This window comes from Flagellimonas algarum (genome assembly GCF_040513375.1).
Lineage (GTDB): Bacteria > Bacteroidota > Bacteroidia > Flavobacteriales > Flavobacteriaceae > Flagellimonas_B > Flagellimonas_B algarum.
This window is the reverse complement of sequence record NZ_JBEVTG010000002.1, coordinates 863755-978845: the sequence shown is the minus strand read 5'-3', so window position 1 is coordinate 978845 and position 115091 is coordinate 863755. Positions and strand designations below refer to the sequence as shown.

At 47.9% G+C, this 115091-nt stretch carries 111 protein-coding genes and 1 other RNA gene (2 of these 112 only partly in view); 40 read left to right on the top strand and 72 right to left on the bottom strand.

Annotated elements, in window-relative coordinates:
• Positions 1-402, bottom strand: partial view of a CCA tRNA nucleotidyltransferase gene (locus ABV409_RS11740; protein ID WP_353877780.1) — the beginning only. Its footprint begins 1029 nt before the window's first position; 402 of the gene's 1431 nt are visible here — the first part of the coding sequence; its start codon is at positions 400-402; its stop codon lies beyond the left edge, outside the window.
• Between the two features lies 1 nt (position 403).
• On the bottom strand, positions 404-1003 hold the full coding sequence (locus ABV409_RS11735; RefSeq protein WP_353877779.1) for an L-threonylcarbamoyladenylate synthase: 600 nt from the start codon (positions 1001-1003) through the stop codon (positions 404-406).
• 109 nt (positions 1004-1112) lie between these two features.
• On the opposite strand from ABV409_RS11735, the gene ABV409_RS11730 reads away from it, so the two are divergent.
• The gene (locus ABV409_RS11730) at positions 1113-1964 is read left to right on the top strand and encodes a glycosyltransferase family A protein (protein ID WP_353877778.1); all 852 of its coding nucleotides are present in this window, start codon (positions 1113-1115) and stop codon (positions 1962-1964) included.
• Positions 1965-2022: 58 nt separating this feature from the next.
• Positions 2023-2856, top strand: coding sequence for a glycosyltransferase family 2 protein (locus ABV409_RS11725; protein ID WP_353877777.1), 834 nt, complete (start codon positions 2023-2025; stop codon positions 2854-2856).
• Here ABV409_RS11725 and ABV409_RS11720 read toward each other — a convergent pair.
• Positions 2838-3641: a glycosyltransferase family 2 protein gene (locus tag ABV409_RS11720; RefSeq protein ID WP_353878173.1), complete on the bottom strand. Its 804-nt coding sequence runs from the start codon at positions 3639-3641 to the stop codon at positions 2838-2840. The genes ABV409_RS11725 and ABV409_RS11720 overlap by 19 nt on opposite strands.
• 85 nt (positions 3642-3726) lie before the next feature.
• Entirely contained in the window at positions 3727-4542 is an 816-nt protein-coding gene (locus ABV409_RS11715) for a 2,3,4,5-tetrahydropyridine-2,6-dicarboxylate N-succinyltransferase (RefSeq protein WP_353877776.1), read from the bottom strand.
• Positions 4543-4639: 97 nt separating this feature from the next.
• On the opposite strand from ABV409_RS11715, the gene ruvX reads away from it, so the two are divergent.
• From ruvX to ABV409_RS11700, 3 genes are read left to right on the top strand one after another with little or no spacing between them, the layout of a single operon-like run.
• On the top strand, positions 4640-5050 hold the full coding sequence (gene ruvX, locus ABV409_RS11710) for a Holliday junction resolvase RuvX (protein ID WP_353877775.1): 411 nt from the start codon (positions 4640-4642) through the stop codon (positions 5048-5050).
• A 3-nt stretch (positions 5051-5053) separates the two neighbouring features.
• Positions 5054-5644, top strand: a complete 591-nt coding sequence (gene def / locus ABV409_RS11705; RefSeq protein WP_353877774.1) for a peptide deformylase — start codon at positions 5054-5056, stop codon at positions 5642-5644.
• Between the two features lie 54 nt (positions 5645-5698).
• Positions 5699-6115, top strand: coding sequence for a DUF5606 family protein (locus ABV409_RS11700; protein WP_353877773.1), 417 nt, complete (start codon positions 5699-5701; stop codon positions 6113-6115).
• A 29-nt stretch (positions 6116-6144) separates the two neighbouring features.
• Here the strand turns inward: ABV409_RS11700 and ABV409_RS11695 are convergent, their stop codons facing one another.
• The 4 genes from ABV409_RS11695 to ABV409_RS11680 all read right to left on the bottom strand — a co-directional run bounded on the left by ABV409_RS11695 (position 6145) and on the right by ABV409_RS11680 (position 9927).
• Positions 6145-7761 carry a beta-N-acetylhexosaminidase gene (locus ABV409_RS11695; RefSeq protein WP_353877772.1) on the bottom strand — a complete coding sequence of 539 codons (1617 nt, stop codon included), beginning with the start codon at positions 7759-7761 and terminating at the stop codon, positions 6145-6147.
• A gap of 108 nt (positions 7762-7869) precedes the next feature.
• The gene (locus ABV409_RS11690; RefSeq protein ID WP_353877771.1) at positions 7870-8517 is read right to left on the bottom strand and encodes a GDSL-type esterase/lipase family protein; all 648 of its coding nucleotides are present in this window, start codon (positions 8515-8517) and stop codon (positions 7870-7872) included.
• A gap of 41 nt (positions 8518-8558) precedes the next feature.
• Complete coding sequence (locus tag ABV409_RS11685; protein WP_353877770.1) at positions 8559-9035, bottom strand: DUF1643 domain-containing protein; 477 nt, start codon at positions 9033-9035, stop codon at positions 8559-8561.
• 1 nt (position 9036) lies between these two features.
• Complete coding sequence (locus tag ABV409_RS11680) at positions 9037-9927, bottom strand: alpha/beta hydrolase (protein WP_353877769.1); 891 nt, start codon at positions 9925-9927, stop codon at positions 9037-9039.
• A gap of 143 nt (positions 9928-10070) precedes the next feature.
• On the opposite strand from ABV409_RS11680, the gene mazG reads away from it, so the two are divergent.
• From mazG to ABV409_RS11655, 5 genes are read left to right on the top strand one after another with little or no spacing between them, the layout of a single operon-like run.
• Entirely contained in the window at positions 10071-10853 is a 783-nt protein-coding gene (gene mazG, locus ABV409_RS11675) for a nucleoside triphosphate pyrophosphohydrolase (protein WP_353877768.1), read from the top strand.
• A gap of 33 nt (positions 10854-10886) precedes the next feature.
• Positions 10887-12263: an MATE family efflux transporter gene (locus tag ABV409_RS11670; RefSeq protein WP_353877767.1), complete on the top strand. Its 1377-nt coding sequence runs from the start codon at positions 10887-10889 to the stop codon at positions 12261-12263.
• Positions 12263-12490, top strand: coding sequence for a DUF8828 family protein (locus tag ABV409_RS11665; RefSeq protein ID WP_353877766.1), 228 nt, complete (start codon positions 12263-12265; stop codon positions 12488-12490). Before ABV409_RS11670 ends, ABV409_RS11665 begins: the two co-directional genes overlap by 1 nt.
• A gap of 2 nt (positions 12491-12492) precedes the next feature.
• On the top strand, positions 12493-13062 hold the full coding sequence (locus ABV409_RS11660; RefSeq protein WP_353877765.1) for a phosphatase PAP2 family protein: 570 nt from the start codon (positions 12493-12495) through the stop codon (positions 13060-13062).
• Positions 13059-14717 carry an ArnT family glycosyltransferase gene (locus ABV409_RS11655; RefSeq protein WP_353877764.1) on the top strand — a complete coding sequence of 553 codons (1659 nt, stop codon included), beginning with the start codon at positions 13059-13061 and terminating at the stop codon, positions 14715-14717. Before ABV409_RS11660 ends, ABV409_RS11655 begins: the two co-directional genes overlap by 4 nt.
• On the opposite strand, the gene ABV409_RS11650 is transcribed toward ABV409_RS11655, so the two are convergent.
• The 3 genes from ABV409_RS11650 to meaB are packed head-to-tail and all read right to left on the bottom strand — an operon-like array spanning position 14714 to position 17610.
• Entirely contained in the window at positions 14714-15589 is an 876-nt protein-coding gene (locus ABV409_RS11650; protein ID WP_353877763.1) for a lysylphosphatidylglycerol synthase transmembrane domain-containing protein, read from the bottom strand. The genes ABV409_RS11655 and ABV409_RS11650 overlap by 4 nt on opposite strands.
• Positions 15570-16532 carry a glycosyltransferase family 2 protein gene (locus tag ABV409_RS11645; RefSeq protein WP_353877762.1) on the bottom strand — a complete coding sequence of 321 codons (963 nt, stop codon included), beginning with the start codon at positions 16530-16532 and terminating at the stop codon, positions 15570-15572. Before ABV409_RS11645 ends, ABV409_RS11650 begins: the two co-directional genes overlap by 20 nt.
• A gap of 37 nt (positions 16533-16569) precedes the next feature.
• A complete protein-coding gene (gene meaB / locus ABV409_RS11640) occupies positions 16570-17610 on the bottom strand; it encodes a methylmalonyl Co-A mutase-associated GTPase MeaB (protein ID WP_353877761.1) in 1041 nt (346 codons plus the stop codon).
• Between the two features lie 216 nt (positions 17611-17826).
• Between meaB and ABV409_RS11635 the strand changes: the two genes are divergently transcribed.
• The 3 genes from ABV409_RS11635 to ABV409_RS11625 are packed head-to-tail and all read left to right on the top strand — an operon-like array spanning position 17827 to position 20360.
• The gene (locus tag ABV409_RS11635) at positions 17827-18369 is read left to right on the top strand and encodes an RNA polymerase sigma factor (RefSeq protein WP_353877760.1); all 543 of its coding nucleotides are present in this window, start codon (positions 17827-17829) and stop codon (positions 18367-18369) included.
• The gene (locus tag ABV409_RS11630; protein ID WP_353877759.1) at positions 18353-18937 is read left to right on the top strand and encodes a hypothetical protein; all 585 of its coding nucleotides are present in this window, start codon (positions 18353-18355) and stop codon (positions 18935-18937) included. Before ABV409_RS11635 ends, ABV409_RS11630 begins: the two co-directional genes overlap by 17 nt.
• Positions 18909-20360, top strand: coding sequence for a DUF4097 family beta strand repeat-containing protein (locus ABV409_RS11625; RefSeq protein WP_353877758.1), 1452 nt, complete (start codon positions 18909-18911; stop codon positions 20358-20360). Before ABV409_RS11630 ends, ABV409_RS11625 begins: the two co-directional genes overlap by 29 nt.
• Positions 20361-20399: 39 nt before the next feature.
• On the opposite strand, the gene msrA is transcribed toward ABV409_RS11625, so the two are convergent.
• Positions 20400-21077 (bottom strand): peptide-methionine (S)-S-oxide reductase MsrA, encoded by a 678-nt coding sequence (gene msrA, locus ABV409_RS11620; protein ID WP_425590004.1) that lies wholly within the window; start codon positions 21075-21077, stop codon positions 20400-20402.
• Positions 21078-21201: 124 nt separating this feature from the next.
• Between msrA and ABV409_RS11615 the strand changes: the two genes are divergently transcribed.
• Both ABV409_RS11615 and ABV409_RS11610 read left to right on the top strand, forming a co-directional pair.
• Positions 21202-21885 (top strand): peptidoglycan DD-metalloendopeptidase family protein, encoded by a 684-nt coding sequence (locus ABV409_RS11615; RefSeq protein ID WP_353877757.1) that lies wholly within the window; start codon positions 21202-21204, stop codon positions 21883-21885.
• Between the two features lie 185 nt (positions 21886-22070).
• The gene (locus tag ABV409_RS11610; RefSeq protein WP_353877756.1) at positions 22071-22304 is read left to right on the top strand and encodes a hypothetical protein; all 234 of its coding nucleotides are present in this window, start codon (positions 22071-22073) and stop codon (positions 22302-22304) included.
• Positions 22305-22318: 14 nt separating this feature from the next.
• Here ABV409_RS11610 and ABV409_RS11605 read toward each other — a convergent pair whose 3' ends face one another.
• The 10 genes from ABV409_RS11605 to ABV409_RS11560 all read right to left on the bottom strand — a co-directional run bounded on the left by ABV409_RS11605 (position 22319) and on the right by ABV409_RS11560 (position 35662).
• Positions 22319-23905 carry an amidohydrolase family protein gene (locus tag ABV409_RS11605; RefSeq protein WP_353877755.1) on the bottom strand — a complete coding sequence of 529 codons (1587 nt, stop codon included), beginning with the start codon at positions 23903-23905 and terminating at the stop codon, positions 22319-22321.
• Between the two features lie 7 nt (positions 23906-23912).
• Positions 23913-26426, bottom strand: a complete 2514-nt coding sequence (locus ABV409_RS11600; protein ID WP_353877754.1) for a M14 family zinc carboxypeptidase — start codon at positions 26424-26426, stop codon at positions 23913-23915.
• A gap of 43 nt (positions 26427-26469) precedes the next feature.
• Positions 26470-27342 (bottom strand): sensor histidine kinase, encoded by an 873-nt coding sequence (locus tag ABV409_RS11595; protein WP_353877753.1) that lies wholly within the window; start codon positions 27340-27342, stop codon positions 26470-26472.
• A gap of 157 nt (positions 27343-27499) precedes the next feature.
• Positions 27500-30862, bottom strand: coding sequence for a preprotein translocase subunit SecA (gene secA / locus ABV409_RS11590; protein WP_353877752.1), 3363 nt, complete (start codon positions 30860-30862; stop codon positions 27500-27502).
• Positions 30863-30995: 133 nt separating this feature from the next.
• A complete protein-coding gene (locus ABV409_RS11585) occupies positions 30996-31220 on the bottom strand; it encodes a DUF2795 domain-containing protein (RefSeq protein ID WP_013551418.1) in 225 nt (74 codons plus the stop codon).
• Between the two features lie 122 nt (positions 31221-31342).
• Positions 31343-31903 carry a cob(I)yrinic acid a,c-diamide adenosyltransferase gene (locus tag ABV409_RS11580; protein ID WP_353877751.1) on the bottom strand — a complete coding sequence of 187 codons (561 nt, stop codon included), beginning with the start codon at positions 31901-31903 and terminating at the stop codon, positions 31343-31345.
• Positions 31904-31954: 51 nt separating this feature from the next.
• Complete coding sequence (locus ABV409_RS11575; protein ID WP_353877750.1) at positions 31955-32089, bottom strand: hypothetical protein; 135 nt, start codon at positions 32087-32089, stop codon at positions 31955-31957.
• A gap of 30 nt (positions 32090-32119) precedes the next feature.
• Positions 32120-32614: a hypothetical protein gene (locus ABV409_RS11570; protein WP_353877749.1), complete on the bottom strand. Its 495-nt coding sequence runs from the start codon at positions 32612-32614 to the stop codon at positions 32120-32122.
• 3 nt (positions 32615-32617) lie between these two features.
• Positions 32618-34489, bottom strand: a complete 1872-nt coding sequence (locus ABV409_RS11565) for an ABC-F family ATP-binding cassette domain-containing protein (protein WP_353877748.1) — start codon at positions 34487-34489, stop codon at positions 32618-32620.
• A gap of 6 nt (positions 34490-34495) precedes the next feature.
• On the bottom strand, positions 34496-35662 hold the full coding sequence (locus ABV409_RS11560) for a lipoprotein N-acyltransferase Lnb domain-containing protein (protein WP_353877747.1): 1167 nt from the start codon (positions 35660-35662) through the stop codon (positions 34496-34498).
• Between the two features lie 102 nt (positions 35663-35764).
• Between ABV409_RS11560 and ABV409_RS11555 the strand changes: the two genes are divergently transcribed.
• Positions 35765-36523: a CDP-alcohol phosphatidyltransferase family protein gene (locus ABV409_RS11555; protein WP_353877746.1), complete on the top strand. Its 759-nt coding sequence runs from the start codon at positions 35765-35767 to the stop codon at positions 36521-36523.
• On the opposite strand, the gene lptB is transcribed toward ABV409_RS11555, so the two are convergent.
• Genes lptB through ABV409_RS11535 form a run of 4 tightly spaced genes read right to left on the bottom strand, consistent with a single transcriptional unit; the run spans position 36520 to position 39469 of the window.
• The gene (gene lptB / locus ABV409_RS11550) at positions 36520-37260 is read right to left on the bottom strand and encodes an LPS export ABC transporter ATP-binding protein (protein ID WP_353877745.1); all 741 of its coding nucleotides are present in this window, start codon (positions 37258-37260) and stop codon (positions 36520-36522) included. The genes ABV409_RS11555 and lptB overlap by 4 nt on opposite strands.
• Positions 37261-37315: 55 nt before the next feature.
• Positions 37316-37675 (bottom strand): carboxymuconolactone decarboxylase family protein, encoded by a 360-nt coding sequence (locus ABV409_RS11545; RefSeq protein WP_353877744.1) that lies wholly within the window; start codon positions 37673-37675, stop codon positions 37316-37318.
• Positions 37665-38504 (bottom strand): twin-arginine translocase subunit TatC, encoded by an 840-nt coding sequence (gene tatC, locus ABV409_RS11540; protein ID WP_353877743.1) that lies wholly within the window; start codon positions 38502-38504, stop codon positions 37665-37667. Before tatC ends, ABV409_RS11545 begins: the two co-directional genes overlap by 11 nt.
• Positions 38504-39469 carry a KpsF/GutQ family sugar-phosphate isomerase gene (locus ABV409_RS11535; protein WP_353877742.1) on the bottom strand — a complete coding sequence of 322 codons (966 nt, stop codon included), beginning with the start codon at positions 39467-39469 and terminating at the stop codon, positions 38504-38506. Before ABV409_RS11535 ends, tatC begins: the two co-directional genes overlap by 1 nt.
• A 185-nt stretch (positions 39470-39654) precedes the next feature.
• Between ABV409_RS11535 and ABV409_RS11530 the strand changes: the two genes are divergently transcribed.
• Entirely contained in the window at positions 39655-41856 is a 2202-nt protein-coding gene (locus tag ABV409_RS11530; protein WP_353877741.1) for a RecQ family ATP-dependent DNA helicase, read from the top strand.
• A gap of 31 nt (positions 41857-41887) precedes the next feature.
• Here ABV409_RS11530 and ABV409_RS11525 read toward each other — a convergent pair whose 3' ends face one another.
• The 3 genes from ABV409_RS11525 to ABV409_RS11515 are packed head-to-tail and all read right to left on the bottom strand — an operon-like array spanning position 41888 to position 42858.
• On the bottom strand, positions 41888-42199 hold the full coding sequence (locus ABV409_RS11525; RefSeq protein WP_353877740.1) for a CCC motif membrane protein: 312 nt from the start codon (positions 42197-42199) through the stop codon (positions 41888-41890).
• A gap of 4 nt (positions 42200-42203) precedes the next feature.
• On the bottom strand, positions 42204-42530 hold the full coding sequence (locus tag ABV409_RS11520) for a CCC motif membrane protein (protein WP_353877739.1): 327 nt from the start codon (positions 42528-42530) through the stop codon (positions 42204-42206).
• A gap of 10 nt (positions 42531-42540) precedes the next feature.
• Positions 42541-42858: a DUF2752 domain-containing protein gene (locus ABV409_RS11515; protein ID WP_353877738.1), complete on the bottom strand. Its 318-nt coding sequence runs from the start codon at positions 42856-42858 to the stop codon at positions 42541-42543.
• Between the two features lie 65 nt (positions 42859-42923).
• Between ABV409_RS11515 and ABV409_RS11510 the strand changes: the two genes are divergently transcribed.
• Positions 42924-43466, top strand: coding sequence for a DUF8465 domain-containing protein (locus ABV409_RS11510; RefSeq protein ID WP_353877737.1), 543 nt, complete (start codon positions 42924-42926; stop codon positions 43464-43466).
• On the opposite strand, the gene ABV409_RS11505 is transcribed toward ABV409_RS11510, so the two are convergent.
• Positions 43463-43963 carry a hypothetical protein gene (locus tag ABV409_RS11505; RefSeq protein ID WP_353877736.1) on the bottom strand — a complete coding sequence of 167 codons (501 nt, stop codon included), beginning with the start codon at positions 43961-43963 and terminating at the stop codon, positions 43463-43465. The two genes, ABV409_RS11510 and ABV409_RS11505, sit on opposite strands and share 4 nt — an antisense overlap.
• Before the next feature lie 111 nt (positions 43964-44074).
• Between ABV409_RS11505 and ABV409_RS11500 the strand changes: the two genes are divergently transcribed.
• A complete protein-coding gene (locus tag ABV409_RS11500) occupies positions 44075-45223 on the top strand; it encodes a cysteine desulfurase family protein (RefSeq protein WP_353877735.1) in 1149 nt (382 codons plus the stop codon).
• Here ABV409_RS11500 and ABV409_RS11495 read toward each other — a convergent pair.
• The 3 genes from ABV409_RS11495 to ABV409_RS11485 all read right to left on the bottom strand — a co-directional run bounded on the left by ABV409_RS11495 (position 45220) and on the right by ABV409_RS11485 (position 50045).
• The gene (locus ABV409_RS11495) at positions 45220-45894 is read right to left on the bottom strand and encodes a hypothetical protein (RefSeq protein ID WP_425590003.1); all 675 of its coding nucleotides are present in this window, start codon (positions 45892-45894) and stop codon (positions 45220-45222) included. The two genes, ABV409_RS11500 and ABV409_RS11495, sit on opposite strands and share 4 nt — an antisense overlap.
• A complete protein-coding gene (locus ABV409_RS11490; RefSeq protein WP_353877734.1) occupies positions 45881-48292 on the bottom strand; it encodes a TonB-dependent receptor in 2412 nt (803 codons plus the stop codon). Before ABV409_RS11490 ends, ABV409_RS11495 begins: the two co-directional genes overlap by 14 nt.
• Positions 48293-48353: 61 nt before the next feature.
• Entirely contained in the window at positions 48354-50045 is a 1692-nt protein-coding gene (locus tag ABV409_RS11485) for a M23 family metallopeptidase (protein WP_353877733.1), read from the bottom strand.
• A gap of 163 nt (positions 50046-50208) precedes the next feature.
• Between ABV409_RS11485 and ABV409_RS11480 the strand changes: the two genes are divergently transcribed.
• The 4 genes from ABV409_RS11480 (at position 50209) to rny (ending at position 52593) form a co-directional block, all read left to right on the top strand.
• Entirely contained in the window at positions 50209-50499 is a 291-nt protein-coding gene (locus ABV409_RS11480) for a hypothetical protein (RefSeq protein ID WP_353877732.1), read from the top strand.
• Positions 50500-50514: 15 nt separating this feature from the next.
• A complete protein-coding gene (locus ABV409_RS11475) occupies positions 50515-50811 on the top strand; it encodes a cell division protein ZapA (RefSeq protein ID WP_353877731.1) in 297 nt (98 codons plus the stop codon).
• 51 nt (positions 50812-50862) lie between these two features.
• A non-coding RNA gene (ssrS, locus tag ABV409_RS11470) (6S RNA) lies at positions 50863-50972 on the top strand.
• Between the two features lie 49 nt (positions 50973-51021).
• Entirely contained in the window at positions 51022-52593 is a 1572-nt protein-coding gene (gene rny, locus ABV409_RS11465) for a ribonuclease Y (protein ID WP_353877730.1), read from the top strand.
• Between the two features lie 39 nt (positions 52594-52632).
• Here rny and ABV409_RS11460 read toward each other — a convergent pair whose 3' ends face one another.
• The 13 genes from ABV409_RS11460 to ABV409_RS11400 form a co-directional block, all read right to left on the bottom strand.
• Complete coding sequence (locus ABV409_RS11460) at positions 52633-54669, bottom strand: DUF349 domain-containing protein (RefSeq protein ID WP_353877729.1); 2037 nt, start codon at positions 54667-54669, stop codon at positions 52633-52635.
• A gap of 126 nt (positions 54670-54795) precedes the next feature.
• Positions 54796-55545 carry a shikimate dehydrogenase family protein gene (locus tag ABV409_RS11455; protein WP_353877728.1) on the bottom strand — a complete coding sequence of 250 codons (750 nt, stop codon included), beginning with the start codon at positions 55543-55545 and terminating at the stop codon, positions 54796-54798.
• A complete protein-coding gene (locus ABV409_RS11450; protein ID WP_353877727.1) occupies positions 55499-56536 on the bottom strand; it encodes a DUF368 domain-containing protein in 1038 nt (345 codons plus the stop codon). The genes ABV409_RS11455 and ABV409_RS11450 overlap by 47 nt, the downstream gene beginning before the upstream one ends.
• A gap of 15 nt (positions 56537-56551) precedes the next feature.
• Positions 56552-57469 (bottom strand): DUF368 domain-containing protein, encoded by a 918-nt coding sequence (locus ABV409_RS11445; protein ID WP_353877726.1) that lies wholly within the window; start codon positions 57467-57469, stop codon positions 56552-56554.
• Between the two features lie 25 nt (positions 57470-57494).
• The gene (locus ABV409_RS11440; protein WP_353877725.1) at positions 57495-58895 is read right to left on the bottom strand and encodes a tetratricopeptide repeat protein; all 1401 of its coding nucleotides are present in this window, start codon (positions 58893-58895) and stop codon (positions 57495-57497) included.
• A gap of 87 nt (positions 58896-58982) precedes the next feature.
• Entirely contained in the window at positions 58983-60176 is a 1194-nt protein-coding gene (locus tag ABV409_RS11435; RefSeq protein ID WP_353877724.1) for an aspartate aminotransferase family protein, read from the bottom strand.
• Between the two features lie 33 nt (positions 60177-60209).
• Positions 60210-62132 (bottom strand): OstA-like protein, encoded by a 1923-nt coding sequence (locus ABV409_RS11430; protein WP_353878170.1) that lies wholly within the window; start codon positions 62130-62132, stop codon positions 60210-60212.
• A 134-nt stretch (positions 62133-62266) separates the two neighbouring features.
• Positions 62267-63229 (bottom strand): tetratricopeptide repeat protein, encoded by a 963-nt coding sequence (locus ABV409_RS11425; RefSeq protein ID WP_353877723.1) that lies wholly within the window; start codon positions 63227-63229, stop codon positions 62267-62269.
• Between the two features lie 51 nt (positions 63230-63280).
• Positions 63281-64549 (bottom strand): adenylosuccinate synthase, encoded by a 1269-nt coding sequence (locus ABV409_RS11420; protein ID WP_353877722.1) that lies wholly within the window; start codon positions 64547-64549, stop codon positions 63281-63283.
• Between the two features lie 12 nt (positions 64550-64561).
• Positions 64562-65017 (bottom strand): Fur family transcriptional regulator, encoded by a 456-nt coding sequence (locus tag ABV409_RS11415; protein WP_353877721.1) that lies wholly within the window; start codon positions 65015-65017, stop codon positions 64562-64564.
• A 41-nt stretch (positions 65018-65058) separates the two neighbouring features.
• On the bottom strand, positions 65059-67263 hold the full coding sequence (locus tag ABV409_RS11410) for a RelA/SpoT family protein (RefSeq protein ID WP_353877720.1): 2205 nt from the start codon (positions 67261-67263) through the stop codon (positions 65059-65061).
• A 43-nt stretch (positions 67264-67306) separates the two neighbouring features.
• Positions 67307-68539: a M48 family metallopeptidase gene (locus ABV409_RS11405; protein ID WP_353877719.1), complete on the bottom strand. Its 1233-nt coding sequence runs from the start codon at positions 68537-68539 to the stop codon at positions 67307-67309.
• A 3-nt stretch (positions 68540-68542) separates the two neighbouring features.
• Entirely contained in the window at positions 68543-69340 is a 798-nt protein-coding gene (locus ABV409_RS11400) for a TrmH family RNA methyltransferase (protein WP_353877718.1), read from the bottom strand.
• A gap of 66 nt (positions 69341-69406) precedes the next feature.
• Between ABV409_RS11400 and ABV409_RS11395 the strand changes: the two genes are divergently transcribed.
• Positions 69407-70213 (top strand): DUF6503 family protein, encoded by an 807-nt coding sequence (locus ABV409_RS11395; RefSeq protein ID WP_353877717.1) that lies wholly within the window; start codon positions 69407-69409, stop codon positions 70211-70213.
• 39 nt (positions 70214-70252) lie between these two features.
• Here the strand turns inward: ABV409_RS11395 and ABV409_RS11390 are convergent, their stop codons facing one another.
• The 6 genes from ABV409_RS11390 to ABV409_RS11365 all read right to left on the bottom strand — a co-directional run bounded on the left by ABV409_RS11390 (position 70253) and on the right by ABV409_RS11365 (position 78370).
• Positions 70253-71545: an amidohydrolase family protein gene (locus tag ABV409_RS11390; protein WP_353877716.1), complete on the bottom strand. Its 1293-nt coding sequence runs from the start codon at positions 71543-71545 to the stop codon at positions 70253-70255.
• Between the two features lie 9 nt (positions 71546-71554).
• Complete coding sequence (locus tag ABV409_RS11385) at positions 71555-74503, bottom strand: amidohydrolase family protein (protein ID WP_353877715.1); 2949 nt, start codon at positions 74501-74503, stop codon at positions 71555-71557.
• Between the two features lie 65 nt (positions 74504-74568).
• Positions 74569-75633, bottom strand: coding sequence for a DUF3810 domain-containing protein (locus ABV409_RS11380; RefSeq protein ID WP_353877714.1), 1065 nt, complete (start codon positions 75631-75633; stop codon positions 74569-74571).
• A gap of 57 nt (positions 75634-75690) precedes the next feature.
• Positions 75691-76797 carry a peptidylprolyl isomerase gene (locus ABV409_RS11375; RefSeq protein ID WP_353877713.1) on the bottom strand — a complete coding sequence of 369 codons (1107 nt, stop codon included), beginning with the start codon at positions 76795-76797 and terminating at the stop codon, positions 75691-75693.
• Positions 76798-76808: 11 nt separating this feature from the next.
• Entirely contained in the window at positions 76809-77357 is a 549-nt protein-coding gene (gene gldI, locus ABV409_RS11370) for a gliding motility-associated peptidyl-prolyl isomerase GldI (RefSeq protein ID WP_353877712.1), read from the bottom strand.
• Positions 77354-78370 carry a DHH family phosphoesterase gene (locus ABV409_RS11365; RefSeq protein WP_353877711.1) on the bottom strand — a complete coding sequence of 339 codons (1017 nt, stop codon included), beginning with the start codon at positions 78368-78370 and terminating at the stop codon, positions 77354-77356. Before ABV409_RS11365 ends, gldI begins: the two co-directional genes overlap by 4 nt.
• Positions 78371-78448: 78 nt before the next feature.
• Here ABV409_RS11365 and ABV409_RS11360 point away from each other — a divergent pair, with 78 nt between their 5' ends.
• Entirely contained in the window at positions 78449-79474 is a 1026-nt protein-coding gene (locus tag ABV409_RS11360) for an alkaline phosphatase D family protein (protein WP_353877710.1), read from the top strand.
• A 50-nt stretch (positions 79475-79524) separates the two neighbouring features.
• Entirely contained in the window at positions 79525-79944 is a 420-nt protein-coding gene (locus ABV409_RS11355; protein ID WP_353877709.1) for a nucleoside-diphosphate kinase, read from the top strand.
• Between the two features lie 50 nt (positions 79945-79994).
• On the opposite strand, the gene ABV409_RS11350 is transcribed toward ABV409_RS11355, so the two are convergent.
• The 3 genes from ABV409_RS11350 to recF are packed head-to-tail and all read right to left on the bottom strand — an operon-like array spanning position 79995 to position 81791.
• Positions 79995-80291, bottom strand: coding sequence for a DciA family protein (locus ABV409_RS11350; RefSeq protein WP_353877708.1), 297 nt, complete (start codon positions 80289-80291; stop codon positions 79995-79997).
• Positions 80291-80710 (bottom strand): hypothetical protein, encoded by a 420-nt coding sequence (locus ABV409_RS11345; RefSeq protein WP_353877707.1) that lies wholly within the window; start codon positions 80708-80710, stop codon positions 80291-80293. The genes ABV409_RS11350 and ABV409_RS11345 overlap by 1 nt, the downstream gene beginning before the upstream one ends.
• Before the next feature lies 1 nt (position 80711).
• A complete protein-coding gene (gene recF, locus ABV409_RS11340) occupies positions 80712-81791 on the bottom strand; it encodes a DNA replication/repair protein RecF (RefSeq protein WP_353877706.1) in 1080 nt (359 codons plus the stop codon).
• Between the two features lie 125 nt (positions 81792-81916).
• Here recF and ABV409_RS11335 point away from each other — a divergent pair, with 125 nt between their 5' ends.
• The 7 genes from ABV409_RS11335 (at position 81917) to ABV409_RS11305 (ending at position 88044) form a co-directional block, all read left to right on the top strand.
• A complete protein-coding gene (locus ABV409_RS11335; RefSeq protein WP_353877705.1) occupies positions 81917-82678 on the top strand; it encodes a tetratricopeptide repeat protein in 762 nt (253 codons plus the stop codon).
• Positions 82679-82682: 4 nt separating this feature from the next.
• Complete coding sequence (gene ribH, locus ABV409_RS11330) at positions 82683-83168, top strand: 6,7-dimethyl-8-ribityllumazine synthase (RefSeq protein WP_353877704.1); 486 nt, start codon at positions 82683-82685, stop codon at positions 83166-83168.
• A 108-nt stretch (positions 83169-83276) separates the two neighbouring features.
• The gene (locus ABV409_RS11325; RefSeq protein ID WP_353877703.1) at positions 83277-83561 is read left to right on the top strand and encodes a riboflavin synthase subunit beta; all 285 of its coding nucleotides are present in this window, start codon (positions 83277-83279) and stop codon (positions 83559-83561) included.
• On the top strand, positions 83562-85385 hold the full coding sequence (gene mutL / locus ABV409_RS11320; RefSeq protein ID WP_353877702.1) for a DNA mismatch repair endonuclease MutL: 1824 nt from the start codon (positions 83562-83564) through the stop codon (positions 85383-85385).
• Positions 85386-86132 (top strand): rhomboid family intramembrane serine protease, encoded by a 747-nt coding sequence (locus ABV409_RS11315; RefSeq protein ID WP_353877701.1) that lies wholly within the window; start codon positions 85386-85388, stop codon positions 86130-86132.
• Positions 86132-87007 (top strand): rhomboid family intramembrane serine protease, encoded by an 876-nt coding sequence (locus ABV409_RS11310; RefSeq protein WP_353877700.1) that lies wholly within the window; start codon positions 86132-86134, stop codon positions 87005-87007. Before ABV409_RS11315 ends, ABV409_RS11310 begins: the two co-directional genes overlap by 1 nt.
• 11 nt (positions 87008-87018) lie before the next feature.
• Positions 87019-88044 (top strand): endonuclease/exonuclease/phosphatase family protein, encoded by a 1026-nt coding sequence (locus ABV409_RS11305; protein WP_353878169.1) that lies wholly within the window; start codon positions 87019-87021, stop codon positions 88042-88044.
• On the opposite strand, the gene ABV409_RS11300 is transcribed toward ABV409_RS11305, so the two are convergent.
• From ABV409_RS11300 to udk, 11 genes are all read right to left on the bottom strand, one after another.
• Positions 88033-88341 (bottom strand): DUF6122 family protein, encoded by a 309-nt coding sequence (locus tag ABV409_RS11300; protein WP_353877699.1) that lies wholly within the window; start codon positions 88339-88341, stop codon positions 88033-88035. The genes ABV409_RS11305 and ABV409_RS11300 overlap by 12 nt on opposite strands.
• Complete coding sequence (locus ABV409_RS11295) at positions 88341-88964, bottom strand: WbqC family protein (RefSeq protein ID WP_353877698.1); 624 nt, start codon at positions 88962-88964, stop codon at positions 88341-88343. The genes ABV409_RS11300 and ABV409_RS11295 overlap by 1 nt, the downstream gene beginning before the upstream one ends.
• A gap of 5 nt (positions 88965-88969) precedes the next feature.
• The gene (gene lepB / locus ABV409_RS11290) at positions 88970-90685 is read right to left on the bottom strand and encodes a signal peptidase I (protein WP_353877697.1); all 1716 of its coding nucleotides are present in this window, start codon (positions 90683-90685) and stop codon (positions 88970-88972) included.
• A 43-nt stretch (positions 90686-90728) separates the two neighbouring features.
• Positions 90729-91427, bottom strand: a complete 699-nt coding sequence (gene dapB, locus ABV409_RS11285; protein ID WP_353877696.1) for a 4-hydroxy-tetrahydrodipicolinate reductase — start codon at positions 91425-91427, stop codon at positions 90729-90731.
• A 3-nt stretch (positions 91428-91430) separates the two neighbouring features.
• Positions 91431-92075, bottom strand: coding sequence for a DUF5683 domain-containing protein (locus tag ABV409_RS11280; protein WP_353877695.1), 645 nt, complete (start codon positions 92073-92075; stop codon positions 91431-91433).
• Entirely contained in the window at positions 92068-92973 is a 906-nt protein-coding gene (locus tag ABV409_RS11275) for a ParB/RepB/Spo0J family partition protein (RefSeq protein WP_353877694.1), read from the bottom strand. Before ABV409_RS11275 ends, ABV409_RS11280 begins: the two co-directional genes overlap by 8 nt.
• A complete protein-coding gene (locus ABV409_RS11270; protein ID WP_353877693.1) occupies positions 92974-93747 on the bottom strand; it encodes a ParA family protein in 774 nt (257 codons plus the stop codon).
• Between the two features lie 145 nt (positions 93748-93892).
• On the bottom strand, positions 93893-95896 hold the full coding sequence (gene scpA, locus ABV409_RS11265; protein ID WP_425590008.1) for a methylmalonyl-CoA mutase: 2004 nt from the start codon (positions 95894-95896) through the stop codon (positions 93893-93895).
• A gap of 69 nt (positions 95897-95965) precedes the next feature.
• Positions 95966-97354, bottom strand: a complete 1389-nt coding sequence (locus ABV409_RS11260; RefSeq protein WP_353877691.1) for a methylmalonyl-CoA mutase subunit beta — start codon at positions 97352-97354, stop codon at positions 95966-95968.
• A gap of 4 nt (positions 97355-97358) precedes the next feature.
• Complete coding sequence (locus tag ABV409_RS11255; RefSeq protein WP_353877690.1) at positions 97359-97691, bottom strand: FtsB family cell division protein; 333 nt, start codon at positions 97689-97691, stop codon at positions 97359-97361.
• Positions 97692-97696: 5 nt separating this feature from the next.
• Positions 97697-98302, bottom strand: coding sequence for a uridine kinase (gene udk / locus ABV409_RS11250; protein WP_353877689.1), 606 nt, complete (start codon positions 98300-98302; stop codon positions 97697-97699).
• A gap of 215 nt (positions 98303-98517) precedes the next feature.
• On the opposite strand from udk, the gene ABV409_RS11245 reads away from it, so the two are divergent.
• Positions 98518-99729: a multidrug effflux MFS transporter gene (locus tag ABV409_RS11245; protein WP_353877688.1), complete on the top strand. Its 1212-nt coding sequence runs from the start codon at positions 98518-98520 to the stop codon at positions 99727-99729.
• On the opposite strand, the gene ABV409_RS11240 is transcribed toward ABV409_RS11245, so the two are convergent.
• From ABV409_RS11240 to nagB, 5 genes are read right to left on the bottom strand one after another with little or no spacing between them, the layout of a single operon-like run.
• Positions 99720-100808 (bottom strand): anhydro-N-acetylmuramic acid kinase, encoded by a 1089-nt coding sequence (locus ABV409_RS11240; RefSeq protein WP_353877687.1) that lies wholly within the window; start codon positions 100806-100808, stop codon positions 99720-99722. The genes ABV409_RS11245 and ABV409_RS11240 overlap by 10 nt on opposite strands.
• The gene (locus ABV409_RS11235) at positions 100805-101473 is read right to left on the bottom strand and encodes a class I SAM-dependent methyltransferase (protein WP_353877686.1); all 669 of its coding nucleotides are present in this window, start codon (positions 101471-101473) and stop codon (positions 100805-100807) included. Before ABV409_RS11235 ends, ABV409_RS11240 begins: the two co-directional genes overlap by 4 nt.
• Complete coding sequence (locus tag ABV409_RS11230; RefSeq protein ID WP_353877685.1) at positions 101470-103020, bottom strand: glycoside hydrolase family 3 protein; 1551 nt, start codon at positions 103018-103020, stop codon at positions 101470-101472. Before ABV409_RS11230 ends, ABV409_RS11235 begins: the two co-directional genes overlap by 4 nt.
• Positions 103013-104284, bottom strand: a complete 1272-nt coding sequence (locus ABV409_RS11225; protein ID WP_353877684.1) for an MFS transporter — start codon at positions 104282-104284, stop codon at positions 103013-103015. Before ABV409_RS11225 ends, ABV409_RS11230 begins: the two co-directional genes overlap by 8 nt.
• Before the next feature lie 24 nt (positions 104285-104308).
• Positions 104309-106252, bottom strand: coding sequence for a glucosamine-6-phosphate deaminase (nagB, locus tag ABV409_RS11220; protein ID WP_353877683.1), 1944 nt, complete (start codon positions 106250-106252; stop codon positions 104309-104311).
• A 175-nt stretch (positions 106253-106427) separates the two neighbouring features.
• Between nagB and ABV409_RS11215 the strand changes: the two genes are divergently transcribed.
• From ABV409_RS11215 to ABV409_RS11195, 5 genes are all read left to right on the top strand, one after another.
• Positions 106428-107177: a DeoR/GlpR family DNA-binding transcription regulator gene (locus ABV409_RS11215; RefSeq protein WP_353877682.1), complete on the top strand. Its 750-nt coding sequence runs from the start codon at positions 106428-106430 to the stop codon at positions 107175-107177.
• Positions 107178-108002, top strand: coding sequence for an N-acetylmuramic acid 6-phosphate etherase (gene murQ / locus ABV409_RS11210; RefSeq protein WP_353877681.1), 825 nt, complete (start codon positions 107178-107180; stop codon positions 108000-108002).
• On the top strand, positions 108002-108520 hold the full coding sequence (locus tag ABV409_RS11205; RefSeq protein WP_353877680.1) for a hypothetical protein: 519 nt from the start codon (positions 108002-108004) through the stop codon (positions 108518-108520). The genes murQ and ABV409_RS11205 overlap by 1 nt, the downstream gene beginning before the upstream one ends.
• A 35-nt stretch (positions 108521-108555) precedes the next feature.
• A complete protein-coding gene (locus ABV409_RS11200) occupies positions 108556-109674 on the top strand; it encodes a hypothetical protein (RefSeq protein ID WP_353877679.1) in 1119 nt (372 codons plus the stop codon).
• A gap of 116 nt (positions 109675-109790) precedes the next feature.
• A complete protein-coding gene (locus ABV409_RS11195) occupies positions 109791-111326 on the top strand; it encodes an alanine/glycine:cation symporter family protein (RefSeq protein ID WP_353877678.1) in 1536 nt (511 codons plus the stop codon).
• 16 nt (positions 111327-111342) lie between these two features.
• Here ABV409_RS11195 and ABV409_RS11190 read toward each other — a convergent pair whose 3' ends face one another.
• Positions 111343-112461 (bottom strand): PQQ-dependent sugar dehydrogenase, encoded by a 1119-nt coding sequence (locus ABV409_RS11190; protein WP_353877677.1) that lies wholly within the window; start codon positions 112459-112461, stop codon positions 111343-111345.
• 151 nt (positions 112462-112612) lie between these two features.
• Between ABV409_RS11190 and ABV409_RS11185 the strand changes: the two genes are divergently transcribed.
• Positions 112613-115091, top strand: partial view of a T9SS type B sorting domain-containing protein gene (locus ABV409_RS11185; protein ID WP_353877676.1) — the start only. The gene runs 5840 nt beyond the window's last position; only the first 2479 of its 8319 coding nucleotides appear in the window; it begins with the start codon at positions 112613-112615; its stop codon lies off the right edge, out of view.

Genomic DNA, 115091 nt, shown 5'->3' with positions numbered 1-115091 from the left:
CAACGATATGGCTAGGGCGTTGATGGTAAAATCACGGCGTTTTTGGTCATCTTCCAAACTGCCGTCTTCCACAAAGGGCTTGCGGCTGTCACGGTTGTAACTTTCCTTACGAGCCCCAACGAATTCCACTTCATACGAGGCCGTTTTGATCATCGCCGTACCGAAGTTTTTAAAAACGGTAACATCGGGTTTGCCAGGCAGTAGCGCGGCCACTTTTCGGGCCAGTTGGATGCCGCTTCCGACCACGACGATGTCGATATCCTTTTTCACCGCCCTTTGTAGTAAATGATCCCGTACGAAACCACCAATGACATAACAGTCCACTTGAAGTGTGGCCGCCGCCTCGCGAATCATTGAAAAAACCGGGATGTCAACCGCCTTACTGTAGTCTTCCTGCAACATGTTATTCTCGAATCACCCGAACCGTACCGTCATTGCCCAACTTGATGATCGATGAAGGGGCGGTACGCACGGTTTCACGGTGCAAATTTACCACATAGTCGACACCTCCTAAAATTTTAGGGGAGATACTCGCATATTGTGGTGGGGTAGGTTCGCCCGAGATATTGGCGGAGGTCGAAACGATCGGCCTACCGAACCTGCGGATCAAGTATTGGCAAAAGCGATCGCTAGCGACGCGGATGGCCAAAGAATCATCGGCAGCGATCAAATTCGGAGCCACGTTTTTCGGTCGGTCATAAATAATAGTGGTCGGTTTGGTACTAAGATCCATAATGTCATAAGCCGGTTCAGGAACTTCATGCACGTGGCGTTCCAACATGGCTTGATGGGCAACCAAACAGATCAGGGCCTTCGAATCTTCCCGATTTTTCAAAGCGTAGACTTTGCGAACGGCTTCCGCATTGGTAGCATCGCATCCGATACCCCAAACGGTATCGGTCGGATAGACGATAAGCCCACCGGTTTCAAGAATGGGAAGACAGGCATTGATTTCATCTAAGACTTCCTGTGGAATCGATTTGGCCATAAGTATTGGGTGCATCTTGGTTTCGCGATTTCAAAAGTAGGTGTAAAACTTCAGCTTGGCAATGGCCGTTTTGATTTGCATTTCGTAGCTTGCTCCGTCGAACACATTCGCATTACAGCACCGCATGAAATTGTCCGAAATCCCCGTATCGTTTTACCATCAGGCACGTTTGGCCCTAAAAAAGCCTTCCCAGCTACAGGGCAAGGGCAAGCCCAGGCTTCCGGTCATCGTTTCGTTGACCTCGATCCCATCGCGCTTGCATGCCTTGTCAACCACGGTTCGAAGCTTGCTGTGCCAAGATGCCCTGCCTGAAAAAATCGTACTTTGGTTACACCATGATCTTGAAGAAACCCTTCCACGATCTTTGGCTTCGTTGCAAGGCGATATTTTCGAGATCCGGTATTCGCCCTATACCTTTTCACACCGCAAATTGATCCATAGCCTTGACGCGTTTCCGGATCGTATCATTATCACCTGTGATGACGATTTGATTTACCATCCGTCGGCCTTGAAGATGACCTATGAGCAGCACCTGAAGCATCCTGACTGTGTCATCGGAAACCGTTGTCGTGAAATTTCGTACGATGCCGAAGGTGCGGTGCGTTCTTATCTGCAATGGCCGTTCGTCAAGGAAGCCAAAGTGGATCCGTGGTTGTTGATGCCCGTCGGGGCCTTTTTGGTGCTATACCCTCCCGGAATCTTGGACGAGGAGGCCAAAAACGTGGACCTCTTTACCGAGATCGCCCCAAAGAGCGATGACCTATGGTTCAAGACCTGTGCCCTGCTCAAAGGGAAGCGGTCGATGGCATCGACCAATCCCCCACCGGAGCCCATCCCCGTATGGGGTACCCAAAAAGTGGCCTTAAAGCATGTCAACAATAAAATGGACTTCAACCGCAACCAATGGGAAGCCATCAGCAAACACTTCGGCTTCAAACTGCCCAGAACCGAAGCCAAGGGGCCAATTCGGCGTTAGCCTTTCGCAATCTTATTTTTTGACCAACGATTTGACCTGACTTTCCTATTTTTGCCCAATGGACCAATCGCAACACGAACTCCCCAAAATATCGGTCATCGTAAGTACGTACAATGCCGAAGACTGGCTTGAAAAAGTACTATGGGGTTTCCATTGCCAGTTGTTCAAAAATTTTGAGGTCATTGTGGCCGATGATGGTTCGGGGCCGGCGACCAAGGAATTGATCGATACCATGGCTGCTAAGGTCGGCTATCGCTTGATCCATGTTTGGCAAGAAGACGACGGGTTCCAGAAATCGCGTATTTTGAACAAAGCGATCATGGCCTGTAATGCGGAGTACATCGTTATGACCGATGGGGACTGCATACCGCGCGAAGATTTTGTCGAAGTGCATTATATCAATAAAGCCAAAGGGTATTTCATTTCAGGCGGTTACTATATGTTGCCCATGAACGTTTCGAAACAAATTACCCTTGCCGATATCGAAGCGCAGAATTGCTTTGATATCCATTGGTTGAAAGAAAAGGGCATCCCAAAAACCTTTAAGAACAACAAGTTGACCGCTAAAGGCTTCATTTCTTTCGTGCTGAATACCTTTACACCGACCAATGCCAGTTGGAACGGTCACAATTCTTCCGGATGGAAAAAGGATATCCTAAACGTCAACGGTTTCGATGAGCGCATGCAATATGGGGGGCAGGATAGGGAATTGGGCGAGCGGTTGTTCAATTTCGGTCTGAAATCGAAGCAACTGCGTTACAGTGCCGTCTGTGTGCATTTGGATCACAAGCGTGGCTACAAAACCCCGGAATCAATTGCGAAAAATCGAGCCATTCGAAAGGAAACGAGAACGGCCAAACACGTTTGGACGCATTACGGCATTACCAAATAGTAAGCCAGTTCGTTTTTCTTCTCCAAGCGTTTGAGTTCACGATACCGTTCGTACACCCCTAGGGCGTTCAAATAACTGATCGTCAATCCTTTTTTGCCATCGAGAAAGCCTAAACGGAGTATGAAGTGGTTGAAAAACTTCCAGCTTGGTCTGAGGTACATGAACAAATAGTTGAACCGCTTTTCCTTGTAAAAAGCCTCTTTGGCCTTCAATTGCCCGTAGCGAAGCATTTTGCCCTTATAATCTTCGTAATCTTTATAGCAATAGTGCGTCAAGCGTTCTTTTAGTATACAGGAGTTGCCATCGACTTCCAAGGTTTCGTGAACGATCTTACGATCGGTGAACTTAGCTTTGCTCTTTCGGAACAGGCGATGGTTTTTATCGGTCTGCCAACCGCTGTAATTCAACCGTTCATTTTGGAACATGAAGGCCCGATAGAACCAATACGCTTCGCAGGCATTGGGATCGTTCACCGTTTCAGCGATTTCTTCACGCAGGGCATCACCGACCACTTCATCGGCATCTACGAACAAGATCCAATCATGGCTCGCCTGCTTGAGGGCGTATGATTTTTGCGCTGTGAAATTCTTAAACGGGTGCTGGATTACCTTGACATTGGGTTGGGCCAGCAAATATTCGTAGGTGCCATCGGTGCTGTATGAATCGACAACGATCAATTCATCAGCAAAGGAAATCGACTCGATGCACTTTTCGATATAACCAATTTCGTTGTAGGTAATAACAAGCGCGGTAATATTTGGTTTTGGGGCTTTCAGAATCTTTATTTTTTGGTTATTGTGGCTTAAAGCTTACAAAGCTATAACAAAAATATTCTCAAAAAATTATCCAGCAATGTAAAAATCCAACAATTTATACAGCGACATCATGGGTACGTAGTGCGTTATTCAGGGATGTTTTTTTGTCCGTACTTTCTTTCCTTTTCCCAATAATAAGCGCACAAGGTACTTGATAATTCCCTGCTGGAAATTCTTTGGTGTAACTCCCTGGTATAACAACCGAACGGGCCGGAACCCTACCTTTCAAGGTCACGGGTTCGTCACCAGTGACGTCGATGATCTTCGTTGAGGCCGTCAAAACAACGTTGGCGCCCAATACTGCTTCTTGACCAACGTGTACCCCTTCGACCACGATACAGCGCGAACCGATAAAGGCATTGTCTTCGATGATCACCGGAGCTGCCTGTAAGGGTTCTAACACCCCGCCAATACCTACACCGCCACTAAGGTGTACGTTTTTACCGATTTGGGCACAGCTACCTACCGTAGCCCAAGTATCGACCATGGTCCCTTCATCGACATAGGCCCCGATATTGACATAACTGGGCATCAAAATAGTTCCTTTAGAGATATAGGCCCCGTGTCGGGCAACCGCATGCGGTACAACGCGGATCCCTTTTTCTTGATACCCGCTTTTCAAAGGAATCTTGTCATGGTATTCGAAGATTCCCACTTCATGTACTTCCATTTGTTGGATAGGAAAGTAAAGCACCACTCCTTTTTTGACCCACTCATTGATTTGCCATCCGTCTGAAGCGGGTTCGGCACAACGCAGTGTACCCGCATCGACCAAGGCGATGAGTTCGCGAATGGCCGCTTGTGTTTCAGCTTCCTTAAGCAATTCCCTATCCTCCCAAGCAGCTTCTATTTGCCGTCGCAATGCATCCATGTGGTAAATTTTCGGCAAATATAACCCCTAGTCCCTAATATTCGTTCCAATTTTAAAGGCATAACATTTTTAGGTTTATTTTTGCCAAAATTTCGCATTGGGAATAATTCTGGCATTGGATTTCGGTACGGTGAGAACCGGACTTGCGGTCACTGATGAACTTCAATTGATCGCTTCCGGATTACGTACCGTGGCCACCACCGAATTGATGGATTTCCTGAAGGAATACCTGGCCGAGAACGCAGTCGAGACCTTAGTAATCGGAGAACCGAAGCGCATGGATGGTTCACCTTCCGAGGTCGAATCGGAAATCGTAAAGTTCATTGTTAAGTTGAAGGAATATTTTCCAGAGTTGCCCGTTGTCAGGCAAGACGAACGTTTTACATCGAAAATGGCGGCGCGGAGCTTAGTCGATTCCCGTGTGAAAAAGAAACAAAGACAGAACAAGGCTTTGCTCGATGAGGTGAGCGCCACCCTGATCCTACAAGCCTACCTAGAAAGAAGATAAGTTATGGTATTACCCATTATCGCCTACGGTGATCCCGTGTTGCGAAAGGTTGCGAAGGACATTCCGGAAGATCATCCGAAGTTGGACGAATTGATCGCCAATATGTTCGACACCATGTACAATGCCTCAGGGGTCGGATTGGCAGGACCCCAAGTCGGATTGGCGCTGCGTATTTTCGTTGTCGATGCTTCCCCTTTTGCCGAGGATGAAGATCTCGACGCCGCCGAAAGGAAGCAATTGGGCGATTTCAAAAAAGTGTTCATCAACCCTACCATCGATTCGGAAGAAGGCAGTGAATGGCCTTTCAATGAAGGGTGTTTGAGTATTCCGGATATCAGGGAAGACGTAAGTAGAAAACCTGATATTACGATAACCTACCAAGACGAGCATTTGAATACACATACCGAATCGTATTCGGGATTGGCCGCCAGGATCATCCAACACGAATACGATCATATCGAAGGGATCCTCTTTACCGACAAGTTATCGACCCTAAAAAAACGCTTGCTGAAAAATCGTTTGGAAAAGATCTCGAAAGGGAAAATCAATGTGGATTACAAAATGCGTTTCCCGAATCTTAAAAAAGGGCGTTAATGCCACAATTGAACCGATAATAGCATATTTTTGCGCGAGCAAATCAAATCGAACATGGCACTTGATAAAATTTTATCCATAGGGGGAAAGCCCGGACTTTATAAGTTGTTGACACAGACACGCACCGGCTTTGTGGGCGAATCGTTGCTCGACGGCAAACGCATTTCCGTCGGTTTGCGGAACAACGTTAGCGTGTTGTCCGAAATCGCCATCTATACCCTTGAAGAAGAAGTGCCGTTGCGGGAAGTTTTCCAAAAGATCAAAAACAAGGAAAACGGCAACAAAACCTCCATCGGACACAAAGAGGATAAGCTCAAACTCGAAGAGTACTTTTTCGAAGTCCTTCCCAACTATGATGAAGACCGGGTGTATGCCAGTGATATCAAAAAGATCATTCAATGGTACAACATCCTTCACGATCATAAGATCACTGATTTCTCCGAGAGCGCTGCTAGTACGGAGGAGGAATAAACCCCATAGAATCGGTCTGAAATCGGACCTTACATCCCATTCCCATCTTTTAATTCAGGCGACGTTTCCTTTTGCCAATCGATCAGCTTTGACGGATAATAGTTGACGTCCATACGCTCCAGAAAAGGGGCTTGGCGAGCCAATCGATCCTTATAGTCGGTCCAATCGCGATTGGCCTCGATCGACCAACTGAGCTCCGAATAGCCGATGACCCTCGGAAAGGCCAGATATTCCAATTCCGATACGGTACTGATGGTTTCGGACCACAAGGGGGCTTCGACCCCTAGGATGTGTTCTTTGGGTATGCCGCTATAGGTTTCCGGGGTCCAAACATAGGCCGTATCTACGGGAATATAGGCCGCCCAATGTAGACCGTGTTTGGAAAAGGTATCGTATTGCATATCGAGATAGGCCTTCTTCGCAGGGGAGAGGATGACCTGCATGCCTTTTTCAACCGCCGTCTTGGCGTTTTCCTCACTATGCCAAAATTGGGAGACCGATGAGGATCCAATATTCGCATTGGCCACCTCATCCCATCCGATCATCCGCTTGCCATGGGCATTGACGATTTTTTCGACCCGCTCTACGAAATAGCGGTAGTCGTTCTTCTTGGTCACGTGGCTCTCATCGCCCCCGATATGGAAATACGGTCCGGGGGTCAAGGCCGATATTTCCCTGACCACGTCATCGATGAAACTGTACACCGTATCTTTTCGGGTATCGAAAGTACTGAAACCGACATGGGTACCTTCATATAGTTTCGGGGTTTTACCATTGCCATTTAGGAAAGGATAGGAAACCGAAGCCGCATTGGTATGCCCGGGCATATCGACTTCAGGAATCACCATCATGTGGTGTTTTTCGGCAAAGGCCACGATTTCAGCATACTCTTCTTGGGTATAGTACCCACCTGATTCACCACCTACTTCCGTACTACCACCAACCGTGGTCAACTTGGGCCATGATTTGATCTCGATGCGCCATCCTTGATCGTCGGTCAGGTGTAAGTGCAAGACATTGATTTTGTAATAGGCCAGCAGTTCGATGTACTTTTTGACGTCCTCTACTGAAAAGAAATGGCGGGCCACATCCAACATGGCACCTCGGAAACCGAAATTCGGACTGTCGTATACCTTGCCGGTCGGTACGGGCCAAATGGCCTGTTCGTTCAGACTGTCGTTGGCCTGCTCTGGAATCAACTGTCGTAGCGTCTGTATACCCCGAAAGGCGGCTTCACTGTTGGCAGCGCTCAAAATGACCGAATCTTTGGTAATATAGAGTTCATAGGCTTCATCACCCCGTTGGGCGATGCTGTCGGATTGGTTGATGAAAATCACGCGATCGACCACACTGCCTTCCGTATCATTGACCGTGAGCCGCAACCCGGTCTTCGCATTGATCTTTTCGGAGAGAAAAGTGCCCACCGCCTCCATATCGGTCTGTGAAGGAGTGGTGTAAATGGCGGTGTATTGGTCAAGGGCAAAGGCCGAATGGGTAGGTACTACTTTCAAGGGCATCGGAATCATCGCTGCTTTCGACAAATCGGTCTCAGGAAGATTGAGCACTTTTTTTTCCGGGCTACAGGAAAAAATCGAGATTGCGAAAACAGAGACCAATAGTGCGTTGGGTATAGTCGATCGGAACATAAGGTTGTTTTTTAATTGCGGTTTCCTAAGGTTGTTACACAAAGTTAACCGTTCACTTTCCAAAACTTGAATAGCATTTTGTCAATAGTCGATCTTATATTTTCACGACTATTCCACGTAGGTTTTGATGGTCTCATACCAGATATCGTAGCCCGTTCCGTTCATGTGGAGGCCGTCTGAAACGAAGAGGTCCTTGCGAACTTTGCGTCCGTTGAGCATGGGGTGCCAGACATCGACAAAGGCCACCTTGTCCTCCATTTGGGCATATTTGGCGAACCGTTTGTTCAGCCTTCGGTATTTGCCCCGCAATTTCCATCGCGATAAACTGGGCTTGGCCGAAATGAGGACAACGGCCACATCAGGGAGTCGTTGCCTTAAGTTAGCAACGATCTGGGCCGTGGTCTCCAAGATCTTTTTCGGTCGTTTTTTGGCATTGATATCATTATCGCCTTCATAAATGAAGACTTGTTTCGGTTTGTAACGTAGGACCAAGTCGTCCAAATGGACCAATAGGTCACTGGCTTGGGACCCCCCGAATCCTGAATTCAATACTTGGGTATCCGGAAACCGTTCTTGGAGGTCTTTCCAAAAACGGATACTGGAGCTGCCTGCGAATACCACGGTTTCCTGCGAACTGTTCCAAAGGGAATCGTTTCGTTTGACGATGGCTTTTACTTCTTGGTCGAAAGAATTCTTTTCTTGGGCTTGTAGACCGAAACCGATCAGCAAGACGATCAGGCTTAACCGTAGGCGCATATCCATTGATTTTAGCTGAAAAATACGAAGAAAGTACGGCATCACCGATACGATTTCAATTCGGTGTTGTAAGGCACGTACAGCGGGTGTCTCGGATTTCCCTTTTTAGTAAACCCGAGTACCTTGGCATCCGGGATGCGTTCAAAGAACCAGCGGTCTTTTCCCTGTTGTCGTACCATGGGGTGGTTGCCCCAGGCAAAAACCGTGGTTTCGCAAACTGCCAAAATGCTCGGTAACAGATCGGGGTCTTCGATTTTTGACACCGAAGCTTCCAAATTCTTGGGGTCTGTCGCAATATGCGGAAAACAGTTCATCAAAAAGCAGCCCCCGAAACCTAGTTGTTTCGATAGCCCCATGATGCGTTTCGTGGTCGGGTCATCGCTACGGTCATCGGCAACGGAAGGATTCAAGCCGATGAACAATACCTTGGGCAAGTCTTCATCCCATTGGCGCCACAGCAAGAAACGATAACGCTTGCATGCACTGAAAAGGGCTCCTTTTGGGCCATACCTTTCCAAGTTACGGACTAACGGCTATTAATTTTTCACTGATCGCCCAATCGTAAAAACGTTCGATCCAACGGTCGGATGGAAGTCCTTGGGTCCGCATTCCGAATCCGTGCCCTCCTTTGGCATACATCTGTAGGGCGACACTTCGCTGTGCGGTGAACATCGAGGTGTAGAGTTCGACCGATCCCTTGGCAAGCCCAAGGGGGTCGTCGCTGGCACAAACGATGAACATCGGAGGGGTATCCGGCTTTGGTGGCTGCACGGCTTGGGCATCGGTCCATGGATAGACCGGCACCAGAAAACCAGGTCGGTTCGAGGCGTCGTATCCGTAGCCGACTCCCATGGTCACGGCGCCACCGGCCGAAAAGCCCATAAAGCCGATTTTTTCGGGGTCGATTCCATAAGCAGTTGCATGTTCCTTCAGGTAAGCAATGGCATTCAAACCATCGGTAACCGAATAGGGGAGTACTTGGGCCACTTTATCGAACATCCCTTTGGGGTCAACCATCGATTCTTTGGAGATTTCGGCCACACCATCGTCACCTGTCGGTACCAGTCGGTATTTCAAGACCACTCCCGTTACCCCTTTTTTTGCAAGCCATTGGGCCACCTGTCTTCCTTCACTCATGATACTTTGGGCATACAAACCACCACCGGGTGCGATGACTACGGCCGTACCCGTATTGGCACCCTCTGGGCGATAAATTTCCATGGTCGGTCGGGAGACATTGGTCACCACTTCGGTCTGCCATATTTGTGAAAAGTATTGCTTTTCATCCCCTGTCCAAGTGACGTTCGAATCGTCCGTTTTCGGGAGTTTGATCACTTCTTGGGCTGATGTAGTGCCCACTGCGGTCAATGATAAGATTGCGATTAGGAATGATCGGATCGGATGGTTCATGATTTTTGTTTTGAATGATGGATTCGTTTAGCTAAAGGTAAACTATTTCATAGCGGAAGCGGTTGATAAGTGTTGGTTTCTTTTTTGCGAATTCGGAGGCAAACATCGATGGGCTTTGTAGTTTTGGGGCTCAATAATTTGTCATGAACACTAGGGAAAACCAATTGGCCGCTTTCGATCGGTTGCTGACCATAATGGACGAGCTACGGGAACAATGCCCATGGGACCGTAAGCAGACCATGGAAAGCCTCCGCCACTTGACCATTGAAGAGACCTATGAATTGGGTGATGCGATCCTCGACAACGATTTGAACGAGGTAAAAAAAGAATTGGGGGATTTGTTGTTGCATATCGTGTTTTACGCAAAGATCGGGTCGGAAAGCGGTGATTTCGATATTGCCGATGTGGCCCATGGCATTGCCGAAAAATTGATCCATCGACACCCGCATATCTATGGGGATGTCGACGTTGCCGATGAAGCAGAAGTCAAGCGCAATTGGGAAGCCATTAAATTGAAGGAAGGCAAGAAAAGTGTCCTTGAGGGGGTTCCTAACAGTTTGCCTGCCTTGGTGAAGGCCAATCGCATCCAAGAAAAGGTAGCCGGAGTCGGTTTCGATTGGGAACGGCCCGAACAGGTCTTCGAGAAGTTGAAAGAAGAACTGGGCGAATTGCAGGAAGAAGTCAAAAAGGCCGATACCGAAGCCATAACTTCCGAATTCGGCGACGTCCTTTTTTCGATGGTCAATTACGCGCGCTTTCTCGGGGTCAACCCTGAAAACGCCTTAGAGCGAACGAATAAGAAGTTTATCGGAAGGTTCCAATATTTGGAACAAAAAGCCAAAACCTTGGGCAAATCCCTCAGCGACATGACCCTTGCAGAAATGGATGTCTTTTGGGAAGAGGCCAAGCAATCGGGGCACCGCTAAACCTAGAAAACTATAAACAGGACGGTAATTCCTATGTCGTTAAACGCATACACCAAAGAATTCGCATACAACCTGAAATTGGCCTATCCGGTCATTTTGGGGATGCTTGGCCACACCTTTGTCGCCTTTGCCGATAACATTATGGTCGGTCAGTTGGGCACGGCAGAACTGGCGGCGGTTTCTTTGGGAAACAGTTTTGTCTTCATTGCCATGTCGTTGGGAATTGGATTTTCAACCGCGATTACCCCTTTGGTCGCGGAGGCTGATGGGGCGGGAAATCCGAAGGGAGCGAAAAGCGCCCTCAAACACGGGTTGGTCTTGTGTACTTTCTTAGGCTTGGGCCTTTTCGGAATCATTCTCTTGTGTACCCCGCTAATGTATGAAATGGATCAACCTGAGGAGGTGGTCACCTTGGCTATGCCCTATCTGAAATTGGTCGCTTTTTCTTTGGTTCCCCTGATTGTTTTCCAAGCCTTTAAACAGTTTTCTGAAGGTTTATCACAGACCAAGTATCCCATGTACGCCACCATTTTGGCCAACGTGGTCAATATCGCCCTGAACTATCTGTTGATTTTCGGATCGTTCGGTTTCCCGAAAATGGGCATTGTCGGGGCGGCGATCGGCACCCTGGTTTCCCGTTGTATCATGGTGGGCTTTATTTGGTATTTGCTGAAACGCCGAAAACAGTTCAAGAACTACGTTTCAGGATTTGATTTCAAACGCATCGAGCGCAAGGTCATGAACAAGATCGTTAGTTTGGGTTTTCCATCCGCCATGCAGATGTTCTTTGAGGTGGCTTTGTTCACCGCTGCGATATGGTTGAGCGGTGTCTTGGGCAAAAACGCCCAGGCGGCAAATCAAATCGCCTTGAATTTAAGTAGCATGACCTTCATGGTCGGCATGGGATTGAGCGTTGCGGCCATGGTGCGGGTCGGAAATCAAAAAGGCCTAGGTAATCTCACGGAGCTCAATCGAATCGCACGTTCCGTATTTTTCTTGACCCTGCTCATCGAAATCGTGTTCGCCCTGCTGTTTTTATGGGGGAGGGATTGGCTACCGACGATCTATCTCGACGTTGATGATCTCACAGAGCAAAAAGACAATACCGAAGTGATCTTGCTGGCGGCCAAATTGTTGTTGGTTGCGGCCTTTTTCCAAATTTCAGACGGAATACAAGTTGTGGTCCTAGGGGCTTTAAGGGGCTTGCAAGATGTCAAGATCCCTACGGTGATCACATTCATCGCTTATTGGTTGATCGGGTTTCCTGCTTCTTTTTATTTGGGACTATACACCCCGTATAAAAGTACGGGTATTTGGATCGGTCTCCTGCTCGGTCTGACGGCATCGGCGGCAATGTTGTATCTTCGGTTCAATTATTTGACGAAACGACTGATTTTGAAATACCGCTAATGGAATTACCAAAATTTCTGCTCGGTGACAACACCGATTTCCCAAATGGGATTTACGTAGTACACACTGAATTTCCGAGGTTTATCATCAACCTTGAAAATGATGAGGTCGAGTGGTTCGAAGAATTTTCGCAAGAAGATCAGGCCGAACTCGAAACGGAAGCCGGTAGTTTGATCGAAGCTGCCATCGCTTTCTATGATCGCGAAGTTTCACGTTATGATGACTGATCATGTTGGAAGGCCTTATTCAAGCTGACGAGCGGTTGTTTTTGTATTTGAACGGCCTTGGTACCCCGGATTGGGATGCATTTTGGATGTTCTTGACCACCTCTAAGAATTCCATCCCACTTTACTTGGTCTTGGTAATCCTGTGTTACCGTCAATTTGGTATCAAGGGCTTACTCATGATTACGGTCGCCACTGCTTTGATGGTGACCTGTACCGATCAATTGTCTAATTTTTTTAAATACGGCCTGCGCCGATTGCGACCCTGCCATGACCCTGACATTGCCTCCCAAATGCGATTGGTCAAGAGCTATTGTGGTGGTCAGTACGCCTATTTCTCCGCCCATGCCGCCAATGCATTTGTGGTCGCCTCCTTTTTCTCTAGGTTATTCTTAAACCGACTACGTTGGCTATGGCCCATACTGTTGTTATGGGCGATACTCGTAGCGTACAGCCGTATCTATATCGGGGTGCATTTTCCTTTGGACGTGCTTACCGGGGGGTTGGTCGGCACTTTTTTCGGATGGGTGTTTTTCAAGTTATATATCTTTGCACGTAACAAGATTGGGGGATGATTTCTACCGCGAGGTATTGGTTCTTATTGGCATTGATCGTCTTGGTGTATATCGCCGGAATGTTCGCGACGCTTTTTGAAAACGATTCCGCCCAATTTGCGGTCATGGCCATGAGGATGGTTCAAGAGAACGACTTTCTTCAGCTGTTCAAAGGTCCGGAAGAATATCTTGACAAGCCCCATATGCACTATTGGCTAGCCGCCTTATCATTCAAAGTTTTCGGCATACATGACTGGGCCTATCGCATACCGGGCATTTTGGCGACCCTATTGGCCGGGTATAGCTGCTATGGATTGGGCAAGTTGCTGTACAATGCGGATATCGGGAAATTCGCCGCCTTGATTTTCTTGACCGCCCAAACGATTGTCTTGGGGGCGATCGATGTACGCACCGATGCCGTTTTGACGGGCTTTACCATTTTCGCCATCTGGCAATTGGTGGCCTATATCGAAAAAAATCGCTTGTATCATATCGTTTTAGGGGCGTTCGGAGCCGGAATGGCTTTTTCGACCAAAGGGCAGATCGCCTTATTGGTCATCGGGATCTGTCTTTTTTGCCACCTCCTATATACCCGAAAATGGCACGCTTTTCTCAGTTGGAAAGTACTTGTCGCTCTGATGGTTTTCGCACTGACCATCAGTCCGATGCTATATGCGTATTACCACCAATTCGATTTGCATCCTGAAAAGGTCATTCGGGGTAAGAGTGGGCGCAGCGGGATTTTCTTTATTTTCTGGGAACAGAGTTTCGAACGATTGAGCGGTGAAGGCGTAGGTAAGAACAGCAGTGATTATTTTTTCTTTTTCCACACCTTCCTATGGGTCTTTTTACCGTGGACGGTTCTGGCCCTATTGGGGTACTGGTGGCGGGTGAAGACCTTTGTCAAAATGAGGTTTCAATACAACCCGAAATATGAATTCCTCACCTTGGGGGGGATAACCTTGATCTTTTTCATTATCAGTTTTGCGCAGTTCAAGTTGCCGCATTACATGAATATCATGATGCCGTTGTACGCGATTTTGACGGCCTCTTATGTGCACAGTCTATACCGGTTCACCAAGAACAAGGAAATTAAGTTCTTACTGGGCGTACAGTATTTCATATTGGCACTGGTTTTTATTTTCTCCCTATTGGTCACGTTTTACGTTTTTAAATTCGAGCAAACCTACAAGTACGTCATTCTGATCGTTTTGCTAGCGATCATCGTGTATTTCTGCTTGAAACGTGAGGCCTATTATATGCGGATCATTACCCTTTCGGTCTACAGTTCGCTACTGCTCAATTTTGTTTTGAACGCCCATTTCTATCCGCGATTACTTGGCTATCAGGGAGGTTCGACCATGGCCCAAAAAGTCAAGGAAACGGGTATCCCCGTAAATGCGATCTATAAGTTTTCCGAGAAACACACTTGGGCCCTTGATTTTTATAATAGGGCGCCTGTAAAGATCATTGATTTCGAATCGGTCGAAGGACGTAAGGATGTTTGGTTGTATGTAAGTGATGGGGAATTGGAACGTCTCAAGGCTTCGGGTATTGATTGGGATCAACAATTGACCGTGGATCAATTCAGGATTACCCGATTGCAATTCAAGTTTTTAGATCCAACGACCCGACACCGAAAGTTGAACAAGGTCCACTTGGTACACGTCTATTAGGTTTTGGTCGCCTTCAAAACCGGCTTTTTGAAGTGAAAAAAACCGCCCGCCAAAGAGACCAAGGCAGTAAGCAAGAAAAAGACGAAACTAATGCCAATGGCCGCGTTCGCATCAAGTCCCAACCATTCGGCCCCATACAAGAAGGTAAGTTCGCGACTCCCCACACCCCCGATGGTCAATGGAATTACCGAAACTATCGACGACACCAAGAATACCAACAAATAAATCGTGTACCCGGTCTCAATGCCAAGGGCGTACATGATGCATAAGGTGGTGAGCAGTTGTAAGGCCTGTAAGACAGCGGAGTACCCGAGGGTCCCCCAAAAGACGTCAAGGGTATACGGAAAGAAGCGCTTTGAAACCCACCAAAAAACCCCGACTGAAACAGGAATGGCCAAAACGAGGAAGGGGCGGACCGTACTGAAAAAAGGGGCATCGATACCCAACCCTAACAAGCAAGCGAAGCTAAATATCAGCAACATCCCGTTCAAGCGATCCAAGAGTAAGACCGCGATCAGTTTTTTGGTTTCAGAACCAAATCGTTTGTGTATGGCATATCCTTTATAGGCGTCACCTCCGATGCCCCCCGGTAAGAACAAGTTGTAGAACATGCCCAAGCCGTACAGCTTCAGGTTGCTGCTTTCCGTAATATGGACGCCTATCGATTTGAAATAGCGGTTCAGACGAAGTGAATTCAAGATTTTGGAGCCTATGAACAAGAGTAGGGCAACCACCATCCAGGAAGGTTCCGCTGTCTTGACGACTTGGGCAACATCACCGAATTCGATTTTGGTAAAGATGAAGTAGAGCAAGGCGATGCTCACCACAAACTTAAGGGTGGTCGACAGGAGTTTACGCTGTTTTTCCGTCACCGATGCTCACTTTTTTTATTCGGTAGGGGCGTTTTGATTGTGATTCGTAATAGGTGCGGATCAAGAGTTCCATCACGATGCCGATCGTAAACAGCTGTATGCCACCAAGTATGAACATCATGCCGAAAATCAACAGCGGTCGGGTACCGATATCTTGGCCGAAACCGAATTTCACCACCAATAAATAGAGTTCGATACAAACACCTAAAATAATCAACAGCACCCCAAAAATCCCAAAGAGGTGTATGGGTCTTTGAAAGTACTTTCGAATGAACAACAGCAACATCATATCGGCGACGACTTTAAAGACCCTTTCAAGCCCATATTTCGACTGCCCGGCATGGCGTGCGTGGTGTTTGACCGGTACCTGCTTGATTTGGGCACCTTCCAAATGTGCCAAGAGGGTTATGAACCGGTGCATTTCGCCGTAAAGGTTCAATCCTTTGGCAATGTCTTTGGTAAATACCTTTAGGGCGCAACCGTTGTCTTTGATGTTCAGTTTGGTGACCCGACGTACCAGGAAATTCGCAATTTTGGATGGAATTTTCTTAACCAACGAATCCTGGCGTTTTTGACGGATTCCGGTAATCAGGTCGTACTCCCCATCAATCGCATATTCGAGCATTTGTGGGATGTCAGACGGGTCATTTTGCAAGTCGCCGTCCATGGTAATGATGTACTCCCCGGTCGCGTAGTCGATACCGGCGGCCAAGGCAAGGCTCTGACCGTAGTTCTTTTTCAATTCTATGAGATGCACCAACTGGTCATCCATGGCCTTGACGACCTTGCGGGTTCCGTCTTTTGAAAAATCATCGACATAGATGATCTGGTAGTTGTACCCTTGAAGGCTCTCATGTATTTTTTCGGTCAAAAGGACCACATTGTCCTCTTCATTATAAAGGGGAACAACGATGGAAAGGAAAGCGTCGGTAATACGGGCCATGTATTGGTTTTGATCGCGGCAAATTTAACGTATTTAATTAGAACATATCGAGGAGGGCCAACAGTTTCTGGGCTGCGGCAAAAGGCGTAGTCTCATTTTCATTGATTTCACCCTCAAGTTGTTCGATGCGTTCCGCAATGACGGGATCGGCATAAAATCTGCGATGCAGTTGGTTCTCGATCGCTCTTCTGAACCATTGTTGTTTTTGTGTATTGCGATGCGTTTCAAAATGACCGTTGCCTTTGGTTAAGGCCAAAAAATCACCGATCAGTGCCCAAATCGAGTCCATACCCGTATGTTCGATCGCCGAACAGCGGCTGACTTTAGGAATCCAACCACTTTCTTTCGGTGGATAAAGATGGAGGGCGTTCGTGAACTCGCGAATCGCCGATTCAACGAGTTTGCGATTGTCGCCATCATCCTTGTTGATGATCACGGCGTCGGCCATTTCAATGATCCCGCGTTTGATACCTTGGAGTCCATCTCCCGCACCTGCTAATTTCAACAACAAGAAAAAATCGACCATGCCATGAACCTCGGTCTCACTCTGACCAACACCGACCGTCTCGACCAAAATCACATCAAAGCCAGCGGCCTCGCACAATACGATGGTTTCCCTAGTCTTACGCGATACCCCACCAAGGGCATCGTTGGCCGGTGAGGGCCTTATAAAGGCATTGGGGTGTTTGGCGAGTTGCTCCATGCGGGTTTTGTCACCCAGAATACTTCCTTTGCTGATGCTGCTGCTGGGGTCGACGGCCAAAACGGCGATTTTTTTTCCCAATCCGGCCAAATAAAGGCCAAAGGATTCGATAAAGGTGCTTTTGCCCACACCGGGGACTCCGGTAATTCCGATACGAATGCTATTCGATCCTTGTTTCGCACAGGAGGTTACAAGGGCTTCGGCCTTATCGGCATCGCTCGTCTGGGTACTTTCGATCAAGGTAATCGCCCGAGCCAAGGCAGTACGGTCACCATTGTGTATTCCATCGACTAAGGAGCTAGTCGATACGGAATGTGATCGCAGGGACCTGATTTTTTCGATCCGTTGCTTTTCTATGGATTTCGATTTTGCCAATTCGCCGTGTTGTGTGCTAACGAAGGTATGAAGAATTGAATAAGGACTGAGTATGCGGGGTATTGCATTTTATTTAAGTATCTTAAAATCTGTGTATTAGAAAGACAAAACGAGAAAACTTAACTTTTGTACACAAAAAAAAACGGCAATTTTGCCACATCAGTTTTTTTGAATCGTCTTTTTACCAAACAACACGAACACGACCAAAAACCGACCATGTCACAAACGGAACTGGTAGCACGATGCAAGGCCAATGATCGAAAAGCGCAAATGCAGCTTTACCGTGACTATTGTGATGGAATGTTATGTGTCGCGATGCGGTTTATGAAAAGTTCCGACGACGCCCAAGATGTGGTACAAGAGGCGTTTATCAAAGCCTTTCAACGTATTGGTCAGTTCAAAGGGGAAGTAAGTTTCGGGGCATGGTTAAAACGTATCGTTGTCAACGGCTGCATCGATTTTTTGAAATCGAAGCACCAACGCACGGTTGCCCTAGATGAAGGATACATGCATATGGCCGATGACGGGAATTGGGAAGTGGAAGAATCGATCAGCATGGCCGAGATCAAGCAAAGCATCGATCAGCTTTCGGAAAAGTACCGGTATGTGGTGCAGTTGTTTTTAGTGGAAGGATATGATCATGCGGAAATATCCGGGATTTTGAACATATCCGAGACGGCATCACGCACCCGATTGTTGCGTGGAAAAGGACAGTTACAAGAATTATTAAAAGCATTGCAGTATGGCACGGGATCTTAAAAAGCTCTTTGAGGAAGAACGGAAACGGCAATCCTATACCATGGACGAAGGTCATGAGGATCGATTTTTGGCCAAATTGGAAGAAGCCCTTCCAAAACGAAACCGTCCTCGTTTTTATGGGTTGCGTATCGCTGCCTCCATTGCGGTATTCGTTGCGATCGGCTCCTACTTCTTATTGACGGATAGTAATCCAACTGTTGACCCGAAGACCACGGTGGTCGAGAACAGTGAACAGCCTGCATCGACCATTTCGTTGGGTGACTTATCACCAGAACTCAAACAGGTTGAAAACTATTACGTGGCCAATATCAATTTGGAATTGGCCGATTTGGAGGTTTCCGAGGCGAACAAAGGCATCGTTGACGGGTATATGGAGCAGCTCGAGCAACTCGACCTTGAATACCAGAACCTGACCCAAGAACTGAATGAGTATGGGCCGAATGATCAGACCATTGGTGCCTTGATCAAAAACCTGCAGTTGCGATTGCAGCTGTTGCAAAAATTAAAATCAAAGTTAAATCAATTAAAATCATCAAAAAATGAACAGCAAACCACAGACGTTGTATAGTCTGGCACTGGCCCTCATGGTCTCCATAGGGCTGGGTGCACAGACCAAATCAAAGACGTACAAAGAGACCTTCAACGTCGGTGATGATGCCGTGTTGGAAATCAATACGAGCCACGCCGATGTCGAATTCGAGACTTGGGACAAGAACCAAGTAGAGATTATCGCAACCGTTACCCTTGAAGGTGCGAGCGAAGAAGAAATAGAACGCTATTTCAAGAAAAAACCGATAAAGATGGTCGGTAACAGTGAATCGATCGAAATACGGACCAATTCACAAAGTTCTTGGGACTTTGCCTTGGCCGGTTCCGACTTCAACTTCCATTTCGAGGATAACGTGATGGATTTGGAGCCGCTGTTCGAGAACCTTTACATTCCGGAATTGCCCGAAATCGCAGTACTGCCCGATTTACCACCGATGCCCCCCATTCCATTCAAGAGTTTTGATTATAGTGCCTATAAGGAGGACGGTGACGCTTACTTGAAAAAATGGACCGAAGAATTCAAAGAAGGCTTCGATGAGGAATACAAGGAACGCTACGAGGAATGGGGTAAACGTGTCGAAGAGAAAGCCAAAGCTTGGGAAGAACGGAATGCCGAGCGTCTTGAAAGAATGGAGAAACGCAATGAAGAACGCGCCGAAGCCATGGAAAAACGCCGTGAGGAAATCGAAAAGCGTCGTGAAGAAGCCCGCGAACGCCGCGAAGAAGCCCGTGAAAGGGCCCGTGAAGAACGGAGTATTTTCTTTTCAAGGGATGATGACGAACCGAGTATCTTTTACTTCTCTACCGACGGGGAAGACAAAAAGTACAAGGTAAAAAAGACGATCAAAGTCAAAATGCCGAAATCGACCCGTTTGAAGATGAACGTCAGACATGGTGAGGTCAAACTGGCGGCCACGACCACCGATATCAATGCAAGCTTGCGCTACGCAAGCTTGCTTGCTTCGACGATCGAAGGCAGAAAAACCGATATCCGTGCTTCGTATTCGCCGGTCATTGTACAAAAATGGAATTACGGTCGCTTGAAGACCGATTATTCCGATCGGGTGACCTTAAAGGAAGTGAACGACCTTCGGTTGAATTCTGTTTCTTCGGATGTGATTATCGATCGTTTGATCCATAGCGCCCGGGTAACCAGTAAATTGGGGGCGTTGAAAATCAAATCGGTAGCGCCTGGGTTCCAGGATGTCGATATCAATGTCCAAAATGGTGAAGTGCATTGCAAAATCCCGCAAACCCCGTTTACGGTTTATGTGAATGAAACATCCTCTAATTTCGATTATCCCTCTAAATTGGTTTTGGAAACCTCCGATAACTTCAATAATAACATCCACCAAGGCTATCACCTAAGTGGTGACGCTTCCAAATCGATCAACATCAATTCGAAGTACAGTCAAGTGGTACTTGTTGAAAAACAACCGTAGCCAACCGATGGCAAGCTGCCATTCCTTCCAACTAATCCATCAGTGGGCGTCCTCTTTCAAATACGAGGGGAAATTTTGTTTGAACCGATTCAACCTCGGAATCGATACCGCCCTGATATAGGAATTGTTCGGATTCTTCCTTTCAAAATCCTGATGGTACTCTTCAGCATCGTAAAACGTATCGAATGCCACGACTTGGGTCACGATGGGCCTGTCATAGGTGTTTTCAGATTCCAATAAAGCGATGTAATCGGTAATGATCTTTTGCTCTTCGGCATTTTTGTAGAAAGCGATGGAGCGATATTGGGCTCCTCGATCCGGCCCTTGTCGATTCAATGAGGTCGGGTCATGGGAACCAAAGAACACCTGCACCAATTTTTGAAATCCGATGACCTTGGGGTCATAGTACACTTTAACGGCTTCGGCATGACCGGTACGCCCATACGCTACTTGTTCATAGGTTGGGTTTTTCTCTTTGCCCCCTGAATACCCCGATATTACCTCTTTGACACCTTTAACGCTTTCGAACACCGCCTCTACACACCAGAAACACCCACTGGCGAAATAGGCTGTTTCGTAATTCTGGAGGGATTCTAAGCTAGGTTTCTCGATGAGCTCACCGGAAACGGTTGCGGCGACCTTCGAATTTGATTTGGTGTTCGTTTGACAGCCCGTTACGCTTAGCAGCATAGTCATGGCCAAAAAAGTCTTCATCATGTTGTAATGTTTATAGCTTAGTAGCAAAAGCGGGCTTTGGTTTACGGGGGATAGGTTAAAAAATGTTAACTTCTTCGAGCTTTTGAATATAGCAAAGTAGCATATTCCAATTGATTATTCCATAATGGCACCCGATTTTCGTCAAGAACACGCCTTTTTGCAGCAACTAGACACTAAGGACCTCTTTGGAGATGCCTTCACCAACGACGATTATTGTTCGCTGGACCTTTCCATTGACAACAAGGTCCTTGGGGCTTTCGATATCTCCGATCCCGAAGACTGTCAACGGTACATCGATTCGGAGTTACAAGCCAAAGGCGCCCGTATCGCTTATGGGGGATACCTCGAACGTCGTAACCTTTACAAGCATTCCGATCAATTTCAAACGGGTAAGGAACGCAACATCCACCTGGGGGTCGATTTTTGGACGAATGCGGGCACCGAAGTATTCGTACCCTATGCCGGTAAAGTGCATAGCTTTAAAAACAACGCCCGAACCGGAGACTACGGACCGACCATCATCTTAATTCACGAGTTTCAAGGGAAATCGTTCCATACCCTATACGGACATCTGTCTGAAACGTCGCTCGAATCGCTGACCATCGGACAACATTTCGAAGCAGGAACCCTTTTGGCCACATTGGGTACCCCGGACATCAATGTGAATTATGCCCCCCACCTTCATTTTCAGTTGATCCTCGATATGGGGCAATACCATGGGGATTACCCCGGGGTAAGTGCTTCGGAAACCCTTGATTTCTATCGAAAAAACTGCCCAAATCCCGATTTATTCCTCAGGCGGCTTTAGCGGATGATCGATGAAATGCACCTGGTATCGGTGTGTTGTTCATCGGATCAGAAACCGTTATCGATGCTTTTTTACACTTTATCCGAAATTGGGTTTTTTACCGAAAAATTATTGTCGCACAGCGAGTTATATGGGCGCTAGCATGGGTCTGGAGATACCTTTACAATGTAAAAAGAACCCAAGCCATGAAAGCAGTTTTGACCCTTATCGCCCTAGTCTTCTTCGCAACTACAGCTGTTGCACAAGACCCTTCCAAAGAAGTTAAAGTGGAGGTAACCGTTCAACCGATCGAAATGCAGGTTGAGATCGAAACCCAAAACCAATCGAACGAAGTCGCTCGACTTTACATGTTCAAAAACTCAAGGGTTAAAAAAGCATTGGCGTTCAAAACCAAAAGAAACAAATCAAAACTAGCCTAATCCCATGATCGAATCTATCTTAGTCCCGGTTGCTTTAATCGGTAGTTCTGTTTTTCTTTTTGCATCGCTACTCGTTTCTTTACGTCCCGTAGCAATCGTTTCGCGTCGAAAATAATACCGTCTTTGATGGTATAGCTTACACCACCAACACGCACCACTTCGTTATCCTCCGTTAATTTTATGGCCCCTGTGCCATAAAGTACTTTCAAGTTTTTCAACGGATTCTCCGATACGATGACGAAATCGGCCAATTTACCCACGGCTACCGTACCGATTTTATCGGCCTGACCCAACGCCTCGGCTCCATTAAGGGTTGCCGAACGGATCACCTCTAAAGGATGGAACCCGGCCTCACGCAATAGTTCCATTTCCCTGATATACGCAAAACCATACAATTGGAAGATGAAGCCCGAGTCGGAACCCGTGGTCACACGCCCCCCTCGGTTTTTATATTCGTTGACAAAGGTCATCCAAAGTCGGTAGTTTTCTTTCCAGGCGACTTCTTGTTCGGTACCCCAATCATGCCAATACGAACCATGGCTGATCTTGCTGGGTTGATAGAACTCCCACAACGAGGGTAAGGTATAGTCTTCATGCCATTCGGCCCTTCTTGCCCGATGCAGATCGCGACTGGCTTCGTAGATGTTAAAGGTCGGATCCAAGGTGAAATCCAGCGCAAGCAATTCGTCCATGACCTTGTTCCAATGATCCGAATACGGTTTGGCCGCTTGTTTCCATAGTTTGCCCGCTTCTTCAAAGCGGTGTTGTTCGTTTTGGTAGTTGTAGTCAAGCGGATAGTCTTGAACCGTGCGATCATCGAACAGTGCTTCCGGCAAGCCGTACCAATGCTCCATAGTGGTGAGCCCGGCACGAGCGGAATTTAACACGTTCCAACGCGCAACATCGATCTGGGCATGGTGGCAGGCAGACCGCAAACCCAATTTTTTGTTTTCATCAAGAGCGGCAGCCATGATTTCGGGTGGTGCACCGAAGAACTTGATTCCATCGGCACCGCGAGCGGCATTGGCCCTGACCCATTTACGGGCTTGTTCGGGGGAACTGATCGGGGAACCGTTCAACGGATTGAATCCTTTGGTCATTTGTCCGAAGCCGGTGTACGCGAATATTCTTGGGGCAATGATCTCGTTGGCCGCACTCCGCTTTTTCAAATCAAGGGTCCATTCGACCCCCCGACCACTGGGTTCGCGAACCGTGGTGATGCCGTGGGCCATCCATAGTTTGAATACATAATCGTAATCGGCCCCTTGTGAGATGCCACCTATATGGCCGTGCATGTCGATGAAACCCGGCAGGAGGTACATACCGCTGCAGTCCAATTCCTTTCCGCCGGGGCGGAGTTGTGGCCGTTTCGATTCATCGATCTCCACACCGGGATAACCGACGACTTTCACTTGGACGATGGTATTGCCTTCGACAACCACATCGACCGGGCCTCTTGGAGGGGCTCCATTGCCATTGATCAAGGTCACCCCACGGATGATCAATTGCTGAAAAGGTCCCTCGCTCATGGGATCTTGGTCTTGGGCGTGCAAGGTGCTTGCCAGACCGATACAACAGATAAATGCAAGTAGTTTTTTCATAATTCGTTTATTCTGGAACCCTGATTTTATCACCAAGAAAAATAGCATTAAGGAAAAGTCGGTTCGTGCCGTACCATGATCCCCTGAAATTGGGATTGTCGGCAAATAAAACGACCGTTCCCCCACCGGATTTAGCAACGATCAACGAAGCTGATGGCTTCGCAAAACGCTCCATATTGTTCTTGGTGATGAAGCCATCGATAAGTGGACGCTTGGTGTATTTGGCAACGGTTGCATAGGGATTTTTACTTGGTGCCAGCCAGATACTGTTGTTTTTGTAGACCGGAATTTGGGTGTCTTGGTACCCGAAGGCCAAGGGATGGGTACGATCCAAATCAACTTTTAAAATGATACCCCCCACTTCTTCACGCCCGATGATCTCAGGGGCATCGACATAGGGAAGGCGTTTGCCCGCGCTCAAGGTATCGCTCGCATCTTCAGTGAGCTTTTCCTTGACCAATTCTTTTTCAATGGCCCATTTCGATGCGGATCCGATAGTGATCAAGGTTTTACCGGAGCCGAGCCAATCTTTGATTTTCTCCGCTAGCTTCGGTTGGCCGTTGTAATTGCCCGAAACCATCACTAAGGTATTGTATTTTCCTAGGTCGATTCGATTCAGGTTCCGCATAGGCAGTTTGCTGATCGGCATGTGTACCCTGGTATCCAACAAATGCCAAACTTCACCCGCTTCGTAAGAGCGTACCCCGTCACCGATCAATAGGGCGGCTTTCGGTGTCCGGGTCGGGCTGACATACCGACTCCCCAAATCGATTCCCTCACTATTATAACCTGTTGCAGCTGCATAAAGGGGTATTTTGAACTTCCGCTGTGCTTTTTGAACCAATTCGTAGACCGCATCGGCAGCTTTTTTTTGTAAGGAAACCGGTACTACCAAGGCTCCGTAATTGAACCGACGTTTTCCTTGATCGGTATTCGCCGTAAAGGGCTTGAACGCAGAAGAAACGACTAATCCGTTCTGTTGAAGGTAATTTAAGGCCGCTACTGCGTTGTAATCGTCATAATCGATGATATAGGCATATTCAGATCGAGGTACGGTAGCCAGGGGGAAGAGGCCTTCTAGCGTGGTTACTTCCTCTCCTGGGTTCCATTTACTCAAAGGGCGGTATTTCATATTATAGAAATTGGCCACCGACCATGCCGAGGCATCGTAATAGACGCTGTCTCGGTACTCGGAATAGGTTTCGAACATCGTCTGTACCATACGGTACTGGGGTTGCAGGGTAGGAACGGTGAATTCGTTACCCGATCGATACACCTTGATTTTATGAAGCAATAACTTGTCGATAAAGGCCTTGACCCGATTCGGGTCGTTGGTATCCTTGAAGGCATATCCTTTGATTTTGCTCCTACCTGCATTGGTCAAGGCACTATTGAAAAAGTCCTTTTGATACTTACGCAAAAACGCCTTGTTCTCGACGGCTGCCTTTACGGTGGCTATAGTCGAGACGTATTGGTTTCGTATCGTAAAGGGGAAGGTGATTTCACCAAAGGCCGTTTTCTGTTTGTGCCCGCGTGAGCTTGCCTGTTCGAACAATAGGCCTAAACCACCCTGCAAATCAGGATACGAAGACCCATAACCGGGGTAGGTACCGTCAAAAACCTCTTTACTGAAATAAAACGATCCTATACTGTCCAATGCCTCAGCGAAGTATTCGCCGAACAGGTTGTTCAAATCCACATAATTCTCCTTGGGCATGATCGGATCTAAGGAACCGTTATCTTTCATCGGTTCGAAAAAGTACGAGCTGTTGGTTCCCATTTCGTGGAAATCGGTCACCACGTTCGGGTACCATTCGTGGTACCAATTCAATTTGCCGCGACTTTCAGGATGGATGCCTAGTAACCAATCCCGGTTGAGGTCGAACCAATAGTGGTTCGTACGCCCCCTAGGCCAATACTCGTTGTGTTCGGCATCTTGCGGATCTGCGACTAGAGGGTTTCCTTGGTACATATTCGCATATTGGGTATGTCGATCTCGACCGTCGGGATTTATGGCCGGGTCGATGAACAACACGGCATTCTCCAAATAGTTCCGGATTTCGGAATGATTGGAAGCAGCGAAGGTATAGGCCGCCAAAAGGGCGGCTTCACCTCCTGAAGGCTCGTTTCCATGCACGTTATATCCCAAATTCACGAAAATCGGTGGTGGATCTTCACTCGAAACCTTCCTTGCTGGATCCGTATAGGCCAAATGCGCTGCCTTGATCGATTCGAGTTTGGCCAGGTTTTCAGGGGTACTTACGGTCAGCATGACCAATTTACGCCCTTCATAAGTGCGTCCGTATTCATAGATGGAAGCCCGGTCCGAGGTTTCGGCCAATTTCGTCAAATAGGCCACCATCAGATCGTGCCGGGTGTGGTGTTCCCCGATACCATACCCTAAAAAGGCCTCGGGGCTTGGTACGTTTTCGTCAAATGGGTGGAATTTCTTTAGGAAATAGTCCTGTGCGCTTACGGTAGTACCCAAAAAGAGCACTGCCACGAGTAGTTTTTTTACCATGTGAAGTGAGTTAGTCCGTTTTAAAGATATGAAATCTTGGGGGTCAATCGACCGAATTGAATTCCTCGATGACCTCCTCGAAGGTAATTTGATAATAGGTCCCTTTTTTGGAGGCGTCCCTGACGATATTACCCCGTAATTGCCGTGCCAGGTTGTGGATCAGTTTTAAACCGAGGGATTTCGTTTTGGATGGGTCGACGTCTTCCGGAAAACCGATGCCGTTATCCCCGAGATACATTTCATACGTACCGGCCCCCTTTTTTGAAAGGCTGATTTCGATCTCTCCGGAAGCATCATCCGGAATTCCGTATTTCAAGCCATTGGTAATGGTCTCATTGATGATCAATCCTAAAGGGATGACAGTATCGATCCCCAATTTGAAATCACCGATATCCAATTTGGTGCTGATGTTGTTTTCATTGCCCTTGATCGAGCGCACCAGATATTCGCAAAGTTCCTCTACATAAGGGCGAAGTTCGATTTTGGAGGTGTAATCATCCCGCTTGTATAGCATTTCATGGACCATGGCCATGGAAACGACCCGATTCTGACTGCTTTTGATGATGTTGCTGATTTTCTTATCGGCAATCGAACGGGATTGAAGGCTCAACAAACTAGAGACGGTCTGAAGGTTGTTCTTGACCCGGTGGTGTACTTCTTTAAGCAAGGTTTCCTTTTCTTCCAATTTTTGTTCGAGTTGGGCCGTCTTATCGACACCGGCAGGCTGGCCGCGAAGCCTCCAAGTGTTCATTGCGAACAAAACGGCAAGGGCGAAAAAGATAATTGCGACGACCGAATTGGCTTCCGAAGCATAGTAGATGGCCAAGGCCAAGGTGGCCAGGGCGGCAAGAAGATTGACCGTAGCAAGGATTCTATGCGGATTTCCCGAGGGTTTATCGTTGGTCAGATCTCTCATGTACTTTTTTGGTTATGCTACCGCAAACGGTTTTCGAATGACCATTTGCGAAGATTTGGGGGTGTAATCTTGTTGTAAAGCTAAATATGTTTTTGGTATTAACAAAAACGACGGTTAAATAATAACCGTCGTTTTGGATAAGGTAGGGGGGTGCCTATCAATTCTCAATGAGGACCCATTCCCCTTTGTCGATGAGCGGTTCCGCTTGTTTGTACTTGACCGTTTTGCTCTCACCGGACATGACGTTCTTGATGGTCACGCGTTCGTTCCTTCCGATTTTCGGTCGTTCACGGGTAATGGTTTCAGTAACCTGTGGTCGTTGCCTTTGGGTTTGGCCCGCGGCGCGGTTCTGGGCAGCGAGCTCGTCGCTGTTCGGAATCTCTTCCTTCGACATCTTCAGGTTTTCCTTAGGACGTCTCACCGATTTGGCTTCTTGGATCTGCCCGTTGTTTTGTGCGGGCAATTCCCCTTTGAACAAAAAGGAAATGACCTCTTTGTTGACCTTTTCGATCATGCTCTTGAAGAGTTCAAAAGCCTCGAATTTATAAATCAATAAGGGGTCTTTTTGTTCGTGCACGGCCAGCTGTACCGACTGTTTGAGCTCGTCCATCTTGCGAAGGTGTGTTTTCCAGGAATCGTCTATGATGGCAAGGCTGATATTTTTCTCGAAATCATTGACCAGTTGTTTGCCATTACTTTCATAGGCTTCTTTTAGATTGGTCACGACGTTCAAGGTCTTGATCCCATCGGTGAAGGGTACTACGATCCTCTCGAATTTATTCGTCGGGTCTTCGTACACGTTCTTGATCACTGGGAAGGCCATATCTGCGTTGCGTACTACCTTTTCCAAATAATGGTCATAAGCTACCTTGTACACCTTACCCGTTAGCTCTTGTACCCCCAAACTGCCGAATTCTTCCTCACTTACCGGGGAAGTGATCGAAAAATACTTGATCAATTCGAATTCAAAGTTCTTGAAATCGTCTGCCGCCTTATTGGTATCAGAAATGACCTCACAGGTATCGTAGATCATGTTCGCGATATCGACCTTGAGACGTTCACCTTGAAGGGCGTGGCGCCTCCTTTTGTATACCACCTCACGTTGGGCGTTCATCACATCGTCATACTCCAACAGACGTTTCCGGATACCGAAATTGTTTTCCTCTACTTTTTTCTGCGCGCGTTCGATCGATTTGGTCATCATGGAATGTTGGATGACCTCGCCGTCTTCCAACCCCATCCGGTCCATTAATTTGGCCACCCGATCCGATCCGAAAAGGCGCATTAGATTGTCTTCCAAGGAAACGTAAAATTGCGAACTACCCACATCCCCTTGTCTTCCTGAACGTCCGCGCAGCTGTCGGTCGACCCGTCTTGAGTCGTGTCGCTCGGTTCCGACGATGGCAAGACCCCCGGCCGATTTCACTTCGTCCGTCAATTTGATATCGGTACCCCGACCAGCCATATTGGTGGCGATGGTGACCACCCCTGGATTTCCGGCTTCGGCAACGACATCGGCTTCCTTTTTATGGAGTTTCGCGTTCAACACGTTGTGGTTTACTTTGCGCACACTCAGTAGTTTCGAAAGCAATTCGGAAATTTCTACCGAGGTGGTACCGATCAAGACCGGTCTGCCGTTTTGTGACAACTGGGTGACCTCATCGATGATGGCATTGTATTTTTCACGCTTGGTCTTATAGATCAAGTCATGGCGGTCATCACGGGCGATTGGCCTATTGGTCGGAATTTCGACCACGTCGAGTTTATAGATTTCCCAAAACTCCCCGGCCTCGGTCACGGCGGTTCCCGTCATGCCGGCCAGCTTGTTGTACATTCTGAAGTAATTCTGAAGGGTTACGGTGGCGAAGGTCTGGGTCAAGGCTTCGATCTTGACGTTTTCCTTGGCCTCGATGGCCTGGTGTAAACCATCTGAATAGCGTCTGCCGTCCATAATACGGCCGGTTTGCTCATCAACGATCATCACCTTGTTTTCGATAACGACGTATTCGACATCTTTTTCGAATAGGGTGTAAGCCTTCAACAATTGGCTCATGGTATGGATCCGCTCGCTTTTTACTGCGAAATCCTTAAACAGAACTTCCTTGAGTTCGGCTTCTTTTTCGATTTCCAGCCCCTGGTCTTCGATTTTGGCGATTTCACTACCGATATCGGGCATGATGAAGAAGTCTTTGTTCTCGTCGCCTGAAATGTATTCGACCCCTTTATCGGTCAATTCGATTTGGTTGTTCTTTTCATCGATCGTGAATAAAAGATCTTCATCGACCTTGGGCATTTCACGATTGTTGTCTTGCATATAGAAGTTCTCGGTCTTCTGTAGCAATTGTTTGACCCCTTCTTCACTCAAGAACTTGATGAGCGCTTTGTTTTTAGGTAAACCGCGATGCACCCGGAGTAGTAGGAACCCGCCTTCTTTGGTATCTCCTTCCTTGATCAGCTTTTTGGCTTCGGCCAAAACCCCGGTCAGGTGCTGCCGTTGTTTTTGTACGATATCGGAAACCTTGGGTTTCAATTCATTGAATTCATGGCGGTCTCCTTCGGGAACCGGTCCGGAGATGATCAGTGGTGTTCGCGCGTCATCGATCAATACCGAGTCGACCTCATCGACGATAGCGTAATGATGGGGGCGTTGCACCAAATCTCCTGGCGTATGGGCCATATTGTCACGGAGGTAATCGAATCCGAATTCATTGTTCGTACCATAGGTGATATCGGCGTTATAAGCGGCCCGACGGGCATCCGAATTGGGTCGGTGGTGGTCGATACAATCGACCGAAAGTCCGTGGAATTGGAACAACGGGGCCATCCAGGCGCTATCACGTTTGGCCAAATAGTCGTTAACGGTCACCAAATGGGCGCCTTTGCCCGAAAGGGCGTTAAGGTAGAGTGGGAGGGTGGCAACCAGTGTCTTTCCTTCACCGGTTTGCATTTCGGCGATTTTTCCTTGATGCAGGGCGATACCACCGATCAACTGCACATCGTAGTGCACCATGTCCCAAGTCACTTCCTTGCCCGCGGCATCCCAAGAGTTCTTCCATACGGCCTGATCACCTTCCAAAACCACATAATCCGCGGTACCGGAGAGGGAGCGATCGAATTCGGTCGCTTTGACTTCAAGGGTCTCATTGTTCGCAAAACGCTTCGCGGTCTCCTTGACCACGGCGAAGGCCTCGGGCAGGATATCGTTCAATGCTTTTTCGGAGATCCGATAGGCTTCTTCTTCCAATTTGTCGATCTCGGAATAGATTTCCTCATTGCGGTCGATATCGGTAGAAACGGCTACTTCTTCTTTTAATTGGGTGATCTTATCGTCAAAAGTCTTTCGGTCGGCTTCGATCTTGGCCTTGAACCCTACGGTTTTCTGACGTAGTTCGTCGTGGCTCAATGAAGCCAGTGCACTTTCAAAACCCTTTATTTTTTTGACCAAAGGTTGTAATGCCTTGACATCTTTTTCAGACTTGTCCCCTACAAATACCTTCAGTACGGAGTTTATGATGCTCATTGGTGATTTTTTGTATTGCGCAGCAAAAGCCGTTCCAATGGCAAAACTGCCCTGAAAATGGCTGATAGGCTGCCAAAATTACATAAAAAAAAGCCTCAAATGAGACTTTTTAACGGTGTTTTGGAGTATGTTTTCAGTACTCGTCCTCGTTCCAGAGATAATCTTCCTCTGTGGGATAATCAGGCCAGATTTCTTCAATGGACTCGTAAATTTCACCACCTTCCTCTTCCATGGATTGTAAATTTTCAACAACTTCCAATGGGGCTCCGGTACGGATGGCATAATCTATCAATTCGTCTTTGGTGGCTGGCCACGGCGCATCGCTCAAATAGGAGGCTAATTCTAATGTCCAGTACATAGTAACGGTTCGATTTTTAAAATTTTTGCAAAAATAATTTTTAAAGCCAATTCGCCAAGCAAATCAGGATTTATTTGAATATTATTTATGATTCTTTAACCTGTAACGGTGAAAATTGGGATTTATTCCTCTTTCTTCTCCGGAATCCACTTGACTTCATCGGCTTTCAAGTCCTTTGACAACTTCCGTGCCAAGACGAAAAGATAGTCCGATAAGCGGTTGATATAGGTGAGTACATTGGCGGGTACGGGTTCGTTTTGATGCAATAATGAGATCATGCGTTCGGCCCTCCGGCAAACGGTTCGCGCCATATGACAGTATGACACGGTAGTATGGCCACCAGGTAAGATGAAATGGGTCATTGGTGGAAGTGCCTCGTTCATTCGGTCGATTTCCTGTTCGAGCAAGGTAATATCGGTCGTTTCGATGCGCTGTATCTTCAGTCGATGGTCCTTTTGGGGTTCGGTAGCCAAAATCGCCCCTAAGATGAACAGTTTATGCTGGATTTCGATAAGGATCTGCTTGGACCCCTCGTCGATTTCTTGATCCCTGACCAAACCGAGAAGCGCGTTCAACTCGTCTATGGTACCATAGCTTTCGATCCGGATATGGTGCTTGTTGACCCGACTTCCTGTAAAAAGGGAGGTGGTTCCTTGGTCACCGGTTTTGGTATAAATTTTCATCTATGGCTACGATTCGTGTTCTTACATTGTAAATAAGCGGCCTTACCAGGGCTAGTCGTCATGCCGGCGTTTGCCCTCCATGAACTTCCTTCCTTTTCTTTTTTTCGTACCTCTTTTGTTACTGAAAAGAATAAAGAAATAGATTAAGGCAAGGCCAATGACGATGTAATAGATCAGATTGTCCATGGGCGTGGTATTGCGCTTAAAAGTACTTTATTATATCCTAATCCTAAAATGTTGTTTGGGCTGTTCCCTGCGATAAAACAAGAGGCCGCAATGGAATAGGTCTATGCTGACCGTGAATTGGGGAGCAGTGATCAACGCATTCCAAAAGGTCCTGCTTTCTGCGGAATTTTGGAGGTTGTCAATGAAGATCCAACTGTCATTGTGAAATCCGTCGAGCTGAAGCAGTGCATCGAAACGCGCCCTGTCCAACACCCCAACATAACAACAATCGAAAGGATCTTGATCGAATGTGATGTCTGGATAATGCACGGCAAGGTGTCGTTTCACGCCATCACCTTCCCAGAGCAGCATCCTTTTCGTTGCGAAATGGCCGATACTTTTCAATAGGGCGTCGAAACTCTTGGCGCTATCGCGTTTTTTGCGTGCATAGAGCCCCTGGGTCATATAGGCGAAGACGAATGGGGAATGTATCCCATGTTCGTTGGTCGATCGTAATAGAAACCGCAAATACCGTAACCATTTCATGACTTAGCCTTCAAGTATGGCCGATAGTTCGAACCAGCGTTCGGTCTTGGTATCAATAGCCGCGACCACTTCGCCCAATTCGATGGAAAGGCGATTGATGGCTTCCCCATCCATATCGGCTTCCGCAAAGCGATCTTGTAGTTCGAGTTTCTTGGCTTCCAATTTCTGAATCTCTTTTTCCAATCCCTTGTATTCCTTTTGTTCCAGATAGGTCAAGGTCGGTTTGTCACTTTTGGGTTTCCAGTGTTTACCGGTTGCCCCGCCTTTTTCCTTGTCAAGGGATGGACTTGCCGGTCGGCTCTGTTCATAGGCCCTGTAATCGGAATAATTGCCGGGAAAATCAGCGACCACCCCATTGCCTTCGAAAACGAATAGGTGATCGACGATCCGATCCATGAAAAAACGATCATGGGATACCACAATCAAACAGCCCGGAAAATCCAACAGAAATTCCTCCAAAACGTTAAGGGTCACGATATCGAGATCATTGGTGGGCTCATCCAAAATCAAAAAATTGGGATTCTGGATCAAGACCGTACATAGGTAGAGACGTTTTCGCTCGCCACCACTGAGCTTTTCAACGAAATCATACTGTTTTTTTCGGTCAAAGAGGAAACGTTCGAGAAGCTGTTGTGCCGAAATCTGCTTCCCTTTCTTAAGCGGGATGTAGTCGCCGAACTCGCGAATGACCTCTATTACTTTCTGACCTTGCTTGATGGGAATGCCCTTTTGTGTATAATAACCGAAACGGATCGTATCACCGATTACGATTTTTCCGGAATCCAAGGCCTCACGACCAGTGAGCAAGTTCAAGAAAGACGATTTCCCACTACCGTTCTTACCGATGATACCGACGCGTTCCCCTTTGGTGAAGCTATAATCGAATTTGTCCAAGATCACGGTCTCGCCGAATCGTTTGACTACTTTGTGCATTTCTACGATCTTGCTTCCCAAGCGTTCCATATCCAGTTCGAGTTGGACTTGATGGTCGTTACGACGTTGGTGGGCCTTGGCTTTGATGACCTTAAAGTCATCGATGCGTGATTTTGATTTGGTGGTTCGGGCCTTCGGTTGCCGGCGCATCCATTCCAATTCCTTTTTGAACAATAACTTGTTCTTATGCTGCTCGGTGGCTTCACGTTGCAAGCGGGCATCCCTTTTTTCGAGATAGTAGCTGTAATTGCCTTTGTAGGCATATAGGGTCTGCCCATCGAGTTCAAGGATCTCATTACACACCCTTTCCAAGAAATACCGGTCGTGGGTTACCATGAACAAGGTCAATTTTTCCTTTTTGAAAAAGTCTTCGAGCCATTCGATCATCTCAAGATCCAAATGGTTGGTGGGCTCATCAAGGATGAGCAACTGTGGTTTATTGATCAACGCATTGGCCAATGCCAACCGTTTTCGCTGCCCCCCGGATAAGGTCGCGACCTTTTGCTGGAGGTCTTCAAGTTTCAACCGGAACAGGATTTGTTTGTATTGGGTCTCGAAATCCCAGGCCTGGTAGCGATCCATAGCTTCCATGGCGTGTTCCAGGGCCTCCCCACCGATTCCGCTATTGATGCTATTTTCATAGGTCGCTATCACTTCCAATATGGTGTTTCCCGAGGTATGGATCGTTTCTTCAACGGTCAACCGGGGATCGAGATCGGGTTCTTGGGCCAAAAAGGAGATACGGAGCCCCTTTCGGGTCGTGATTTTTCCGGTATCAGGCGGGTCGATGCCTGCCAACATATTTAGAATTGAGGTCTTACCGCTGCCGTTTTTCGCGATAAGGGCTATTTTTTGATCTTTGTTGATGCCGAATGAAAGATCGGCAAAGAGCGTTAACTCCCCGAAAGACTTCGATATGTGTTCAGCGGTCAATAAATTCATAACGCACTAAGATACGCGCTTTAGCAGGAAGAGGTAACGGGTGGCGAGTGCGAGCATCAAAAAAACGTTGAGATAGGACTGCAATTGGAATTGGAACATCCAAATCAACAAGCTAAGCAACATGCCTCCTAAAACCACATAGAGATAGGTCGGTAACCATTTCGGATAGCTGTCTTTCTTGGCAAGATGGAAAGCGACCACTGCATTCAAAGGAAAGAGCCAGAGGAAGTTCATATTGGTATGGGTAACCACATGATCGGTCGCGAGCCAGAGCATCAAGATCAATATCCCCGCCAGACCTGAAATGAAAAACAACGAAAAGTCAAGCCATCGATTTCTGCCCTCATGTTTCCAATCGAGTATGGTAATCGCGACCACGAAGCAAAGTAGAAAGGCGAACCAAAATAAGGGACGTGTCATAAAACTCCCGCCTTGTTCGGGTTCCGGATAGTCCAGCACATTGCGTTCGCGTTTGACCAAGTCTTTGCCTTTTAGGGTGGTATTGTTCATCTGGTCTTTGGCATAATACGGCAAGAACATATGATCTAAAGCCGAGGCTTTTTTATCGGTGATGGCCCCGAATGCGAGTTCGATCCCAAAGCTGTCCCAACTGTTCATGGGCAAATATTGGCGAACCAATTGTCTGAAAGATACTTCATCGTTGAGATGCGAGGCATTGAATTGTATGGCGTCGCCGAACTGTGCTTTCAAGATATCGGCCACAATGCTCGAGCAGTTATTGAACAAGGGGTCGTAAAGGTATTCGCGGTTTTCGGGTCGGTAATTTTGCTCGAAAAAGGCGAACAACTGTTGGGTCTGCACACCATCCAAATCCAAGAGCTGCTCATGTACCCAGCGTTTCTCAAGTTCGTAAACGAATAAAAACCGTTCAAAACTGCTTCTTGAAAGGGAATAGATCAGCTTGCCTTTCGCAAAGTTGAGGTGGAAGTTCGGTTTGTCGAAATCGAAAGTTCCATAATTATAGACCACATCGATACCGTTGACCGTATCCTGAACCCGGAAAGCCGTATGGCCGAATGTGGAATAAATTTCAGTACCGACCCCACAGGTCAGCACACTGATCTGGGCCGAATCCGATAATTGGGGTGCTTGGGCAATCAAAAAGCCACTAGAGAATAGAAAGATGAGGCAAAGCCGTTTCAATTTTTCCATGGGTAAGCTAACAACGACAAATATCAATATTATTCTGGTTTCGCACTGATAACCGACTTTCAAAACTTGAATTTTAGCTTATTTTTACGAAAACCCCATGTGATGAAACGACATATTCCGAATTTCATTACCCTCTTGAACTTGTTCAGTGGTTGTATTGCCGTCGTTTTTGCGGTCTTCAATCGATTGGAGCTGGCGGCATTGTTCGTTTTGATCGGTATATTTTTCGATTTCTTTGATGGTCTCGCGGCGCGTATGTTGAAAGTCAGTAGTCCATTAGGGGTGCAGCTCGATTCTTTGGCTGATATGGTGACCAGTGGTCTGGTACCCGGAATCGTCATGTTCCAGCTGTTGCATATGTCTGGGAGCGATGGGGCAGGTACCCCGATGGTAACCTCTTTTGTTTCAGACCACATGCTATGGCAAAGCGGTGCCTTCAGGCCAGTGGCTTTTTTTGGTTTCATCATCACCATGGCCTCGGCCTACCGGTTGGCCAAATTCAATATCGACGAGAATCAGACCAGTTCTTTCATCGGGCTTCCCACGCCGGCCAATACGCTATTGATCCTTTCATTGCCCATGATCTTATACTACCAAAATACGGAGCTATTGGGGCAGGTCATTTTAAATCAATGGTTTTTGTTGGGGATGACCTTCTTGAGCGCCTACCTGATGAATTCGAAGATTGAACTGTTCGCCTTTAAATTAAAGGACGCTTCTTTTAAAAAGAATGGGATAAAATACCTCTTTTTGATAGGGGCTGTGGTGCTCTTGTTTACCCTGCGGTTTTTGGCCGTACCCTTCATCATTTTGGGCTATATTTTGGCCTCGATACTGGAGCGCAACTTGCAAAAGACTTAGAAGTCGAGTTTCTTTTTTCGAAGTTCGAAATTCTGACCAAGGTAAACTTGGCGCACCATCTCGTCTTTTGCCAAATCTTCAGGAATACCGGCTTTTAAAATCCCCCCTTCGAACATAAGATAGGAACGTTCGGTAATTGCCAAAGTCTCCTGAACGTTATGGTCGGTTATCAATATGCCGATGTTCTTGTCCTTGAGTTGGGCGACGATCCGTTGAATGTCTTCGACGGCTACCGGGTCTACCCCGGCGAAAGGTTCATCCAACAAAATGAACTTTGGGTCGGTGGCCAAGGCCCTAGCGATTTCGGTTCGCCGTCGCTCACCACCCGATAACAGATCACCTCGGTTCTTTCGGATGTGGCCCAATCCGAATTCATCGATCAATGATTCCATTTTCATGTGCTGCTCTTTCTTGCTTAGACTGGTGGTCTGCAAAACGCTCAAAATGTTTTTTTCGATACTGAGTTTTCGGAAAACGGACGCTTCCTGGGCCAGATAGCCAATACCGTTTTGGGCTCTTTTGTACATCGGAAAGGTGGTGATGTCCATATCGTCCAAAAAAATCTGCCCTCCATTGGGTTTCACCAAACCCACGATCATGTAGAACGAAGTCGTCTTTCCGGCCCCGTTTGGCCCCAAGAGTCCAACGATTTCCCCTTGGTTGACTTCCAACGAGATTCCTTTGACCACTTTTCGACCCCGATAGGCCTTCATGATATTTTCAGCACGTAACTTCATAGGTGTTGCCAAAACTAAACATATTCAAGTTCAGGCAAAGTACTTTGTGATTTTTTTAGCGCGTCGGTTCGGGCATGTTTTCGAGTTCTTCCCAGTATTCATAGGCCTTTCGCAAATGTGGAATGACAATGGTTCCGCCGATCAGGGTAGCGATACCCAGGGTTTCGACGACCTCTTCTTTATTGGCGCCTTGCTTTTTGGCACTTTCAAGATGGTATTTCACACAGTCATCACAGCGCATGACCGCCGAGGCAACCAGCCCAAGGAGCTCTTTGGTTTTCACATCAAGCGCCCCTGGCATAAAGGCATTGGTGTCCAAATTGAAGATCCGCTTGATCAATTTGTTGTTATCAGCTAAGATCTTTTCATTCATTTTTGCCCGGTAGGCATTGAATTCTTCGACTTTATTTGGCATTTTTTCGTGCATTTTCGCGTTTGGCCTCTCGTTTCAAGACCAATTTCGATATATAGATACTGATTTGGTACAAGACCAATACCGGCACCGCAACCACGATTTGACTGGCTACATCGGGTGGCGTAATGACCGCCGATAAGATCAAGACGATGACCAAAGCGATCTTTCGGTATTTTTTCAGGATGGCCGGGGTTACCAGACCGATTTTGGTCAAAAAGTAAATGATGATCGGTAATTCGAACATGATGCCACAGGCGATGACCGAAGCCCGTACCGTGGCGACATACGACCCAAGATCGATCTCATTCGTTACCTCTTGGCTTACTTGGTAGGTGCCGAGGAAATTGATCGATAAGGGGGCGACCACATAATACCCGAAAGCAACCCCAAGAAAGAACAGCGTAGAGGCCACGATGATAAACCCGCGGGAATATTTACGTTCCTTAGCATGCAGCCCCGGACTGATAAAACGCCATAGTTCCCATAAAACGTAAGGAAAGGCCAGAATGAAACCTGCCCAGATAGAGGTCCAAATATGGGCCGAGAACTGACCGGCCATCAGTCTGCTCTGAATGGTGAAGGGCAACGAATCGCCACAGAATTCGGAATCGATACCGAAAATCGTCGCGATATTACAAAAGAAGCGATAGGTAGGAAAACTCAGGTTTTTCGGACCGAATAGAATGGTGTCGAAAATGAACCCTTTCATGGCGAAGGCCACACAGGCTACGATGACCACTGCAAGAACCGAACGGATCAGGTGCCATCGCAATTCTTCGAGATGGTCTAAAAAGGACATTTCATTGGGGTCTATAGCTGCTTTGGCCATTAGGTAATTCCTTCGTTTATAAGATTATGGATATGGACGACGCCCACATAGGTGTCACCGTTGACCACCAATAATTGGGAAATACCGTTTTTTCGGAGGATTTCAAGGGCCTTGATGGCCAATAGTCCGGAAGAGACGGTCTTGGGTTCGGCCGACATGATGTCCTTGGCGGTGAGTTGACCGATGTTGTCGTGTTTGTTGAGCATTCTACGGATGTCGCCGTCGGTAACCACGCCGATGATCTTGCCATCTTCGACCACCGCGGTGACCCCGAGCATTTTTTCGGAAATTTCCACGATCACTTCCTTGACTTTCGAATCCGATTGTACGGCCGGCACTTGATTGTTGGCGGCAATGTCTGCCACCCTGAGGTATAAGCGTTTGCCCAAGGCCCCACCTGGATGGAACTTGGCAAAATCATCACTACTGAAACCCCGCAGTTCGAGCAAGCTAATGGCCAAGGCATCGCCCATCACCATTTGTGCCGTAGTACTGGTTGTGGGTGCCAGGTTGTTCGGGCATGCCTCTTTGGCTACATAGGTGTTCAAAGCGAAATCGGACTGGTTCGCCAAGACCGAGTCCATGTTTCCGGTGATCCCAATGAGTTTGTTGCCCCCTCTTTTGATGAGGGGAATCAGCATTTTGATTTCTTCCGTATTGCCACTTTTGGAGATGCAAATAACCACATCGTCCTTTTGTACGGTGCCGAGATCGCCATGTATCGCATCGGCAGCGTGCATAAAGATCGCAGGCGTACCTGTAGAATTGAAGGTGGCGACGATTTTGGAAGCGATCAAAGCACTCTTGCCCACTCCGGATACCACGACACGACCATCAGACTCCAAAATGCTTTTGACCGCATTTTCAAAGGATACATCGAGTTGTGAAATCAAGTTTTGGATAGCTTCGCCCTCGTTTTGGATGGTCCGTCGAGCACTATCAAGAATCGCAGTTTTGGCCTTCAAAGCAATAATCGGATTATGGGTTGTAAACCTCAAAGATTGTCTTATCTTTAAGAATACAAAATTAAACAAACTAATACGATTTATGTTAGTTTTGATAAAAGGGGCATTTTAATCCTACCGTAAGCCTTGAATCCCTTTAGCAGGTAAATGATGTTCTTTTTATTCGATTTTAATGGATGCCAAAGATGGGTTCGAGTTTGACAGATTTGCAGGAAGCGCTTAAGAAATACTTTGGTTTTTCGCAATTCAAGGGGCTACAGGAAGACGTAATCAAAAACATACTTGCCGGAAAGGATACTTTCGTCATCATGCCGACAGGTGGTGGCAAATCCTTGTGCTATCAACTTCCCGCCGTCATGCAAGCCGGTACTGCAATCGTGGTGTCACCCTTGATCGCGTTGATGAAGAACCAAGTGGATGCCATGCGTGGGGTATCTTCCGAACATGGCATCGCCCATGTCTTGAATTCCTCATTGACGAAAACGGAGGTCAAGCAGGTGATGGAAGATATCACCAACGGGGTGACCAAGTTGTTGTATGTCGCACCTGAATCATTGACTAAAGAAGATTATATCGATTTCTTGCAAACGGTCAAGCTTTCGTTCGTCGCTGTCGATGAGGCACACTGCATATCGGAGTGGGGCCATGATTTCAGGCCCGAATACCGTAATCTGAGAACGATCATCGGTCGTTTGGGAGAGGCCATACCTATCATTGGTTTGACGGCCACGGCGACCCCGAAAGTACAGGAAGACATTATCAAGAACCTGGGTATGGTCGATGCGAAAGTGTTCAAGGCCTCGTTCAACCGTCCTAACCTGTTTTATGAAGTACGGCCCAAAACCAAGAACATCGACGCCGATATCATCCGTTTTGTAAAACAAAACCAGGGGAAATCAGGTATCGTTTATTGCCTAAGTAGAAAACGGGTAGAAGAGTTGGCCCAAGTGCTTCAGGTGAATGGGATCAGTGCGGTTCCGTACCATGCCGGATTCGATGCCAAGACCCGTTCAAAGTACCAAGACATGTTCTTAATGGAAGATGTCGATGTCGTGGTGGCCACCATCGCCTTCGGAATGGGGATCGACAAACCTGACGTGCGCTTTGTCATCCACCACGATATTCCAAAAAGTATCGAGAGTTATTATCAAGAAACCGGCAGGGCCGGCCGTGATGGGGGTGAGGGCCATTGCTTGGCTTATTACGCTTACAAAGACGTTGAGAAGCTTGAAAAATTCATGTCGGGAAAACCGGTAGCCGAACAAGAAGTAGGTAATGCCCTGCTTCAAGAAATCGTGGCTTATGCCGAAACCTCAATGTCTCGACGCAAGTTCATTCTGCACTATTTCGGTGAGGAATTCGATGCCGTCAATGGGGAAGGGGCCGATATGGACGATAACGCCAGAAACCCTAAGCCCAAGGAAGAGGCTAAAGAAAGCATCGTCAAGTTGTTGCAGGTGGTTAAAGGAACACTCGAAAAATTCAAGACCCGAGAGATCGTAAAGGCGCTGGTCGGTAAGACCAACGCGTTGATCTCTTCGCACAAGACCGACGAGAAACCGTTTTTCGGAATCGGAAAGGACCATGAAGAACCGTATTGGATGGCCTTGACACGCCAAGCGTTAGTAGCCGGCCTTTTGCGCAAGGAAATCGAACAATACGGGGTATTACACCTCACCGAAAACGGGCAACGGTTTTTAGAGGCCCCGACTTCCTTCATGATGACCAAAGACCATGTGTATAGTGAAGAAAACAACAATGCCTTGGTCACCGCGGCAAAATCGAGCGGTGGTGCCGCCGATGCCAAATTGTTGCGATTGTTGAAAGATCTCAGGAAACAGGAGGCGAAAAAGAACGATGTTCCGCCCTTTGTGGTGTTCCAAGATCCATCTTTGGATGATATGGCCCTCAAATATCCGATAAGTAACGAAGAGCTACTCAACATTCATGGGGTCGGTGAGGGCAAAGCCAAGAAGTATGGCGGGCCCTTCATTGCATTGGTCAAAAAATACGTGGCCGAAAACGACGTGGTGCGACCTGATGATTTGGTCGTGAAAAGTACGGGTGCGAATTCAGGCCTTAAATTGTATATCATCCAAAACGTCGATCGCAAATTACCTTTGGATGATATCGCAGCGGCCAAGGGCCTTGAAATCGGGCAGTTGATCAAAGAAATGGAGCAAATCGTTTTCAGCGGTACGAAATTGAATTTGACCTATTGGGTCGATGAGGTGCTTGATGAAGATCAGCAAGAAGAAATCAATGATTACTTTCTGGAGGCCGAATCCGATTCCATATCGGAAGCCATGGAAGAATTCGAAGGCGAATACGAAGAAGAGGAATTGCGGATCTATCGCTTGAAGTTTATGAGCGAAGTCGCGAACTAAGTAAAAAAAAGGCCCCGAAACGGGGCCTTTTTCAATAGGTGTCGTTCCATTCCCCCGCCGTAATCATGGCGAAGATGAATCCAAAATATAAGATGAACAGCACGAGCATGATTATCGAAAGGCCCAATCCGATATACGAAAGGATCTTTCCGGTCTTTACCGAGCTGAAATCACTGTATGCACCTGGATTTTGCTGATACATCAGTTCGGCTGATTTGGCCTTCATCAATCCAACGATACTGAATATCGCCGCAAAGGGGCCGCAACAAGCGATCGATCCGACAATGGACAAAATCCCCATGACCAACACCGTGCTGGCTCCTGGTAAAGGTTGCTGTGACATATTTTTATTGGTATTGTTCCATCAATTCCCTCAATTTCTCCGGGTCTTGAAGTGTATCCCATCCAAAATAATTGATTGCCCATATCACATAGACCAACCAAATGAGGTTGAGGATGATTCCGATAATCGCCAAGACCCTACCGGTTTTGACATTGCCGTAGCCCGTATAAAGTTCCGGCTGTTCTTGATAGAGTTTGGTCGCTTTGTTGGCCAGTACGACCGCAATGATCCCGAAGATCAAACCGAGTACCCCATAACAGCAACAGGTTACTATCGATACGATACCGAAGACCAAGATGAGCGTTGAATTGGGTAATTTCTGTTGTTCCATGTGTTTGTGTTTAGTGGAAAATATGAGACATTTTATGAATGTAACTGATCATGATAGTGGCGACAACCAAAATCAAGAGTGCGACTTTGATTTGAAAAGCGTACTTGAATTTGACAAACAGGTTGACGACCAAGAACGAAAGCAACAAGAAGATGGGGTAAATTCCCGGGTACATTTGAAAGGCTGCCGCGAATTCCCCTTGTAAGACCAATTTGGCCGCGCGCTGAATGCCACAACCCGGGCATTCGATACCGAATAGCCGCTTGTTCAAACAAGGCAGCATATACTCTTCGGCCGTAAGCAACAACGTAAAAAATACCGGTTTCACAAGTTCTTGATTGGTGTGCTCAAAATACTATTATTTTTGGAATGTAACAGGTATTGCCCAAAGTTTTGCGAAGATTCGAAATCGGTGATAAGGTCGAAGTGGTTGACGAGCCCATTGCGGGAACCGTCGAAAAGATCGAGGGTCCGACGGTGACCATCACCACTTCGGATGGGTTCTCTTTGGCATTTGAAGACCGACAATTGGTGAAGGTTGCCGGCACCCTCAGGGTCACCGACTACGACATTGCCCAAGGCAAGGTCGGAAAGGAATCCATAAAGCGTAAGAAGGACCCCGCTGTGAAAAAGAAAGCGCGAAATGCCCCTAAAATGGTGGTCGATCTTCATATCCATCAACTTACGGATAAGAGTAGGGGAATGTCGAATTTCGATATGTTGAACCTACAATTGGACACAGCGAAAAGACAGCTTGAATTCGCGATACGGAAACGTATTCAAAAAGTGGTTTTCATACACGGTGTCGGCGAAGGGGTCTTAAAGGAAGAACTAAGGTACCTCTTTGGACGGTACGCGCAAGTGAAGTTTTACGACGCCGATTTTAGCAAATACGGCTTAGGGGCAACGGAAGTCTATATCTTTCAAAATGCTTAATTGGCGGTGGTGGTCACCGTTCCGAATTCACTAATGGTCAAATCGGTTATGCGTTCTCCTTGGTCATTGACCAAGGTTATGTTCTGAAGTTGTATGGTATGCTCGAAAGCACCGGTCTCGTTCGCTACAGTGGTTATTAAGACTTCACCGTCTTCCGCCTCGATTTCTTCCGTGACTACGGGTGTCACCGGTGGAATATCGTCACAGAAGTAATTGCTGGTCACCGTTTCGGAAAAAATGCGATAGGTCACTTGTGATTGCCCAGGTACCGAACTGCTGATCGACTCGGTGGTGGCCTCATTGCTGAGTAATCCACTTTGAAGATTGAGGATCAGCGCTTGGTCGGCATTGATCTTGAAGAAAAGAACGGTAGTCGTATCGACGGTCCCGCATTGCTGTATCGAGACGCTGTCGAAATCGATGGTCTCAATTTGAAGGTCACCGTCACTGCATGAAAACATGGTCACCAAAGCCAACAAACCCAATAATTTTTTCATGGTTTCAAATTTAAGTGAAATCGAAGGTAATGCCCTTCCGAAAGGCTTCGAATTTTAATTAAATTAACTTATTTCCGCTATTTTAGCCGAACGAAAAGTTGAATTTAAGTTATGCAAAAGGTCTATCTCGACAATGCCGCTACCACTCAAGTCAGAGAGGGTGTGATCGCCAAGATGCAAGAGGCACTTTCCGAATTTTACGGGAACCCTTCGTCGACCCATAGTTTCGGACGCACGGCCAAAACGGCCATTGAAAAAGCGCGAAAGACCATTGCTAAGGAACTGAATGCGCATCCGTCCGAAATTATCTTTACTTCGGGAGGTACGGAAGCCGATAACATGATCTTACGTTGCGCTGTGCGCGATTTGGGTGTACAGACCATCATTACCTCCAAAATCGAACACCATGCCGTCTTACATACCGCTGAAGAATTGGCGGCCGAGTATGGCATCGGTTTGGAATTCGTCGATTTGGATGCCGATGGCAACCCGGATCTTGCGCATCTCCAAAATTTATTGGAAACCGACGGAACCAAAAAATTGGTCAGTTTGATGCATGTCAACAACGAAATCGGCAATTTGATCGATATCTCGACCATCGGGGAACTTTGCCGTGCGAACGATGCACTTTTCCATTCGGATACCGTGCAATCGGTCGGTCATTTTCGATGGGATGTCGGGGCTGTGCCGATCGACTTTTTAACGGCGGCGGCCCACAAGTTCCACGGTCCCAAAGGTGTCGGTTTCGCTTTCGTCCGAAAAAACTCGGGCTTGAAGCCCTTGATCGTCGGTGGATCTCAAGAACGTGGGTTTAGGGCCGGAACCGAACCTTTTCACAATATCGTGGGTTTGGAACAGGCCTTTATCGAAGCTTATGAGCATCTCGAGGAGGAACAAGCTTATGTAACCGGTTTGAAAACCTACTTTATCAATGCGTTGCAAAAAGCCATACCGGGGGTGCTGTACAACGGCCTGTCAGGTGATGTGAAACGCAGCACGTACACCTTGGTCAACGTTCGCTTGCCTTTCGATAAGCAAAAGTCGTTGATGTTGCTTTTCCATCTTGATTTAAAGGGCATCGCCTGTTCTAAAGGGAGCGCTTGCCAGTCGGGTAGTGCCAAAGGATCCCATGTGCTTAACGAATTGCTATCGGATAGTGAATCGGATTGCCCTTCGCTACGGTTTTCTTTTTCGAAATACAATACCGAGGCCGAGATCGATTATGTCATTGGGGTTTTGAAAGACTTCGCGGAAAGTTAATTCCTCTTTTTCCTTCGTTTTTTCTCTTTGTCGTACGGAAACTTCCGGGATGCCAATTTCATCATCTTATCGATGAGGTCCGTCGTGTTCTTGCCGGTTTTCTTGGTGATTTCTTTCTCGTATTTCCAAAGTAGTTTTCCTGTGGCCCCATCACTGATCTTGATACCGATACGCCCATAATTCGCGTCACCACTGAAATAATCGAACAAACTAAAGTCGGTAGGGACCCCTTCAGACAGCAGGATGTTGAGATTCAGATTGCCACTGATGATACCATCGACACCCAAAATTTCAGAAAGCTGTTTGATGGTATAGACATCGATGTTCTTATAACTGATGCCATTTTGGGCCAATAAGGCATTGGTATCTTCTACATTCTGGAATTCGACGTTGAATTTCTTACGTCTTTTCCTTCTTGAAAAGTAGGTTTCCAATGCATTTTGAACCGCCTTCCCTTCGCGTTCGGCCAAAGCATCCCGCTCTTCCTTTTCAAGGCTGCCATCCAAATCGAGTCGGGCCAGAAAGGGGATGATGGCCAAGGTCTCATGATCGGCACTCAGTTCGTCGAACCGTTTACTTTCATAGATGTTCTTTTGTGCGGCGACGGTACTGACGAACAGGAAGCAAAAAGCGACTAGGAATATGTTATGGTACTTCTTAAATGCGTACACTGAGTTTGAGATTTAAGATGCGGGAGGTCAAAAAATTCGGCACGGCAAATTGTTGTTGGGTGTCCACATCCCGAACCCATGTATTGGTGATCGAGTTTTGGTTGTTGAACATGTTGAAAATTTCAAACCCCAGGGTGAATTCTTTGAATTGTTGCAGCCAGTGCCCCTCCTGCCGTTGTGTTTTACCGTCGACAAAAATATATGAAATTCCTAAATCGGCACGGCGATAGTCTCTTAATCTATTCTGAAAATCATAAGGATCGGCGTTATTCGGGGATCCACCCGGCAAGCCGGTGTTGTAGACCAGGTTCAAATACAGTTTCAGATTCGGTATGGAGGGCATGTGATCCTGAAAGAGTAGGCCCAGTTTGAAGCGTTGATCCGTTGGCCTTGAGATAAAGCCCCGTCCATCGATGTTCTCTTCCGTTCTTAGGTATCCGATGCTTACCCACGATTCTTCACCCGGCACGAAGGCCCCGTTCAGTCGAAAATCAACCCCGTATGCGAAGGCTTCCGCATTGTTTGCTGCCGCGTAGCGTACCCGTACGTCTTCGATGGTATAAGGGTTCACGTCGCTCAGTTTTTTATAATACGCCTCACCGACCAAAGTAAAAGGACGCTGCCCTAAGGTAAAACTGTATTCATTGCCCAAGACCAAGTGCAGTGATTTCTGGGCCCCGACTTCCGGGTTGATGATGCCTTGGCGATTTCGCAATTCCCTGTAAAAGGCAGGTTGTTGGTAACTACCGACGGCAAATCGAAAGAGCATATCGCGTTTCCAATCGGGTTTAATACCGAACTGTGCCCTCGGACTGAACAAGAATTGCCGGTTTCGATCGCCCTCACGCGGGTCGACTGTCCATGATTGGCCGCGGACCCCAAGGTTGTAATAAATGTCGGTCGTTCCCCATTGTGTCTGTTTGCTGAGTTGCGCGAAAGCCGAAAACCGATCGGTGACCACGAAATTCGTGGCCCTTGCCGCTTCGAACGGTACGATATCGGCTTCGAAAGGCTCTTGGGGTTGGTTGTTGACGAAGGGTGGTTCGGCAGGTCGTATAAAGAAACCTGCTGAATCGATGAATTCCGCTTCGCGCAATTGGTCCCTGAAATCTTCACGGGTGTACCGCAAGCCCCATTCGTATAGATGCTCACCTTGTTTAAGGGAGCCTTTATGGGTGAGCGAAAAAATCAGTGCATCCAATTGGTTCCTCGCCCTGTTGATTTGTGAACCGATACCCCTGGTATTGGTTGCTTCACCAAGATTTTCATTGCCCAAATCCGTCACTACATCACCCAATTCGTAGGTGGCGATGATATCTGAGAATTCTTCTTCAGTGGCATGGTAAATGGACGAGGAAAAGTTCAATTGCAGGTTTTCAGTCGGACTGTAATCGGCTTTGAGGGCACCGAACTCGGTCTGATACGTATTGTTTTCAGTTCCTTCATAGAATACCAGTAGGGCGCGGGGATCCAGAAGGGTGCCAAAATTCGTTTGCCTATTTACAGGGGTGTTTTCATAATCGTTTATGGCAAAGTACCCCAGAAACCCGAGACTGAACCGATCGGAAACCCGATAAGTCATATAACTTTGGATATCCGTGAAGGAAGGGTTGACCGTTGTTTCGGTCTGTTGACTATTGATCAATAGTGAATTGTCTCGGTATCTAAAACCGGTAATCGCGGTAAAGGAGTTGTTCTTCGAGACGGCTTCGACCGTACCGCCGACCCCTAAAAGACTGGCATCCATTTGAATTGAAAATGAGGAAGGGGTCTTGTACGAGATATCAAGTACCGAAGACAGCTTATCGCCATATTTTGATTGGAAACCCCCTGCCGAAAACCTCAAATTTTCGATCATATTCGAGTTGATGAAGCTAAACCCTTCCTGTTGGGCCGAGCGTACTAGAAAAGGGCGATATACTTCGATGCCGTTGACATAGACCAGGTTTTCGTCGAAATTACCCCCACGTACATTGTATTGCGTGCTCAGTTCGTTGTTGAAGGAAACACCGGGTAATAGTTTTAAAACGTTCGCCACTCCTTGGTTGGCCCCGGGTATGTTTCTTGCCAATTGTGGCGAAATCGTTGTGATTCCCGACACACTTTTTGCCCCGGTAGCGAGGATTTCCACCCCGTCGATCTGCACCACGTCCGTCTTCATGACCGGATTGAATTCAAAAGTCTCGTTACTTCGTAAAATCAAGTTTTCGAGAACGACATCGGCATGTCCGATATGGGAGAACCGGATGGTCACGGCGATATCGGCATCGACCTCCAATACATAATTGCCGTTGGTATCGCTTACGGCGCCAGATCCGGCATATGAAATGTTGACGTTTTCTAGGGGGCGGTTGCCTTCTTCGAAAACCGTACCGGTCAAGGTGGCTGTTTGGGCCACTACACCCAGTCCAACAAAAAAAATCCCGATGCTGAGGATTCTTTTGCAGCCTGACAAAATGCTATTTTCTGAAAAATACCTGTTCAAGTGAACTACTATTGCCTACATTATCGGTAACGGTGATTTGCAACAGACATTGGGTCTGGTCGGCGATTTTATCATCGAAATTGTAGGTGATGGTCTTTGTTTTGGGCTCGTATTCCATTAAAATCCATTCACCGTTGAGGGTGGCTTCATAGGTGTCGATACCACTTAGGTCATCGCTGATCCGCAAACTAAGATAGCTATAGTTGTTCAGCCACTGCCGATCCTTGAAGTTTTTGGGTTGGATTTTCGGTGCTATGGTGTCTTGGGCGATGGTATACCGACCCAAGGTCCGGGTCCGGGTCAATAGGGCGTTGTCGCGGCGGTATGTTTTCGCATAGGATGGGTTGCCTTTTTCGTCAAGATGGGCGATAAAGCTTTTGCTTTTCTCGGATGCATCCAAATGCGAGGCATCGAATTGGATCGTAAAATTCCGATGCGCGGCCACCGTTTTATCATGGATCTTGATGGTGTCCGTACCCTTTTCCAGGTCGATATGGAAATCTTGGTAAAAGGTGCTGATCGGAAAGTAGACCTTGGCCGCTTCCAAATCGAAACTGTTCGGTTTTGTCGCTTCCAAGAAGTATGCGGTCTTTTTGGATTTCGAAGGCACTTTGATCGGTTCGCTTTTGCCGTGAACGGGAATGTTGACCTTCACCTTATTGCCTTCGATGTCGGCAATATCCAATTCAACCTGGTAGTCGTATCCTTCCAGAACCTTGATTTTACCGTCGAGGTACAACGATTTGTAAATCCCCAATTTGTTCGCATCTTCTTTAAAGCACTTTTGGATGCGTTGTCTGAATTTCCCGTAATGCGCATAGTCGATCAGGGTATTGATGTACCGGGTCTCACCAAAGGAGAAGGTTTCGAAATCATAAGCCGATACCACCTTTCCGTTGACCTTTTGTGTCACCGAATACACCCCGTTCTTGTTCGCTGCCATGTCTTGCCGATCAAAGGCATTGAACCCGAAACCGATTGTGCCCGAAGCGGTTACCGGATCGGCCAAGAAGGACCCATCGGCCTGTTTGGTAAAATTCAATTGTATTTTCGAAGCACTTTGGTTGACATGCGCATCTGCCGACAGGGGGTAGCCGTAAAGCCCGACCAAAGAGGGGTCGGTCGCATCCCGTACCTCATACCCGTAGAGCAGCGGATTGGTCGGCATTTCCGTGACGCTGTTACGGATCTCGAAATGCAAATGTGGCCCGAAGGAGCCCCCGGTGTTGCCCGTATAGGCGACCACTTCGTCTTTGTTGACCGCTAGGGCACCGTACTCGGGAAAAAGCTCTATTTCATATGATTTTTTACGGTATTGTTCTTTCTTGATGTAAGCCTCGATTTCGGGACTGAATTTTTTCAAATGGGCATAGACTGAAGTAAAGCCATTGGGATGGGCCACATAGAGTGCTTTGCCATAGCCCCATAAAGACACTTTGATACGTGTGACGGTGCCGTTGGCGATTGCATAGACAGGCAGTCCCTGTCGTCGTTGGGTCTTGATGTCGATACCGGAATGGAAGTGGTTCGATCGCAGTTCACCAAAGGTGCCGGATAAGATCAGGGGAATATCTAAAGGGGAACGGAATTGATCCTGTGGATACTTTTCTTGACCGAAGAGGTTCATTGCCAAAAAGAGCACGGTCACAAAAGGGAATAGGCGCATTTACACAATCGTTTTCCCTACGAAAGTAACCAATACGGGCGACATAGACCCCCAAGTTGGAGGAGGCTTTCGAACAGCTTGCCCGCTTTCGATTAAATGATAAAATTATTGGATGGTTACCTAAGGATGGTTAACTTTGTGAGACACGCATTGCAATTTGCATATGGGCGAACTTGTTGAAATCGTTGACTCTTTGGAAAACAAGATTAGCAAGCTTCTGCATAAACTGGAATTGCTCAATCAAGCAAATGCCAAGTTGAAGGAAGAACTTCGATCTATCCAAGAAAAACAGGAAACTACCAAGAGCGCCATGGTCGATTGGGAAGAAAAATACAACTCCCTGAGATTGGCGAATTCAATGCTCGGCAGTAATACGAATAAAACTGAGGCAAAGCTCAAAATAAATGCACTGATACGCGAATTGGACCTGTGTATAGCCCAATTGGCCGAATAGTGCCGAACAACACTTATGGAGGAAAAGCTCAAAATCAAGCTTTCCATTGCCGACAGGGTTTACCCCCTGACCATTGATCCACGGCAAGAGGAAGGGTTGAGGAAAGCGGCAAAGAACATTGAGAACCTGGCGAAGAAATTCGAACAGAACTATGCCGTGAGGGACAAGCAGGATGTATTGGCGATGTGCGCCTTACAGTTCGCTTCGAAAATTGAGCAAGGAGGGATCAACGAATCGGAAGATCTGAAGACATCCCTAGAACGATTGAAAGCGTTGCAAGAGCTGGTCGACGGCAAACTTGGATCAGAATAAGTTCTTTAAAAAACATTGTTACTGCCCACATTGGTAATTAATTTTTGGCAAACTCAACACTATTAGATTTAAAAAGGGTGAGTTGAAGTTGTGAAAGCGGGCCCTACTCGTATAGGGATTTTTGAGCAGCTTGTTAGCCCTAAACCTGTTATTAGGAGTTTGTACAGGACTTCACCGATGTGGGCTTTTTTTATAACCAAACATTGCAGAATGGATAACACAGTTATACTCATCATAGCCGGTGTCGCAGGCCTTCTCATAGGTTTCGTCATCGCGAAACTGCTCGAAAAGGGCAAGGCGACCAAAACGCTTTCAAACGCCAAACGTGAAGCTTCGGGGATCATTAAAGAAGCGAAGAAAGAAGGCGAGATCATCAAAAAAGATAAAATTTTCCAAGCCAAGGAAAAGTTCCTTGAACTCAAGGCCGAACACGAAAAAGTCATTATCAACAAAGACAAGAAAATCGCGGAGGCCGAGAAACGGACCCGCGACAAGGAATCGCAGATCAGTGGTGAGTTATCGAAGAACAAGCGGTTGAACGAACGTCTTGAGAACCAAATCAAAGAGGTAGAACATAAGAGCGAAATCCTTAGTAAGAAACAATCAGAGGTCGAAAAACTACACAAAAGCCAAGTGCAGCAATTGGAGGTGATTTCCGGACTTTCGGCAGAAGATGCGAAGAGCCAACTGCTGGAGTCTTTAAAGGAAACCGCAAAGACCGATGCGATGGCCTATCTGCAAAATACCCTGGAGGAAGCGAAATTGACCGCGCAACAAGAAGCCAAGAAAATCGTCATTAATACGATACAACGAATCGGAACCGAAGAAGCCGTTGAGAACTGCGTGTCGGTTTTTAACTTGGAATCTGACGATGTCAAAGGACGGATCATTGGGCGCGAAGGAAGGAACATTCGGGCCATAGAGGCCGCAACAGGGGTCGAGATCATTGTTGACGATACGCCGGAGGCGATCATCCTTTCATGTTTCGATTCAGTGCGTCGAGAGGTGGCACGTCTTTCACTGCACCGTTTGGTCACCGATGGACGCATTCACCCAGCACGCATCGAGGAAATCGTAAAGAAGACCGAAAAACAGATCAACGAGGAAATCGTTGAAATCGGAAAACGCACCGTTATCGATTTAGGTATCCATGGATTACACCCAGAGCTGATCAAGGCCGTGGGCCGCATGAAATACCGTTCCTCCTATGGGCAAAACCTGTTGCAGCATTCACGTGAAGTCGCCAAACTCTGTGGTGTAATGGCTGCGGAATTGGGATTGAATCCCAAGCTGGCCAAACGTGCGGGATTGCTACATGATATCGGCAAGGTGCCGAACAATGAAGTGGAGGTGGAGACCCCACACGCCATTCTTGGTATGCAATGGGCCCAAAAATATGGGGAAAAGAAAGAGGTGTGCAACGCCATTGGCGCCCACCACGATGAAATCGAAATGAGCAACCTGATCTCGCCTATCGTTCAGGTATGTGATGCCATAAGTGGCGCGCGGCCGGGTGCCCGACGACAAGTCCTTGATTCGTACATCCAGCGTTTGAAAGACTTGGAGGATATCGCCTTTGGTTTCAATGGGGTGCAAAAAGCCTATGCCATCCAGGCAGGACGCGAACTACGGGTCATAGTAGAAAGCGAAAAGGTCAGTGATGATAAAGCGGCCGAACTGTCTTTTGAAATTTCACAGAAAATCCAGACCGATATGACCTATCCGGGTCAGGTCAAGGTAACCGTCATTCGGGAGACCCGATCGGTGAATGTGGCGAAATAATAAGGTTTAGGTCACGAACGGTTCGAATAAGAGCTTGGCTTATTCCTCTTCTTCACCGGCTGGGGTTTCGTCGTCAGTGGTCTCGCCTTTGGCGCGTTTGTTTTCTAGGATATTCAGGTTCTTGAGTTTCGCTTTCCAGGTATCTAGGGCATCTCTATGGCGTTTGATGTTCTGCACCACTTCTTTGACCAATGGATTGTCTTCGGAAGCATTCGAAAAGAATTGAAGGTTGTTTTCCAACTGGCGGATTTCGGTATTGCTCTCCTCGATTTTGCGACGAATGAACGTGCGTTCGTTTCGGATGGCCCGCTCATCATCGGAATTGGCCAATTGTTTGATCTTATCCCCATATCGGAGCAGCTCCGATTCTTGTTGGTTGACACCCAGTTTTTTGAACAACGCATCAATGATCTTATTGAACTTACCATTGATATGCCGTTTTCCGTAAGGAATACGCCCCAGTCCTTTCCATTCTTCGATAAACCCTTTTATGGCCTTTAAATCGGCATCCTTCTTACCTGATAGTTGAAAGTCGCGAAGACGATCGAGGCAATCGTTTTTGAGTTTTAAGTTCGCTAACTCCACCTTCTGGCTGGCGTTTCGTTCAGCGTGCAATTTATCAAAGTAATGATTGCAGGCTTCTTTGAACTCTTTCCAGATCTTATCGGAGTACTTACGGGGTACGTGACCTATTTTTTTCCACTCACTTTGTATCCTTTTCATTTCAGGTGTAGCGGTGTCATGGTCTTCGCTATCCTTCAATGATAAGGCCTTGGCCAGTAACCCTCTTTTCTTTTCGAGATTATCGAGCTGTTCCTTCTTGAGTTTCTTGTAAAAGTCGTTTTTGCCCCGGTTGAAACGCCGAACCGATTCTTTGAAGGCCGACCAGGTTTCCTCATTGACTTTTTGGGGTACCCGACCCGCTTTGAAGAAGGATTCCCTTAGGGCTTCGATTTCCTTGATTTGTTGTTGCAGCCCCCTATGGTTGTCAGCGATCGCTTCGGCCACCGAATGGATTTGACCGATGATTTCTTCTTTCTTTTCCAGGTTTTTGGTGTAGTCGGCCTCTAACTGTGCAAAGTGTTCTTGCCGACGGGCATGCATTGCCTTAGTGGCATTGCTAAATCGTTCCCAAATGGGTTCACGGTCTGCTTTAGCTACGGGTCCGATATCTTCCTTCCAGACCTTGTGCAAGATCTGCAATTCCCGAAATGCTTTTCCCAGATCGGTTTCCTGCTGTAGTGCTTCCGCTTTTTCAACAAGCTTGACCTTTTCTTCAAGGTTGTGTTTGAAGTCTAGATCCCGAAGTTCGCGATTCAGATGCAGGAAATCGTAGAATATCTCTATATGATGATGGTAGGTGCGCCAAACATCGTTGTAGTTGTTTCTTGGTACCGCACCTGCATTGCGCCAACGTTCTTGGATTTCCTTGAAGTTCTTGTAGGTGGTATTGATGTCTTCTTCGACGTTGACCAGGCCTTTCAATTCTTCAATGAGTTCCAAGCGTTTTTGAAGGTTGTCCTTTAGTTCCTTTTCAAGGTTTTTATGATAATGGTTCCTTTTTTCACGATACTCTTTGAAAACCTCGTTGAATTGTCTTTTGGTGACCGAATTGTAGCGAAAGTCGATTTCATTCCCTCCGTTGGCCACATACTCTTCTTTTTTGTGCTCGATGAACTCTTGGAACTTTAAATCGAACTCATGTTTGATACTACCTACATGCTTGGTGATGGCCTGTACCTTCTCATTTTTTACCAAGCGCTGCAGTTCACCGACCAGGTTTTCCATGGACATGGAATGGTAATCGAGAATGGGGATGTGATGGCGCTTTTCGTTTTCGGAATCCTCGGCATCCTCCGCATTTTCCTGCTCGATTTCAGCAATGACTTCCGCTTCGGAAGTTTCGGCTTGCCCTTCGGGTTTTTCCACGGCAGCTTCAGGTTCGGTGGAGTCTACTTCCGATCCGGATGCTTCGCTCTCCGGAGCTTCAAGCGTCACCTCCGCTTTGGGAGTGGTTTCGATACCGTCTTTTTGATCTTCCGCAGTCTCCTGCAGTTTGTGTTCTTTTTCGTCCATCACGAACGGATATTTGTTTTTGATTGAGGGCTTGCTATCGTAAGTTACTAACTCTAGCGGCCAATGACAAAAATACGGCTTGTTTCTTTAGTAGGAGGGGCAATCGTGACTAAATGGGGAATGGCTTTACCGATTCCAGATTTCCCATGCCGCTTCGGCTTGGAGTTCCAACATTTCAAGGCCGTTTTTGATTCGGGCCCCATAGCCTTGTCCATGCTGCAAAAATGCGGTACGTTCCGGATTGTAGATCAAGTCGTACAACAAATGCATTTTGGATAATGCTTGATACGGTAGCTTGGGTTTTGCTTCGATATCGGGGTAGGTGCCCAAGGGGGTGCAATTGATGATCAGTTGATGGGATTCCATAGTTTGGGTATCCAGGTCTTCATAGGACAATTGACCCGCGACGGGACTTCTTGAAACAAAACGCGTCCCTATGCCCAGTTCCTCCAACACAAAAGCTATGGCCTTACTGGCTCCTCCGGTACCCAAAATCAACGCTCGTCGATCCCCGGCTACCAATAAGGGTTCTAAAGAGCGCCGGAACCCGATGCAATCGGTATTGAACCCCATGGTCTTGCCCTCGACTAAGCGAATGGTGTTCACGGCACCTATGGAAGCTGCGGTTTCGTCAACAGCATCCAAATAGGGGATGATTTCTTGTTTATAGGGTATGGTTACGTTCAGACCACCGAGGTCAGGTCGCTGGAGCAACGCATTGACTTCGGAAAGGTCTGGCAAATCGAAGTTTTCATAGCGGAACCCGCTAAGTCCTTCCCGTTCGAATTTTTCTGAGAAATAATTCCGCGAAAAAGAATATCCGATATTCTTACCGATCAGACCGAAGTGCTTGTTTCGCCCTTTTGTTTTTGCCATACCAATCGAGACTCAATAGGATAAAGATGCCAAAAATAATGAAGAATATGGCACCCCAAGTCTCCATATCCATAACATCCGGCCAATACCGTCTGTAATTGGCAATGATGAGGTCGCCGTTCGAATCGGACAACCTATTGCCCGATGCGTCCATTTTGAAAATCGTCTTTTTCCAGGGCCAGACCACCCCCAGCGAGCCTGAAATAAATCCGATGATCACGGCAGTGGTAATCGACCGATAATGCTTTAAGACATATCCCAAAACATGGGATAGGGTGACGAGGCCCGCAGTAGACCCCAGGGTAAAGACCGTCAAAATCTTTAACATTCGCATACGTTCGGGATCCCCGAAAAAACTGAGATCGCCTTGGGTCAATTGCCGAAACGAATCATATAAGGCGTTGACCGAATCGACCAACAAAAGCACATAATTACCCACTAAGATCAGGATGAACGAACCGGAAAGACCGGGTAGGGTCATTCCTGAAACGCTGATCATACCGCAGAAAAAAATAAATACGAGGTTGTCGTTTTCTTTTGCCGGACTCAGAAAACTCAACGATATTCCGATGATGAGGCCAATGATGCCCGCGGTAATCGTCTTCTTGTTCCATGGGCGAAAGTCTTTGGCAATGTAATAGATCGATCCCAAGATCATTCCGAAAAAACCGGCCCAAACGTAGAGTTCTTTTTTCTCCAAGAAAAAATCGAGTAGTCTCGAAATACTGAAATAACTGATCAGCATACCGAAAATCAATAAGAGTAGAAAACGGCCGTTGCAATACCGGTAAAAACTCTTGAACCTACCATTGATCAACAATCGAAAAGCCTTGCCGTTCAGTTTTTGCAAGGAGTAGATGAACTCTTCATAAAAGCCACCGACAAAGGCAACAATGCCCCCGGAGACCCCAGGCACCTTGTTGGCGGCACCCATGAACAGGCCTTTGATGACCAAATATACCTTGTCCCAAAAAGTCCTTGATGTATGCATTGTTCCCGAGCTAGGTTACTTCTTCGAAGCGACCCTTTCGAGAATAAAAATAAGTGAAAATCCTAGTACGGCGAGTGCCGAGGCCCATAGTATTTGGGGATCGCCATCAAACTGTGTCGGCCAAATGTTCTTTTCCTCCACTGGAATCACCTTGTCATCGAATATTTTGCTACGCAAAACCTCCTTCCACGGCCATATTTTCGCTAAAGATCCGATGATAAACCCGGTCAATAAAGCCAAGGTGAGGTCTTTGAATTTTTTGAACATCCATTTCAACAACCTGGCAAAGCTCAACAAACCAAAAACCGCGCCGAGTACTACGGTGATCACCAAGACCACGTCTCGTTCGTGGACGCCGTCCAAGATGGTCTTGTACGAACCCAGAAGTACCAAGATGAACGCCCCGGAAATACCAGGAAGGATCATCGCACATACCGCCAAAGCCCCCGAAAGGAACAAAAAAGGGAGTCCGGCGACATTTTCATTGACCGGTAAGGTGGTGATGATATAAGCGACGGTAGCCCCGCCCAACAGAAACAGGACATTGGTCAGCGACCATTTTCCGATTTGTTTTCCAATCAAAAATACGCTGGCCAAGACCAATCCGAAGAAAAAGGACCATAAAAGCACGGGTTGGTTCTCCAACAACCAACTCAGGAATTTGGCCAATGAGAAGACACTTAGCAAAATCCCTGAAAAAAGGGCCAGTAGGAAATTGCCGTTCAAAGCTTCCCAAAATGATTTGAACCCCTCGTTTTTCAGTGTTTTGAACAAACTGGGTTTGATGTTGTTGATCGAAGTGATCAATTCCTCATAAATCCCGGAAATGAAAGCGATGGTTCCTCCGGATACCCCGGGAACCACGTCAGCGGCACCCATGGCCATGCCTTTGAGCCCGATGATCACGTAATCGATCAGTTTTCTGGATGTCATTGCGAATGTTTAGGGTTTTTTCAAATCAATCGGAAGCCTGCTTGCTTTCCAAAAACATGTCCTTGACCCATTTCACTTGGGTGAATTCTGGGAACAGCTCCTCAAAGAGAACTGTATTTTCCGTATTTAATTGTAAGGCAATACTTAATTTCTCTTTGGCGGCCGCTATTTTGTCCAGTTTAAGATATGCTGCGGCAAGTTGCATATGGAGCATCGCGTTTTCAGGATAGAACTCCACGCCTTGCAGCAAGACTTGGGTGGCCGAGGGAAAATCTTGAAGTTGCATCAAGACCATGGCCCACTCCCTCCACGTGTCCAATTCATAATTCCCAAGGTCGACCGTTTGCTTGAAGGCGAAATCGGCTTCGTCGAAATTGGCCAAGGCTACGTAGATTTGGGCACTCTTTTTCCAATATTGGGCATTTTCCCCATCGATGTTCACTGCCTTGTTGATGTACCGCAAGGCTTTGTTGTAGTCCTTTTTTCGATAATAAAATTCGGTAATAGCGAGCCAACCTTTGTCTAAAAGTGGGTCTTCATGAACCGTTTGGTAGTAATAATATTTGGCCATTTCATCATTGCCCAATCGCTCATGGCACCTGCCGATCCTGAGATAGGCATGTGAGGTCGGGTCATCAAGGGTAATGGTGGTCTCATAACTCTCGATGGCTTCATTGTAGCGCCCTAGTTTTTCAAGCACCCTGCCTTTTTCGAAGTACGCCCCCAAAAACGTATCGTCTGAAATAATCGCGAAGTCAAAGGCCGTCAACGCTTCTTTTTGCATGTCTTTGGCCATGTACATTTTACCCAATTGGTGCCAAGCTACCTCGCAGTACGGATTGCGTTCCAAGTATTCGTTGAGATAGTGAATGGCCCCATCAAAGTCCTCTAAGAATTCGAAACAATACACGACGTTGTAGAGCGAAGAATAATCCCTATCGTCGATGGATACACACTTCATAAAGCTTTGTTTGGCAGCTTCGTAGTCGTCCATGAACAAATATTCCATTCCCAATAGCGAATAGATATCAAAATTTTCATCGGCGACCTCGATTGCCGAGAGCAACATGTTCACCGCTCCTTGATGGTCGTCTTGCTTAGAGAGGATGTTGGCCCGTTGTATGAAGATTTCCTCATTTCTCGAATCGATGGTCTGCAGATCGTCAAGGATCCTTCCGGCTTTTTCGAATTGGTCTTCGAATACCAATACCTCGACCCGTAACAACTTCAATTCAACGGAATTCGGGTGTTGCTGCAACCCGATTTCAATGGCTTTCTTTCCTAAAGAAACCTTGCCCAAATTGAGATAGTAGTGAATGATATCCTCAAAATCCTCAGAATCAAAGAAATAGACATCATCTGTCTTTAACATCGATTCGAATTTAAGGATGGATTTATCAGGATTTCCGTTAGGTTCCAACGCCATAGAAAGGAGTTTGTTTAATCTATGGACTTAAAATTAGCGGTTTACCCGCCTGTTTTTCGTCCGTAATTTGGGTATGTTATCAACAAATTAGTTAACAGCTTGGCCGGGGTAGCCATCCAATATCGTCAAGATCTGTCGGCATCCTTTTTCGATTTCATCCATCGAAATGGTCAAGGGTGGTGAGATCCGAACGGCCCTGCTTTCGAACAACAACCAAAACAAGATCAGCTGTTCTCGGGCAGCACCTAAGACCAGGAAATCGGCAATTTCCGGGGCTTCGAAAAGGAGTGCCAGCATGAGGCCTTTTCCCCGTATTTCCTTAATCAAAGGATGTACCAAAAGCGATCGGAAGTACTTTTCTTTTATCAAGGTTTCCGGAATGAGTTGGCTTTCAGTCAATTCGCTCAAGGTTGCCAAGCTAGCTGCCGCTATGACAGGATTTCCGCCAAATGTGGTGATATGTCCTAATTTCGGTCGCTCTTGCAGTTGGGCCATGTGTTCGTGCGAGGCTACAAAGGCACCCACCGGAAGGCCTGAGGCCATTCCCTTTCCGATAACAAGGATGTCGGGCACACACTCGTAATCCTCAAAAGCGAATAAGGAGCCGCAACGGCCGAATCCGGGTTGGATCTCATCCAGTATCAATAATGCACCTACCGCATCACAACGTTTTCTGACGGCTTTGAGGTAGCCGGGTTCCGGAAGGATAAAACCTGCACCGCCTTGAATGGTCTCCAAAATGACCCCGGCCGTTTTCTCTGTGATCATCGCCAATCCATCGAAGTCATTGAAGGTCAAGAATCGCACATCGGGGATTAGGGGTCTAAAGGCCCGTTTGCGCTCTTCATAACCCATCACACTAAGACTGCCCATGGTATTGCCGTGATAGGCCTTATCGGCTGCGATGAGTTCACTACGACCTGTTACGCGTCGCGCCAATTTCAAGGCACCCTCGATAGCTTCGGTTCCTGAATTCACCAAATACGTGGTCTGCAGGTTTTCAGGCAACTGGGCTGCCAATTTTTTGGCAAAGGCTACTGCCGGACCTTGAACGTATTCCCCATACACCATGACGTGCAAATAGCGCTCAGTCTGTTCTTGGATCGCCTTCACCACCCTAGGATGTCGATGGCCCAAAGCACAGGCGGATACGCCCGCTACAAAGTCTAAATGGGCATTTCCTTCGGTGTCGTATACGTAGGATCCCTCGGCTTTTGAGATTTCAAGTCCGAGTGGATGGGCACTTGTCTGTGCTTGGTATTTGAGGAAATCTTCTTTCACCTCGATATCGGTTCTATTTTGCCAGGCTATCTTTTAGTTGACCTCAAGGATCCAAAGGTCTTTGTCATAGCGCCCGTTAAATTGGCTGTTCACCATTTTCGCAGCTTGTTCAAAGGTATCGAAGCGTTGCAAATAGGCATAGTAATACCCGTTTACTTTTCGCTGAAAGTAGGAAGGTTCGAACCCTTGGGAGCGTAAGGATATCAAAAACGGCCTAAGGTTCGATTCTTCGCCGAATACATTGGCGATGACATAATGCCCAACTTCCAGGCCTTTGGTTTTCTTCACCTTTTCATACCTTCCCGAATAGGGGTGTGAAGCCGGAAGGTCGTCGGCTTCACTCAGCTGTGGCGCCGGTTTAGGCGCTGGTTTCAGCATGGGCTTGACCGGTTTCGGTGGGTTGAACAGGCTGTCATTGAATATGAGCGGTTCTTCGATGCCTTTGATCTTTACCAATTGGATATTGTTGTCATCAGCGTCGAAAATATCATCTTTGGTCATCAGACGTTCATCACCCCGCCAAATGAAGCCTTTTAGACGTTGTACTTGCTCTGCCCAGTCTTCTTCTGGAAAAATGTCGCCATCAGGGTCTATGAAAAAGGTAATCTCATCGATATCGCTGTTCTCCATGATCAACCGGATTTTGCTGCAGGTCGTCTTGTCGACCCCTACGAACTCATCGTCATCGTTATACATGTAATAAATGACTTCGGTATTCTTGACCAGATCGATCACTTTCAGCTCGTTTTCTTCGAACTTTCCGAACATGTCGATGCCCTTGGCTTGATTATAGCCCCGGTTGCCGATGGTATCCAAAGAAACGATGAAGGCGTTGTTGATGACTTTAAGGGAATCGAGCTTATCGGTCTCTACATCCGAAATCAGGTGGATACTATCTCCGGTCATTTGATTGTCGATGTTCCAAAGGATCGGGTCTTTGATCAGTTGGGTGATACCGGTATTTTGCGCCGAGTGGATCGAATCGCATTTACCACTCAAGTCTTTTTTGAAAAATTTGGCATTGCGGAAGGCCCTTAATATACGCTCTTCCGGTTTGCCCGTGACCATCAAGGTATCCCCATGGATGTATAATGAATCTTGCTGAACCAGACTTACCGCCACGGCCCTCTTGGTAGCGAAAACCGAATCTTTTTCTTTGAAAACCTCGGCATAATGGGCTCGAATGACCCCATCGTTGATCGTATCGGTGACCGTGATGTTATTCGTGGCCGACGCGAAGGAGGTCGCTTTGTCGAAATACACACTATCCCCTTCGATAATCCGGTTGCTATAGTTGATCTTGGTGTTCTTGATCCCGTACCCCTGTTCGATTCGGGTATCATAGAACCCACGTTCACAATAGATTTTGTAGTCTTCGCCCGTAATGGTCGATGGCCCGTACATAAAGGCTTCCTTAGAAACCCGGTAGTAGTCGAGTTGCTTTGAATCGATTTGGTATTCCGGGTTGTCGATATGTACGTTGTTCAAGAATTGTACTTTCTTCAGCTCCATAAAATAGGTGCCGATGATGCTGGTCAAGGTGTTCGCCGAATCGACGACCTTACCGCCGGAATTGTAATACGAATATTGCTTTTCACGATCGAAGTACAGCGTATCGGTGGTCAGGGTCATCTGCCCATCGGTGAGGTCGACTTTTTCGAAGGCACGGGCTAAACGGGTGTCACCGTCATAATCGAGTTTACCGCTGTTCATCTCGATCGAATCGCCTTGTTGCAATCGCACGTTGCCAATCGCCTGCAATCTGTTTTCTTGGGAGTAGAAAATGGCGATATCACACCATAGGTCGGCCCCTTGATGTTCGAACTGCACCTGCCGTTCATCATCTTTGCTGAAAATGGATGCCCCGGGATACTTCGCTTCGTCTTTGGTGAAATTCGCCCCATAGACGATGTTGATCTGACGTTCTTGTGGTGATTGCTCTTGGGCCTGGGCCATAAAAAAGCAGCATCCGACCAAAAAAGGAAAAGCCTTTCTCAAGAAATTGGAAATTTTTGCCAAAAGTAGGGCTTTTGCATCAAGTTCATCGTGCTATTTGCAAAGCTTTGGGAGAATCATCCAGCTCCCTGCATTCACTCAACGGATGCTGATGGTGATTCGAAGAATCGTTTCCAATCCGATTCAGCGGCCAAATACGCAAAGGAGTAGGGGTTGCCTTCGTTCAAGAGTCTTTTGAAGTAAGTTTTAGCCGCTACCGTGTCTTTTTGTTCGTAAAGTTGCCAATTGCCCAATCCGTAAAGGAATACATCGTCAGAAGAAGATCCATCACCCCTGATGGTGATTTGGTCCATACCAATGACCTCTTTGTAAAAGAGGCAAATCGTATGGTAATTGGTGTTTTCGATGATATCAAGGTCCTTATGGATCGGGGCTAGTATTTCAGCGGCGTCCTGCGATCGCCCTATTCGCTTTAGGATCATATACATCCAATGTCCGCCCGATACGAGGTTATCATCGAATTTATTGGTCTCGCTTCGTTTTGAAAAGACCGAAAGGGCTTTTTCGTAGTTCCCTTGCAGGTAATGTGCCAGACCAAGATGATACCAAATATTGCCTTTCAAGCTGCTGATCGGGATGTTCTGTGCATTTGGGAGCCCATCGGGTTCTACCTGGTCGGATTTGCCCTCCATCAACAAGGCTGCCTTTTCAAAATCGCTGACCGCCTTATCATACTGTCGTGTAGAAAGATACCGATGGCCGCGATGCCGATATAAGCGTGCATCTTCTGGGAATTTGGAGATGCCCTCGGTATAAATGGCAATGGCTTTATTGAAATGCTTGAGATAGGCACAACGCCTGCCGTACCAGATGAGGTTTTCTACGGATTCCGGTGCACTTTCATAGTCCAGCTTTGCAGTTTCGTACTTATCCAAAGCTTTGCTCGGGAGCGCCCTTTCGGTAAATAACGTATCCCCTAATAGGGTTATGGCCTCGATTTGCCTCGTTTCGGAGACGCTGTCGAAAACGAGTTTGGGTTTGCCCTGTTGCATGCAGCCCGCCATCAGGCAAGCCATTCCGATCCAGAACCGTTTCATAAAGGATAAAATGGGTTGGTGTTCAGAAAGTTACAAAAATTCTATAACTCCTTAGCGATGGATGGTCTGGGTACGATCAGGACCTACGGATACGATTTTTATCGGTACATCAAGCTGGGTCTCCAAAAAGGCGATGTATTGGTTCAGCGTCTCTGGAAGTTCATCGGCCTTGGTCATTTTAGTCAAGTCTTTTGCCCAACCTGGTAGTTCCTCATAAATTGGTTTGACGTTGTCGCTTTCGATATTATAGGGGAGGTGTTCGATGCGTTCGCCTTTGTATTCATAAGCAGTACAGACCTTGATGGTTTCGAATCCGCTGAGTACATCGGCCTTCATCATCATCAGTTCGGTGACCCCGTTGATTTGCACGGCGTATTTCAAGGCGACTAGATCCAGCCAACCACAACGTCTGGGTCGACCGGTCGTGGCACCGAATTCATTGCCGACCCTACCCATAGTAGCTCCGTCTTCATCAAAGAGTTCTGTCGGAAAAGGACCGCTGCCCACACGGGTGGTATAGGCTTTGAAAATTCCCAAGACGTTTCCGATGCGACCGGGGGCAACCCCCAAACCGGTGCAGGCACCCGCGGCCGTAGTGTTTGATGAGGTCACATAGGGGTAGGTTCCGAAATCGATATCCAATAACGAGCCTTGGGCCCCTTCGGCCAAAATCTTCTTTTTTTCGGCCATGGCGTTGAACATGTAATTTTCACTGTCGATGAATTGCAACTGTCGAAGCGCTTCGATCCCTTCACAGAATTCGGCTTCGAGCTCGGCCAGGTCGTAATCGATCTGCACGTTGTAATAATCGATCATGGCCTCATGCTTGTCGGCAAGGGCCCGGTATTTCTCTTTCCAATTGTCGAATTCAAGGTCACCGACGCGCATTCCGTTCCGGCCTGTCTTATCCATATAGGTAGGGCCGATCCCTTTTAAGGTCGAGCCGATCTTGGCCTTGCCTTTGGCGGTTTCCGAAGCGGCATCCAAAAGACGGTGCGTCGGCAATATGAGGTGGGCTTTTCTTGAAATAACCAGTCTTGACGCGATATTGATATTGAACTTGGCCAAGTTGTCCAACTCTTTTTTGAAGATGACCGGATCGATGACGACCCCGTTACCGACCACGTTCATGGCGTTCTTATGGAAGATTCCTGACGGAATGGTATGCAATACGTGTTTGATACCATCGAACTCTAAGGTATGACCGGCGTTCGGACCGCCTTGAAAACGGGCGATGATGTCATAGTCTTTGGTTAAGACATCGACGATTTTTCCCTTTCCCTCGTCGCCCCATTGGAGCCCAAGCAATAAATCTACCATTGAAAATTGTGGTTAGTCGGTTACTTTTTCTTCCTTGTTCCTGGTTCCGTAAAAGTATAAAGAATGATTGTTGATCTGGATGTCGAAAACTTCCTCGATCGTTTTTTTGATCGATTGGATCCGTGGGTCACAGAATTCGACGACTTCCCCGGTATCGGTCAGGATCACATGATCGTGCTGCCTATCGAAGTACGACTTTTCATATTGGGCCTGGTTTTTACCGAACTGGTGTTTACGGACCAGCTTGCAATCCAGCAATAACTCAATAGTATTGTATAAAGTTGCACGGCTTACACGATAGTTTTTTGTTTTCATTTTGATGTACAGGGATTCGACATCGAAATGATCGTCACTTTCATAGATTTCTTGAAGGATGGCATAGCGCTCAGGGGTCTTTCGGTGCCCATTTTCTTCAAGAAAATTGGTGAAGACGTTTTTGACGATTTCTTGGTTTTTGTTGTTGCCCATGGGAAGCTTCGCTATTAACCGTACAAAGGTACGTCTAAAAATCAAATTCGACTCACTTTATCGATACCGCCGATCTGTTTCAAGTTGTTGATCAGTTTTTTGAGAATGGAGTTGTTTTTTACGACCAAGGTGATCCTTCCGGTAAAGGTGCCGCCCTCCGCGCTAAAATTCAGGTTGCGCATATTGACGTGCATGTTGTCCGAAATCACATTGGTGATTTCGTTGACCAGGCCGAGATTGTCAATACCGGTAATCAGGATGTCCGCCGTGAAGTCTTCTTGTGAAGAATCGATCCATTTGGCCGAAATGATGCGGTACGCGTAATTCGATTGTAACGAAATCGCGTTCGGACAGGATTTGGCGTGTACTTTGATTCCGTCGTTGACACTGACGAACCCAAAGACTTCGTCTCCCGGAATGGGGTTACAGCATTGCGAAAGCTTATAGCTCAATTTCTCTTCTTCGTTGCCAAAAACCAGCATATCGTAATTGGCCGTGATCTCATCTTTGTTGATGTCTTCCGGCGTCGGGTTACGACGGATCCGGTTTTTGAAGAAATTGATAAAGGCGTTGTTGTAGGAAGCGGCGAATTCCTTGATGTGTTGATTGTCAATAACCCCGTTACCCACCCTGAAAAACAAGTCTAAGCTGGTCTTCAACTTGAAGAAATTCACCATTTTGTTGACGACATCCTCGTTGAGGTTGATTTTCTGGGACTTGAGTTTCCGGCGTAAAATTTCCTTGCCATCTTCGGCGATTTCCCTTTTTTCTTCGCGTAACGACGATTTGATTTTAGCACGTGCCCTTGCGGTCATTGCATAAGAAAGCCAGTTTTGGTTGGGCTTGGCAGATTCCGAAGTGATGACTTCTACCTGATCCCCGCTGTGCAGGGTGGTGTTCAAAGGAACCAATTTGCCGTTCACCTTGGCACCCCTGGTCTTCATACCCACTTCAGTGTGGATGTGAAAGGCAAAGTCCAAGGGGGTCGCTCCTTTGGGCAATGACTTAAGCTCCCCTTTCGGGGTGAAGACGAAGATCTCTTTGGAGTAAAGGTTCAGCTTGAATTCCTCCACGAAATCGACGGCATTGCCATTGGCACTTTCTAGGGCTTCCTGCAGCCTGTTCAGCCATACTTCGATACCCTGCTCCTTTTGTTCGCCGTGTTTGTATTTGAAGTGTGCGGCATAGCCTTTTTCAGCGATTTCATGCATGCGCTCACTGCGGATCTGTACTTCGACCCATTTGCCCTCGGGGCCCATTACGGTGATGTGTAAGGCTTCATAGCCGGTCGACTTTGGAGAGGTGATCCAATCGCGTAGGCGCACCGGGTTGGGGGTAAAGTGATCGGTTACTATGGAATAGATCTTCCAAGCGAGAAACTTTTCGTTTTTACGATCCGATTTGTAAATGATCCTTATCGCGAATTTGTCGTAGACCTCATCGAATCGGATGTTTTGGGCCACCATTTTACGTCGTATCGAGAAGATGGACTTCATTCGCCCTTTGATGGAGTAGTTCAAGCCTTCTTTATCCAGGGAGTCACGGATAACGTTGGTGAAGTCCTTGATATAGGTTTGTTGTTCTTCTTCGGTTTCCTCGATTTTTCCCAAAATGTCGTTGTAGACCTCCGGTTCGGTATACTTCAAACTGAGGTCTTCGAGTTGGGTCTTGATGTTGTATAGGCCGATCCTATGGGCGAGGGGGGCATAGATGTACAAGGTCTCCGAAGCGATTTTCACTTGCTTGTACTCCGGCATCGCATCCATGGTCAACATATTGTGGTAGCGGTCGGCGATTTTGATGATGATCACCCGCACGTCATCGTGCAGGGTAAGCAACATTTTCCTGAAATTTTCAGCTTGTTGGCTGATATTCTTGTCTTTTTTCAGGTGTGCGATCTTGGTCAGGCCATCAACAATGCGGGCAACGGTCTCCCCGAACATGCGCTCGATATCATCTAGGGTATAAGGCGTGTCCTCTACCACATCATGCAATAGGGCCGAGGCTATCGAAACGGCATCGAGTCCGATTTCAGAAGCCACGATCTTGGCCACGGCTATCGGATGGAAGATATAGGCTTCCCCTGATTTACGCCGTTGGTCTTTATGGGCGTCAACGGCAATATCGAAAGCCGAACGGATCAATTTCTTATCCGCCGGCGAAAGGGTCTGATAGCTAATGCGAAGCAATTCCTTGTATTGCTTGGCTATTTCTTTGTTCTCTTTTGCAATGGCCGCCTCCGTCATAGAATACTAAAGTTAATGCAATCTTTACTATGGATAGCAAAAATTATGCCTTTAGATTTCGAATCCGCTCGATTAGTGGGGGATGGGAATAGTGCATGAACACATAGGCCGGATGCGGGGTAAGGTTACTCAAACTGCGCTGCGAAAGCTTTTTTAAGGAAGTGATCAGCGGTTGTGCGGCATAGGTCGTTTTGGCATAATCGTCAGCTTCGAATTCGAAACGACGCGACAGCATGTTCATCAATAAGCCTGTTAAGGTCGAAATCGGACTGTACAGCAACACAAAGCCGATAAGTCCGGCATGAAAACTGGGTTGGTCCACACCGATGGCCATGGACATCTGCGGTGAATTCACGAAAACGGACAGAATGAACAAGGTGATCCCCGTCGAGAGGATCGATGCCAATAGATTATACTGAATGTGTTTGCGTTTGTAATGGCCTACTTCATGGGCGAGTACCGCAACGATTTCCTCTTCATCAAGTTCGGCGATCAAGGTATCGAAAAGAGTCACTTGCTTTTGCCGTCCGAACCCCGAAAAATAGGCATTGGCCTTGGTCGATCGTTTTGAACCGTCGATGACGAAAATGTGTTTAAGTTCGAAACCTACCTTTTGGGCGTAGTTCTCGATGGCCGATTTCAATTGCCCCGGTTCCAAAGGGGTCTGCTTGTTGAATAGGGGTACGATCAATTTGGAGTAGAACAGGTTCATAAAAAGCATGAGTGCGATGAACATGCCCCAGGCATATAGCCAAAAGTTCGAACCGGTGAATTCCAAAAACCAAATAAAGGCGGCTAAAATACCGGAACCCAAGAGGCTGGCCAGTAGCCATCCTTTCAAGATGTCAGTGATGAAAATCTTGGGAGTGACCTTATTGAAACCGAACCGTTCCTCGATTACGAAAGTTTGGTACCATGAAAACGGAATGGCGATCAAACTGCTGGTAAAGGCAATGGCACCAAAGAACAAAATCCCCATGGCTATGGGATCTTCAGTGAATTTCCTCACCAAGGTATCTAGCCATCCGAATCCCCCAAAGACCAGAAACCCGATCGTCAAGAGGAATGAAAACCCGTCATTGAAGAGGCCAAAACGGTAATTTCGGAGCTTGTATTCCTGCGATCGGCTATATTCAGTGGCATCGAAAACATCATCCAACTCGTTGGGAACCGCTGCTTTGAAACGTTTTGAATTGAGATAATCCAACAGCAGGTCAAGGGCGAATTGCACTACTAGAATAACGAGTATGGCATAAAAAAGGGTCGTACTGTCCATAGCTTATGATCCGCGCTGGCGTTCTGCCTCAAAGATAAGTATTGCCGCCGATACCGAAACGTTCAAGGAATCGATCACCCCTTTCATAGGAATGATGATGTTTTGGTCCGCATGTTGCAACCATTCGGCACTGAGGCCGGTCGCCTCGGTACCTACGACTAGGGCCGATGCCGTTTTGAAATCACAATCGGTATAAGGTTCGGAAGCCGTTAAGGCCGCACAGAAAATGCGTATTTGTTTTCGTTTTAGGAAATCGATGATTTGGTTGGTCTGTCCTATGGCGGTCGGTACGGTAAATAGACAACCGACACTGGATCGAACGATGTTCGGATTGTAAAGGTCGGTTTTCGGATTTGCAATGATCACGGCATCCAAATCGGCCGCGTCCGCGGTACGTAGTAGGGCACCGATATTTCCCGGTTTCTCAGGGGCTTCGGCCACTAGGATCAGCGGATTTTCCCGTTTGAATTCCAAGTCATCCAAACCGTGTGCTTTCATCTTCGCGATGGCGAGAACCCCCTCGGTACCTTCACGATGGGCCAACTTTTCATAGACCGATTTTGATAGATGTATGCTTTCATAGGGTTCCAACTGTGGTAAGCCTGCATTATCACCCATGATCTCAGGGCATGACAAGACCGTTTCGATGGTATACCCACCTTGAACGGCCAGTTCCATTTCTCTGACCCCTTCGATGACAAAACGGCCCAAACGCCGCCGTTCCTTCGATTTGGCCTTCAAGGCCAACACTTCCTTGACCAAAGGATTTTGTGGACTACTGATGAATTTAACCGTTGCCATGGGCTAAAAGTACTTATTCTTGTAAATAATACCCATGAGTTGCGACCTAGGGTTCAAACAACATTTATGAGAACTTTATTAATACTGACCACATTGCTGTTCGCCCTCGGCTGCAAGCAGCAGGCCGCGACCAAAGCCGAGGCCGCTGAAAACGAAAGTGCCGAACAGACCGAAAAAGCGACCCAATTGCCCGAAGCCTTGACCGCTATCATCGACGCCCATGGCGGCATGAAAGCTTGGAAAAACATGCGTACCATGCGCTTCACCATTCCGAAAGAAAACAACCCCGAGGTCCATACCATTGATCTTTGGTCCCGTAAAGATCGCATCGATACCCCTGACTATGCGATGGGTTTCGACGGATCGCAACCCTGGGTTTTGGAAAAGGAAAAAGCCTATGGGGGCAATGCTGAGTTTTACCATAACCTCATGTTTTATTTTTATGCCATGCCCTTTGTACTATCCGATTCGGGCATCGTGTATGGGGAGACCCCCGATTTGGTTTTCGAGGGCAGGTCCTATCCCGGAATCGGAATCGCATATGGCGAAGGGGTGGGTACCAGTCCTAAAGACGAGTATTTCGTGCATTATGATCCCGATACCAAACAAATGGCTTGGTTGGGATATACCGTAACCTATCGCAGCGGTGAAAAATCGGACAATGTCAAATGGATCCGCTACGATGATTGGGAGGCCGTTGACGGACTGTTATTGCCTGCTTCGATCTCGTGGTTCGAGTATGAGGGGCGAACCCTCAAAGCGCCGCGAAGTACGGTTCCGTTTACCGAGGCCAGTGTAACCGAAACGGCCCTGTCCGCTTCGGAATATGCCAAACCCGAGGGAGGTACCTATTTTGTGAAGCCTGCTGAATAAAGAAATATGAAAAAGGCAGGGAAAACCCCTGCCTTTTTTTTACCGTCCTTGGTCATATTTGCCTTGATAGCGTTTCCATAGTTCGGTCTGATGGGTTTCGAGTGAGACTTCGCGCCCGTCGATATAGGCATGATGCAACTGATTGCCTATCATATCCAAAGCATCCCCTTGCGAAATGAACAAGGTGGCACTTTTACCGACTTCCAAAGTGCCGTATTCGTCAGAAATCCCTAAAATTTTAGCGTTATTGCCGGTGATGAGCTGAAGTGCCGTCTCCTTTTCGAGTCCTTGAGCTACGACCTGACCGGCATAAAACGGTAAGTTCCTGGTTTGGAAATTACTGGCGGTCGCGTTTTGCAATCCTACCAAAATTCCCTGATCGACCAATAGTTTAGGGAGCTTAAAGGTGAAGTCATAGTCGTCGTCCTCAAAGAACGGCAAACTGTGGGTGAATCGCACCAATACGGGAACCTCATGCTTTTTCAAAAAATCGGTCACTTTGTGGGCATGGTAGCCCCCGACGATAACCATATGCCCAACCCCGGCGTTTTTGGCCGCGGTTACCGCATCGATGATCTCGCGTTCGGCATGGGCATAGATGTAGAGCCTTTTCGAACCGTCGAATAGGCCTTGAACCGCTTCAAAGGCCTGATTGGTGGCTTCCTCGGTCGATTTTCCATAAGCTAGGGCATTGGCCATGAAATCGTGGACTTCGTCCACTTGTTTCTGGTAATTCTTATTGGGTTGGAACCCTCTTGGTTCACCCAACCACCAACGCCCCCTTCGAAAGGCATTGGGCCAATTGAGATGTACACCGTCATCAACCTTAATGGCGGCATCCTCCCAGTTCCAGGCATCGAATTGAACGATGGACGAAGTCCCTGATATGCGACCACCTTTCGGGGTGATCTGCCCGATCAACACCCCATTGGGACGCATGCTTTCTACCACTTTCGATTCGGCATTGTAAGCGATCAGACTACGCACATGTGGAATGATCTCCCCGATTTCATCTTGGTCGTTACTGGCCCTTACGGCATTGACCTCGACCAACCCCAATGACTTGCCAGGGGCAATGAAGCCTGGGTAAACATGCATGCCCGTACCATCGATTCGCCGTCCTTGGCGGGCGATGCGTGCGTTGGCACTTCCAACGAAAGTGAGCTTTCCGTCGGCGAACATGATCAAAGCGTTTTCAATGACCTCGCCATTGCCCAAGTGGGCGGTGGCCCCTTCGATGGTTATGGCTTCTTTTTGAACCGGACCTGGGGTTTGTTGGGCTTCCAACATCCAACCGAATCCTAAACATATGATTATAATGAGTTTTTTCATGTTCGTTGGTTAAAGGGTTTCACATTCGAATCTCGCTTTCTTCGATTGTACGGGGGGCCTGGTTTTACCGCCATTGGCTTTTTCCCGCAACATCATGTTGGTCAGTGCCGTTCGTTCTTCTTGGATTGCTTTGCGCTGTTGCCGGTCTTTTTCCAAATCGAAATATACCCGACCTTCGATGAGGGTTTTTTCAGCTTTTGAATAGACCGACATCGGATGCCCTGTCCATAAGACCACATCGGCATCTTTACCTACGGTAATGCTACCGACCCGATCGTCGATATGGAGTAATTTCGCCGGGTTGAGCGTCACTGTTTTCCAAGCTTCGATTTCCGACATGCCTCCATATTTGATGGTTTTGGCTGCTTCTTGGTTCAGGCGTCTCGACATTTCGGCATCATCACTATTGATCGCTACGACCACACCTTGGCTGGCCATGATAGCGGCATTATAAGGAATAGCATCGTTCACCTCATATTTATAAGCCCACCAATCGCTGAAGGTTGACCCACCTACACCGTGTTCAGCCATTTTATCGGCTACCTTATATCCTTCTAGAATATGGGTGAAGGTATTGATCCTAAAATCGAATTGTTCGGCCACTTTCATCAACATGTTGATCTCACTCTGTACATAGGAATGGCAGCTGATGAAGCGTTCCCCGTTCAGGATTTCGGCAAGAACTTCCAACTCCTCATCATAACGTACCGCTTGCCCGCTTTTCTTTCGGGCATCATACTCTTTAGCGCGTTGGAAATAATTGATAAAGACTTGTTCAACGCCCATCCGGGTTTGAGGGAACCGTGAAAAACTTTGCCAGTTGCTCTGCTTCACGTTTTCACCCAAGGCGAATTTGATGAATTTCGGCATGTTCTGGAACAGCAAGCCATCGACCCCTTCGCCCCATTTCAAACGTAAGATGGCCGAACGACCACCAATGGGGTTGGCCGATCCGTGGAGCAGTTGGATGGTGGTTACGCCACCGGCTAAGTTCCGGTAAATATCGATATCCTTGGGGTCGACCACATCGGCCATTCGAACTTCTGCCGAGGAGTTATGACCGGCTTCATTGATGGCTAAAGCAGCGATATGTGAATGCTCATCGATGACCCCTGCCGTCAAGTGCTTTCCGGTGGCGTCGATCGTTCGAGCCCCGCTGGATTTCAAATCGCTTCCGATTTTAGCCACCTTGCCGTTTTTCAACAACACGTCCGTATTGGGCAAAACCGCATCCCCTGTCCATACAGTGGCGTTTTTGAACAATAAAGTTTCCAGCTTAGGCTTGTTGGTATATCCATACCCGATATTCGGGTAGGTCAGCGACATTTCGATGGCCTCATTGGAATCTTTGGGCCCCGATTTCGGTTTGGATTCGAAACTTGCGGTGCGCTTGGCCGAAAACCCGGATTCGGTGCCCGCTGGGGTAACCAAACGCCCCGTTAAATCATCGGAGTCTTTTTGCACCAATCCGGTCATGCGGAATTTCGTTTCACCCTGATCTTCAGAGAAGGAAAACCGGACCCAATCGCCGGCATAGCTGATTTTGGATTGCAGCTTCAAGGTATCCTGTTTGATCGCGATTTTTGGTTTGCTGATTTCCCCGCTTACCGACATGGTATAGGTCTTACCGGCGGCGTTCAAGACGTATTCACCGCGAATATCTTTTTGGTTCTTGTCGTTGATCACATACTTTCGGCCTTGCACCCAATTTTCATAAAGCGTAGTCGTTTTTTCGAAAACATCGCCTGAAGTGACCAGAAAGTTGGCATAGGCACCGGGTTTGAGGCTGCCAATTTTTGACGTTTGCCCGAGTATGGCCGCTGGTGCTTCCGTCAATGCCCGTAATGCTTGTTCTTTGGTGAGTCCGCGGGCAATGGCTCTTGATAACATGGTTTTGAAATCGGCAGGGGATTTCAAGTTGTGCGTGGTCAAGGAAAAGGATATCCCGTTCTCTGCCAAGATCCTCGGATTGGATGGTGCCAGGTTCCAATGGCGCATGTCACTCAAATTCACATAGGATGCAGCATACGGATCCGAGAAATCATAAGCCTTTGGAAAATTGATCGGAATGATCAACGCAGCCTTGGTCGCTTTGACGGCCTCGATTTGTTGGTATTCGTCACCGCCACCTAATATGGCATACTGAATCCCGAATTGATCCCCGATTTTATCGGCCCTGAGCACATTACCATTGGCGCCTGCGGCGAAAATCTGAGGGAGCCCTTTATTGGCGATCAAGGCCTCCAATGAACGGTCTTTGCTGTCAACCTTGCCTTTTTCATACCAATCGAGATCGTGGTATAATTGGCGCATCAAGGCGGTCGCTCCCATAAGTGATGTGGGGTAGGATTGCCGTTTTTCAATGCTTTTCGAAAAAGAAAAGTATTGTGAAGAAGTATCGTCGATGATACGTTCGGCATCGCCGGCATTGCCATTGAGTGAAACCAAAACCCCGGTGCCCCTCGCGATACCATCTTGAAAATGGGAATTGACCACACCGAAACCGGCTTTTCGAAGTTTTTCGGCCTCTTTGTCGTTGTACTTGAATTTGGCAATGGCATGGTTTTCCGGCATGATATGGTCGTTCCAATAAAAGCCTTCGCGGGTGTTTTCGTATTGGGGAGAACGACCCCGGGCCGGGTTACGCTTTGGTTTGCTGACCCCGAAATTCGAAAACACATCGATGAAAGAGGGGTAGATGCTCAGGCCCGAAAGGTCTTCAACGACCGTGTTCTTTGGAATGCCGATACCGGTTCCGGCCTGTACCACCTTGCCGTTCCGTATCAATAAAGTGCCGTTTTCAATGACCTGACCAGGTCCGACATGGATTCGGGCATTGGTAAAAGCCCTGTAGTTGTTGTTCTTTGATTTAACCCCATCGTTTTCAGGAAAATAGTCTTGGGCAAATAAAGAAGCACCGCACCACAAAAAGGCGAGTGCACTTAATCGCAAGTTCATAAGGTATATTTTGATGAATTAGTCTTTCTAAAGGTAACGGAAAGCCGTGGATTAGACAAAGCGGTCTATTGGTATTCGCGATCGAAGCCGATCAACAGTCCGACAACGGCATTATAGCTTTGTATACCGCGTTCTTGACTGTTCGCTTTTAAAAAAGCATTGAACATGGCCTTGAAAATCGGTTCCGTCGGATTCTCGTAGCCGGCCCAAAACCGGTTAAGCTCCCGATAGTTTTCGCGCACGCCGGGATGGAGCATGTCGAGGATCTCACGATAAGCCGCTTCGTCCCATTTTCTCAAATCGGACAGGCAGTAGGCCAAACCGTGCGATTGTGCAGCATATTGGAAGTAGGGATCCGGATTGGCCGAGGTGACTAAAAGGCCAATGAAGTTGGTCGAATCCTCAGAAGAGTAGCCGAGCTGATGTCCTACCTCATGACCGCTGATAGAAGGCAGTCGCTGTTTGGGGACCAAGGCATTGACCTGGGCTTCATTGGTGAAGGGGTTCAAATAACCCCCATAGCCCATATAGGTCAAGGGTAAAGAAAACAATGATGATTTTAGACTCGTGGTTTCATAGGTAAAAAAAGGGAACACCTTGGCCGCACTGGAAAAACTGGTTGGTGTCTTTTCGTAAATTTCCTTGACCGTATAGGGTATCTTGACCGCAGCGGCAGTGTCTTTCGTCAATTGATATTGTAGGCCGTTCGTCTTGCGCACCAGCTTCATGGTGAAATCAACCAACTCCGCCTTGGTGTATTCGATTTCAAATCCCATCTTTTCGTTGATGGGCAATCGGTAGTAATTCAAACCCCATGACAGATGAAAAATGAAATAGGCAATGGCAAGTACTACGCCGGCATCCCTCAAAACCGTAAGGGGTTTTTTGAAGAAGTACCTCCAGTATAGATACAGATAGCGCAGTACCCCGAAACCAAGGGCTGTGTAAAAAAGGTCACCCATTGAAAATGGGACCCATCCATAAAGTCCACGTAACAATTGGGCAATGTGGGGGTAAAGTCCCTCGGCATAATATCGCTCAACCCATTCGGGATGTTGCCCTAACCACTTCACCAAAAGAATTTGGGGCAACAATGAAAATGCGATACCGAGCTTTACCCTATTGTCCATACATTAGCGGATATCGATTGCTATAGCCGATCCCTCGCGTCTTGCACTAGCAACTGATTATTGGATGCCGACGATCTCGAGGTCGAATACCAATGTGGAACCTCCTGGGATCGGGCCATAGTCATTGTCACCATACCCGAGGTAAGGCGGAATGAACAAACGGACTTTATCGCCCACTTTCATGGTCAGAAGCCCTTCCCTGAAACCGGCGGCCAATCGGGCATCGGGGCTGTAATCCATTGGTGTTGGGCCATATTGGCCGGCTTGATCACGGCGGGCGTTGTAAATCCCGTATTTTTTCGATAATTCAGGATCGCTACTATCGAAAAGGGTGGCATCCTGCATCAAATAGCCCGAATAACTGACCATGACCTTTTGTCCGATTTTTGGCTGTTCGCCAGATCCTTCGACCAATTTCATGATGCGCAAGCCCGAATTCGTGCTTTCCGCGGTTTCTTCCTGGGCTTTGAATTCGGCGGCCATATCGGCCTTCATCTGATTGAAGGCGGCCAATGCCTTTTCAGCCTCTTCAAAATAGGCCGTCATGATCTGGTTCGCATCGAACTTTTTGGCCGTTTTTCCATTTCGGATGATTTCGACCTTGTTCATTACCACTGCCTCGTTAGGTTTGTTCTGCGGGTTGACCTTGACGTTACAGATACTATCGACCACTTCGATGCCGTGTACTACTTCACCGAAAACCGTATGCCTACCGTTCAACCAAGGGGTTTCTTTATGGGTGATGAAAAATTGACTTCCATTGGAGTCCGGTCCTGGGTTGGCCATCGAAAGGATTCCTTTTCTGTCATGAACCAGCGAATCGACGAATTCATCCTTGAATTTGTAACCAGGGCCACCTTGCCCAGAGGCCAGGGGGTCTCCCCCTTGGATCATAAAATCTTTCATGACCCTATGAAAGGTCAATCCGTCATAATACTTCTTATCCTTATACTCCTCGCTCACGAAGGTGCTGTTGCCTTCTGCCAAGGATACGAAATTGGCCACGGTCAAAGGAGTGGCCTCATGGTATAATTTGACTACGATATCACCTTGTGTGGTTTGGATATCGGCATACATGCCATCACCCAAATCGGCGTATTTGCTCGATTTGCAATTTGACAAAACCAAGGCAAGGGCACATAGGAAAATCAGGGTTCTTTTCATTTTATAATGGATTAATTGATACTATCTTTTTTAGGGATGATACGCGTTAACTTCACCGTAGCGCGTAAGGGGGTGTTCGGACCGATACGATCGGTGTCACCACGATATCCATATCCTTGTGGGGATGGGAACAAGAATGTAGCTTCTTCCCCTTCGCGGAGCAAGGGTAGGGCATTGCGCAAGCCCGGAAACAACTTCGACTTTCCGATCGCCGCCTGAACCCTTCCGATGTCTTGGAAGGTATATAGGGTATCGTTCGAAAGGGTGCGCAAGTTATAGGTGAGTACGACCTCATCATCGGGTTGCGGTGTGGGCAAACTGCTGTCACGCTGTTGTTCATAGCGGTACCAAAAACCGAAGGGGCTGGTATAGTAGGTGTTCAGACTATCTTGCCCGATCAGCTTGTGAATGCGTTTTTCTTCGATTTCAAGCAGTTTCTTACTGCGTGCTACCGATTCCTTGAAAAAGCTCCCGGACTTCACCTGTATCGGTTTTCTCGGTTCGGGACCTTTACATGCCCATATCAACAGGGCCATGGCTATGATGCTGTATTTTTTCAATAGTCCAGTTCGTTTTTATAACCGCTTAAAAGCGATTCGAAATTGGCAATGGTACGTTCCATGCTTTCCGTACTCCGACCACCTGCGGCGTTCGTATGGCCCCCTCCTGAAAAGTGGGTTCTGGCAAATTCGTTTACTGAAAACGTTCCTACGGAGCGAAAGGAAATCTTGATAATGCCTTCTTCTTCATTCTCAATGAAAATCACGGCGAAATTGATACCGTCAAGGGTCAGTCCGTAATTCACGAACCCTTCGGTATCCCCTTTGCTGTATGCAAATTTGTTCAATTCCGCTTGGGTCAACCAGGTGTATGCGGTATGGTAATCCTCCAAAATCACGAGATTTCCCAGGGCGGAGCCCAGCAAATGTAGTCGCGAAGGCCGGTTGGTGTCATAAACCTGTTGATGGATGGTCATGTTTTGGGCTCCCTTATCGATCAAATCGGCCACGGTTCGGTGGGTTTCACTGGTGGTGGATGGATATTTGAAAGACCCGGTATCGGTCATGATCCCGGTATAAAGACAGGTTGCGATATCGGCAGTGATGTCGTCGGTACCATCGAGACCGGCGATAAAGTTGTATACCATTTCACAGGTCGAGCTCATCGTTACATCAGAGTAGGTCACCAACGCATAATCATCGGGCTGTTGGTGATGATCGATCATTATGAAATCCGCTTCCGTTCGCAGTAAGATATCGTGCATCGAACCCGCACGAGAAAGATCGTTGAAGTCCAAAGTAAAGAGAAGTCCGGCTCCAAGGATCAACTTTTCAGCCGTATGCTGCTGGCGCTCAAAATTGATGACCTCTTGGCTTCCGGGCATCCATTTCAAAAATTTAGGATAATCGTTAGGAGCAATGACCTGGGCGTCAAGTCCCATCGTTTTTAGGAATAATTGCAATCCCAATGAAGCCCCGATGGCATCCCCATCCGGGTTTTTATGTGGAACGATCACTATTTTTTGTGGCTTGGAGAGTAGGGTCCTGACCGTAGCTGCGTCTTCAACGTTCATGCGCTCAAAGATACGATAATATAATAGAGACCATTTTTACAAAATGCTAATTTTGTCAGCGAAACCAAACGCTATACCATGAGAAAACCGCTAGTACTATTTTCGATCGCGATGCTAATCTGTGCATGCCGCCCTACGCTTTCACCCCAAACTAAAGCCGCTGGAAGCACGGACTTCACCATAGCTTTCGGCTCCTGTAACAAACATGATGCGCCAAATGTCTTTTGGGATGATATCCTTGCCGCCGAGCCCGATGTCTTTATATGGGGAGGGGATAATGTCTATGCCGATACCGATGACATGGCCCTACTCCGTGAAACCTATGCTTTGCAAAAGCGGGTTCCAGGTTATGCTGCGCTGATCGAGAGCATACCCGTGACCGGTACTTGGGATGATCATGATTATGGGTTGAACGACGGTGGCACCGAGTTTGTCGCCAAGCAAGGAAGCCAACGTGAATTCTTGGATTTTATGGGTGTGGGTGCCAATGATCCAAGAAGGCAACGCGATGGGGTCTACGCCACAATGATGCTCCGTAAAGAGGGGGCAAGCGTGAAAATCATTAATCTGGATACCCGGTTTTTCAGAACCCCGCTTACGACCGATGAGCGCCCCAACAGAAGGTACCGACCCAATACCTACGGTTCAGGTACGATTTTGGGTGAAGCCCAATGGCAATGGTTGGCCGACGAACTGAATGGTTCGGAAGCCGACTTCAATTTGATCGTAAGCAGTGTGCAGTTCCTTTCGAACGAACACGGTTTTGAAAAATGGGCCAATCATCCGCATGAAGTCGATCGGTTGGTCGAACTGATCAAGAATTCCAAAGCCAAAGGGGTGATTGTATTATCGGGCGATCGCCATATTTCCGAATTCTCTTCAAAGGATATCGGTCTTACGTATCCCCTAATCGACTTTACAAGTAGCGGATTGACCCATTCGTATCGGGGTTTCACCAGTGAGCCGAACCCCTACCGGGTCGGGTCGGTGGTATCGGTACCTAGTTTCGGGTTGATCGAACTGAAAACCTCCGAGCGAACGGCCCAGTTCAAAATCATGGGTGATGGGGGTGAGGTCATACAGCAAATAAAACAAGTATATTGAATGTTGTCCGTTGTCGGAAAAGAACTATTTTTGCGCAAAATTTAATAGCGATGACAGGAAATCGAACGTTCACAATGATCAAACCCGATGCCGTAGAAAACGGTCACATCGGTGCCATCCTTGAGAAAATCAGTGCTGCGGGATTTAAAATCGTAGCCATGAAATATACCCAACTTAGTGTGCGTGACGCCCAAGAATTCTATGCGATCCACAGCGAGCGTCCGTTCTTTGGTGAATTGGTCGAATTCATGACCCGCGGACCCATTGTGGCCGCCGTGTTGGAAAAGGACAATGCAGTTGAGGATTTCAGGGCCTTGATCGGGGCTACCAACCCGGAAGAAGCCGCTGAAGGTACCATCAGAAAACTGTTTGCGGCAAGTGTCGCCGAAAATGCGGTTCACGGTTCGGATAGTGATGAGAACGCCTCCATTGAATCGGCGTTCCACTTTTCAGGAAGGGAGATTTTCTAAAGAACCCCCACAAACGAATTGTAAAAGCCATCCGGACCCGGATGGCTTTTTTATTTCAAAACCAAGCGTTGTACCAACTCCTTACCCAATTCTTCATTGAGCATTGCTACGATCTTGCTTTTGCCCATGCTGAGTTCTTGGCGTAATACCGAAGAGGATAAGGAAACATACAGCGTTCCGTTCTTCAAACTGACTTGTGTGGTGTAGTTGTTCACCCCATTGCCCATTAACTTCGCCCAAGCATCGCGTACATTGACTTTATCGATACCCGATTGCAGCCGATTCTCTTTAATGAAGGCACGTAAGGCTTCGCTCAAGGGGATATGTTCGTTTTGTCGTTTGGCCATTACTCTTCGATGCGTATGGGTTCATACCTTCGGTAGGTATACCGTACCCCTTCGGTGTTGATGATGGTAAAAGAGCCTTCATCAATTGCTACCAATCGCTCTTCCCAGGGTTCCAAGGCCTCATCGTATTGGATCAGAAAACCGTTTTCGAAGGCACTCATGGTAAAAGGCTCCGCGTCATTGGAAGCGTCGAAACTTCCATCGAATTTCGGGTGTACTTTTTTTCGGAAGCCCTGCATTCCCTCCAATTGGAAATAGTCGACGGTGGGGTTCATTCCATATTGCTTGGTTCCTCCATCCGGGAATTCGACTTCGGTAATCTCCCAATAACCGTTGAGATGGGTCAAGGCCTCTTTATCGACCGGACCGCCGCAGGCCAGGCATCCGAAAAACAACAGGATAACGCACTTTCTCCACATACTACAAGGTAAATATTTTATAACTGTGGTCAACTTGTTTGACCACATTTTCGGTACGTTGCCTATGGGTGTCACTGATGAACAACTGTCCAAAAGTATCCTTATTGACCAATGAGACGATCTGGGTCACCCGGTCTTCGTCAAGTTTATCGAAGATATCGTCTAGCAATAAGATCGGGGTGGTCTTTGCCTGTTCTTTTATGAAATGGAACTGTGCCAGTTTCAACGCGATAAGAAAGGACTTTTGTTGTCCTTGGCTTCCGAATCGTTTGATCGGGTGCCCGTCGATCGTAAATCCCAGGTCGTCTTTGTGGATGCCGACCGAAGTATACTGTAAGGCCCGATCTTTGTCGAGTGCCCGGTCCAACAGTTTGGCCAAGCTGTCGTTTTCGAGCTGACTGCTGTACTGCAGGTCGATGCCCTCATCGGCCGTGCTAATGCTTTGGTACTGTTCTTTGAATATCGGAATGAAGGTAGCGATAAACGCTTTCCTTTTGTTATGGATGCTGTTCCCCAAAGCATCGAGTTGTTCGTTGTAGATGGCAAGGGCATCGGCATCAAACGTGTGGTTCGCACTGAAGTATTTCAACAGTGAATTGCGCTGGGCCAGAACCTTGTTGTAGGAAATCAAGTGTTGTAGATACCCCTTATCGGATTGCGAAATAACGCCATCGATGAACTTCCTGCGGGTCTCGCTGCCTTCGATGATCAAATCGCGGTCGGCAGGTGAGATGATGACCAAAGGCAAGAGGCCGATGTGTTCTGAGAATTTTCCATACGCCTTACCGTTGCGCTTGATGACCTTTTTCATCCCTTTTTTAAAACTGCAGACCACTTTCTCTTGTTGGTCTTGTTTTTCAAATTGACCTTCGATCATAAAAAATTCACTGCCATGCCGCACGTTTTGGGTGGCAACGGGGTTGAAGTACCCTTTTCCGTAACAGAGGTGGTAAATGGCGTCGAGAACATTGGTTTTGCCTACGCCGTTCGCGCCGACCAAACAGTTGATCGTCGGGTCAAAATCAAAGCTTTCCGATTCGAAATTTTTGTAATTGACTAATGATAAGTGTCTTAACAGCATAAATTAAATGAAGGCCATCATGGCATGATGCAAATGCGAAGTCGCCAAAGAATCCAAAAATAACGAATAATTTTCCTTCCGTTTTTGATAAAACCTTTATTTTTGCGCGATTAATAAAATGACGGATGGCAACATATAAAAAGCGGGGATATAAACCTAAAAACAAGGCGGAAGAGGCTCAGATCGAAGAGATGAACAGTACGACGGCCGAAGTTTTCAGCACCTTGGACGAAAGTGCTTCGAAGACGGAAGCTTGGGTCTCCAAAAACCAAAACTACATTTTAGGAACCATTATGGTCGTCGCCTTAGGTATCTTGGGTTACCTGGCATACATCCAATTCATCCAGAAACCCAAAGAAGCCAGTGCTGCCAACGAGCTGTACTATCCGCAGCAATATTTCGATCAGGCCATGGCCGACGAAAGTGCACGTGACTCCCTGTTGAACCTTGCCTTGAACGGTGCTGAAGGTAAATATGGTTTCCTTGACATCATCGATGAGTACAAAGGGACGAAAGCTGCGAATCTGGCCAGCTATTCGGCCGGTATGGCCTATTTGAACAACCAAAACTATCAAGAAGCCATTACCTATCTCGAGCAGTTCAGCTCAGATGACGAAGTTTTGGGTGCCTTGGCCAAAGGAGGTATCGGTGATGCGTTTTCACAGCTCGACCAAGCGGAGGATGCCTTGGATTATTACGAGCAAGCCATCGCCCATAGCGATAATGAATACACTACCCCGAAGTTTCTGTATAAGGCGGGTATCCTGTCTTTGGAACTCGGCTACCCTGATAAGGCACTGAGCTATTTCGAACGCATCAAAGAAGCGTATTCGAAGTCAAGCCAAGCAAGCAACATCGACGTGTTGATCGGTTCGGCAAAACAATAGGCTTATGGCCACCACCAATAAAGACCTTTCGGCCTATGATCGATCCAAGGTGCCGGATGCCGGACTCTTGAGATTCGGATTGGTCGTTTCGGAATGGAATGCCGAAATAACGGAAGCGCTCTACCAAGGCGCCTATGATGCCCTGACCGACTGTGGGGCCTCGCCTGAAAATATCATCCGCTGGAACGTGCCCGGAAGTTTCGAACTTACCTTTGGTTGCAAAAAGCTGTTGACCACAAAGAAGGTCGATGCGGTCATTGCCATCGGAAATGTGATCCGTGGGGAAACCAGCCATTTTGACTACGTATGTTCAGCAACCGCATTGGGTATCAAAGACCTCAATATGGCCTATGATGTGCCGGTCATTTTTTGCGTTTTGACCGACGATACCATAGCACAGTCAAGGGCCCGAAGTGGGGGGGTACATGGTAATAAAGGGGTCGAAGCGGCGATAGCTGCGATCCAAATGGCCGTTTTAGGCCGGGATTAAGGACATCCCCTTCCATTTCACCAGCTTGTTTTGTTAACATTTTTTGGCTTGGCGAATGGCACTTCTGCTCGCATTTTAAGTACCTTTGATACCCTACGGTAGGATGTAATGCGGAATTTTTTAAAGCTTAAGAGAAACAGAACGTTCGAGTACAAGCCCAGATACTACAAGGGGCAAGGCAATCCGTATAAAATCGAACATAAACTGGATCAATTTCGAACTACGGCGCACACCCAACGCGGCTTAAAAAACAAGATGTCTTCGGCATTCGATGATTTGAAGACCGAAGGCGATGCGAACATGCGTATTCGCTTCTTCATCATTTTGGCCGTATTGGTACTGGTGTTCCTGTACATCATCGATTTCGATCTCTCGATATTCTTTCGACGGTAAATGGCAGATATCATCAAACTTTTACCAGACCATGTTGCCAATCAAATAGCAGCGGGTGAAGTGGTACAACGACCGGCTTCCGTAGTCAAGGAACTGCTTGAAAATGCCATCGATGCCCAGGCATCTACCGTCAAGCTGATCGTCAAGAACGGTGGTAAGGTGTTGACCCATGTCGTCGACGACGGCAGCGGTATGAGCGATACCGATGCCCGATTGTCTTTTGAACGTCATGCTACTTCGAAAATAGCTTCGGCCGATGATCTTTTTAAATTGGCTACCAAAGGGTTTCGGGGCGAGGCTTTGGCATCGATTGCCGCTATCGCCCACGTCGAAATGCTGACCAAACCCGAAAACTCCGAATTGGGAACCCAAATCCGGATTGAGGGGAGCAAGGTCATTGAACAGGAAGCCTGTGCCAGCCCGAAAGGGACGTCCATCGCCATCAAAAACTTATTTTTCAATATTCCGGCCCGACGCAATTTTTTAAAATCCGACCAGGTAGAGCTTCGCCATATCATTGACGAGTTCCAACGTGTTGCATTGGTACACCCTGACGTGGCCTTCAGTATGTACCATAACGGTTCCGAATTGTTCAACCTCCCTGCTGGCAACCACCGCCAACGGGTCACCCAAATTTTCGGTAACCGGATGGATGAACGCCTGGTGCCCGTGAATGAGACCACTGAGGTCGTGACCGTCTCCGGCTTCGTCTGTAAACCTGAATTCGCAAAAAAAAGCAGGGGCGAGCAGTTCTTTTTCGCCAACGACCGATTTATAAAAAGTCCGTACCTACATCATGCCGTGCTTTCGGCTTTTGAGGGCTTGCTGAAAACCGACGCGCATCCAGGGTATTTTTTGTACCTGACGGTTGATCCGGCTGCGATCGATATCAACATCCATCCGACCAAGACCGAAGTGAAGTTCGATGATGAAAATGCCTTGTACGCTATATTGCGCGCTGCGATAAAACACAGTTTGGGGCAGTTCAATATCGCTCCGATCCTTGATTTTGAGCGTGACGGTAATTTGGATACCCCCTACCACTATGAGCAGAAGCAAGCAAGCATGCCCACGGTAAGCGTTGATCGTTCCTTCAATCCTTTCGCCGCACCGACCCAAGAACGTAAAAGCGTTGCCGGGTGGGAAAACCTCTTCGGTGATGACCCAAAAGATGCCGACCTGTCTTTCAGTAGCATCGAAGTCGAATCGGAAGCAGCTTCAAGCGACTTGTTCGAAGGAACCGAAGCCGCGATAGCACAACAACGGTCGATTTTTCAGCTACGCAACAAGTACATCGTTTCGACCTTGCGTTCGGGCTTGTTGGCCATCAACCAGAACCGGGCGCATCAACGCATTTTGTTCGAGCGGTTCTTGGCAGCCTCGGAGTCGCAAAAGGCGGTGACCCAACAATTGCTCTTTCCGTTGGATATTGATTTGCCTGCCAAAGATTTCCAAGCCTTTCAAGAAATGGAGGCTGATTTGGTGAAAATGGGATTTTCCTTGGAGGATGCCGGTTCCGAAAAAGTAAAAGTGACAGGTATACCGGTCGGCATGACAGAAAGTATGGTTGGCACGGTATTGGAGGATTTATTGGCAAGTTTCCAAGATAACCAAACGGTAAATACCGTATTTTCACAACGGGAGCTGTTGAGCAAGGTGTTGAGTGAGGCCATGGCCATCAAGAACGGTCAGGCATTGGAAATAGATGCCCAATTGGTTTTGGTCGATGACCTGTTCGCATGTTCCGAGCCAAAATTAAGCCCTTCGGGTAAGGTGGTCTATATGACCATCGACTTAAATGAAATTGACAAAAGATTCGAATAAATGGGAAGACTGACCGAGGCTATCAAGCATCTTATCATCATCAATGTCATCTTCTTTATCGCAGGTATCGCCGGTTACGGCGATATGCTGTATCAGTATTTGGCCCTATGGTTTCCTGAGAACGCCAATTTTCAATGGTGGCAAGTGGTTTCGCACATGTTCCTGCACGATTTCGGCGGTTTTTTCCACATCCTTTTCAATATGTATGCCTTGTGGGCCTTCGGCTCGCCTTTGGAGCGTATGTGGGGACGGAACAAGTTTCTGTTCTTCTATTTTTCGTCAGGCATCGGTGCGGCCCTGATCCATACGGCCGCGAACTATTATTTTTTCAATGAAGGCTTGGATGCCATCCTGGCATCGGGCATGCAGAAGAGCCAGGTCATCGAGTTCCTGTCAAAAGCGCCGAACAGTCCTGATTGGTACCGACTGGCTTCCCGGGGTACCATAGATAGCTTTCTTTCTGCATTCAATGAACCCGCAGTGGGGGCATCTGGTGCCGTGTACGGCGTTTTGGTGGCCTTCGCCTTCTCTTATCCGAATGCGGAACTGATGTTGATTTTCTTGCCGATTCCGATCAAAGCGAAATACTTCGTGCCCTTGATCATTCTAGGGGATCTGTTTTTCGGTTTCAGTAACGTCAATACCGGCATCGCGCACTTCGCGCATATCGGTGGGGCACTCATCGGTTTTGTCATGATGTGGTATTGGAAAAAGAATCAATTCAACAATAATCGCTGGGACCGCTAATGGCAAATTCAGATCTTAGATACCAGTTCGCCCGTTTGAACATTGCTGAAAAAGTGATCGCCATCAATGTTGCGGTCTTTTTATTGAACGGTATCGGCACCTATCTTTTGCAAGTACCGAACGACTTCGTGATGCGGTGGTTCGAACTGCCCAAGTCGCTTATGGGTTTTCTTACCCAACCCTGGTCGCTAGTGACCTACTCGTTTTTCCATTCCGGATTCGGGCATATTTTCTGGAACATGTTGATGCTTTATTTCGCTAGTCGAATTTTCTTGAACCTTTTTGACGCGAGGCGGTTCATCAACGTATACTTTCTCGGGGTCATCGTCGGTGGTTTGGTCTTTTTGCTGAGCTACAATATTTTTCCCGCTTTATTGAACACCAATTCCTCGCTGATAGGGGCATCGGCAGGGGTGACTGCGGTCTTGATCTTTATCTGCGCTTATATCCCCAACCAAGAAGTCCGGATTATCTTTTTCAATGTGAAGTTATGGTATGTCGGGGCCTTTTTTGTCTTGGTCGATTTGATTCAAATTCAATACGGCGCCAATGTAGGTGGGCGATTGGCCCATTTAGGGGGTGCCTTTCTGGGGTATATCTATGCCCGACAGCTCGTACAAGGTAAGGATATCGGGGCCGGGTTCTCAAACCTACTCGATAAGATGGCCGATCTTTTCAAACCCCGAGAGCGCAAGGCCCCGTTGAAAACGGTGTACAAGAAGAAGGATGTCCGCAAAGGAAAGGGGGTCGATTATGACAAGGAGACCACCCAGCGGAAAATCGATGCGATTCTCGATAAGATCAGCAAATCGGGCTACGAAAGCCTTTCTAAGGCAGAGAAGGATTTTTTGTTCAAGGCAGGTAAAGGAGATTGATTTTGAAAAAAATGTCGGGGGGCAAGAAATGGATTTTTTTCTTCAATATCGTATTCGCGATATTGTTCGGGGTTACCCTATTGATCCCGTTTTTCTCGGTAGCGACCATAGGCAAACTCTCCGTTTTGAGTTTATTCACCCCTTTTTTCGTATTGGTCCATATCGGTTTCGTACTGTTTTGGTGGATGAACAAGCGTAAATTGGTGATGCTTTCCCTTTCCTTGTTGGTATTGGGGTTTTTACTTTTCGATAGCTTCTATAAGTTCCCGGCCACCAATGAAACCGATGGGGGGTTTAGTGTGTTAAGCTTTAATGTGAGAAGTCTAAATAAGAACGAACATTTACGGATTGCCAATGTCGATAGTTTGGTCATGGACTTTGTGGCGACCCAAGATGCCGATGTGGTTTGTTTCCAAGAGTTCAACTACAAAAAAAAATGGAGCCATCATTTAGGGCTACAGTATCCCTATCGTTTTGTAGATTACGAATATGGCAAACATGATGGACGGGTCATACAAGCGGTCTATTCGAAACATCCGATCGTAGCCGTTGACGGCATCGACTTTCCTAACAGCTCGAACAAGGCGATCTATGCCGATCTTTTGGTTTCGGGTGATACGGTACGCCTCTATAATCTCCACTTACAGTCATTTAACGTAGTACCTGATAAAATCAATGCCTCTGATTCCGAAAAGCTCATGCAGCGGATTTATAAGGGTATGCAAAAACAACAAGAGCAGGTTGAGGTCTTGCGCACCCATATGGCCAAAAACAAGTACAAACGAATCGTAGTGGGCGATTTGAACAATACCCAGTTTTCGAACATTTATCGCAAACTATCAAGTGGGATGAACGATACCTTCCAAGAGAAAGGAACCGGTTTCGGTACGACCTATCGCTTGCTCGGTTACCCGATGCGGATCGATTACATCTTCGTAGATCCGGAATTCGAGGTCATCGCGCACCAAAACTTCGATGTCGAGCTTTCCGATCATTTCCCGGTTATGGCCACAATGCGAATGGTTTCAGAGCCATAGACAATCGAAGAAATCGGCGACGATATGGAGGAGCAGGGCCAAACCGAACAAACGTGTTTTCCTGAATAGGGCCAAAAGGGCATAGCCGGTTATCGCCACATAACTATGCAGGGGATGAAAGCCAATACTGCAGCGATTGGGATCGAAGATCGGGTCGGCGAGCAAATGATCGATATCGATGACCATGGCACCCAAAAAGATTAGGATCACGGTACGTCGTCTTTCAATCGGAAAGCAAAGGGCAATTAGAAAAGGCACGAGAAAATGGATGCCGTAATGAACGAATTCGCGTAACACTAAAACCCGATTTTCTGATTTTCCAAATAGGTCAGGGCATTGCTGCCTTCATTGAAAAGCAAGTCCAGCACACTGAGGTTCCCGATAAACCCATGACGGTCGCCGAATACTTGAAAATAAGGTTCCGTTGTCCAGCCTTTTTCCCCTTTAGCGATGGCGAGATGACGCAAATCATTAAGCCCCGTAGGTCGCGGCTCATACCGTTGGGTCTTGGAGGTTGGCATTTCAAAGCCCAAGCTGGTCGTAATGAACTCGAGGGTCGCATAGTTCAAATCGATCAAGAAATCGAATCGTTGTTCGAAAATCGGGGCCAAATCGTCTTCATAAAATTCAAAAAACGCCGAAGTACGGTAGGCGGTCTGTAGGGTACGCCAATGACGCAGCTGCCAACGTTCGCTATGGTCAATTCTGACCTCCTTGTATTTTTGCCGACCATCGGAACCCCCCACATGTCGTATGGGGACATTCAGCATGTGCTTGCCTTGATCCGTACAGATATAGCAGCGGTTGCGATAGGTCTGTTTTTGGAAATTGTCTTCGTTTTCCCATACCACATCAGCCATGGTCAATGCCTTGGCCGTAACCAGGTTAGGGAAGTAGACCGGATGTAAAAGGGTTTCCAAAACGCTTAGGCCGATTGCTGTTTACGTCGTTTTCGAACATAATCGAAGATCAACCAAGCCGCCAAGGCCATCAAGAAATACCGAAAATAGGAGACCGGTTCCCCACTGCCGCCCACCGTAGTGAACATGCGATCCCATCTGAATTTTTCATTGAACCTGATTCCATCTTGGAAATTATCAAAGCTCAACCAAATGAAGACCGGTTTTCCGACGATATGGTCTTCGGCCACATAGCCCCAAGCGCGACTGTCTTCCGAATGATCGCGATTGTCACCCATCATCCAATAATAATCCTGCTGAAAGGTATAGGAATCCACTTCCTGTCCGTTGATCAACACCTTATCGGCAGTAACTTCGACCTCGTTGTGTTCGTAATCCCTGATGATTTTTTTATACAGCGGGATGGTGCGTTTGTTAATGGCAACGGTCGTGCCCGCTTTCGGAATGTAGATGGGTCCGAAATTGTCGACATTCCATTTGTAATAGGGACTTTGCGGAAAAATGTTGTATCCGGGTTGGCCCTTGGGCAGTACTTCCATGACAACCGAATCGATGGCGGGGTTCTTGCGCAATTCCTCAACCATGGCATCGGTTAGGTTGGCCACCCGTTCGCGGGGTGTGACCTCTTTTAACGACAGTCTTAATGCGCGAATGAGTTCGGTCGGAATTCCGGTTTCATCAGTGAATAATTCCAGTTGCCCGTCATCGCGTTGGCGATAGTTCATGACGTATCTCGAGAGGCCATTGGCCTGGGTCTGGTTCAATGAGGCGGTCAGGTAGGTACGTTGGAAGTCTTCGGCATCGACCCCTTCTTCTTTGTTCAGCAATCGGCTTGAAACCCCTTTATTACCATAAACGATGTAGTTGTTCAATACTTTGGCCCGATCGGAAAGCTGCAATTGTTCGCCATTGATAAAGACGAAGCCATCTCGCACTTCTAGCGAATCACCAGGCGTGCCGACGCAGCGTTTTACATAATTCGATTTTTTGTCAATGGGTTTTTGCACCGCTTTTTCCGCCTTAAAAAATACGCGAACCGTATCGGCAGGCCAGCTAAAAACAACGATGTCGTTCTTTTTCGGGGTGCTCAAACCAGGCAGTCGGAAATAGGGGATCTGGGGCTTACGCAGATACGAACGGGTTTTGATCAGCGGTAGGGTATCGTGCACCATAGGTGCGGCCACAGCGGTCATCGGGGTTCGCGCCCCGAAATGGAATTTACTGACGAACAAGAAATCCCCAATGCGTAAGGTGCGTTCCAAAGATCCCGTCGGGATCACATACGGCTGCATGAAATAGGTATGCACGAAGGTGGCGGCCACTACGGCAAAAACGATCGAACTGACCCATTCCCCCAAGCCTGACTTCGGCTTTAGGTCACGATCTTCGATGTAGCTGACGTCTTGGGTATAGTTGATGTAATAGATATAGAAGCCGAGCGTCAAAATCACCAACCAGGTATCCACAAGTTTGTTCTTTCCAAAACTTCGAATGGTCTCGACCCAAACTACCGGGAACATCAATAAATTGATGATCGGGATGAACAACAGCAACACCCACCAATTGGGGCGGTTGATGATGCGCATCAATATGATGGCGTTATAAACCGGAATCGCCGCCTCCCAGGCTTTGCGTCCAGCCTTGACATACAGTTTCCATGTTCCGAGAAAATGGATGACCTGAACGATCAAAATAAAAAGTAACCACTGTGTACTGTCCATATCTTTTTTGTTTTAGACCCGATTCGGCACGCTTTGTTACGTCCTAGCCAAGGTTTAACACATCTTTCATACTAAACACCCCTTGTTTGCCAACGATCCATTCAGCCGCAATAAGGGCTCCCAAGGCGAACCCTTCCCTGTTGTGTGCCGTATGTTGTATCCGGATGGTATCGACCGCACTGGTATAATCGATCGTATGGGTGCCGGGTACCGTGCCCTCCCTGACGGAGCTGATCAGCACCTTGTTCGCTTCGGTTTCATCTAAGCTCCAGCCTGAATATCCGGCTTCGGCCATAATGCCTTCGGCAAGACTGATCGCCGTTCCGCTTGGGGCATCCAACTTTTGGGTATGGTGTATTTCTTCTAAGGCTACTTGATACCCATGTCCTTTGATCATGTGGGCCAATTGTCGATTGAGTGCGAAGAACAAGTTGACGCCCAAACTGAAATTCGAGGCATAGATAAAGGCGCCTTTTTTCCGTTTGCATAGGGCGACGGCTTCCTCATATCGGGCCAACCATCCGGTGGTACCTGAAATGATGGGGATGTTCGCTTCGAAACAACGTTCGATATTGTCAAAGGCCGCATCGGGCGTGCTAAAGTCAATGGCTACGTCAACGGAAGTAAAATCCGGGTTGCCAGAGCCTTCATCCAGCTTGGCTACGATCGAATGCCCTCGTGCCGTACCGAGCTTTTCGAGCATTTTGCCCATTTTTCCATATCCGAATAAGGCGATGTTCATAGGTCAAAAGGTTACGGCTAGTGCCATGCCAAAATAGGGTTCTCCGGTTACTTCGTTCAGGTTCATGAACGGCTTGAAATCGATACCCAATTGCTCGTTGACATTGTATTGTTTGAGGTGGGCGTCGACATTGGCGTCGATGATGTTCAAGGCATAAAAGCCAATGGTAACCACCAACCACAAATCGCGGTTTCGCTGGGTGCTCTCTTGGGCGTCCTGAAGCGAACTATCCGAAAAATCAGGGCCGAACCCGTCATTGTCCGAATCGTAGAACTGGTCGTCGGTGAAGCCTGCCAAGCGCCGTTTAAAGGCGTCACGAAACTGATTGTATCGGGTATTATTGGTCGAGTAGTTGTAAATGCCGATGCCGATAGCACCCCAGACGATGGGGGCTTTCCAGTACCGTTTGTTGTAGATTTGTCCCAAACCCGGCATAATGGCCGAATAAAAAGCCGCCTTACTCGGTGCCAAGGGGTTGATGGCCACTTTTTCGTAGGTCACCTCTTCGAAGGTCACCCCCTTCTTTTTGAAATCAGTCTGGACCGAATCGGCTTTTTGGGTGTTCTCTTCCTGCACTTCGGTTTCTTGTGCCATGCCCAAAACGCCGATGAAAAACAAACAAAGCCCTAAGCGGAAGCCGTTATTCACCCGAAAGTAATTTTTTTAGACGTTGGAATTCTTCCTTCGAATGGAAAGGAATGACGATTTTACCCTTGCCATTGGCCGAAGCGGCAACACTGACCTTCACGGCCAAGTGGTCTTTGATATCGGAAAGGCTTTTGCTAATGTAACCAGGTAGCTCCTTGTTGCTTCCCGATTTCTCAGAAACCGGGTCCTTGCCGGATTTTATCGCACGCACCAATGCCTCGGTTTCCCGCACCGAAAGTTGTTGTGCCACGACCTTTTCATATATCGCGATCTGGTCTTTCTTTTTCTCCATGTTGATCAGGGCACGCCCATGACCCATGCTTACGAAACCATCGCGCATGCCCGTCTGTATGATCGGATGCAATTTCAACAGGCGAAGGTAGTTGGTGATGGTCGATCGTTTTTTACCCACCCGTTCGCTGAGCTTCTCTTGGGTCACCTTGACCTCGTCGATCAAACGCTGGTAGGACAAGGCGATCTCAATGGGATCCAGGTCCTGTCGTTGGATATTCTCCACCAAGGCCATCTCCAGTGATTCTTGATCATTGGCGATTCGGATGTAGGCCGGAATGGTTTTCAAGCCAACGATTTTCGAAGCCCTGAACCTTCGCTCCCCGGATACGAGTTGGAACTTGTCATACCCCAATTTGCGAACCGTAATGGGTTGTATGATCCCTAGTTCGCGGATGGACCCGGCCAGTTCCTTTAAGTTTTCGTCATTGAAATTAGAGCGCGGTTGGAACGGGTTGACTTCGATCGAAGCGATGTCCAATTCCACGACATTGCCGATGACCTTATCGGCGTTCTTATCGCCTACGGATTGGATGTCGTTTTCCGGATCTTTCAAAAGCGCTGATAGGCCCCTGCCAAGCGCTTGTTTTTTGGTTGCCTTCGCCATCTAGACTGTCTCCTTGTTTTTGTTCAATATCTCATTGGCCAAGTTCAAGTAATTCGAAGCCCCTTTGCTGCTCGCATCATACTTGATAATGCTTTCGCCATAACTTGGTGCTTCACTCAACTTTACGTTCCGTTGGATGATGGTGTCGAACACCATATCGGCGAAGTGTTTCTTGACCTCTTCGACCACTTGGTTCGATAAACGCAATCTTGAATCGTACATGGTCAACAGCATGCCTTCGATATCGAGTTCGGTATTGTGGATGCGTTGCACGCTTTTGATCGTATTGAGCAATTTACCCAATCCTTCCAAAGCGAAATATTCGCATTGGATCGGGATCATTACCGAGTCGGCTGCGGTAAGGGCATTCAGGGTCAACAGCCCCAATGAAGGAGCGCAATCGATCAGGATGTAATCGTAGGATTCGCGAAGCCCTTGAATGGCTTCTTTCATCATGTATTCGCGATTGTCCTTGTCGACCAATTCGATTTCAATGGCCACCAAATCGATATGGGCGGGAATCAGATCGACATTGGGTGAATCGGTACTAACGATAGTCTCCCCTGCGGTCGCGGTATGTTCCAACAATTGGTAGGTCCCTTTTTCGACCAATTCGACCGCTACCCCTAAACCAGAGGTGGCGTTTGCCTGGGGGTCGGCATCGATCAACAATACTTTCTTTTCAAGAACGCCCAAAGAAGCTGCAAGATTCACCGAAGTGGTCGTCTTTCCTACGCCTCCTTTCTGATTCGCAATAGCAATGATTTTGCCCATTCATCAAGTAAGTTAGGGGTTAAAAATACGATTATTTATAAGGATGGAAAACGCAAATTGTTAACACAAGGTGAATAAGTTAAGACCTTGCCGTTAAAGTAAGTTAAAGTTTAAATCAAATTTTGATCATCCCTTTATGGATGCCCTAATCCATTAGGATTTCCAACAGTTCAATGGCCGCTTCACTGATTTTCGTACCCGGTCCGAATACGGCGATCGCCCCGGCATCGAACAGACTTTGGTAGTCTTGTTTCGGGATTACCCCGCCAACGATGACCATGATATCCTCGCGCCCGAAACGCGCCAATTCCTCGATGACCTGGGGCACCAGCGTTTTGTGGCCGCCTGCCAAGGACGAAATCCCTAAGATGTGTACGTCATTTTCGATGGCTTGTTTGGCCACCTCTTGCGGGGTTTGGAACAAGGGCCCGATATCGACATCGAAGCCCAGGTCGGCATAGCCCGTCGCTACCACCTTGGCCCCTCGATCGTGGCCGTCCTGGCCCATCTTGGCGACCATGATCCTCGGGCGTCTGCCTTCACTTTGTGCAAAGGCATCGGCCATTTGTTTGGCTTTTAAAAAGGTATCGTCGTTTTGGATTTCCTTGGAATACACGCCACTGATTGCTTGAACTTTCGCGCGATAGCGACCAAAGGCCTTTTCAAGGGCATCACTGATTTCACCCAAGGTGGCCCTGGCACGCGCTGCCGATACTGCTAAAGCTAGCAAATTTTCACCACTTTCACCTTTTGACTTTCGTTCTGCGGACTCGGTGAGCTGCGCTAGTATTCGGCTTACTGCTGCCGCATCGCGTCCTTGTTTGACGCTCGTCAATCGAGCCAGTTGTTGCTCGCGCACCTTGCGGTTGTCGACTTCCAGGATCTGTAGTTCGTCTTCGTCTTCCAGTACGAATTCGTTCACGCCGACGATGGTATCCCTAGCGCTATCGATACGGGCTTGTTTTTTGGCAGCGGCCTCTTCGATCCGCCGTTTCGGTATGCCTTCTTCGATCGCCCGGGTCATGCCCCCGATTTTTTCGACCTCTTCCATCAAATCCCAGGCTTCTTCCGCAATTTGGGCGGTGAGGTCCTCAATGAAATGACTGCCGGCCCAAGGGTCGACCGTTTTGGTGATCTGGGTCTCTTCTTGCAAGAACAACTGGGTGTTCCTTGCTATTCGTGCCGAAAAATCGGTAGGTAGGGCGATGGCTTCATCCAAAGCGTTGGTGTGCAGGCTTTGGGTGCCGCCGAAAACCGCCGCCATGGCCTCAATGGTCGTTCGGGCCACATTGTTGAACGGGTCTTGCTCGGTCAAGCTCCAACCACTGGTTTGGCAATGGGTCCGCAGCATGGAAGATTTCGGGTTCTTCGGTTCGAACTGTCGTAGCAATTTCGCCCAAAGCATGCGCGCGGCCCGCATTTTGGCGATTTCCGTACAATGATCCATTCCGATGCCCCAGAAGAAAGAAAGGCGGGGGGCGAAATCATCGACCTGTAATCCGGCCTTCAATCCAGTACGGATGTATTCGACCCCGTCGGCCAAGGTATAGGCCAATTCCAAGGCAGCCGGGGCGCCAGCTTCATGCATGTGATAGCCCGAGATACTGATGCTATTGAACTTGGGCATGTTCTGGCTGGTGTATTCAAAAATATCCGCTATGAGTTGCATCGACGGTTTTGGGGGGTAGATGTAAGTGTTCCGCACCATGAACTCTTTCAAAATATCGTTTTGGATGGTGCCAGCGAGCAACTCCTTGGCAACCCCTTGTTCTTCGGCGGCCACGATATAGAAAGCCATTATAGGCAATACGGCCCCGTTCATGGTCATCGATACCGACATCTTATCCAGAGGGATGTCTTGAAAGAGGACTTTCATGTCTTCGACTGAGTCGATGGCAACGCCCGCCTTGCCTACATCGCCGACGACACGTTCATTGTCGCTATCATAACCACGGTGGGTAGGCAGGTCAAAGGCCACCGAAAGCCCTTTTTGTCCTGCAGCGAGATTGCGCCGGTAGAAGGCGTTACTTTCCTCAGCAGTCGAAAAACCGGCATATTGCCTGATGGTCCAAGGTCGACGCACGTACATCGTGCTGTACGGTCCCCTTAAGAACGGGGCGATACCGGCAGCGAAACCTTCATGTGCCATAGGCGTGCGTGCGGCTCCATCTTGGGTCCCCGACAACTGCAAATCCTGTACGTCCAGTCTAGCCATGGGTTAGGTTTTTTTGGTTTCATTGGCAAGTCGTTCCTTTTCGATGGTCTCGGCCAATCGTTTGGCAATGATCGGTTCGACGATGGTTTTCGTTTTTCGGGATGCCATGAATGGATCTCGTTCAAGGTCGTGCCCCATGGCATCCGAAGCGTTCGGGTATTTGTTCGTACCGATGGATACGAGTTTGCCCTCATCGAACAATTGCTGTTCCTTTTGTGCCGAAGCTTTGATTTTTTTCTGGATCATCCCTTTTTTCAATTGTTGGAGAAAACCACCTCCCTGTTCGATTTGCTTGAAAAGGTCCAGTCCTTTTTGTGCCAATTGGTGAGTCAATGTTTCGATATAATAGGCCCCGTCACTATGGGTCGATGCACTAGCTAAAAAACTCTCTTTTTGTAGGATGATCAATTGATTGCGGGCGATCCGGTCACCGAATTCGTTGTCGTGGTGATACAAGTGGTCATAGCGCAGGCTACAAATCGTATCGGCGCCACCGAATGCCGACGCCATGAATTCGCTGGTCGTACGCAGCATATTGACATTGTAATCGTACAGGGTTTTATTGCGAAGCGATGGTTGGGCTACGATATGACAGGGTACGCTATTACCGTGGACCTTTGATACGCTCTGCCATAGCCAGCGCAGGGCCCGGAGTTTGGCGATCTCAAAAAAGTAATTGCTTCCGACCGCCACTTGGAAACTGATAGGATCTGCCGTTTTATTGAGGCCCTTGAGATGGTTCAGGTATTCGTTGGCATGGGCGACCCCATAAGCTAGCTGTTGGATGCAATTCGCCCCCGCATGTTGGTATTGGGTCATATCGCAACCGATAACATGCGTAATGCCCTGACGTTCACAATGGGCCAGGATGGCATCGAAATGAGCATGGTCTTGGGCCATGTCATGGTACCAATTGCCACTTCGATTCAAGTTTCCGATCAAGTCGATATGCAGGCATACGAGGGAGTTCGCCGGTAAGGAACCCAGTAATCCGGTGATGGCTGATGCATCAAGGAAACCAAATTCAAGATGGACCGGTATTTTGGTGAGATTGATTCCATCGAATAAGCTGCCGACGGCAAGTTCGATTCGCGGGATGCTAAAAAACAGGCTTTGCGCCCCCCTGGCTAGGGCATCAAGGGCTCGGGTATTCGCTTTTAGGGGGTCTTCGACCACAATCCGTTGGCCGATCTTCCAGGCGATCCGACCTGTGGAAAAAAGCGGTAGTTCGGCAAGGTCTTCAGCATGGTAGAAGGGTTTGATGTGGAGTCCTTCCAAAGATTCCCAAACCAAGGTATCGTTGTAATCGGCTCCTTTCAAATCCATTTGGATCTGCTGTTTCCATTGCTTGGCCGAAACGGCATCGAATTCTGAAAATAACTGCTTTCCCATACGTTTACTCGTCCTTTTTAGGTGGAATGCTGTCTTCGTATTCGATCAAAAACACCTCTTCGTTGTCTTTTTTCATGTAATAACGCTCGCGGGCGTATTTTTCCAAGGCTTCGGGACTTGATAATTTTTCCAGTGCGGCTTTATCCTTTTGGATTTCCTTTTTCAAAAATTCCTTTTGCTGTTCCAACTTGTTGATTTCGTTTTGGAGCTCGTTGTGGATCAACAGGGAATTGGTATCGAAAAAGGCCATCCAAACCACAAAAATGGTAAGTACCAACACATAGGTATTGGCGAATACCTTGACCCATTTTTTCTTTTTGAAATCAGACCATCCCATCGGCGTTACAGTTTGTCATTGACGATCGTGCGCACCATATCGACGGCCACGGTGTTGTAATGGTTGTTGGGGATGATGATGTCGGCGAATTCCTTTGAAGGCTCTATGAATTGATTGTGCATGGGTTTTACGGCCGATTGGTAGCGGTGCAGCACTTTCTCGAGATCATGTCCGCGTTCTTTGATGTCGCGCTGTAACCTGCGGATCAAACGTTCATCCGAATCGGCATGAACGAAGATCTTGATATCGAACAAATCCCTCAATTGGGCATTGCTCAATACCAATATACCCTCAACGATGATCACTCGTTTGGGTTCGGTCAATATGGTTTCGGACATCCGCGTTTCCTCGACGAAGGAGTAGACCGGGATCTCGACGGCTTTACCGGCTTTAAGATCCGTGATATGCTGGATCAAAAGCTCAAAATCAATGGAATTGGGGTGATCGAAGTTGATTTTGCCCCGTTCTTCCTTGGTCAAATGGGCCAAATCATTGTAATAGGAGTCTTGTGAAATCACTACGACCTCCTTGGTCGGTAGTTCTTCGGTAATTTGATTGACAACGGTCGTCTTTCCGCATCCGGTGCCACCCGCGATCCCTATGATGAGCATGTACGATATTTTGCCCTCAAAGGTACACATTTGAACGCAGTCGTACCACCTATCAAAACGGGCGGGCGTTCAAAAACAAGCCCGGTCCTAGGGTCTGGAACGGCCTCGGATCCCCATGGGCCTTTAACAATGCCCAATTCGAAAAAAACGCTTGACCAAGCAAAACAATCAGCATAAAAGTTCCTCCCTTCATTCGGTGTACCTACCTTTGTCCGATGGAAAAATCGGCAGCGAAGCCCAACTTTGAATTCATTGCCTTAATGGCTTCTTTGATGTCGATCGTGGCCTTGGCGATCGATACCCTATTGCCGGCCATTCCGGATATCGGACAGACGATCCACAGTTCCGACCCGAAAGACCACCAGCTTTTCGTAACCATGATTTTTTTAGGATTGGGGGTAGGTCAATTGTTCTTCGGGCCGCTTTCGGATCAATATGGCCGAAAGCCTATGGTTTATGCCGGATTTGTGGTGTTCGGGTTAGCCAGTGTCATCTGTCTTCTGGCGCAAAACCTTGAGGTGATGGTCATTGGTCGGATCCTTCAGGGGATAGGACTTTCATCGCATCGCACCATCGCGATCTCGATCATTCGAGACATGTACAAAGGGGATTATATGGCCCGGATCATGTCGTTCGTTACCGCCTTCTTCATTTTGGTGCCCGTGGTCGCCCCCGCGATCGGGAAGGTGATCCTAGATCAGTTCAATTGGCAGACCATCTTTTATGTCCATCTTTTTTTGGCCGCCTTGCTGTGGATTTGGTTTTGGAAAAGACAGCGCGAGACGTTAAAACCTGAATATAAGATCAAATTCTCCGGAAAGAGTTTTCTGGCCGGGGCCAAAGAAATGTTGCGCTACCCAGAGACCGTTGCTTTTACATTTGTCTCAGGCCTGGTGACCGGCGCCTTTTTGGTCTATTTGAGTTCGGCCCAACATATTTTCGAAGACCAATACGGCATGCGTGAAGCCTTTCCGTTTCTGTTCGCCGCCTTGGCGATATCGATCGGCACTTCGACTTTTACCAATGGCACCATGGTGTTGCGTTTCGGAATGCGTAAGCTATCTATGGCGGCAACGGTGGCTTTTAGCGCCATTGCCTTATTGTATGTGATCCTTTTTTGGAACGCCCCCAACCCGAGCGTAACCGTTTTGGTCGCATTTCTGTTCTTTCAGTTTTTCTGTTTGGGGTTCATGTGGGGTAATTTCCGTTCCATTGCCATGGAACCCATCGGGCATATTGCGGGCATAGGTGCCGCGATCAATGGCTTTGTTTCGACCATGATATCGGTCCCCATTGCCTCTTGGATCGGCATTTATCTCGAAGACACCGCCTTGCCCTTGTTCATCGGGCTGGCGATTTGTGGCTGGTGTTCGGTTGCCTTGATCGTCACGGTCCGTAAAAAGCGGCCGATATTGGGTCAAGGTTGATGTGGCGAAGGCTTGAATAGGACCCCGCTACTCGAATCGCGTTCGGCCCCGGTTACCGAGGCCAAAATGTTGATGGCATTCCGCTCCTTCAACACCCCCATAAAACCGAATACCATGGCTTCTTTGTATTCGATCAAGCGTTTCGACGGAACGATAACTTCGCAAAAGGGATGTAAAGCCTCTCGCAGGCAATCGACAAAAAAAGTGTTCAAAGCTCCGCCACCGGTTACCAGCAACCGATTCGACCCCGACGATGCTTCTTGTGCAACGACCTTGGCGATTTGCACGCAATTGTGTTTGATGATCGTGTGGAGTTGGTCTTGGATCGGAGCCGCGCATTTTTCGATCAGGGGCTTGATTTCAGCTTCAAACCATTCGAATCCCGTAGATTTTGGATAGGATAATCGGTAATATTCCAATGCGTTTAGGGCTTCCATCAATTCGGTATCCACTGTACCACTGCGCGCCATTGTTCCGCCTGCATCATAAGCTTGACCGATGGTCGCCGTGATGTGGTTCAAGGGCATGTTCGCCATGCCGATGTCGAAAGCGATCCGTTTTTCATGCTTTTGGAATGAAATATTGCTGATTCCCCCAAGGTTGAGACAGAAATCAAAGTCTGCGAACAACAGGCTGTCCCCAATCGGTACCAATGGGGCACCTTGGCCGTTCAACTGAACGTCAAGGGTTCGGAAATCACAGATGACCCGATGGCCCGAAGCATCGGCCAACGCTTGACCAGCTCCCAATTGAAAGGTAATGCCCGCTTCCGGGCGATGGTGCGAAGTGTGTCCGTGGCTGGCTAAGAAATCCACCGAAAGGCCATGTTCAGTCAAAAAGGCCTTGGCCTGTTCCCCCAACCAGTGGCCATACTCTTGGTGCAATTCGTCATGTCTGGATTCGGAATGGTGAATGGCATTTTGCAGATCCGCAAGCATGCGGGTCCCATAGGGGATGGTAGTGGCTTCCAAGATCTCAAACGACCAACCTTGGTCACCGTGCTCGAAGTGGCAATACGCCAAATCCAATCCATCTAGCGAAGTGCCCGACATCATTCCTAAAACCCGATACGTACTCACTGAAGTTTATTTAAGATGAATATAAGTGAAAGTGGCTTCCCATCCGAATCGTGTACTTCTTCAACAGACGACTTGCTGTTCGGAATCTCGGAGATCAGCGTCTTCCAATCCTCCAAGGTGCGCGCATACCAGGCATGTCCATCTTCGAAATCCCCTGGCAGGCCTTCCCAAGCATCCGCAATCCATTGGGAACGATAGGGGAGACCACGATCGATTAAAAAATCGGGATGGACAGTCTGTAATACCACTGCACCTCCGTCTCGCACATTTTCCATAACCTGGATCAGTAGGGCCGCTACTTCATCCTTGAGAAAGAGCGCGAAGTTGAAAACGATCAGGTCGTAGGGGTGGTACGGGATCGGAACACCGGAGATGATGTCTTCAAAGGCCAGGTGTTCAAAACGACCTTGGGATTTTTGTTTGGCCAATGTTACCAATTCGATGGTTCCATCGAAACCATAGGCCTCGATTCCGGTTTGCTGTAGGGCACGGCACAACCACCCTTCACCACAGCCCAGATCGGCGACCCGTTGCGGGCGTAAAGCCTGTATGACCAGAAGGATGGCGGCATTGGTGAATCGGCGCGATTCGATTTCATTGCTATCAATGACCGCACTCCACTTTGCGGCATTCTTTGACCATGCAGAACGTATGCCATGGTTCATCGTGAAAGTGATTTTAACTGGACAGGGAGTTTTCCGGGCGCAGCAACACCCCCTTCAAAATGGGTCGCTGCATTATCTTGGAATTCCGGAAAGTCTTGGAAGACCACCACCACGGCCAGGGCTTTGTTCCAAGGGATTTTATCCAACAAGAACGGATTTCCGAAAAGGTAGATGATGCTGTCCCGGGAGTCCAATAGGTGTCGGATGCGCTCCAATTCGGTCAGGCTTAGACCGAAGTTCTGTTTGGGTTTGGCTTGTGGGGGGGTTATGACCAACAGGCTTCGCTTATCCGATTCCGATGGATGTAAGCGTGCCGTAAAGCGTGATACCGGTTTTCCGATTTCGACCATACCATACCCTTGCTTTCGAAACACCGCGATTTCTTCGGAGTTGCCTTTGAGTTGGGTCAAACTAGCTTCGGCCAACTGTGCCATGAGGTCAGGATAAGTCGACGTTGGGACTGGTTGGCTTGCCAGAGGCATCGTCACCGCTTTTTGTTTCAACCGCCACACACGTTCGAAGCTACGTTCGATCTGTTCCGAAGCCCCGTGACTGTCGATCATGTCGATGCCTGCATTCACGGCATCGGCGAAACACAGCAGGTCGTTGCCGGCTTCAAAGGCGGTATATTCCAGTTCACCCGGAATTTCGAATCGTTTCGAAATCGCATGCATGTTCAGTGCATCGGAAATGATGATTCCGTCCCAAGCCAGTTCCCCCCTGAGGAAATCGGTCAGAATTTTTTTGGATAGTGATGCAGGTTCCAGAGCGCCATCGGTCAAGGCTGGAACTGCGAGATGCCCGACCATGACCGCATCGATGCTATCGGGCTGCATCAGTTGTATAAAGGGATGTAGTTCTTCCTCAAACAATGCCGCTTTGGTCTTATCAATAACCGGAAGCTCCAAATGGGAGTCCGTTGCCGTATCGCCATGCCCTGGAAAGTGTTTGATGGAGTTCAATACGCCTTGGGTGTTCGCCCCTTCGATATAGGCCTGGGCATAAGCGGTTACCTGCTCCTTATCGAACCCAAAAGAACGGTACCCGATCACGGGGTTTTCAGGATCGGTGTTGATATCGACTACCGGTGAAAGGTTCCAATGGATACCGGCCGATTTACAGTCAAATGCGATTTGGGCGCCGACCTGTTTGACGAGATCAACTTGGTCTTGCATGGCACCTAAGGTAATGGCATAAGGGTATTGCCTCGTTTTTTCAACCCGCATGGCCAGGCCCCATTCGGCATCAATGGAAATTAATAACGGAATGGGTGCTGCTTTTTGATAGCGTGCGATCAATTCGATCAGTCTTTGGTAGCTTTCGGCGTTGTGGACGACCTTTTTTTTGCCTTCGAAATTCGTGGCCGCACTTGCCCGACTGTGAAAGAAACACAGACTGCCTACGTAGCCCTCTGTGATGAGCCGCTCCATGTTCTTGATTTCGGTCTCGGTATCATTGATGAAAACCGCGGGCATGAACAGCTGTCCGATCTTTTGACGTTTCGAAAGCCGGTCTTTTATTTCGTCATAGGTGGGTGGGTTAGCCATTGGCACTTCCTTTTTTGCCATAATCGGGCGGGTATTTCAAAAACGGTAAAAGAAAGAGGGCGGGTAGGGCCGCGATGACCACCCAAATGAAAAATCCGCGATAACCCAACCATTCTTGCATGAACCCACTGATCATACCGGGTAACATCATGCCTAAGGCCATAAAGCCGGTTGCAATGGCATAGTGCGAGGTTTTTGACCTGCCTTCCGCGAGGTAGATAAGGTACATCAAAAATGCGGCGAATCCGAAGCCATATCCGAATTTTTCAAAAACCACGGTTGTCGTTACGGCGATGATATCGGTTGTTTGGGTATAGGCCAAAACCGCGTACAGTAGGTTTGGGATGTTCAAGGATAAGATCATCGGTAGCATCCATTTTTTCAGCCCATCGCGCGAAATCAAAATCCCACCCAAAATCCCTCCGAGCGAAAGCATGACGACCCCCACGGTGCCGAAAATGGTCCCCAATTGCTCGGTAGAATAGGCCAAACCCCCTTGTTCCAAGGGGTCGAGCAAAAACGGCGCGGCCATTTTGACCAGTTGGGATTCTCCCAGCCGATAGGTCAGCACAAAAGCCAGGGCGATACCGATGTTTTTCTTTTTGAAGAAGGTGGCGAATACCTGCCAAAAACCTCCGGGTCGTTCGGCCACAAAGTCACTTTCCGATTCATATTTCGGGGTGGTGAAAAAGTTCGCGACGGTCAAGGCCAACATCAGAAACGCGGTAGCCGTCATGGTCAAGCTCCAGGCCTTGGTGTTGTCTCCATATCGGTTTTCGAGAAAACCGGCGGCAACCACGATCAGTCCTTCCCCGGTAACCATGGCCAGCCGATAGAACGTACTTCGGATACCGACGAAAAACGATTGCTTTTTTTCGGACAGGCCGATCATATAATAGCCATCCGAAGCGATGTCATTGGTCGCCGAAGCAAATGCGGCCATCCAAAAACAGGCTAGGGTGGTGGTAAAGAACATGGAGGTCGGTAGTGATAAGCCCACACCGAAAAGGGCAATGGCAATGACCAACTGCATCCAAAGGAACCATTTGCGTTTGGTGCCTTTCAAGTCGACAAACGGACTCCACAAGGGCTTGAGTACCCAGGGCAGGTAGAGCCAGCTGGTATATAAGCCGATCTCAGCATTTCCGATACCCAGTTTTTTGTACATGATCACCGAAACGGTGACCACGATCACATAGGGGATTCCTTGGGTGAAGTAGAGCACGGGCACCCAGGCCCATGCTCGTTTGTCTTTTTGGATCATACGCTAAAAATACTTCATTTAGCCTTAGCTGAAGTGATAGCGCACAAAGCCTTCCATGGCTTCGTATTCGGCCATGCCCAGGGCATTGTATTTGTTAGCGGTTTCCGAATTCCGTTGCTCGGCCCGTTGCCAGAACTCCCGTTCGTCGTTCCCAGGGAACATCGCGGCGTCTTTTTGCGACTGGTGTTTGAAAATCGCATTTCGCTTTCGGGTCATGTCCTTTGGACCGATCGGAACGGCCATCTCCATGTCGGCGATGTCCCATTCTTGCCAGGCCCCTCGGTACAACCAAACATAACAGTCGTCGAGCCAGGTTTCGCCTTCTTCCAACAAGCGCTCCAAGGCGATGAAAATGATCTGCAGGCACACCCTATGGGTGCCATGGGGATCGGAAAGGTCACCGGCAGCGAAAATCTGATGGGGCCGCACTTTTTTGAGCAACTCCATTGTGATTTCGATATCCGCTTCGGAATGTGGTTTCTTTTTGACCGCCCCGGTTTCATAAAAAGGCAGGTTCAAAAAGTGGGCGTTTTCTTCTTTGACCCCGCAGTAGCGACAAGCGGCCAAGGCCTCTCCTTTTCGGATCAATCCTTTGTATTCTTGGATTTCAGGGCTATCGATTTGACCGGGTTGTTTGTTGTTCAAGAAAGAACGGACATCGGCCAGCTGTTGTTGCAATTGGGTGTTATCGCGTTGCACGTCGGTCGCGAAGTCCAAAAATCGAATGACTTCGTCATCGAATACCGCGATATTCCCCGATGTCTGATAGGCCACATGGACCTGGTGGCCTTGATCGACCAGCCGGAGTAAGGTGCCGCCCATGGAGATGACGTCGTCATCAGGGTGGGGACTGAAAATCATCGAGGTTTTGGGGTAGGGGAATGCCCGTTCAGGCCTCCTGCTATCGTCGGCATGGGGTTTTCCTCCAGGCCATCCTGTAATCGTTGCCTGTAGTTGGTTGAAGACCTTGAGGTTGATCTGCTCGGCAGAACCGATTTCGGCGATCAGGTTGCCCATTCCGAATTCATTGTAATCTTCATTGGTCAGTTTGAGGATCGCTTTACCTAGGCGTTCCGACAACCAAATGACCGCCTTTTTGATAAGTTTATCGTTCCAGTCGCATTCCCCGACCAACCAAGGGGTCTGTACCCGGGTCAGCATGGAAGCCGCTGCCGTATCCAAAATGAAATCACAGTTGTTGTGATGTTGCAGGAAGGTGGCCGGCACGGTTTCTTTGATCACCCCTTCTACCGATTGTTGGATGATGCCCGATTTGCCTTCGCCCCATGCCATCAAGATGATCCGTTTGGCGGCCATGATGGTACCGACCCCCATGGTGATCGCCTTGTTCGGAACGTTCTCGTACCCAAAGAAGTCACTGGCAGCATCGAGTTTGGTCACCCGATCCAAGCGTACCAAGCGTGTCTTGCTCTTCAGGGAAGACCCCGGTTCGTTGAATCCGATATGCCCAGTTCGCCCGATTCCCAAAACTTGGATATCGATACCCCCGAATTCCAAGATCTTCTGTTCGTAATCGTCACAGAATTGACGAATGCCGTTTTTTTCAACCGTACCGTCAGGAATGTGTACGTGTTCCTTTTTGATGTCGATATGATCGAAAAGGTGTTCGTTCATAAATCGGACATAGCTGTGGATGGAATCCGGTTGCATGGGATAATACTCATCCAAGTTGAAGGTGACCACATTTTGAAAACTCAAGCCTTCTTCTTTATGGAACTTTACCAAGAAGTCATATACCTTGGTCGGGGTCGAACCGGTAGCCAGGCCTAGGACCGCCATTTTACCTTGTCCTTGACGTTGACGGATGAGGTTGGCGATTTCATTGGCCACATAGAAGGAAGCGCTTTCCGAATCCGCATGGACCATCGTGCGTACCTTTTCGAATTTTTTCACCTCTTCGTTCTGAGGGTCTAACAGGGGTTGGGTTTCAGCAAAACTTTGTGTCATTTTTGGATAGATTGCAAATTATTACGGGGCAAATATAGGCATAAAACGGCAACATTTGCTGTTTTATGCTTTTATTAATGCAATATTTTGCTTTTAATAACAATTATTTAAACTAAAAACGTAGAAAACGGCATTTGGAGGATTTGCCTATCTTTGCGATCGAATCACTGTACCCATGCTTAAAGAAGAACGCCAACGCATCATTTTGAATGAGGTCGAATTACACAACCGGGTGTTGTTGACCGATATTGCCGAGAAGCTGGATGTGTCGATCGATACGGCAAGAAGGGATGTCAAGGAACTCGATGCCGACAAACGCCTGCGTAAAGTACATGGTGGAGCGGTCTCTCTCGGTTTTGCCAACTTGAGTCCCGTCCGCAATAACGTCTATGCCCTTGATGAGAAGACGACCATAGCTGAAAAAGCGGTTGCAATGATCAACGACAACAGCGTTATCTTGATCGATGGGGGCACCACTTGCCTGGAATTGGCCCGAGCCCTTCCGATCCATTTATCCCTGACCTGTTTTACCCTCAGTCTGCCCGTGGCGATGGAATTATTGAACAAGCCCAATGTGGAGACCATATTCATCGGCGGGGTCCTTTCCAAGGATTCCCAGATTACGATTGGGGCCAATACCATACACAACTTATCGCAGATCAAGGTCGATTATGGCTTTATCGGAACCGGATATGTCGATGCCAATTTTGGTTTGACCGAATTCGATTGGGACATTGTCCAGACTAAAAAGGCCGTGATCAAAGCCTCTAAGAAATCGGTCTTGCTCAGTATTTCGGAAAAGTTGAATTCACAACACCGCTATAAAACCTGTGATATCACCGAAATCGACACCCTTGTGACCGAGTTGGAGCCCGAACACCCCTTGTTGGGCGCATTTAAGAACCAAGAAATTACCTTATTATAAATGAGTGCCTTTACGAAAATTACCGAGCAAGCCTCCAATCATGACGACCTGGAATTGGCCTCTACCGCCCAGTTGTTGACCCAGATGAACCAAGAAGACCAGCAAGTGGCCCTTGCGGTAAAAAAAGTGATTCCACAGATCGAGCGACTCGTTGAAGAACTCGTGCCCCGTTTCGAACAAGGCGGTCGCCTTTTCTACATCGGAGCGGGAACCAGCGGCCGGTTGGGCATCTTGGATGCCTCTGAAATCCCCCCGACTTTTGGCATGCCCCATGATCGGGTCATCGGTTTGATCGCAGGAGGGGATGGTGCTATTCGAAAGGCCGTTGAATTTGCTGAAGACAATACGCTGCAAGCTTGGAAAGACTTATCGGTTTATCACATGACCGAAAATGACGTGGTCGTCGGCATTGCGGCGTCCGGAACCACCCCCTATGTGCTCGGCGGGGTCAAGGATGCCCAAGAGCATGGCCTGTTGACGGCGGGTATCACGAACAATCCCGGTTCTCCTTTGGCCGAAGCCGCGACCATCCCGATTGCCGTCGATGTAGGCCCTGAATTCGTCACTGGAAGCACCCGGATGAAGAGCGGAACCAGTCAGAAATTGGTCTTGAACATGATTTCAACCGCTTTGATGATCCGAATCGGCCGGGTCAAAGGGAACAAGATGGTCGACATGCAACTGAGCAATAACAAATTGGTCGATCGGGGTACGCGCTATTTGGTCGAGGCCCTGGGCATTCCTTATGACGAAGCAAAAAATGCCTTGCAAGAGCACGGGTCGGTACGCGCTGCCATTGCCAGTCATAAAGCCTTGGATTCCTGATGTCCGGTTTCGAGCTACAGTTGACCGGAGGGCATCCGAATTCCTTGGGCAATACCGTTGCTGTGGTCGAATCCGTACTTGAAGATCCCACCCGCTTCGAGGAACTATTCAACTGTTATTTTTCCGAAGATGAAGTCGTACGCCTTCGTGTTTCCAACGCCATGAAGCGTTTAGGAAAGGCCGACATAGGCTTTCTATTACCTTATGTGGATCGTTTTTTGGAAGAAATTTCAAAGATCGACCAGGCATCGACACAATGGACCCTTTCGCAACTCTTCCTGCTCCTTGAAAAGGAGTTGGATGCCGGGCAACGGGAGAAAGTCCAAGAGATCATGAAAAACAATTTGGCCGGGCATACCGACTGGATCGTGCTTTGTCAGACCATGGAGACCCTTAGCCGATGGGCGAAGAAAGACCAAAATCTCGCCATTTGGCTGGTGCCCCATTTAGATCGCTTGGAAAATGACCCCCGGAATTCGGTTTCGAAGAAAGCGAAAAAGGTCAAGGCCCTCCTTTGACCCCAACCATTGATTATGGTTATATTTGGGTAGCCATGCCCACTGTGACCCTGACCCAAATACCACTCTTGTACACCACCTCTGAAACCGTCTTGTTTTATGGCTGGTGGCAATTCGGCACCTGTCTGTTCGCTTTTATTGCCTTAGTATCGATATGGTGGCATATCGGCAGACGCCAAAACGATTTGGGGCAAGTGTGGCTGGCGCTCTCGATCCTCTGCTGGAGCATTTCAGGCTTGGCCGAGGTGCTATTCGTTTCCAACGGTTCGTCCGGTAGTGCTTTGGCCAACGGTTCGCGTAGCATCCTTTCGTTGTTCAACAGCCTTTTTATCTTGTTGGCCCTGCCTTGGTTTCGGTATTTGCCCAAATTATTGTCACCGATCATCCAATCGAAATATTGGCTGTTGATCGTCGGCTTGCCCTTTTTGTTTTCCTTGCTGCCGACCTTAAGGAGCATGGTGATGGGAAGCGACCTGTCGAACGCGGAACTGGATGTGTACTATGCAGTATTGACCTTGGTGTTTTTGGGAGCGGTGCTTTGGCAGTCTTTTTCGCGACGCCGTTTGACCGCTTTGGCCTATTTATCGCTGGTCTGTATCGGCATCACCTTGTTGGCCCAGTTTTACAAATTGACGGGTTCGGTCATCAATTTGACCTTGTTTTCGGCCATTTTCAAGACCTGCTTGATCATGATCTTCTTTGCCCTTGCGCTGAGTTGGGTGAAGGAGTTGTCCGAAAACACCATTCCGGGTTTTGATCGCATCTCCTTGGCCTTGCAACGCAAACGGGTACACGACAAAGTTGCCCATAAGGTAGCCATAGGAGGGTTTTCGGGCGCTTCGCTTCGAATGGTGAAATTGACGGCGACGCAGTATGGTTTGTTGTCGCAGTTCGCTAAGAACCGAAAGGAGGATTCAAGCTCCTGGTTGGAAATCCGTCCAAAGAACAATCCCGTCCCTGACAAAACCTATGATATTGCCGATTACAATGAAATCCGGCGGTTGCTCTTGGCCCTGCTCGATGGCATCTTCGGGAAGGGGAATTGGACCAATGAACAACATTTGGAGCCGTTTAAGGAGGCGATGTTCGAGTTGTCTAAAAAACGCGAACGAAAAATCCGATTGCGTGTTTTGCCCGAAAACATCCATTTTTAGGGGCTTTAGCGTGAATTGTCGGAAAGCGGGTTACTGACAATTCCATATTTCTTCTGACATCTTGGGGGTTTCCGACAAGCTCAAGGCAATTTGCCGGAAATTCAAAAGCCCGCGCTATGATGGTCTCCGCATTTGCCGTACAACTTTCAGAAAACACACTAGGATTCGACGATCGGCTCAATGAAGCCTTTATGCCATTTGCCATTTGGTGGGAAAACCTGGTTTTTACCGAACTCCGTTTCTTTGGCATCGGCATCCCGATCGTACTCATCCTGCTCCTTTCCGGCGCCTTGTTTTTTACGGTCTATTTCCGTTTTGTGAACATCCGTCGATTTCCGACCGCATTACGGGTCGTTCGCGGTGATTACGATTATTTGGAAATACGGGATATCGGTCCTGACGGTCATGGGGGGGAGGTCAACCATTTTCAGGCTTTGGCGACGGCCGTTTCAGGCACGGTAGGCTTAGGCAACATCGCCATGGTGGCCGTGGCCATATCGATCGGGGGTCCCGGGGCTACCTTTTGGATGATCATTGCCGGCTTGCTCGGAATGTCGACCAAATTCGTCGAATGTACCTTAGGGGTCAAATACCGCGATATCGATGATCGTGGTCGGGTATTCGGGGGTCCGATGTATTATTTATCGCGAGGGCTTCAAGAACGGGGGTTGGCCTCATTGGGAAAAATATTGGCCATGGTCTTCGCCATGCTTTGTGTCGGCGCTTCCTTGGGGGGTGGCAACGCATTTCAGACCAACCAAGCGGCGGCGCAGATCATTTCGAGATTTGCTATTGACAGTCCGAATTCAGGCAGTTTGATCGGCTTGTTTTTTGCCCTCATCGTTGGTATTGTGATTATCGGGGGTATCCAAAGGATCGCCAAGGTCACTGAAAAGGTGGTTCCGTTCATGGCAGGGGTTTATGTTCTTGCCGCCTTGACGATCTTGCTGTTGAACTATGATAAGCTGGGTCAGGCCTTGGGTTTGATCTTTAAAGAGGCCTTCGAACCGAGGGCAACCATCGTGGGTGGGGTAATCGGTGTAATGATCCAAGGCTTCAGAAGGGCCGCTTTTTCGAATGAGGCGGGTGCTGGTTCCGCGGCCATCGCCCATTCAGCAGTACGCACCAATTTCGCCGCTTCAGAAGGTTTGGTAGGTTTGTTGGAGCCTTTTATCGATACGGTGGTCATCTGCACGATAACCGCTTTGGTCATTGTGTTGTTCAATATCGATGGGGGATTCGTTTTCGGTGATGTGGTCAACCAACAGGTGTTATTGGCCGACGGGACACGGGTAGGAGGGGTGAACCTCACTTCCATGGCCTTTGAGAATACCATTCCCGGGTCATCCTATGTATTGGCCATAGCCGTGGTCTTATTTGCCTTTTCGACCATCATTTCATGGTCGTACTATGGCCTGCAAGCATGGAAATACCTCTTTGGACGTTCGAAGGGGGCCGATTTGACCTACAAGATCCTCTTCCTGTTTTTTACCGTCTTGGGTGCGGCGGTAACCTTGGATGCGGTCATCAAATTTTCGGATGCCATGATCTTGGCTTTGGTCTTTCCGAATTTCATAGGCTTGCTCTTGCTGTTTCCCAAGGTGAAAACCGAATTGCATACCTATTTGAAACTCATTGGCAAACGCGTATAGGAAAAGCCCCCCTTTCCTATTTAGGTTCCAAACGGTAGATGCCTTTGCCCTCGATACCGACATAAATATAGCCGTCGGGGGCTTGTTCGACACTGCGCACACGACCCATCCCATCCAACAATTTTTCACGATAGGTGACTTTACCGTTTTCAAGCACCAATCGTTCGAGATATTGGAAGGATAGTGAACCGACCAGCAAGTTGCCTTTCCAGTCCGGATAGGTGTTGGAGTCCACAAACGCCATTCCACAAGGTGCGATCGACGGGGTCCACTGATACAGCGGTTGTTCCATGCCCTCACGGGCGGTTTCATCGGTAATTCGCGTTCCGCTATAATTGATGCCGTAGGTGATGATCGGCCAGCCGTAGTTTTTGCCTTTTCGTATGATGTTGATCTCGTCACCGCCCCTAGGTCCGTGTTCATGTTCCCAAATCTCGCCGGTAAAGGGGTTTTTCAACAGGCCCTGCGGGTTGCGATGCCCATAGCTGTACACGGCTTTTTTGGCCCCGGAACGTTTGTAGAAGGGGTTGTCTTCCGGAATGCGGCCGTCATCGTGCAAGCGGTAGATCTTACCCCCATCGCGTTCGACCGATTGGGGGTTTTTGTCGCGACTGCCCCGGTCTCCGACTGAAAAATAGAGATACCCTTCATTATCGAAGGTGATCCGCGAACCGAAATGGTAGGGTTTGCTGGAGTTGGGGGCTGCTTTGTACAATACTTTTTGTTGGGTCAATCGATCCTTTTCAAGTTTGGCACGAAGGATGGCCGTATTTGCCCCACGCCCTTCCCCTTCTGCAGAAGCGAAGGAAAGGTAAACGAGTTTGTTGGTTTTGAAATCAGGATGGGGTTCAATATCCATCAATCCGCCTTGCCCTAGCACTTTAACTTCCGGTAGTCCCTTGATTTCGGTGGTTTTTCCCGCCTTGACATGCAAAAGTTTCCCCGACTTTTCAGTGACCAAAACCGTCCCATCGGGCAAAAAGGCCATACCCCAGGGGTTTTCGAGCTCGTCGATAACTAAATTAGCTGTAAATGAGACAGTTGCGGGGGTGTTGATGCTGGTATCCGTCTTTTGTCCGCAGGCTTGGGTGAGCAGTACAACGAAAAAATAGGGATAGATCACACACTTTTTCATAGTTTTATCGTTAAAATGTATAGAAAGTTAGTTGAATGACACCTTAGTGGCGTTCAAAGTAAGTAAAAAATAATGCTATAAGTCAAACCATTACGATTTTAGAATATTGAGGTCCCAAATCTGATATTCTTATCATAACCGAGCTTAACCTATGCCCAGCAAACCGACAAGGCGTCTTCTGAATGCCGTGCTATTGGTGTTTTCATCAATTGTAGTATTTTCGGCGGTTACCCACTCGAATACCATTCTTCGAGCAGAGCTGTTGTTTCCTAAGGTGGCGGAAAACGAAACCTCGCTTTCCGAGTCCTTGGAGGAACAATCGGCCGCTTTCGATACGGCTTTCGAAGCCGCACCCATGTTCATGACGATCATTCAGGGTGCGAATGAAGAAGTGGTATGCCCGAATGACGGTAGTACGCTGGCTAAGTTCTTTTTATGTGGTACCAGCGATGTACGGACCATCTCCCTTTCTCAATCGGGGGGAAGCTATGAATGGCAGCAATTGGATCCCAACACCTGCGCACCGACGGTGGTCGATGACTGTCCCACGATCAATACCTCCTGTACCTGGAATACGGTCGGAACCAATGCCACCTACGATCTCAGCGCTGCTGGTGAATATCGGGTCCGGGTCGATTCAGGACAATTCTATTATTTCAAAGTCACTCAAAATCCATTGGATCCCCAATTGATTTTTGAGGATATCATATGCGGTAACCCTGGTAGGGTAGAAATTACAAACGTTCCTATCGGTTATGAGTACAGTTTGAATACTTCTGCTGGGCCCTACCAGGATGACCCGTATTTCGATATCACTGCCCCGGGCGATTATATGGTTTGGGTGCGTTTGAAAGACGTGGCTTCCAGTGCTTGTCTTTTCCCATCGAATACGGTAACCGTGAGCAGTTTGGATATGACGGTTGACGTCTCCAAAAACGATATTCAGTGTAGTGGCGAGCAGGGTAGTATCGACGTACAAGTTTCGGGCGTACCCGGATTCTACACCTATCGTTTCATCAAAAACGGGGTTACGGTCGATACCTTCGGCCCTGATGGTGCCGATTCGTATACCTTCGCCAATGTCGGTTCCGGAGTCTATACCGTTCGGGTCGAGACGAATGACTGTGATGTTACGGTGACCACTGATATCAATAGCGACCCCATTGAAATCGGTAGTGGCATCAGCCCCTTGGATGTTTCGGCAACGGCTTCCGATAGTTTTGGTTGTGGGGCCACCTCGGTCGATGTGACCTTGAACACCTCAGGAGGGACCGCCCCGTATCGCTACAGTTTGGATGGGGGAACCAACTTCAGCGGACCGTATACCGGTACGGCGACTTTTGCCGTGACCGCCTCGGGCACCTATACCATCTTGGTCGAAGATGCCAACGGCTGTCAACGTTCAGGATCGGTGGACGTTCAGGACATCCCCCCGCCCACTTTTACCATCACCGAAATGGATGCGAATTGCGGTGGCGCCAATGACGGCCAAATCATCGTCAATCTCACCAACGGTTTCGGATATAATATCGAATACAGCATTGACAACGGGGTCAACTATCAGGTCAGTAACGTATTTTCGAACTTGGCCCCGGGCAGCTATAATATCATGCTCCGGTATACCCAGGATTCCTTCACCTGTACGACTCCAGCCCAGAATGCGACCGTCGGTACCCCGACCACCATCAATGCCACCGCCACTGCGGATGCTACACCTGACTGTGCCAATGAAAATGGAGGTCAAATCAGTATTAATGGGGTATCAGGAGGTACAGGGCCCTATGAATTCAGTATCGGTGCTGGATTTAGTGCTACCACGACTTTTACGAATCTTGGTGTCGGAACCTATACGCCCTTGGTGCGTGATGCCAATGGATGTGTAGAAGCTTTGCCTGATATCGTTTTCGCCGCTTTGGACAAACCCACCGATCTTGATTTTGCCATATCCAGTTTGGATTGCATCACCACCACGGCCTCGGTCACCCTAACCGTAACCGATGGGGTCGCCCCGTATACCTATGAAATTATCGCTCCGGCGGCTAGTGTGGTCAATAACGGGACCAACGATACCTTTACCGGACTCGGATTGGGTACCTATACCTTCAGGGTGACCGACAATGCGGGCTGTTCGTATGATGAAAACTTCGCCATAACCGATATCAGCTCCATTGAGGCCCAGGCCCAACAAATCAGTCCCATTACCTGTTTCGGGGATTCCGATGGAACGGGTAGGTACCTGGTCGACGGATTCAATACCACTTACAGTTACAGCATCGATGGCGGAACGGTCTTTACCGGCCAGAACAGCGGTACCGTTGATTTGACCGGTTTGGCTGCGGGAAGCTATGTGATTACGGTAACCGATGAGGAAACCAACTGTACCGATACGGCTACCTTGACTATTGAAGGACCTGCCGCGGCTTTGAACATCGATCTTTTGGATGTCGGTGCCATGAGCTGCCAAAATGGGAATATCGGAAGTGTGACCGTGAACACCTCTGGGGGTTGGGGTGGTAACCGCTATACCTTGACCCAACCCGATAGTTCGACACGAGGGCCCCAAAACAGCCCTGTCTTTGCCGGACTATCACAAGATGGAACTTATACGGTTTCGGTAACCGACCTCAATG

Excerpts from the sequence above, each read along its gene's own strand:
- ABV409_RS11660 (WP_353877765.1), top strand. The coding sequence starts at position 12,493 with ATGTTGGAAGGCCTTATTCAAGCTGACGAGCGGTTGTTTTTGTATTTG.
- ABV409_RS11425 (WP_353877723.1), bottom strand. The coding sequence starts at position 63,229 with ATGAAACGGTTCTGGATCGGAATGGCTTGCCTGATGGCGGGCTGCATG.
- ABV409_RS11360 (WP_353877710.1), top strand. The coding sequence starts at position 78,449 with ATGAGAAAACCGCTAGTACTATTTTCGATCGCGATGCTAATCTGTGCA.
- ABV409_RS11560 (WP_353877747.1), bottom strand. The coding sequence starts at position 35,662 with ATGGAAAAATTGAAACGGCTTTGCCTCATCTTTCTATTCTCTAGTGGC.
- ABV409_RS11565 (WP_353877748.1), bottom strand. The coding sequence starts at position 34,489 with ATGAATTTATTGACCGCTGAACACATATCGAAGTCTTTCGGGGAGTTA.
- ABV409_RS11530 (WP_353877741.1), top strand. The coding sequence starts at position 39,655 with ATGGGTTCGAGTTTGACAGATTTGCAGGAAGCGCTTAAGAAATACTTT.
- ABV409_RS11350 (WP_353877708.1), bottom strand. The coding sequence starts at position 80,291 with ATGGCCAAACGACAAAACGAACATATCCCCTTGAGCGAAGCCTTACGT.
- ABV409_RS11580 (WP_353877751.1), bottom strand. The coding sequence starts at position 31,903 with ATGAAAATTTATACCAAAACCGGTGACCAAGGAACCACCTCCCTTTTT.
- ABV409_RS11450 (WP_353877727.1), bottom strand. The coding sequence starts at position 56,536 with ATGCATACATCAAGGACTTTTTGGGACAAGGTATATTTGGTCATCAAA.
- rny (WP_353877730.1), top strand. The coding sequence starts at position 51,022 with ATGGATAACACAGTTATACTCATCATAGCCGGTGTCGCAGGCCTTCTC.
- ABV409_RS11605 (WP_353877755.1), bottom strand. The coding sequence starts at position 23,905 with ATGAAAAAACTACTTGCATTTATCTGTTGTATCGGTCTGGCAAGCACC.
- def (WP_353877774.1), top strand. The coding sequence starts at position 5,054 with ATGGTATTACCCATTATCGCCTACGGTGATCCCGTGTTGCGAAAGGTT.
- ABV409_RS11610 (WP_353877756.1), top strand. The coding sequence starts at position 22,071 with ATGAAAGCAGTTTTGACCCTTATCGCCCTAGTCTTCTTCGCAACTACA.
- ABV409_RS11630 (WP_353877759.1), top strand. The coding sequence starts at position 18,353 with ATGGCACGGGATCTTAAAAAGCTCTTTGAGGAAGAACGGAAACGGCAA.
- ABV409_RS11380 (WP_353877714.1), bottom strand. The coding sequence starts at position 75,633 with ATGGACAATAGGGTAAAGCTCGGTATCGCATTTTCATTGTTGCCCCAA.
- ABV409_RS11600 (WP_353877754.1), bottom strand. The coding sequence starts at position 26,426 with ATGGTAAAAAAACTACTCGTGGCAGTGCTCTTTTTGGGTACTACCGTA.
- ABV409_RS11395 (WP_353877717.1), top strand. The coding sequence starts at position 69,407 with ATGAGAACTTTATTAATACTGACCACATTGCTGTTCGCCCTCGGCTGC.
- ABV409_RS11500 (WP_353877735.1), top strand. The coding sequence starts at position 44,075 with ATGCAAAAGGTCTATCTCGACAATGCCGCTACCACTCAAGTCAGAGAG.
- ABV409_RS11405 (WP_353877719.1), bottom strand. The coding sequence starts at position 68,539 with ATGGACAGTACGACCCTTTTTTATGCCATACTCGTTATTCTAGTAGTG.
- ABV409_RS11575 (WP_353877750.1), bottom strand. The coding sequence starts at position 32,089 with ATGGACAATCTGATCTATTACATCGTCATTGGCCTTGCCTTAATCTAT.
- ABV409_RS11325 (WP_353877703.1), top strand. The coding sequence starts at position 83,277 with ATGCGGAATTTTTTAAAGCTTAAGAGAAACAGAACGTTCGAGTACAAG.
- mazG (WP_353877768.1), top strand. The coding sequence starts at position 10,071 with ATGAACACTAGGGAAAACCAATTGGCCGCTTTCGATCGGTTGCTGACC.
- ABV409_RS11665 (WP_353877766.1), top strand. The coding sequence starts at position 12,263 with ATGGAATTACCAAAATTTCTGCTCGGTGACAACACCGATTTCCCAAAT.
- dapB (WP_353877696.1), bottom strand. The coding sequence starts at position 91,427 with ATGAACATCGCCTTATTCGGATATGGAAAAATGGGCAAAATGCTCGAA.
- ABV409_RS11420 (WP_353877722.1), bottom strand. The coding sequence starts at position 64,549 with ATGGTAGATTTATTGCTTGGGCTCCAATGGGGCGACGAGGGAAAGGGA.
- udk (WP_353877689.1), bottom strand. The coding sequence starts at position 98,302 with ATGCTCATCATAGGGATCGCGGGTGGCACCGGATGCGGAAAGACGACC.
- ABV409_RS11445 (WP_353877726.1), bottom strand. The coding sequence starts at position 57,469 with ATGACATCCAGAAAACTGATCGATTACGTGATCATCGGGCTCAAAGGC.
- murQ (WP_353877681.1), top strand. The coding sequence starts at position 107,178 with ATGAGTGCCTTTACGAAAATTACCGAGCAAGCCTCCAATCATGACGAC.
- ABV409_RS11695 (WP_353877772.1), bottom strand. The coding sequence starts at position 7,761 with ATGTTCCGATCGACTATACCCAACGCACTATTGGTCTCTGTTTTCGCA.
- ABV409_RS11205 (WP_353877680.1), top strand. The coding sequence starts at position 108,002 with ATGTCCGGTTTCGAGCTACAGTTGACCGGAGGGCATCCGAATTCCTTG.
- ABV409_RS11555 (WP_353877746.1), top strand. The coding sequence starts at position 35,765 with ATGAAACGACATATTCCGAATTTCATTACCCTCTTGAACTTGTTCAGT.
- ABV409_RS11595 (WP_353877753.1), bottom strand. The coding sequence starts at position 27,342 with ATGAGAGATCTGACCAACGATAAACCCTCGGGAAATCCGCATAGAATC.
- ABV409_RS11385 (WP_353877715.1), bottom strand. The coding sequence starts at position 74,503 with ATGAACTTGCGATTAAGTGCACTCGCCTTTTTGTGGTGCGGTGCTTCT.
- ABV409_RS11275 (WP_353877694.1), bottom strand. The coding sequence starts at position 92,973 with ATGGCGAAGGCAACCAAAAAACAAGCGCTTGGCAGGGGCCTATCAGCG.
- ABV409_RS11625 (WP_353877758.1), top strand. The coding sequence starts at position 18,909 with ATGAACAGCAAACCACAGACGTTGTATAGTCTGGCACTGGCCCTCATG.
- msrA (WP_425590004.1), bottom strand. The coding sequence starts at position 21,077 with ATGATGAAGACTTTTTTGGCCATGACTATGCTGCTAAGCGTAACGGGC.
- ABV409_RS11655 (WP_353877764.1), top strand. The coding sequence starts at position 13,059 with ATGATTTCTACCGCGAGGTATTGGTTCTTATTGGCATTGATCGTCTTG.
- ABV409_RS11310 (WP_353877700.1), top strand. The coding sequence starts at position 86,132 with ATGGCAAATTCAGATCTTAGATACCAGTTCGCCCGTTTGAACATTGCT.
- ABV409_RS11355 (WP_353877709.1), top strand. The coding sequence starts at position 79,525 with ATGACAGGAAATCGAACGTTCACAATGATCAAACCCGATGCCGTAGAA.
- ABV409_RS11365 (WP_353877711.1), bottom strand. The coding sequence starts at position 78,370 with ATGAACGTTGAAGACGCAGCTACGGTCAGGACCCTACTCTCCAAGCCA.
- ABV409_RS11455 (WP_353877728.1), bottom strand. The coding sequence starts at position 55,545 with ATGGCAAAAACAAAAGGGCGAAACAAGCACTTCGGTCTGATCGGTAAG.
- ABV409_RS11715 (WP_353877776.1), bottom strand. The coding sequence starts at position 4,542 with ATGGATGCATTGCGACGGCAAATAGAAGCTGCTTGGGAGGATAGGGAA.
- ABV409_RS11690 (WP_353877771.1), bottom strand. The coding sequence starts at position 8,517 with ATGCGCCTACGGTTAAGCCTGATCGTCTTGCTGATCGGTTTCGGTCTA.
- ABV409_RS11200 (WP_353877679.1), top strand. The coding sequence starts at position 108,556 with ATGCCCACTGTGACCCTGACCCAAATACCACTCTTGTACACCACCTCT.
- scpA (WP_425590008.1), bottom strand. The coding sequence starts at position 95,896 with ATGGCACATGAAGGTTTCGCTGCCGGTATCGCCCCGTTCTTAAGGGGA.
- ABV409_RS11390 (WP_353877716.1), bottom strand. The coding sequence starts at position 71,545 with ATGAAAAAACTCATTATAATCATATGTTTAGGATTCGGTTGGATGTTG.
- ABV409_RS11230 (WP_353877685.1), bottom strand. The coding sequence starts at position 103,020 with ATGGCTAACCCACCCACCTATGACGAAATAAAAGACCGGCTTTCGAAA.
- ABV409_RS11635 (WP_353877760.1), top strand. The coding sequence starts at position 17,827 with ATGTCACAAACGGAACTGGTAGCACGATGCAAGGCCAATGATCGAAAA.
- nagB (WP_353877683.1), bottom strand. The coding sequence starts at position 106,252 with ATGACACAAAGTTTTGCTGAAACCCAACCCCTGTTAGACCCTCAGAAC.
- ABV409_RS11375 (WP_353877713.1), bottom strand. The coding sequence starts at position 76,797 with ATGAAAAGAACCCTGATTTTCCTATGTGCCCTTGCCTTGGTTTTGTCA.
- lptB (WP_353877745.1), bottom strand. The coding sequence starts at position 37,260 with ATGAAGTTACGTGCTGAAAATATCATGAAGGCCTATCGGGGTCGAAAA.
- ABV409_RS11260 (WP_353877691.1), bottom strand. The coding sequence starts at position 97,354 with ATGGGAAAGCAGTTATTTTCAGAATTCGATGCCGTTTCGGCCAAGCAA.
- ABV409_RS11700 (WP_353877773.1), top strand. The coding sequence starts at position 5,699 with ATGGCACTTGATAAAATTTTATCCATAGGGGGAAAGCCCGGACTTTAT.
- ABV409_RS11460 (WP_353877729.1), bottom strand. The coding sequence starts at position 54,669 with ATGGACGAAAAAGAACACAAACTGCAGGAGACTGCGGAAGATCAAAAA.
- ABV409_RS11195 (WP_353877678.1), top strand. The coding sequence starts at position 109,791 with ATGATGGTCTCCGCATTTGCCGTACAACTTTCAGAAAACACACTAGGA.
- lepB (WP_353877697.1), bottom strand. The coding sequence starts at position 90,685 with ATGGACAGTACACAGTGGTTACTTTTTATTTTGATCGTTCAGGTCATC.
- ABV409_RS11400 (WP_353877718.1), bottom strand. The coding sequence starts at position 69,340 with ATGGCAACGGTTAAATTCATCAGTAGTCCACAAAATCCTTTGGTCAAG.
- ABV409_RS11525 (WP_353877740.1), bottom strand. The coding sequence starts at position 42,199 with ATGTCACAGCAACCTTTACCAGGAGCCAGCACGGTGTTGGTCATGGGG.
- ABV409_RS11520 (WP_353877739.1), bottom strand. The coding sequence starts at position 42,530 with ATGGAACAACAGAAATTACCCAATTCAACGCTCATCTTGGTCTTCGGT.
- ABV409_RS11440 (WP_353877725.1), bottom strand. The coding sequence starts at position 58,895 with ATGGCGTTGGAACCTAACGGAAATCCTGATAAATCCATCCTTAAATTC.
- recF (WP_353877706.1), bottom strand. The coding sequence starts at position 81,791 with ATGCTGTTAAGACACTTATCATTAGTCAATTACAAAAATTTCGAATCG.
- ABV409_RS11505 (WP_353877736.1), bottom strand. The coding sequence starts at position 43,963 with ATGAAAAAATTATTGGGTTTGTTGGCTTTGGTGACCATGTTTTCATGC.
- ABV409_RS11485 (WP_353877733.1), bottom strand. The coding sequence starts at position 50,045 with ATGCGCCTATTCCCTTTTGTGACCGTGCTCTTTTTGGCAATGAACCTC.
- ABV409_RS11215 (WP_353877682.1), top strand. The coding sequence starts at position 106,428 with ATGCTTAAAGAAGAACGCCAACGCATCATTTTGAATGAGGTCGAATTA.
- mutL (WP_353877702.1), top strand. The coding sequence starts at position 83,562 with ATGGCAGATATCATCAAACTTTTACCAGACCATGTTGCCAATCAAATA.
- ABV409_RS11255 (WP_353877690.1), bottom strand. The coding sequence starts at position 97,691 with ATGGGATGGTCTGATTTCAAAAAGAAAAAATGGGTCAAGGTATTCGCC.
- ABV409_RS11615 (WP_353877757.1), top strand. The coding sequence starts at position 21,202 with ATGGCACCCGATTTTCGTCAAGAACACGCCTTTTTGCAGCAACTAGAC.
- ABV409_RS11415 (WP_353877721.1), bottom strand. The coding sequence starts at position 65,017 with ATGGGCAACAACAAAAACCAAGAAATCGTCAAAAACGTCTTCACCAAT.
- ABV409_RS11735 (WP_353877779.1), bottom strand. The coding sequence starts at position 1,003 with ATGCACCCAATACTTATGGCCAAATCGATTCCACAGGAAGTCTTAGAT.
- ABV409_RS11335 (WP_353877705.1), top strand. The coding sequence starts at position 81,917 with ATGGCAACATATAAAAAGCGGGGATATAAACCTAAAAACAAGGCGGAA.
- ABV409_RS11315 (WP_353877701.1), top strand. The coding sequence starts at position 85,386 with ATGGGAAGACTGACCGAGGCTATCAAGCATCTTATCATCATCAATGTC.
- ABV409_RS11430 (WP_353878170.1), bottom strand. The coding sequence starts at position 62,132 with ATGGCCCAGGCCCAAGAGCAATCACCACAAGAACGTCAGATCAACATC.
- ribH (WP_353877704.1), top strand. The coding sequence starts at position 82,683 with ATGGCCACCACCAATAAAGACCTTTCGGCCTATGATCGATCCAAGGTG.
- ABV409_RS11190 (WP_353877677.1), bottom strand. The coding sequence starts at position 112,461 with ATGAAAAAGTGTGTGATCTATCCCTATTTTTTCGTTGTACTGCTCACC.
- ABV409_RS11730 (WP_353877778.1), top strand. The coding sequence starts at position 1,113 with ATGAAATTGTCCGAAATCCCCGTATCGTTTTACCATCAGGCACGTTTG.
- ABV409_RS11475 (WP_353877731.1), top strand. The coding sequence starts at position 50,515 with ATGGAGGAAAAGCTCAAAATCAAGCTTTCCATTGCCGACAGGGTTTAC.
- ABV409_RS11245 (WP_353877688.1), top strand. The coding sequence starts at position 98,518 with ATGGAAAAATCGGCAGCGAAGCCCAACTTTGAATTCATTGCCTTAATG.
- ABV409_RS11725 (WP_353877777.1), top strand. The coding sequence starts at position 2,023 with ATGGACCAATCGCAACACGAACTCCCCAAAATATCGGTCATCGTAAGT.
- ABV409_RS11480 (WP_353877732.1), top strand. The coding sequence starts at position 50,209 with ATGGGCGAACTTGTTGAAATCGTTGACTCTTTGGAAAACAAGATTAGC.
- ABV409_RS11235 (WP_353877686.1), bottom strand. The coding sequence starts at position 101,473 with ATGAACCATGGCATACGTTCTGCATGGTCAAAGAATGCCGCAAAGTGG.
- ABV409_RS11225 (WP_353877684.1), bottom strand. The coding sequence starts at position 104,284 with ATGATCCAAAAAGACAAACGAGCATGGGCCTGGGTGCCCGTGCTCTAC.
- secA (WP_353877752.1), bottom strand. The coding sequence starts at position 30,862 with ATGAGCATCATAAACTCCGTACTGAAGGTATTTGTAGGGGACAAGTCT.
- ABV409_RS11305 (WP_353878169.1), top strand. The coding sequence starts at position 87,019 with ATGTCGGGGGGCAAGAAATGGATTTTTTTCTTCAATATCGTATTCGCG.
- tatC (WP_353877743.1), bottom strand. The coding sequence starts at position 38,504 with ATGGCCAAAGCAGCTATAGACCCCAATGAAATGTCCTTTTTAGACCAT.
- ABV409_RS11545 (WP_353877744.1), bottom strand. The coding sequence starts at position 37,675 with ATGCCAAATAAAGTCGAAGAATTCAATGCCTACCGGGCAAAAATGAAT.
- ABV409_RS11345 (WP_353877707.1), bottom strand. The coding sequence starts at position 80,710 with ATGTGGAGAAAGTGCGTTATCCTGTTGTTTTTCGGATGCCTGGCCTGC.
- ABV409_RS11570 (WP_353877749.1), bottom strand. The coding sequence starts at position 32,614 with ATGAAATGGTTACGGTATTTGCGGTTTCTATTACGATCGACCAACGAA.
- ABV409_RS11680 (WP_353877769.1), bottom strand. The coding sequence starts at position 9,927 with ATGAACCATCCGATCCGATCATTCCTAATCGCAATCTTATCATTGACC.
- ABV409_RS11410 (WP_353877720.1), bottom strand. The coding sequence starts at position 67,263 with ATGACGGAGGCGGCCATTGCAAAAGAGAACAAAGAAATAGCCAAGCAA.
- ABV409_RS11585 (WP_013551418.1), bottom strand. The coding sequence starts at position 31,220 with ATGTACTGGACATTAGAATTAGCCTCCTATTTGAGCGATGCGCCGTGG.
- ABV409_RS11270 (WP_353877693.1), bottom strand. The coding sequence starts at position 93,747 with ATGGGCAAAATCATTGCTATTGCGAATCAGAAAGGAGGCGTAGGAAAG.
- ABV409_RS11645 (WP_353877762.1), bottom strand. The coding sequence starts at position 16,532 with ATGGCCCGTATTACCGACGCTTTCCTTTCCATCGTTGTTCCCCTTTAT.
- ABV409_RS11670 (WP_353877767.1), top strand. The coding sequence starts at position 10,887 with ATGTCGTTAAACGCATACACCAAAGAATTCGCATACAACCTGAAATTG.